This window comes from Pseudomonas sp. SJZ078 (genome assembly GCF_007828255.1).
Taxonomy (GTDB): domain Bacteria; phylum Pseudomonadota; class Gammaproteobacteria; order Pseudomonadales; family Pseudomonadaceae; genus Aquipseudomonas.
The window spans coordinates 1-113,206 of the sequence record NZ_VIUG01000014.1 but is presented as its reverse complement, the minus strand read 5'-3'; the positions used below and the strand labels follow the sequence as shown (position 1 = coordinate 113,206).

Below are 113,206 nucleotides of genomic sequence, written 5' to 3'. Positions count from 1 at the left end.
ATGCCGATGTCATCTTTTGGACGGGCATCGAACGGCCCCTTGTACACGAACATCAGCGACTGGTAGTTGTCGACGACGTTGGTGTCCTTGTCGTGGAAAGTCGCGTTGGCTGCGATGTTCAGGCCGCGGGACGCATCACCGTTGTGGGTGGTGAGTTGCTGCTGCGCAACGAACCAGTAGCCGTGCTTGCTGTTGTGGCTGCGATAGGCGTTGCCGGTAGTCGCGGCATCGTCACCGTTGTCATCTTCACGAACGTCATTGGCATCGGCCGTGCTCTTGTAGTAACCGACACGGTATTCACCCGGCAGGCTGTTGACCTTCGGCGACCAGACCAGCTCGACCGGGATCACGGTGCCCTTGGTACCACTGCCGCTGAGTTTGAAGCCGTTGCCATGTTCCAGCTGCGAAGGGTTCTGGTTGTAGGCACCGATCTGTGCATAGAACTCAGGCGTGATGTTGTACTTCACGCGGATCGCGGCCTGGCTCACTGGCCAGTTGTACCAGATACCGGTGGCCCAGTTACCCACCTGGGAGCCGCAGAACGCCAGATTCTGGAATTCGCAAGGGAAGGTGTTGAAGTCTTCGCCTTCACCGAAGTAACCAGCCTTGACGTCCAGCTTGCCGTCGAGGAACTGGTGCTTGATCCACAATTGGGTCAGACGGACCATGTGACCACGGCCGTAGACTTCCTGGGAAGAACTCAAGGTGCCGGCACGCGGGTCGCCGACGCGGTCGTTGGAAATGTTTTCGCCGTTACGGTTGGTCAGCTGGATCTTGGCCTGGGTGTTATCCCAGCCCCACAGCTTTTGCAGGTCCAGTGCCACGCCCAGACCGAACTGGTCTGCGTAACGCGCAGTCTTGTCGTTGTTGTAGCCGCCGTGCAGGTTGCCACCCACTTCACCGACGTAGTCGGCCTTGATGTCGATACCCTGTTCGATCAGCTCGGTACGTTTACCGCCCCAGTCACCCGTCATCCACTTCGAATCGGCGCTGAACGCTTCATCAGCCTGTGCGCTACCGACCAGCATCATCGCCGCAACGGCTGATAACTGGCAGATGAGCTGGGCATTGTTTTTCTTCTTCATCCCTACATTCCTCGTCTTATTGTTATTTGACTGTTTTTATTTTTTCTAACGCGGTTTACAACGATTGCGCTGGGCGGTCCCCCACCCACCGCATACTTCTTTCTGTGAGAGCGAGCCTGCTCGCGATAGCGGTGTGTCATTCACCCATACGACGGCAGGCACACCGTCATCGCGAGCAGGCTCGCTCCCACATTTGTTCTTCACCGGCCTTTGAACTGCGCCACGTTCGGTGCTCGCTCCTGGGCCTGCGCCTGACCAGCCACTCTTAGACGCTCACCGGTCTGCGCATCAAATAGTAATACTTTTTTAGGATCAAACTGAAGCGTCATTGTTTCACCGGCCCGTGGTGCCACGTCCGGAGCCAGGCGGCAGCAAACCTTGGTGTCATTTAGACTGACAAATACCAGCGTATCCGGGCCGGTGGGCTCGGTGACCTGGACCTCGGCACGAATGGTCGGCAAACCGTTCGGCTCGCTGCCGGCCAGTACGATCTGTTCCGGACGCATGCCAAGAATCACTTCGCGATCTTCCAGACCGGCGTCCTGGATGCCCAACGGCAACTCGCAACGGGCCTGACCGCTGTCGAGCAGCGCCATCAGGCGACCTTCCTTGCGTTGCAGGCGCAGGGGAATGAAGTTCATCGGTGGCGAACCGATGAAGCTCGCCACGAACAGGTTGGCCGGGTTGGTGTAGATGTCTTTCGGCGTGCCGAACTGCTGGATGATCCCGTCCTTCATCACCGCCACTTTGTCGCCCAGGGTCATGGCCTCGATCTGGTCGTGGGTCACATAGACCGTGGTGGTCTTCAGGCGCTGGTGCATCAGTTTCATTTCGGTGCGCATCTCGACCCGCAGCTTGGCGTCGAGGTTGGACAGCGGTTCGTCGAACAGGTAGATCTTCGGCCGCCGCGCCAGGGCACGGCCCATGGCCACGCGTTGCTGCTGACCACCGGAAAGCTGGCCGGGTTTGCGATTGAGCAGGTGTTCGATCTGCAACAGCTTGGCAACCCGGGCCACTTCCTCGTCGATGGCCGATTGCGGCATCTTGCGGATCTTCAAGCCGAACTCGATGTTCTCGCGCACGCTCATGGTCGGATACAGCGCATAGGACTGGAACACCATGGCGATGTCGCGATCCTTGGGGCTCATGCCGCTGACGTCCTGATCGCCGATCATGATCGCGCCACCGGTGATGGTTTCCAGGCCAGCGATGCAGTTCATGAGGGTCGACTTGCCGCAGCCCGAAGGCCCGACCAGGATCAGGAATTCACCGTCCTTGATCGACAATTCGATGTTCTTCAGGGTGTCGGGCAAGCCGGCGCCGTAGGTCTTGTTTACATTGCGAAGTTCGAGCGTAGCCATGATTACCCCTTGACCGCGCCGGCCGTCAGCCCGCGCACGAAATACTTGCCTGCGACCACGTAGACCAGCAGGGTCGGCAGCCCGGCGATCATCGCCGCCGCCATATCAACGTTATATTCCTTGGCCCCGGTGCTGGTGTTGACCAGGTTGTTCAACGCCACCGTGATGGGTTGCGAATCGCCGCTGGAGAACACCACGCCAAACAGGAAGTCGTTCCAGATCTGCGTGAACTGCCAGATCAGGCAGACCATGATGATTGGCGTCGACATCGGCAGGATGATCATGCGGAAGATGGTGAAGAAACCCGCACCGTCCAGGCGCGCCGCCTTCACCAACGCATCGGGAATGCTGACGTAGTAGTTGCGGAAGAACAGCGTGGTGAACGCCAGGCCATACACCACGTGCACGAACACCAGTCCAGTGGTGGTGCTGGCCAGGCCCATCTTGCCGAGGGTGAACGAGGCCGGCAGCAGGACGGTCTGGAATGGCAGGAAGCAACCGAACAGCAACAGCCCGAAGAACAGCTGCGAACCGCGGAAGCGCCACATCGACAGGACGTAGCCGTTCAGTGCACCGATGGCGGTGGAAATCAGTACCGCCGGAACGGTGATCTTGATCGAGTTCCAGAAGTAACCGTTGACCGTCGCCCAGGCCTTGACCCAGCCGATGCCGCTGACCACGGTCGGCCAGCTCAACAGGTTACCGGTGCTGATGTCTTCCGGGGTCTTGAAGCTGGTCAACAGCATGACCACCAGCGGAACCAGATAAAGCAGTACGGCGAGGATCAGCACCGCGTAGATCGCGATGCGACTCAGGCTGATACCGGGTTTGGTGGCGAGACTAGTCATGACGCTTGGCCCTCAGCTCGGAATACAGGTAAGGCACGATGATCGCGAGGATCGCACCGAGCATCAGGATCGCACTGGCCGAGCCCATGCCCATCTGGCCGCGGCTGAAGGTGAAGGAGTACATGAACATGGCGGGCAGGTCGGACGAATAGCCCGGGCCACCGGCCGTCATGGCCGCCACCAGGTCGAAACTCTTGATCGCGATGTGCGCCAGGATCATCACGGCGCTGAAGAACACCGGACGCAGGCTCGGCAGGACCACCTTCCAGTAAATCCTGGGCATGCTCGCGCCATCGATCTGCGCAGCACGGATGATCGATTGATCGACACCCCGCAGGCCGGCCAGGAACATCGCCATGATGAAGCCCGAGGCTTGCCACACGGCGGCGATCACCAGGCAATACACCACGCGATCCGGGTCGATCAGCCAGTCCAGGCGAAAACCTTCCCAGCCCCAGTCACGCAGCAGCTTGTCCAGGCCCATGCCCGGGTTGAGCAGCCACTTCCAGGCGGTACCGGTGACGATCATGGAGAGCGCCATCGGGTACAGGTAAATGGTGCGGATGAAACCTTCGCGACGGATACGCTGGTCGAGGAATACCGCCAGCAGCACGCCGATCACCAGGGTGATGCCAATGAACATGCCACCGAACACCGCGAGGTTCTTGCTCGCGACCCACCAGCGGTCGTTGTCGAACAGCCGGGCGTATTGCGCCAGACCGACCCATTTGTAGGTGGGGAGGAAAGTCGAGTTGGTGAACGAGAGCAGAAACGTCCACAGGATGTAGCCATAAAAGCCCACCAGGACGATGAACATGCTGGGCGCCAGCACCAGTTTGGGAAGCCAGCGCTGCAGCGCATCGAACGGCGAGGCCTTGCTGAACACAGCAACAGAGCTCATGGGGAAATCCAGTACTTGAAAACTACAGTGACATCCCTTGTGGGAGCGGGCTTGCTCGCGAAGGCGTCGTGTCATTCCACACGGTTGCCTGACACTCCGCTTTCGCGAGCAAGCCCGCTCCCACAGGGACAGCGTTGCTACCGTTTACTTCGCGGACTTGACCGCAGCGCCGAGCTTCTTGGCAGTGTCGGCAGGGTTGGCACTCGGGTCGTTGATGTAGTTGGTCACTACGTCAAAGAACGCGCCTTGTACCGCCAACGTGGTCGCCATGTTGTGCGCCATGCTCGGCTGCAAGCCACCGGTCGTGGCGTCGGCGAGGAAGTCCTTGGCAGCGGTCTGGGCACAGGAGTCGAAACCGTACTTGCCCATGTCCTTCAACATGTCGTTACGAACCGGGATCGAGCCCTTGTTGATGCTGAAGACCTTCTGGAAGTTTTCACCCAGCACGACCTTGGCAATGTCCTGCTGACCGGCAGAAGTGCCCTTGTCTTTCTGCTTGAACACCGCCAGGGAGTCGATGTTGTAGGTGAAAGCCTTGTCGGTGCCCGGGAAGGCTACGCACTCGTAGTCCTTGCCGGCGACTTTCTTGGCCGCGGTCCACTCGCTCTTGGCCCAGTCGCCCATGATCTGCATGCCGGCCGTGCCGTTGATGACCTTGGCCGCTTCGAGGTTCCAGTCCTGGCCCTTGCCGTCGGCGTCCATGTAGGTTGCGACTTTCTTCAGCTCGGTCAGCGCCTTGACCATTTCCGGACCGGTCAGTGCCTTGTCGTCCAGGTCAACCAGGGCTTTCTTGTAGCCATCAGCGCCCATGACCGAGAGCACCACCGCTTCGAACACGGTGCTGTCCTGCCAAGGCTGGCCGCCGTGGGCGAGCGGGATAAAGCCCGCAGCCTTCAGCTTGTCGCCAGCGGCGTAGAATTCTTCGAGGGTGGTCGGGTTTTTCGTGATGCCGGCTTTCTTGAAGACTTCCGGGTTGATCCACAGCCAGTTGACCCGGTGGATGTTCACCGGCACGGCCACATAGTCGCCCTCGTACTTCACGGTATCGGAGACTTTCTTGTCGAGAAGGGAGTCCCACTTCTCGTCTTTGGCAACGTTCTTGAGGACGTCGCTGTCGAGCAGCCCGGTCGACGCCCATTCCTGGATGTCGGGGCCCTTGATCTGGGCAACGCCTGGCGGGTTGCCGGCGACTGCGCGGCTTTTCAGCACGGTCATGGCCGTGGAACCACCACCGCCTGCGACGGCGCCGTCTTTCCAGGTGAAACCGTCCTTCTCGACTTGGGCCTTCAGGACATCAACAGCCGCCTTCTCACCGCCCGAGGTCCACCAATGCACCACTTCGACCGTCCCTTTCGAGTCGGCGGCAAAAGCACTGAGGGGAAACAACGAGGCAATGGAAACAGCAACGGCGAGGCGATTAATCGCGTTCATCTGAGTACCTTTTTTGTTGTTATGCATGCAAGTCTGTGGCTTGCGCTGCATGGATTCTAAACAGGGTAATTCCCTTCACAGGTAACGAAGGGATGCGTAAATGTCACGACATGGTTACACGGTTGCCGGTGCAGACAATTGCGCCAGCGCCGAGGCCATGCTCGGCGCCAGGGGCAGGCGTGGAATCAGCACCGCCTGCCAGGCGTGGTACAGGTCCGGCTTGCCTGGCCAGATGTCGGCACTGGGGCGGTTCTGCGGATCGAGTTCGTGGTGCCAACTACCGTTGCACCGGTCGATGAAGTGCTTCTCGCAAAACTCCCAGAAGCACCGGTACCAGGTTTCGTACTGCGCCTCGTCGGTGCGCTTGAGCAAGGCGCTGGCAGCGGCCGCCGCTTCGGCATGGACCCAGTGCAGGCGATGGCGGACCACCGCGCGATTATCCCAACCCAGCGTGTAGACAATGCCAGGGGCGCCATCGACATCCCAGCCGTAACGGCAGTTCTGCTCGAACAGTTTCTGCGCATCCTGGACCAGCCAGCCCGGGGTCAGCATGCCGATCCGCACACGCGCCGCTTCGAGGTGCAAGAGCAGGCGGGCCCACTCGAAACCGTGGCCCGGCGTGGTGCCATACGGACGGAAGCCATCGGCGGGATTGTCGTGGTTGTACTCGCGCAGTGGCTGCCAGTGGCGGTCGAAATGCTCCACCACCCGATAATCGTTGGCCGCCGCATGGCCGTGGATCACCCGTTCGACGATGCGCAGCGCGCGGGCGAGCCAGCGCGGATCGTCGGTGACATCGGCCAGGGCCAGGAATGCTTCGGTGGCGTGCATGTTGCTGTTGGCGCCGCGATAGGCTTCCTCGACGCTCCAGTCACGGCTGAAGGATTCGCGCAGCGCGCCCTCTTCCTCACTCCAGAAATGCGTGTCGATGACCCCCACCGCCTCGTCCAACAGCGCCTGGGCGCCGGGACGCTGGGCCACCACGGCGGAACTGGCGGCCAGAGCCACGAAAGCATGCAGATAGGCAGCCTTGCCGGTGTCGTTTTCATCGGGTTGCGTCGTGGCAAACCAGCCGCCGTATTCGGCGTCCCGCAAGGGGCCAGCGAGGGCCTGGATGCCGTGGTCCACCAGTTCGGCGAAGCCCGGCAGGCCCTGGGCATGGGCCATGGCGAAGCTGTGGGTCATGCGGGCGGTGTTCATGGTTTCAGCCCGGGCGCCGGTCGGCAGGCAACCGCGCTCGTCCAGGTTGCCGAAACCGTCCGGCAGCCTCGACGCCTTGGCGAACGCCAGCAACCGCAAGCCTTCGGCGGCGAGCCATTGCTGGTGGGCAGGTGCATTCAGCCAACTGCTGAAGGCCGGTTGGAAGGTGTCCATCGGGGAAGACCTTTTTGTTGTTTTGACGCAGCGAGTCTAAACAAGGGAGGGCGGAGGGCAGGTAACGAAAGGGGCGAGTTATGTCACCGACTTGTGACATTTCTCCAAGAGATGAGGTGAGGCTGCTGGCGTCTTCGCGGGCAAGCCCGCTCCCACAGGGTTCTGTGTCGAACACGATATTTGTGCTTAACCAGGTCCAATGTGGGAGCGGGCTTGCCCGCGAAGAACGATAACGCGGTGTACCTAGTCAACACTCCGAGGCAACTGCAAGGTCACCCGCAACCCACCCTCACGCAGGTTCTGCAGGCTCACTTCCCCCCCATGGCTGTGGGCGATGTTGCGGGCGATACCCAGCCCCAGGCCATATCCCTGCTGTTGCCCGGCCAGCCTGAAGTGCGGCTCGAAAACCTGCTCCAGACGCTGCTCCGGCACACCCGGACCTTCATCGTCGACATGCAGGATGAACGCGGTTTCATCGTCGTCGATGTGCAGGTGGGCGTTCTGTCCGTATTTCAAGGCGTTGTCGATCAGGTTACCGATACAGCGCTTAAGGGCCAGCGGCTTGCCGGGATACGGCGCCAGCGCCCGGCCATCCTGGGTCACACGGCCATTGCCGTTGGGGGCAAGGTAAGGTTCCACCAGGCAATCGAGCACATGGTTGAGGTCCACCAGCTCGATGTTTTCATGGATGTCGGTGTCCTTGACGCACTGCAGCGCCCCTTTGACCAACAGCTCCAACTCATCCAGGTCACGGCCGAACTTGGCCTGCAGGTTCTCGTCCTCCAGCAGTTCGACCCGCAGCCGCAGGCGGGTGATCGGTGTGCGCAGGTCATGGGAAATCGCGCTGAACAACTGGCTACGCTCGGTCAGGTAGCGGCTGATGCGCTCACGCATGGCATTGAAGGCGCGGCCAACCTCGACCACTTCGCTGCCGCCGCCCTCGGCCACCGGCTCCACTTCGGCGCCCAGCGACATATCCCGGGCCGCCCGGGCCAGGCGCTTGAGCGGGCGGCTCTGCCAGTGCACGAGCAAGCCGATGAACAGCAACAACAGGCTGCTGGTGAGCACGATGAAGCCGACCTGCTGCTTTGGCAGGTCCTGTTCTTCGAGGCTGGTATAGGGCTCGGGCAGTAGCGAGGCGATGTACAACCATTCGCCCGGCGCCATCTGGATCTGCGTGACCAGTACCGGCGGATTCACGGGCTCAAGGGTCAAGGCGTAGTGAGCCCACGAGCGTGGCAACTCGTCGAGTTTCAATCCACCGTTGAAAATCCGCAGGTCATCGGGGCTGACGAAGGTCACGGAAATATCGGTGTTATTGCCCAGGGACTTGCGCAGCACTTCATCCACTGCCTTGAGCACTGCCAGCTTGCGCGGCGTGACCGGCAGCACATCCATGCCCAGGGGTTTGTCGTTGAGCGTGACGACAAACCGCGTGCCGCCCATGCTGCGCAATTGGTCCAGCACCAGCGGCCGGTAGGCCACCGGCAGCGAACGCAGGTAGCTGACGCTGGCCGTCATCGAATGGGCCAGGCTGCGGGCGCTGGTGACCAGGCCTTCGAGCTGGGTAGCGCGCAGTTGCGACACCCAGATGACGCTGGACAAGGTCTGGGCGAACAACACCACCAGCAAGGTCAGCAACAGCATCCTTCCGAGCAGCGAGCGCGGCACCGGCACCCGTCGGGCGAGTGTCCTGGCCCAGTCAATGCCCATTGCTGGCAACCACATTGGCCGCCAATTGATAACCACTGCCGCGCACCGTACGGATCAACCGTGGCGGCTTGTCGGTATCACGCAGGCGCTGGCGCAAGCGACTGACCGCCATGTCGACGATCCGGTCCAGGGGCATCAACTCCCGGCCCCGGGTGGCGTTGCCAATGGTGTCGCGGTCGAGGATTTCCTGGGGATGATCGAGGAACAGTTTGAGCAGGGCGAAATCGGCGCCGGAGAGAATCACCTCCTCACCGTCAGTGTGAAACAGCCGATGACTGACCATGTCCAGGCGCCATTCATCAAAGGCCAGCACCTCACCGCCGGAGCGCTCCTGGCCGAACTGTGCCCGGCGTAACAGGGCCTTGATGCGCGCCTGCAATTCACGTGGGCTGAACGGCTTGCCGAGATAATCATCGGCCCCCAGTTCCAGGCCAATGATCCGGTCGGCCTCGTCGGAACTGGCCGTGAGCATGATGATCGGCACATGGGCCTGGCGCGGGTGCTGGCGAACCCAGCGGCACAGGCTGAAGCCGTCTTCATCGGGCAGCATCACGTCGAGGATCACCAGGTCGCTCGGCGCATCGTTCAACGCCTGGCGAAACCCGGCTCCGTCGGGCGTGGTCCGCACCTGAAACCCCGCACGACTGAGGTAAGTGTCCAGCAGCTCGCGAATCTCCTGGTCGTCGTCGACCAACAAAATCGATTTGTTTACTGAACTCACGGGCCTCGTCCTTGTTGTTTGGATTGGCGGATTATGCCTGATGGACGGGATCTATAAACAACCACAATCCCCTGTGGGAGCGGGCTTGCTCGCGAATGCGGTGTGTCAGTCAACGAAAATGTTGAATGAAACACCGCATTCGCGAGCCCGCTCCCACAGGGGATTGCATTTCAAACCTTAAGCGGCGGCAGATTGCTCCAACGCCACCCCGGCACCCATCAGGCCGGAATACGGCGCCGTTACCAGCCAGACCGGAATGCCCTTGAAGTAATCGCTCATGCAACCCTTGTCGGCGAAGCAGCGGGCGAAGCCGCTTTCGAGGAAGAAATCGGCAAACCGCGGGATCACCCCGCCGACAATGTATACACCGCCTCGCCCCCCCACCGTCAGCACATTGTTGCCGGCCACGCGTCCCAGCCAGCGGCAGAATTGCTCCAGCACTTCCAGGGCGATGGGGTCGCCGGCCAGGCCGGCGGCGGTGATGGATTCCGGGGTATCGAGCACCGGTTCATGACCGTCCACCGCGCAGATTGCCCGATATACCCGGGGCAAGCCGCTGCCGCTCAGGGCGGTTTCGGCGCTGACGTGGCCGATCTCGTTGTAGATGTGCTGCCAGAGCTGGGTTTCCCGCGGGCTGCTCATCGGCAGGTCGACATGGCCACCCTCCCCCGGCAACGCCGCAAAGCGGCCATCACCCAGGTCCAGCAATGTACCGACGCCCAACCCCGTGCCCGGCCCGATCACCACCGCCGGACGCATCGGCTCCGGGGTGCCTTCGCACACGACCCGGTACTCATCGGGGCGCAAACGGGTCATGCCCAGGGCCATGGCCGAGAAGTCGTTGACCAGCAACAGCTTCTCGACCTGCAAGGTCTTGCAGAACGCCAGGTTGCTCAGGCGCCAGTGGTTGTTGGTGAAGCGAAACAGATCGCCCGCCACCGGGCCGGCCACCGACAGGCACACCGAACCGATGGCGCCGGGTTCCAGACCCATGCCGCTCAGGTATACCTTGATGGCATCTTCAGGGCAGGCGTAATCCGCCGTCGCCAGCACCTGGACGTTCTCCAGGTTGTGGTTCTTCCACAACGCGAAGCGCGCGTTGGTCCCACCGATGTCACCGACCAGGGCCAGTTTCAATTAATCGTCTCCAGGGCAGCCGTGAAGGCGCTTGCACCCTGCTCTGCCGAGCTGAAGGCCATGCGCATGAAACCGAACAGTTCACGACCGGTGCCGATGTTGTTGCCCAACAGGCCCTTGGCCGGTTCGCGTGCGGCGAATTCCTCGGCGTCCACCTTCAATTCCAAGGTGCCTTTGACGCCATCGACGCGGATGATATCGCCCTCCTGCACCCGGGCCAACGCGCCGCCGACATAAGCTTCGGGGCTGACGTGGATCGCCGCCGGGATTTTCCCCGAGGCGCCGGACATGCGCCCGTCGGTCACCAACGCCACTTTGAAACCGCGATCCTGCAGCGAACCGAGGAATGGGGTCATCTTGTGCAGCTCCGGCATGCCGTTGGAGCGTGGCCCCTGAAAGCGCATCACCGCGACAAAATCCTTCTCCAGCAGCCCGGCCTTGAACGCATCCGCCAGGTCCTGCTGGTCCTGGAAGACCATGGCCGGTGCTTCGACGATCTGGTTTTCCAGCGCTACGGCCGAGACTTTCATCACGCCGCGACCCAGGTTGCCTTCCATCACCCGCAAACCACCTTCTGGCGAGAACGCACGGGCCACCGGGCGCAGGATGTTTTCATCGAGGCTTTCGATCGGGCCGTCGCGCCACACCAGCTCGCCATCCTCGAGAAACGGTTCCTGGGTGTAGCGGCTCAGGCCGCGACCGAGCACGGTATTGACGTTTTCGTGGAGCAGGCCGGCCTCCAGCAGTTCGCGGATCAGGAAGGACATGCCGCCCGCCGCCTGGAAATGGTTGATGTCGGCCTTGCCGTTCGGGTAGACGTGACTCAGGGTCGGCACCACCTCGGAGAGGTCGGCCATGTCTTGCCAGGTCAACTGGATGCCCGCCGCCATGGCAATGGCCGGCATGTGCAAGGTGTGGTTGGTCGAGCCGCCGGTGGCGTGCAGCGCAACGATGGAGTTGACCAGCGAACGCTCGTCGACGATTTCGCCGATGGGCATGAAATTGCCGCTCTGCTTGGTCATGCGCGTCACCTGGAACGCCGCTTCGCGGGTCAGGGCATCACGCAGCGGGGTGTTCGGGTTGACGAACGAAGCGCCCGGCAAGTGCAGGCCCATCACTTCCATCAGCAGCTGGTTGGTGTTCGCGGTGCCGTAGAAGGTGCACGTGCCGGGGCTGTGGTAGGACTTCATCTCCGATTCCAGCAGCTCTTCGCGGGTCGCCTTGCCTTCGGCGTAGCGCTGACGCACGTCGGCTTTTTCCTTGTTGGAAATGCCCGAGACCATCGGCCCGCCGGGCACGAAGATCGTCGGCAAGTGACCGAAGCGCAGCGCGCCCATCATCAGGCCCGGGACGATCTTGTCGCAGATGCCGAGCATCAGCGCGCCGTCGAACATGTTGTGGGACAACGCCACCGCCGTGGACATCGCGATCACTTCGCGACTCGGCAGGCTCAGCTCCATCCCCGCCTCGCCCTGGGTGACGCCATCGCACATGGCCGGCGTACCGCCCGCGAACTGGCCGACCGAGCCGATCTCGCGCAAGGCTTTCTTGATCTGTTCCGGGAAGGTTTCGTAGGGCTGGTGGGCCGAGAGCATGTCGTTATAGGACGACACGATGGCGATGTTGGCGGCGTTCATCATCCGCAGGTGATGCTTGTCTTCGCTGCCGCAACCGGCCACGCCATGGGCGAAGTTGGCGCATTGCAGCTTGCCGCGCATCGGACCGTCGCTGGCAGCACCGCGGATCAATGCAAGGTAAGCCTGACGCGTGGCGCGGCTGCGGGCGATAAGCCGTTCGGTGACCTCAAGAACGCGGGGATGCATGTGTAGAACTCCAGGCTAACGGGTGTGGCGACCTGATTGTCTATGCTGGTCAAGACCGGCTGCGCGCCCTGTGAAAGGAAAGGCGACAAACGGTTTCTGACCACTCGGACCAGTTGATTCAGGTCACTCGTTGTAGATAAAACAAAATATTGCCATCAAAAAGGCTTGTTTTCTATTTCTATGCGAATAATCTTGTAATTCCAACAACAAATCGATGGCGGCGCAGTTAATGACTCTTCGAATCGCAATCAATGGTTTTGGCCGCATCGGCCGCAACGTCCTCCGTGCACTGTATACCCAAGGCTATCGTCGCGACTTGCAGATCGTCGCCATCAACGACCTGGGCGACAGTGCGATCAATGCTCACCTGCTCAAGTACGACACCGTCCACGGCACTTTCGATGCAGACGTGCAGCACGATAACGAAAGCCTGACGGTCAATGGCGACCGCATCGCGGTCAGCGCCATCCGCAATCCGGCCGAACTGCCCTGGGCCGCCGAGAAGATCGACGTGGTGTTCGAGTGCACCGGGCTGTTCACCGACCGCGCCAAGGCCGCCGCCCATATCAGTGCCGGCGCCCGCAAGGTGATCATCTCGGCCCCGGCCAAGGGCGCCGACGCCACCGTGGTGTATGGCGTGAACCATGACATCCTGCGCCAGTCCCACCAGATCATTTCCAACGCTTCCTGCACCACCAACTGCCTGGCCCCGGTGGCCCAGGTGCTGCATCGCGAGCTGGGCATCGAAAGCGGCCTGATGACTACCATCCATGCCTACACCAACGACCAGAACCTGACCGACGTCTACCACACCGACCCGTACCGCGCCCGTTCAGCCACCCAGAACATGATCCCGAGCAAGACCGGTGCCGCCGAAGCGGTGGGCCTGGTGCTGCCGGAACTGGCGGGCAAGCTGACCGGCATGGCCGTGCGTGTACCGGTGATCAACGTGTCCCTGGTGGACCTGACCGTGCAGCTCAAGCGCGAAGCGTCGGCTGAAGAAGTCAACGAACTGCTGCGCCAGGCCAGCCAACATTCGAAGATCCTCGGCTACAACACCCTGCCGCTGGTCTCCAGCGACTTCAACCACAACCCGCTGTCGTCGATCTTCGACGCCAACCACACCAAAGTCAGCGGCAAGCTGCTCAAGGTACTGGCCTGGTATGACAACGAGTGGGGCTTCTCCAACCGCATGCTCGATAACTGCCTGGCGTTGTGCAACGCGGAGTGATCGGCTGAACTTAGAGCATTTCTGTGGGAGCGGGCTTGCTCGCGAAAGCGGTGTATTCAGTGAATATTTCTACTGACTGACACGCCGCCTTCGCGAGCAAGCCCGCTCCCACAATGATTTGGGGCGGTGATGAGATTCGGGCTTGACCTGCAAACCAAATGATAATTACTATCATTTGACATAACCGAATCGGCCTCACCGTGAGTCAATCGCGCTTTCACCACGTCTTCCTCGCCCAGCGCACACCCCTGCTGCGCACCCTCGAGCGCATGGTCAACAACCCCAGCACTGCCGAAGACCTGCTCCAGGAAACCTATCTGCGCGTCTCCCGCGCCTTGGGTGAACGTACAGTCGAGCATCTCGAACCCTTTGTCTTCCAGACCGCCCGCAACCTGGCACGGGATCATTTGCGGGCGCGGCGCATGCAGTCACGGACCGTGCTGGACGACGTCCCCCTGGAAGTTGTCCACAATGTGGTCGCGTCCCAGAGCAGCGCCGAAGACGCCGCCCATGCCGAACAGATGCTCGAGCGCCTCAACGTCAGCCTGCAAGCGCTGAGTCCGCGCCAACAGCGGATTTTCATTCTCAGTCGCCTGCACGGTCATGGTTATCAGAACATCGCCGCAGAGCTGGGTGTGTCCCTGAGTACCGTGCAAAAGGAACTGAAACTGATCATGGCGATCTGTGTGAGGAGTTGTCAGGTGTAAGCTTCAAGCGGCAAGCTACAAGCAGCGCAGGCTTGCCATCTGTTGCTTGCCGCTCGTAGCTTGTCGCTTGCCACTAATGCCGAGTAACCATCGTGACGGATAATCACCAAGCCCAAGAGTCTACGACAGCGCAGGACACCGCCCATGCCATGGAGCAGGCGCTGGACTGGCTGATCCTGCTGGACAACCCCAGCCAGGAGCAGGCCCGGCAATTCCAGGTCTGGCTGGCAGCCGATCCGCGCCATGGCGAAGCATTTCTCAGGGCCCAGACCCTCTGGAACGGCCCGCACGTGAAGGAGAGTGCCCGGCAACTCCAGGCCGCCTCCAGGGTGAGCGCGTTGTCACGCTTGCGCGCCCATTGGAAACCCCTGGCCACCGCTGCCGTGCTCCTCCTCGGCCTGTTCAATTTCAGCGACCTGCCCCTGCGTTTCCAGGCCGATCACCTGACGGTGGTCGGTGAGCGCCAGCGCCTGCAACTGGAAGACGGCTCCAAGGTCCTGCTCAACACCGACTCGGCCTTTTCCAGCACTTTCAACGAACAGCGTCATGTGGCCCGGTTGTACAAGGGCGAAGCGTTTTTCGAGGTGCCCGACAATCGCAACCTGCCACTGGAGATCGATGCCGGGCCGGTCACCGCCAGTGTCAGTAACACCACGTTCGCGGTGCGCTACCTCGACGGCGTGGCCCAGGTCCAGGTCCAGCGCGGCGATGTGGACCTGCGGGCCAACCGCAACGACACCCATGTCCGGCTCTCGGCCGGGGAAAGCATCCGCATCGGGCCCAACGGCTTCGACCGCCCGGCCCCGCTCGACACCAGTACCGACCTGGCCTGGGTCCAGGGCCGGCTAGTGTTCGAAAACCGGCCATTAAGCCAGGTCCTGGCCGAACTGCGGCGCTACTATCCGGGCTGGATCATCAACCGCAACGAGCAATTGGCGCAGGTCGCAGTCACCGGTAACTACCGCCTCGACCAGCCGCTGGACGTGGTTCGCTCCCTGGCTCATATCACTTCTGCACAGCTTCAGGAATTCCCCGCGCTGGTGATCCTGAACTAAATGAGAATTATTTTTACTCGATAGGTTTCGCTGATTCGTCTCGTTATAGCCAATGCAATTGATTCGCATCTATCGATGCCAATCTGCACCTATAACAGATGCGACACGGAGCGCTATCGATGTCCTCTCGCCTTACCTGCAGGTTCCTTGCCCCTTCCCGCACATTGTCGTTGCTGACCGCCGCCATCCTGATGGCCGGCGTCGCGCCCGCCGCCCTGGCTGCCGCGACACAGCCGCCGGCGCGCAATATCGGCGACTACACCTTCGCCATCCCCCAGCAACCATTGGTCTCGGCCCTGAACGCGTTCACCGCCGTCACGGGCTGGCAAGTGGGGCTGACGGCCGAGCTGGCCGAAGGTATCGCGTCGCCAGGCGTCAACGGTTCGCTGCCACCGGAAAAAGCCCTGGAACGCCTGCTGGCGGGAACCAACCTGAGCTACCGCAAACTCGGCAACAACAGCATCGTCCTGGAGAAGCGCAGCGCCGGCAATGTGGTGAACCTGCAACAGATGACCATCAGTGCCACCCGCCAGGAGCAGGACATCAGCGGTGTGCCCAGCACCGTCAGCGTCCATGACCGCCAGGCACTGGACCGCAACAACGTCAACACCCTCAAGGACCTGGTGCGTTACGAGCCCGGCGTGTCGGTGGGCGGCGCAGGCCAGCGCGGCGGTATCAGCGGCTATAACATCCGAGGCATCGACGGCAACCGGATCCTGACCCAGGTCGACGGCGTGGCGATTCCCGACGGCTTCTTCAACGGCCCCTACGCCAAGACCCAGCGCAACTACGTCGACCCGGAAATCATCAAGCGCGTGGAAATCCTCCGCGGTCCGGCGTCGGTGCTCTATGGCAGCAACGCCATCGGCGGCGCCGTCAGCTATTTCACTCTGGATGCGGATGACATCATCAAGCCCGGCCAGGACGTCGGTGCCCGCCTGAAGACCGGCTACAGCTCCGCCGACGAAAGCTGGCTCAAATCCGCCACCGTCGCCGGCCGCAACGGGACATTCGATGGCCTGCTGCACTACAGCCAGCGCGACGGCCATGAAACCGAATCCTACGGCAACCATAACGGCACCGGCCTGGACCGCACCGCAGCCAACCCGGAGGACGTGCGCGCCAGCAACGTACTGGCCAAACTCGGCTGGAACTACAGCGACGATGCGCGCCTGGGCCTGGTCTACGAGAAGTACAAGGACGATCGCGACACCGATCTGAAAAGCGCCTACGGCGGCCCCTTCTCCAATGGTCAGCCGGCCATCCCCCCGAGCATGCTGCCGGGCGGCATGTACCAGTGGCGCACCGGTAACGACACCGTCACCCGCGAGCGTTTCGGCCTGGAGCACAGCTTCGCCCTCGACAGCCTGCTGGCCGACAACATCAAGTGGAGCCTGAATCACCAGATCGCCAAGACCGACGAGAGCACCGCCGAGTTCTACTTTCCGATCACCCGCCGGGTCCTGCGCACCCGGGAAACCCTCTACGAAGACAAGCAATGGGTGTTCGACGCACAGCTGGACAAGGTCTTCAGCCTCGCCGACACCGATCACGCACTGACCTATGGCACCACGATCAAGCAACAGAAAGTCACCGGCTCACGCAGCGGCAATGGCGTGTGCCTGGCGGTCGGCGTCGGTTGTTCCGCCGTCGGCGCCATCAGCACCCGGGACGTACTGGCAAAAGCCAGCGACTTCCCGGATCCGACCATCAACACCTACAGCCTGTTCGCTCAGGACCAGATCAGTTGGGACAAGTGGACCTTCACCCCAGGCCTGCGCTACGACTACACCCAGCTCAAGCCGCACCTCACCCAGGCGTTCCTCGATACCGTCGACCCGACCCGCGGTGGCCAGGTGAGCGACAGCAACAAGACCTGGCATCGCGTCTCACCCAAGTTCGGCCTGACCTATGCCTTTACCGACCAGTACACCGGTTACGGCCAGTACGCTGAAGGTTTCCGCACCCCGACCGCCAAGGCCCTGTACGGCCGTTTCGATAACCCCAGCATCGGCTACAGCGTAGAACCCAACCCCGACCTGGAACCGGAAAAAAGCCAAAGCTACGAGACCGGCTTGCGTGGCCGTTTTGACTCCGGTTCGTTCGACGTGGCGGTGTTCTACAACAAGTACCGCGATTTCATCAACGAAGACGCCATCACCCCCGGCGCCGATCAGTTGACCTTCCAGAGCAACAACATCAAGCACGCCACCATCAAGGGCGCCGAGGTCAAGGGCCGCCTGGACCTGGACGTATTGGGTGCGCCCCAGGGTCTCTATACCCAGGGTTCGGTGGCCTACGCCTACGGTCGCAACGACGACACCGGCCAGCCGATCAACAGCGTCAACCCGCTGACCGGCGTGTTCGGCCTGGGTTACGAGCAGGACGACTACGGCAGCTTGCTCACCTGGACCCTGGTCAGGAAGAAAAACCGCGTCGACGACAGCAACTTCAATTCGCCGGATGGCGTCAGCAGCCAGTTCAAGACGCCAGGGTTCGGGATATTCGACCTGACCGGCTTCTACAAGGTGACCCGGGACGTCACCGTCAGCGGTGGTCTCTACAACCTCACCGACAAGAAGTACTGGCTGTGGGACGACGTGCGCGGCTACGACAGCGTCGGCGAAGCGGCCGTGCTGAGCCCCGCCAACCTCGATCGCCTGACAGCGCCGGGGCGCAACTTCGCGGTCAACCTGATCTGGGATATCTGACTGACCCAAAGTCCCCCTCTGCAGGCAACACAAAGCCCTGTGGCGAGGGGATTCATCCCCGCTGGGGCGCGTAGCGGCCCCAAAAATGGAAGGGTCGCTGCGCAACCCAACGAGGATAAATCCCCTCGCCACATTTCAATTCAAGGAGCTCCCATGAGTACCCCACAACAAACTTTTCGCTCCCAACGCCTCAACCAGATCACCCACGAGCCCCACGGCAAACTCGACGCCCTGGTCAAGGCCCACGCCCCGTTCGAAACCCCGGCCAGCTTTGCCCGTTTCGTCGTTGCCCAGTACCTGTTCCAGTCGGAACTGGTAGCGCTGTACAACGACGCGCAGCTGTCCGCCCTGATCCCCGACCTGCCGGCCCGCTGCCGGGCCGACGCGGCCAAGGCCGACCTGGCGGACCTGGACACCGATGTCCCGGCGCCGGTGGCCGGCGCGTTGGACAACCCAACCATGGCCGAAGCCCTGGGTTGGTTGTTCGTTTCGGAAGGTTCGAAGTTGGGCGCGGCATTCCTGATCAAACGCGCAGTAAACCTGGGGCTGAGCGCAACCTTCGGTGCCCGCCACTTGGCCGAACCAGCGGGCGGCCGTGCCGAGGGTTGGAAGACCTTCACCCGCATCCTTGACGAACTGAGCCTCACCGAACAACAGGAAGCCGAGGCGGACAAAGGCGCGCTGGATGCCTTCAACCGGTTTACGGTGTTGCTGGAATACGCTTACACCACTGAATGTGCCTGACTCACGCTATCCATCTGTGGGAGCGGGCTTGCTCGCGAAGGCGGCCCATCAGCCAACGATGATGCCGGCTGAAAAACCGCCTTCGCGAGCAAGCCCGCTCCCACAAGGAAAAGTGTATGCCTGAAAGAAACTTATGAATCCGCCCTCAAAACTCACCCGCCTGCTCTTCGGCCTGCTCGCCTACACCAGCCTGACCATCGGCCTGGTCGCCATCGTCGTGCCCGGCCTGCCGACGACCGAGTTCATCCTGCTGGCCGCCTGGGCCGCGACTCGCAGCTCTCCGCGCCTGAGTGCCTGGCTGGAGAGCCATCGGCTTTTCGGGCCGATGCTGTACAACTGGCGCAACGGCAAGGTCATTCCGCGTCGGGCCAAGGTGGGCGCCACCCTCGGCATGCTGTTCTGCGCGGCACTGATGCTGGCAATGCTCGAGCATGGCTGGCCGGTCTACCTGGCGCTGACGGGCATGGGCGCGGGCAATCTGTGGATCTGGTCCCGTCCGTCCGCAACAGCGCAGGCGTCCGAATGAACCGTTTTGATCTATGCTCGGCCTCTCTCACACCCGGAGGGCTTCCGATGACAGAGCTACTCGCGTCCATGCAAACCGCACTCGGCCTGCCCACGGCCCCGATCCGCTTCGCGAGTGACGGCGCCCTGCCTTCGGCGTTCGCCGTTACGGAGCTGGCCAGCGCCAGTATCGCCGTGGCCGGCCAGGCGATAGCCGAGCTCATTGGCCAACAGACCGGCCGCTTGCCGTCCCTCGAGGTCGATCGGCGCCTGGCCTCGTTCTGGTTCGCCACGTCGCTGCGCCCCATTGGCTGGAGCGTGCCGCCGATGTGGGACCCGGTGGCCGGTGACTACGCCACCGCCGACGGCTGGATTCGCCTGCACACCAATGCGCCGCATCATCGACGGGCGGCGGAAAAGGTCCTCGGTGCCTGCGTCGATCGCGCCGACATGGCGAGCAAAGTGATCCGTTGGAACAAGACCGAACTGGAACAAGCCGTCGTCGACGCCGCTGGCTGCGCCGCCGAGATGCGCTCGTGGCAGGCCTGGCAAGTACATCCCCAAGGCAAGGCAGTGAATGCCGAGCCGCTGGTGCACTTCGCTGAAGCCGTCGAGGCACACCACAAACCCTGGCTCGGCTCCGTGGCCCAACCACTGGTCGGCCTCAAGGTCCTGGACCTGACCCGCGTACTGGCGGGTCCCGTCGCCAGCCGCTTCCTCGCAGGCCTGGGGGCCGACGTCTTGCGGATCGATCCACCGACCTGGAACGAACCCGGCGTGATTCCGGAAGTCACCCTCGGCAAACGCTGCGCCCGCCTCGACTTGCATCAGCCCGACGACCGCGTCGCGTTCGAAGCACTGCTCAAGGACGCCGACATCCTGCTGCACGGCTACCGTGCCGACGCCTTGGAGCGCCTGGGCTATGGCGCCGAGCAACGCCACAGGATCGCCCCTGGCCTGATCGATGTCAGCCTCAACGCCTACGGTTGGAGCGGCCCGTGGCAGCACCGGCGCGGCTTCGACAGCCTGGTGCAGATGAGCTGCGGCATCGCTGATACCGGCATGGCCTGGAAACAGGCCGATAAACCGACACCGCTGCCCGTTCAGGCGCTGGACCACGGCACCGGCTACCTGATGGCGGCCAGTGCCGTGGTGTTGCTGGCCCGACGCCTGGCAAACGGGCAAGGCGGCTCGGCACGCCTGTCCCTGGCGCGTACCGCCCGACTGCTGATCGAGGGTGGCGCGGGTATCCAGGCCGCGCTACGCCCCGAGGACGAGCAGGATCTGGGTGTGCTGATCGAGCAGACACCGTGGGGGCCGGCTCGCCGGTTGCAAGTACCGCTGAAAATCACCGGCACGCCCTGGCAATGGACACGCGCAGCAACCACACTCGGCGCCCATCGGGCGCAATGGTGATCGACTCCGTCTTCTGACCTGGATCAGCTACTGAAGCGATAAGTCGACATACGCTGTGACTCTCCTCGGCTGCCTCGGAGTCATGCAATGTCTGATACCCCCGGAAAACTTCGCTTGGGTGCGCTGGTCGCGCTGGTAGTGGGTTCAATGATCGGCGGGGGAATCTTTTCCTTGCCGCAGAACATGGCCGCCAGTGCCGACGTCGGTGCCGTCCTGATTGGCTGGGCGATTACCGCGGTGGGCATGCTGAGCCTCGCATTCGTGTTCCAGACCCTGGCCAACCGCAAACCCGATCTGGACGGCGGCGTGTACGCCTACGCCAAGGCCGGCTTCGGCGGCTACATGGGTTTCTCCTCGGCCTGGGGTTATTGGATCAGCGCCTGGCTGGGCAACGTCGGCTACTTCGTCTTGCTGTTCAGCACCCTGGGTTACTTTTTCCCGGTTTTCGGTGAAGGCAACACGGTCGCAGCGGTGATCGGCGCGTCGCTGCTGCTGTGGGCCGTGCATTTCCTGGTGCTGCGCGGCATCAAGGAAGCCGCCTTCATCAACCTCGTCACCACCATTGCCAAGATCGTGCCGCTGGCGTTGTTCGTGTTGATCACGGTGTTCGCCTTCCGGCTCGACATTTTCACCACCGATATCTGGGGCGTGAAAAACCCGCAGTTGGGCAACGTGATGAACCAGGTGCGCAACATGATGCTGGTGACCGTCTGGGTGTTCATCGGCATCGAGGGTGCGAGCATTTTTTCCGCCCGCGCCGAGCGACGCTCGGACGTGGGCAAGGCCACCGTGATCGGTTTCATTACCGTGCTGCTGTTCCTGGTGCTGGTGAACGTGCTGTCCCTGGGCATCATGACCCAGCCGGAGCTGGCGAAGCTGCAGAACCCGTCCATGGCGGCGGTGCTGGAGCACGTAGCGGGCCATTGGGGCGCGGTGCTGATCAGCGTCGGCCTGATCGTTTCGCTGCTCGGCGCCCTGTTGTCGTGGGTGCTGCTGTGCGCCGAGATCCTGTTCGCCGCCGCCAGGGACCACACCATGCCGGCGTTCCTGCGTCGCGAAAATTCCAACCATGTACCGGCCAACGCCCTGTGGCTGACCAACGCCATGGTCCAGCTGTTCCTGATCGTCACCCTGTTCTCGGCCAGTACCTACCTGTCGCTGATCTACCTCGCCACCTCGATGATTCTTGTGCCCTACCTGTGGTCGGCGGCCTATGCGCTGCTGCTGGCGGTGCGCGGCGAAACCTACCGGAACGCCCTGGCCGAACGCCGCAAGGACCTGGCCATCAGCGCCATCGCCCTGCTCTACGCGGTGTGGTTGTTGTATGCCGGCGGGATCAAGTACCTGCTGCTCTCCGCGCTGCTCTATGCCCCCGGCGCGGTGCTGTTCGCCAAGGCCAGGCGCGAAGTGAGCCAACCGGTTTTCACCGCTGTCGAGAAGCTGATTTTCACCGCCGTGGTCGCAGGCGCCGTGGTGGCCGCATACGGGCTCTACAGCGGCTTCCTGACCTTGTGATCGCTGAATGTTTTAACGGGAGGAAGTGTAATGACCACGGAAAAAATGCAGTACGGCGTTCATTCCGAAGCCGGTAGATTGCGTAAAGTCATGGTGTGTTCCCCAGGCCTGGCCCATCAGCGACTGACCCCGAACAACTGCGATGAACTGTTGTTCGATGACGTGCTGTGGGTCAACCAGGCCAAGCGCGACCATTTCGACTTCGTCACCAAGATGCGCGAGCGGGGCATCGACGTGCTGGAAATGCACAACCTGCTGACCGACATCGTCGCCATCCCCGAAGCCCTGGACTGGATCCTGCAACGCAAGGTCACCCCCAACTCGGTGGGCCTGGGCCTGGTGAATGAGGTCGATTCGTGGCTGCGCAGCCTGGAACCGCGCCGGATCGCCGAATACCTGATCGGTGGCGTCTCTGCCGATGACCTGCCCGACAGCTTCGGCGGCAAGACCATCCAGATGTTTCGCGACTTCCTCGGGCACTCCAGTTTCATCCTGCCGCCGCTGCCCAACACCCAGTTCACCCGCGACACCACCTGCTGGATCTACGGCGGCGTCACCCTGAACCCGATGTACTGGCCGGCGCGCCGCCAGGAAACCCTGCTGACCACCGCCATCTACAAATTCCACCCCGGGTTCACCCACGCCGACTTCCAGATCTGGTACGGCAACCCGGACCTGGACCATGGCAGCGCCACCCTCGAAGGCGGTGACGTGATGCCCATCGGCAACGGTGTCGTGCTGATCGGCATGGGCGAGCGCTCATCCCGCCAGGCCATCGGCCAACTGGCGCTGAACCTGTTCAAGCACCAGGCCGTGGAGCGGGTCATCGTCGCCGGCCTGCCGAAGTCCCGGGCGGCCATGCACCTGGACACCGTGTTCAGTTTCTGCGACCGCGACCTGGTGACCGTATTCCCGGAAGTAGTGAGCCAGATCGTTGCCTTCTCCCTGCGCCCCGACGAGAGCAAACCCGGCGGTATCGACGTGCGTCGCGAAGAAGGCAGCTTCATCGACACCGTTGCCGCCGCCCTCAGGCTCCCCGCGCTGCGCGTGGTGGAAACCGGCGGCAACAGCTTCGCCGCCGAGCGCGAACAATGGGACGACGGTAACAACGTGGTGGCGCTGGAACCGGGCGTGGTGATCGGCTACGACCGCAACACCTACACCAACACGCTGCTGCGCAAGGCCGGGGTGGAAGTCATCACCATCAGCGCCAGCGAACTGGGCCGGGGCCGTGGCGGCGGCCATTGCATGACCTGCCCGATCATTCGCGACCCGATCGACTACTGAAGGAGATGCACCATGGCGTTCAACATCCACAACCGGAACCTGCTCAGCCTCGAACACCACACACCCCGGGAACTGCGCTACTTGCTGGACCTGTCCCGCGACCTCAAGCGGGCCAAGTACACCGGCACCGAACAGCAGCACCTCAAGGGCAACAACATCGCGCTGATCTTCGAGAAAACCTCGACACGCACCCGTTGCGCGTTCGAAGTGGCGGCCTATGACCAGGGTGCCAATGTCACCTACATCGACCCCAACTCGTCACAGATCGGCCACAAGGAAAGCATGAAGGACACCGCCCGCGTACTCGGGCGCATGTACGACGCCATCGAATACCGGGGTTTCAAGCAGGAAATCGTCGAAGAGTTGGCGAAGTTCGCTGGCGTACCGGTGTTCAACGGCCTGACCGATGAATACCATCCGACGCAAATGATTGCCGACGTGCTGACCATGCGCGAGCACGCCGACAAACCGATCCATGAGATCAGCTACGCGTACCTGGGCGATGCGCGGAACAATATGGGCAACTCGTTGCTGCTGATCGGCGCAAAACTGGGGATGGACGTGCGCATTTGTGCGCCCAAGGCCCTGTGGCCCCACGACGATCTGGTGCAGCGCTGCCATCAATACGCCGAAGAAAGCGGCGCGCGTATCACCCTTACCGAAGATCCGGAAGCGGCGGTCAAGGGCGTGGACTTCATTCACACCGACGTCTGGGTTTCCATGGGCGAGCCGGTCGAAGCGTGGGCCGAGCGGATCGAGCAACTGTTGCCTTACCAGGTCAATGCCGACCTGATGAAGGCCACCGGCAACCCGCGCACGAAATTCATGCACTGCCTGCCGGCGTTTCATAACAGCGACACCAAGATCGGCAAACAGATTGCCGAACAGTATCCGTACCTGGCCAACGGCATCGAAGTCACGGACGACGTATTCGAGTCACCGGCGTGCATCGCCTTCGAGCAGGCGGAAAACCGCATGCACACCATCAAGGCGATCCTGGTGTCGACATTGGCGGATCTCTAAACCCACCGCATGCCCCTGTGGGAGCGGGCTTGCTCGCGAAAGCGGTCTGTCAGCCAGTACATCAATCACTGACACACCGCTTTCGCGAGCAAGCCCGCTCCCACAAGGGGCATGCGTTGTCAGTTACATTTTTTAAAGGACAACACCATGCGCATCGTCGTTGCCCTGGGCGGTAACGCCCTCCTGCGTCGGGGTGAACCCATGACCGCCGACAACCAACGCAGCAACATCCGCACCGCGACCGAACAGATCGCCAGGATCCATGCCGGCCACCAACTGGTGATCGCCCACGGCAACGGCCCGCAAGTCGGCCTGCTGTCGTTGCAAGCGGCGGCCTATACGTCGGTAACCCCGTATCCGCTGGACGTGCTGGGCGCCGAGACCGAAGGCATGATCGGCTACATCATCGAGCAGGAACTGGGCAACCTGCTGGACGCCGACGTGCCCTTCGCCACGCTGCTGACCCAAGTGGAAGTGGATGCCAACGACCCGGCCTTTCAACACCCCACCAAACCCATCGGCCCGGTCTACAACCAGCAGGAGGCGCAGAAACTGGCCGCCGAAAAAGGCTGGACCATCGCCCCGGACGGCGACATGTTTCGGCGGGTGGTCGCCAGTCCGAAGCCCAAGCGCATCTTTGAAATCCGGCCGATCAAGTGGCTGCTGGAAAAGGGCAGCATCGTGATCTGCGCCGGCGGTGGCGGTATCCCGACGATGTACGGTACCGACGGCAAGCTGCAAGGCGTTGAAGCGGTCATCGACAAGGACCTGTGCTCGGCGCTGTTGGCCGAACAATTGGGGAGCGATCTGCTGGTGATCGCCACCGATGTCGACGCGGTTTACATTGACTTCGGCAAGCCAACCAGCAAGGCCATCGCCCGGGCCCACCCCGACGAACTGGAAAAACTCGACTTCGCTGCCGGTTCCATGGGGCCCAAGGTGCAAGCCGCCTGCGAATTTGCGCGCAATACCGGCAAGGTCGCGGTGATCGGATCCCTCTCGGACATCGATGCTATCGTCCACGGCACCGCCGGCACCCGCATCAGCACGGCGACGACAGGCATCGCTTATCGATAACCGGAAACTCCCAGGACAGATCCGGGGTCTGTTCTACTTCCATGCCTTTCCAGGAGAGCCGCTCATGGCCATGTTCCAACCCGGTCACCTGCACATAGAGCGCCATGCGCTGAACAAGGATGATTTCAGCTACAACCTCTGCATCGATTACGAAGTGGTCCAGGATCCCACGGAAGGCACCGGCATGTCGTTCCGGTTGCATGGCACGGTCGAGAACAAAAACGTCGACGAGAGCTTTTTCCTGCCCAAGGACCTGGCCTTCGACTTTGCCCGGCACGCCACAAACATCGCGCAAAAATACGGCATGCCGAAGAGCGCCAGCATCGGCTCGATGCACACGTATTACGACGACATGTTCGAGGATGTGCGCAAGCAACTGGATGTAAAACCGGGCGATCCGGTGAAGCCCGAGCATTTGGCGTAAACCGCCCCTGTTTCTCCTGTGGGAGCGAGCCTGCTCGCTCCCACAGGGGTATCCGTGTCCTGAATGCCAGGGTAATTGCACCTTCCACTCCACTGGCAACTCCCCCCGGCTGACCTATGCTCAAAGCAGTACCCCAGGGTATTCGTTCAGAGGTCATCGCCATGAACATCAGAACAAAAAGACGCCTCGCCATTTTCGTGACCTGCACCGCCACGCTTGCGCTATACGGTACGGCGGCCTACCGGGTCGAGCAGGCCAGGCAACTGCCCCGTGAATACGCCAGTTGCAACTTCGAACGCTGCATCCCGCACAACGCGACCCTGAACGCCTTGCGCTGAGGCGTGTTCAGTCGTCCGGCTGATCGGTCTTGAGCCGGTCCCGGAAGGCCTTGGGCGAGATACCGACGCGACGGCGGAACAGGCGGGTGAAGTTGGTCGGATCGGAGAACCCGAGCACCTCGGAAATTTCGTAGATGGTCATGCCGGTGTAGGTCAGCATTCGCTTGGCCTCGAGCAACTGACGCTCATGCATGATCTGCAGTGCCGGCTGCCCCGCCAGCTCGCGGCAGGTGCCGTTGAGGTGCGACACGGAAATGCCCAGGCGATGGGCCAGGTCTTCGACCTTGACGTGCTCGCGGTAGGTTTCTTCCACCAATTGAATGAACCCGTTGAGGTATTCCCGGGCCCGCTGCGGGCGCTGGCTCTGGGTGCGCCGCTGCATGACCTGGCGGCTGACCCAGACCATGATCACGTTGACCAGTGCGTGCATGAGCATTTCCCGGGCCGGTTGATGCCCCATGTACTCGCTCTGCAAGGCGCTGAACAGACTGTTGAGGTAGTCGGCGTTTTCACCCGCCGGGTAACTCTCGGCCTGGGCCAGGATGTTCACCGAATGGCCCAACTGCCCCTGCAGGTGCGTTACCAGCGGCGCCGCCAGGGTCACCACGTAACCTTCCACATCTTCGGAAAAGCGAAAGCCATGGACCGACAGCGGCGGCAGAATCTGCACCGCCGGCTCGTCAAGCTGGGTGCGCTGGCCTTCGATCTCCAGCTCCGCCCGCCCCTTGAAGACGAACAGTAACTGGCAGAGATCGGCATGCCGATGGGGTTTGATTTCCCATTGATGCTCGCGGCTGCGCTTGGAGATGGTTTCACAGTGCAGCAAATCCGGCGTCGGCCAGTCCTGGCTTTCGCCGTAGAGCTTGAACACCGGGATCGAAGGCAGCTCAGTTTTTTTCATAACGAGGATCGGCCTCGGGTAGCGGGCGATAATCGCACCGATTGGCAGAAAGTACAGGTATCGGCTCAGTTTTCCCCTTCAATTGACAGGCCCGCAAGGAAAAAATGCAAGGACTCGGTTCATAACCCTCCACACCGGCCCTGGTCGCGTGCTTCGTGCGAGTCATAACAACAATGAAAACTCTCAAAACCCAAGTCGCCATTATCGGCGCCGGCCCCTCTGGACTGCTGCTTGGCCAGTTATTGCACAATGCCGGAATTGACACCCTGATCCTCGAACGCCAAACCCCGGATTATGTCCTTAGCCGCATCCGCGCCGGTGTGTTGGAGCAGGGCATGGCCGAACTGCTGCGCCGGGCTGGCGTCGGCCAACGCATGGACGCCGAAGGGCTGGAGCATGACGGTTTCGAACTGGTCCTCAATGGCCGTCGGGTGCACATTGATCTCAAAGGGTTGACCGGCGGTAAGAACGTGATGGTCTACGGTCAGACCGAAGTGACCCGCGACCTGATGGCGGCCCGCGAAAAGGCCGGTGCCCGCACGCTTTACCAGGTCGACAAGGCCCAACCCCACGACATGCAGACCGACCGGCCTTTCGTGACGTTCGAGCACCAGGGTGAAACCTGGCGCCTGGATTGCGACTACATTGCCGGGTGCGACGGTTTCCATGGCGTGGCACGGCAATCCATTCCGGCGGAAAAACTGAAGGTCTTCGAACGGGTCTACCCCTTCGGCTGGCTTGGCATCCTGGCCGACACCCCACCGGTCAACGAGGAACTGGTCTACGCCCGCCACGAGCGCGGATTTGCCTTGTGCAGCATGCGCTCCAAGACCCGTACCCGTTACTACCTGCAAGTACCCGCCGAAGAACAGATCGCCGACTGGCCGGACGAGCGCTTCTGGACCGAACTCAAGACCCGCCTGCCCGCCGACCTGGCCGACGCCCTGGTGACCGGTCCGTCCATCGAGAAGAGCATCGCGCCGCTGCGCAGCTTCGTGGTCGAACCGATGCAGTACGGGCGCATGTTCCTGGTGGGCGATGCCGCCCACATCGTCCCGCCCACCGGCGCCAAGGGCCTGAACCTGGCGGCCAGCGACGTCAGCACGCTGTTCGACATCCTGCTCAAGGTCTACCGCGAAGGCCGGGTGGATCTGCTGGAAAAGTATTCGGCCATCTGCCTGCGACGTGTCTGGAAGGCCGAGCGCTTCTCCTGGTGGATGACATCGATGCTGCACCGCTTCGACGACGACGCCTTCAACCAGCGCATCAGCGAAGCCGAGCTGGAATATTTCGTCGACTCCGAAGCCGGGCGGAAAACCATTGCGGAAAATTACGTCGGACTTCCTTACGAGGCTATCGAATAGCCGACTACCGATTTACACTGCGGGCTCCGTCTCCACTCGCCTCTTTGGCGTGATCCCGCAGGTTCTACCGTGACTCAGCTCAATTCGCTCAATGTCCAGCCGCCCGCCATCCGCAGCGTACTGGTGGCCCTGATGCTGGCGATTTTTCTCGGTGCGCTGGACCAGACCATTGTCGCCGTCTCGATGCCGGCCATCTCCGCCCAGTTCAAGGACGTCAGCCTGTTGGCCTGGGTGATTTCCGGCTACATGGTCGCCACGACCGTGGCGGTACCGATCTACGGCAAGCTGGGCGATCTCTATGGTCGCCGGCCGCTGATGCTGTTCGGCATGGGGCTGTTCACCCTGGCTTCGCTGTTCTGCGGCCTGGCGCAAAGCATGGAACAGCTGGTGCTGGCGCGGATCCTTCAGGGCATCGGTGCCGGCGGGATGATCTCCGTGAGCCAGGCGATCATCGGCGACATCGTGCCGCCCCGCGAGCGTGGCCGCTATCAGGGTTACTTCAGCAGCATGTACGCGGTGGCCAGCGTGGCCGGGCCGGTGCTGGGCGGCTACATGACCGAATACCTGTCGTGGCGCTGGGTGTTCTGGATCAACCTGCCGCTGGGCCTGGGCGCCTGGCTGGTGGCCCGCCGCACCCTGGTCGGGCTGTCGGTGCCGCAACGCACGCCGATCATCGACTACCTGGGCACCGTGTTGCTGATCATCGGCCTGAGCGCCTTGCTGCTGGGCATTACCCAGGTCGGCCAGGGGCAGGCCTGGCACAGCCCTGGCGTACTGGGGCTGCTGGGGTGCGCGGTGGTGACGCTGGGCGTGTTCGTCTGGCACGAACGCCGCGCCCGGGAGCCTTTGTTGCCGATGCACCTGTTTGTCAACCGCAGCGCAGTGTTGTGTTGGTGCACGGTATTTTTCACCAGCTTCCAGGCGATTTCCCTGACGGTACTGGTGCCATTGCGCTTTCAAAGCGTGACCGGTGCCGGCGCCGACAGCGCGGCATTGCACCTGCTGCCGCTGGCGATGGGTTTGCCCATCGGCGCGTATTTCGCCGGACGCCGCACCTCGATCACGGGTCGCTACAAACCGATGATCCTCAGCGGCGCCCTGCTCTTCCCCTTCGCCATCCTCGGCATGGCCTGCACGGCGCCCGACGCGTTCTGGCTCAGCAGCCTGTTCATGCTGCTGGGCGGCATCGCCTCGGGCATGCAGTTTCCCACTTCGCTGGTGGGTTCGCAGAACTCGGTGCAACAACGGGATATCGGCGTCGCCACCAGCACCACCAACCTGTTCCGCTCCCTCGGCGGCGCGGTGGGCGTGGCGCTGATGTCGGCGTTGCTGCTGGCCTTGCTGCAGGATTCAGGTTTCGCCCAGCTCGCCGGTTCGTCGCTGATCAGCGAAGGCCACTCCGGCAATGCCTTGCTGGACGGCTTGAACGCCGCCCCGGGCGAAGCACGGGACGCCCTGCGCCTGGAATTGCAGACGACGTTCCGGCATCTGCTGCTGATCAGCGCGGCTGTGTCATTGCTGGGGTTGGCGGCGGCGGTGGCGATGCCGAATAGACTGTTGCGTGGACGGGAGGAACAGGTTCGGTAGTTGCCTTGAAACACAGAACCCTGAGTGAAATACAAATCCCCTCGCCACAAAAAGCTTCTTTGCAAGGCTGAAGGACTCAAGCCGTCGCCACCACAACCCCCGGCTCCACCTGCGCGCTCATCCCTTCTTTCATCCGCCTGGCATCGCGGGCAAAACAGCGCGATGCGAGGAACAGGAACACCATGGTCAAAAACAGCGCCACCGGGATCAGGTACATCGCATCATGCAAACCGATGGCCTTGAATGCTTCGGTCATCTGCGGAGCGCCGGCCGCCGCCATGGCCACGTGGGCGAAGTAGTCCGACAGGCCGCCGACCACCACCGGCCCCAGGCCTCCGCCAAGCAGGTACAGTCCGGCGAAGAACAACGCCATTGCCGTCGCCCGCAGACGCGGCTCCACGACATCCTGAATCGCCGTATACACACAGGTATAGAACGTATAGGCGAACAGCCAACCGACGCTGAACACCGCAACGAACACGCCGATTTCAATCCGTCCGGCATACAAGGCCCAGGTCGTGGTCAGCGTGGAAATGACCAGGCTGAACGCAGCGAACAGCAAACGGCCATTGGCCACGCGCTGATGGATCTTATCGGCGATCCAGCCCCCCAGGGTCAGCCCGAACAACCCGGTCACGCCCACCATGATCCCGGTGGCCACGGCGGCTTCATGCAGGGGCATCTGGAAGTAACGCTGCAGCATCGGTACCAGGAACGAGTTGCAGGCATAAGTGGCGAAGTTGAAACACAGCCCCGCCAGTACCAGCCACAAGAAAGTGGGAATCGCCAGCACCCGGCGGATCGGCCGGTCAATTTTTTCCTGGGACACCGGTACGGTTTCCGCCGCACCGCGCTTGGGTTCCCTGATAAAGAACATAAAGACCGCCAGCACCAGCCCCGGCACCGCGGCAATGAAGAACGGCGCGCGCCAGCTGTCGAAGGCCTTGACCATCGCCCCGATGGTAAAGAACGCCAGCAGCAATCCGATCGGCAGGCCGAGCATGAAAATGCCCATGGCCCGCGCCCGACGATGGGCCGGGAACAGATCGCCGATCAGCGAGTTGGCAGCCGGCGCATAACTGGCCTCGCCAATGCCGATGCCCATGCGCACCAGCAGGAACGCCCAGAAGCTGCCCACCAGGCCATTGACGGCCGTCAGCCCGCTCCAGGCCGCCAACCCCCAGCCCATCAACTTGCTGCGCGATCCGGTATCGGCCATGCGCCCCAGCGGCAGGCCGGCAATGGCATACACGATGGTGAACGCAGTGCCGATGATGCCAATCTGAAAGTCGCTGAGGCTCCACTCCATGCGGATCGGCTCGATGATGATCGCCGGGATGGTGCGGTCGAAGAAATTGAACAGGTTGGCCAGAAACAACAGGAACAGAATGCGCCAGGCATTCGCCGCTTGGGTCGAGTTCTGCATGATTCCGTCTCTTTTATTGTTATGGGCGAGCATCCGAGCCCGGAATCTGCAATCTAGACAGCGGCGCGGGGGCTGTCTCCAATCATTCGCAGCGCTGATACCCGACCATGGGGCACGGCGGTTCATTGGTGCCGGCCAACAAACTGTAACAAATGCCATCATCTTGCCGGTTGCCGATTAAAGATCATGCCCCGGTGGCCGATCCATCATGAAGCTTCTTTCATCCGCGATGGTTCGATGACAGCGATCGTCCAACCCACCAGTTCAGGCCACGGCGCACAATGACCTCAAAAAAAACTGCCACTGCGGTATCCGATCTGACCCTGGGCCCGGCCGCCAACGGTCCTGAGACCCCAAAGTCATCGAACAGCTCGCGTCCGCTGGCGACGCAGCAGTATCTGTATTTCACCGAGACCAACACCGACCGCATCCTCGATAACCTCGATGGCCTGCGCGACACCGTCTTCCCGCGTCCACCCCATCTGGTGGACGACGAGAGCGAACGCGACCAGCAGGAATTCCCGTCGGTGTGCCTGATCGGCCTGGGGCGCTGCGGCTCCAACATCGCCCTGGACGTGGCGGAACTGGTCTACAACGCCCGCAAGTTCTACCTCAACGAATTCAACAGCGAAGACAAGACCTACAGCGACAAGGGCTACCGTCCTGCGCAATGGATCCGCAACAACCTGCGCCTGGGCACCGGCAAGTCGACCAAACCGGTGTTTCTGGTGGAGCCGCTGGTGATGCTCGGCGACCTCGACAAGGACATTGCCGGACGTATCCGCTTCTCGCGCAAGGGCGAAAAGACCGGCTTCCTGCGCGACTACAGCAAGATGAAGATCATGGACCTGTCGGAAGTCCATGCTGGCGGTGCCGGTAACGCACCCATCCTGGGCCAGTACCTGGCCAAGATCATCCTGAACAAGGACACCCAGCGTTTCTCCAGCCCCGACTGGAAGATGATCCACTCGTACCTGATCGACAGTTGCGGCATCAAGGCCAACCAGTCGCGCCTGTACTTCTCGATCTTCAGCGCCGGCGGCGGTACCGGTTCGGGGATGGCCTCGGAGTTCGGCCTGGCCCAGCAACACTCGTACATGAACAAGACGTTCGACACCAAGCCGATGGACGAGCACGACGGCAAGAGCGGCCACTCTTTCGTCTTCGAGCCGATCTTCACCAGCGGCATCTGCGTGCTGCCGAACATTTCCGATCACCGCAGCGAAATGTCCGAAGCCCTGCACATCAACGCCGGCCGGCTGCTGTGCAAGTACCTGTCGGAAGAATGGGATTTCTCGTACAACTTCGCCAATGAAGACAGCAGCGAAGCCAGCGTCATGGGCCGTATCCGCCCCTGGAACGCAATGATGCTGATCTCCAACGACATCATGCGCTACGCCGAAGAGAACGATGACGGCAACATCCAGAACATCGATGTCAATGCCATGGAGAAGCACGCCAACCAGTACATCTCCCAGCAGATCTTCAACATCCTGACGGCCCAGGCGGTCACCACCGACTACGACCAGAACTATTTCCGCCGCGCCGGCATCGACATCGGCGAAACCATCCGCCTGGACGCCAACGACCTGTTCATGAGCCTGGCCGGTCCCGTGGCGATTGCCTACGCCGAGTCCGTCGTCCCGGAAACCCCGGCGCCGAGCAACGACAAGTTCAAGGTGTTCGACAAAGAACCGCCACGCCTGAACATCGACGACCTGTTCTTCCGCTCCATCGACCTGCCGCACTTCAACAAAGTGACCCAGGCCATCGAAGGCATCAGCCTGTTGCCGATCGAATCCAAGCGCTACCGGGCTTCGCTGGAACAGTACAAAAACTCCGGCTACGATGCCGCCGCCCTGCACGACCTGCACTTCTTCAAGAACTGCTCGTCGGTGGTGTCCATCGTGTCGCTGCCCAAGGACTACAAGCTGTCCTACATGGACCTGAACCGGCTCAAGACCCACCTCAACAGCCTGTTCCCCAACACCACTCTCAAGCGTTATGCGCTGGTGATCGGCGCCTCGGCCAACCTGTCGCTGACCACCCTGATCGCCAAGAGCCCATGCCTGTCGGATGACTTCCTGACCCTGATCGTGGCCTTCATCAAACGCTGTTTCGCCCGCAACCCGTATCGCTTCGATGACACCCTGGATAACTCGATCCTGGACTTCATCATCAACGAAGATTTCGACGAGGAACGGATCGACGACCTGCTCAACGAATTCGAGAACCCGGCGAAGATCCTCGACACCAACTGGTACGCGATCAAGCCGATGTACGAGAAGAAATACCGCGAGCTGATCAACGACAAGGACAAGTTCGTCTCGATCAACGACATCCGCCTGTCCCGTGATTGCGTGAAGAAAGCCATCAAATACCTGCGCGAGATCTACCGTCATCGCATAGGCAAGACCAAGGTTATTTCGCTTAATAACCATACGGGGCGGACTTACTGAGTCAGGCACGACACCGCGTCGCCCCTTTCGCGAGCAAGCCCGCTCCCACATTGAACTGTGTTCTTCCAGGAAGAACGCGGTCCCTTGTGGGAGCGGGCTTGCTCGCGAATGGCCCTTGAACACCCCACCAATACAACATCCAGAAACAATTAAGCAGCCCAACGGCTGCTCAATAAACTGTTCCCGTTACGTATACGTCACCCTGCTTTGTGGCGTTTCACCACGGCAGGGTGCCATCACGCTACTGCGCTACACACTTTTACTCGACCAGGATGCGCACCAATTTAGCGCACCGATCAATTCGACGCCCTTTCCTGGATCATTATCCAAGGCGAAACCACCACGGCCCACAACACTGGATCACGCTCGAGAAAATCCAGCGCCCGCGTTTCAGACAGCTTGGCGAGCTGCCCGCCGGCCAGCCAGGCGGCGACTTTGTGGCCTTCGTCCTGGGCGACAGCCTCGGCGGCGGCGATCAAATCCAGTGCCGGCTCGACCCATAACAGGGCACCCTTGGCAAAGAACGGCTCCAACTCCTTCCAGGTAATGGCTGCAGTTTCTCCAAGCAGTTTGGCATAGAGGGTGCTAGGTTCTTGATTCATGGGCCTGTCCGGAAAAGAAATCGGCGCGAATGATAACGTCGGTGGTCTGGCAGAAAAACCCGGTAGCAATTGGAGTACGATTGAAAAGCACAGCAAAGCCAGGGACTGCCGATTTGACCGGACATTACCCGCCGCTATTCTGTCTTTTTCTTTCAATAAAGCGACACCCCCTGATTTTGCCCCCAAGCGCCAGCTTCCCTTGCCAACAACCGGCGCTCTACACTGTACCGGTACAGTTGCCGGGGGCATTTTCCGAGGGGATATCGAAGATATCTGACCCGGTTCTGCTGCTACGGCGCCAGGACTATAAAAACTACAACAGCATGAGTGGAGCACTATGACTAAGGCTACTAAGCAGATTTCCAAACTGTTTGCCGCTATGGTTCTGGCCGGGGTTGCCAGCCATTCGTTCGCCGCCGACACCATCAAGATCGGCATCGCTGGTCCCAAGACCGGTCCGGTGACCCAGTACGGCGACATGCAATTCGTTGGTGCCAACCAAGCCATCAAGGACATCAACGCCAAGGGCGGCGTCGACGGCAAAATGCTCGAAGCCAAGGAATACGATGATGCCTGCGACCCTAAACAGGCCGTAGCCGTGGCGAACAAAGTGGTCAACGATGGCGTCAAGTTCGTCGTCGGTCACCTGTGCTCCAGCTCCACCCAACCGGCTTCGGACATCTACGAAGACGAAGGCGTGATCATGATCACCCCAGCGGCCACCAGCCCGGAAATCACCGCCCGTGGCTACAAGCTGATCTTCCGCACCATCGGCCTGGACAGCGCCCAGGGCCCTGCCGCCGGCAACTACATCGCCGACCACGTCAAGCCGAAGGTCGTTGCGGTCCTGCACGACAAACAGCAATACGGTGAAGGCATCGCCACCGCCGTCAAGCAGACCCTCGAGAGCAAAGGCGTGAAAGTCGCCGTATTCGAAGGCCTGAACGCCGGTGACAAGGACTTCTCCTCGATCATCCAGAAGCTCAAGCAGAACAACGTCGATTTCGTCTACTACGGCGGCTATCACCCAGAGCTGGGCCTGATCCTGCGTCAATCCAAGGAAAAAGGCCTGAACGCCAAGTTCATGGGGCCTGAAGGCGTCGGCAACGACTCCATCTCGCAAATTGCCCAGGACGCTTCCGAAGGCCTGCTGGTGACCCTGCCGAAATCCTTCGACGCCGATCCTGCGAACCAGGCAATCGTTGCGGCCATCAAGGCCGACGGCAAGGATCCAAGCGGTCCGTTCGTGTTCCCGGCCTACTCCGCCGTCGAGCTGATCGCCGAAGGTATCAAGGCCGCCAAGAGCGACGACACCACCAAGGTCGCTGAAGCCCTCCACGCAGGCAGCTTCAAGACCCCGACCGGCGAGCTGTCGTTCGACAAGAAAGGCGACTTGAAGGACTTCAAATTCGTGGTCTACCAGTGGCATTTCGGCAAACCGAAAACCGAAGTTTCCCCTCAGTAAGCCCGGCCTAGTGTCCTGTTTCACAAATACGTTCTTTCTTTGTGATACAGGGCACTCACGGTCAACGAGCCCACTGTGCAAGCAGTGGGCTTTGTTTTACGAGGTTTATGGGCCAGGCACCCGCGATCCGGGCGCTGGTTCACCTGAAAATCTTAAAACCGTCACCAGCGGTTCGCTGGCAAACGCTCCGTGCAAATGTGACAACAGAACACAGCACAGGGCCGGAACATGACTCCACCAGTGAAATGCGTATCGGGTTTTTAGGAGTGCTGTAATGCCTGAGATCTATCACTTTTTCCAACAGCTGGTTAATGGCCTGACCATTGGCAGCACCTATGCCTTGATAGCCATTGGCTACACAATGGTTTACGGCATCATTGGAATGATTAACTTCGCCCATGGCGAGGTGTACATGATCGGTTCCTACGTGGCTTTCATTGCCCTTGCCGGGCTGGCCATGCTGGGTATCCACTCACTGCCGTTGTTGATGACCGCCGCGTTCATCGCGTCGATCGTCGTGACCAGTGCCTATGGCTACAGTATCGAACGCGTTGCCTACCAGCCCTTGCGTGGCAGCAACCGTCTGATCCCGCTGATTTCCGCCATCGGCATGTCGCTGTTCCTGCAAAACACCGTATTGCTGTCCCAGGACTCCAAGGACAAGTCCATTCCCAACCTGATCCCGGGGAGTTTCTCCTTTGGTCCGGGCGGTGCTGAAGAAGTCCTGATTTCCTACATGCAGATCCTGGTCTTCGTCGTGACCCTGATCGCCATGCTCGGCCTGACCCTGTTCATCTCCCGTTCCCGCCTGGGCCGCGCCTGTCGCGCCTGTGCCGAGGACATCAAGATGGCCAACCTGCTGGGCATCAACACCAACAACATCATCGCCCTGACCTTCGTCATCGGTGCCGCCCTGGCGGCCGTCGCTGCCGTGCTGTTGAGCATGCAGTACGGCGTGATCAACCCGAACGCCGGTTTCCTGGTGGGCCTGAAGGCCTTTACCGCGGCGGTACTGGGTGGCATCGGCAGTATTCCGGGCGCGATGCTCGGCGGTCTGGTGCTGGGGGTGGCCGAAGCATTCGGCGCCGATATTTTCGGTGACCAGTACAAGGACGTGGTGGCGTTCGGTCTCCTGGTCCTGGTTCTGTTGTTCCGGCCGACCGGCATCCTGGGCCGTCCGGAGGTTGAGAAAGTATGAACAAATATCTTAAACAGGCGCTGTTCAGCGCCCTGCTGGTCTGGGCCGTCGCCTTCCCGGTGCTCGGTCTCAAGCTGAGCATCGTCGGCGTCAACCTTGAAGTGCACGGTACCGGTCCGCTGACCCTGAGCGTCATTGCCTTGTGCTCGGTGCTGATGTTCCTGCGGGTGCTGTTCAGCCAACAGGTCAGTGCCGTGCTGCGTTCCAACCGCGGCCCGCTGGTGTCGCCCAAGGTCAGCCAGTTCCTGACCCTGCCACGCACCCAGCGCCGGATCATCATTGGTCTGATCGTGGTTGCGCTGGTCTGGCCGTTCTTCGGCTCCCGCGGGGCGGTGGATATCGCCACCCTGATCCTGATCTACGTGTTGCTGGGCCTGGGCCTGAACATCGTGGTCGGCCTCGCCGGCCTGCTCGACCTGGGCTACGTGGGGTTCTATGCCGTGGGCGCCTACAGCTACGCGCTGCTGTCCCATTACTTCGGCCTGAGCTTCTGGGTCTGCCTGCCGATCGCCGGGATGATGGCGGCCACGTTCGGCTTCCTGCTGGGTTTCCCGGTGTTGCGCCTGCGGGGCGACTACCTGGCCATCGTGACCCTGGGCTTCGGTGAGATCATCCGCTTGTTCCTGCGTAACCTCACCGACCTCACCGGCGGCCCCAACGGCATCAGCAACATTCCCAAGCCGACCTTCTTCGGCTTGAGCTTCGACCGCAATGCGGCTGAGGGCATGCAGACTTTCCACGAGTTCTTCGGGCTGACCTACAACCCGGTGAGCAAAGTGGTGTTCCTGTATCTGGTGGCGCTGTTGCTGGCCCTGGCCGCGTTGTTCGTCATCAACCGCCTGTTGCGCATGCCCATCGGCCGTGCTTGGGAAGCGCTGCGCGAAGACGAAATCGCCTGCCGTGCCCTGGGTCTCAACCCGACCGTGATCAAGCTGTCGGCCTTCACCCTGGGCGCTGCCTTCGCCGGTTTCGCCGGCAGTTTCTTCGCCGCTCGCCAAGGCCTGGTGACGCCGGAATCCTTCACCTTCATCGAGTCGGCGATCATCCTCGCCATCGTGGTACTGGGTGGGATGGGCTCGCAGTTGGGTGTGATCCTGGCGGCCATCGTGATGATCCTGCTGCCCGAAATGATGCGTGAATTCAGCGAATACCGCATGTTGATGTTCGGCGCCTTGATGGTGCTGATGATGATCTGGCGTCCTCAAGGTCTGCTGCCTATGCAACGCCCTCACATGGAGCTGCGCAAATGAGCCGCGAGATCCTCAAGGTTGAAAACCTAAGCATGCGCTTCGGCGGCCTGCTGGCGGTCAATGGCGTGGCCCTGACCGTGAAAGAGAAACAGGTGGTTGCCTTGATCGGGCCGAACGGCGCCGGCAAGACCACGGTGTTCAACTGCCTGACCGGCTTCTACCAGCCAACCGGCGGCAGCATCCTGCTGGACGGCGAGCCGATCCAGGGCCTGCCAGGGCACAAGATCGCCCTCAAGGGCGTGGTGCGCACCTTCCAGAACGTGCGGTTGTTCAAGGAAATGACGGCCATCGAGAACCTCTTGATCGCCCAGCATCGTCACTTGAACACCAACTTCTTCGCCGGCCTGTTCAAGACCCCGTCGTTCCGCAAGAGCGAACGCGAAGCGATGGAGTACGCCGAGTTCTGGCTGGAAAAGGTCAACCTCACAGAGTTCGCCAACCGTACCGCCGGCACCCTGGCCTATGGTCAGCAGCGGCGCCTGGAAATCGCCCGTTGCATGATGACCCGTCCGCGGATCCTCATGCTCGACGAGCCGGCCGCCGGCCTGAACCCGAAGGAAACCGAAGACCTGAAAGCCCTGATCGGCGTGCTGCGTGAAGAGCACAACGTCACGGTGCTGCTGATCGAACACGACATGAAACTGGTCATGAGCATTTCCGACCACATCGTGGTGATCAACCAGGGCACCCCCCTGGCCAACGGCACGCCGGAACAGATCCGGGACAATCCTGAAGTGATCAAAGCCTACCTGGGGGAAGCGTAAATGCTGCAGTTCGAAAACGTTTCCACCTTCTATGGCAAGATCCAGGCCCTGCACAGCGTCAACGTGGACGTGCGCCAGGGCGAAATCGTGACGCTGATCGGCGCCAACGGGGCCGGCAAGTCCACCCTGCTGATGACCCTCTGCGGTTCGCCCCAGGCCCACAGCGGCAGCATCCGCTACATGGGCGAGGAACTGGTGGGCCAGGACTCGTCGCGGATCATGCGCAAGAGCATTGCAGTGGTGCCGGAAGGTCGTCGGGTATTTGCCCGGCTGACCGTGGAAGAGAACCTCGCCATGGGCGGATTCTTCACCGACAAGGGCGACTATCAGGAACAGATGGACAAGGTGCTGCACCTTTTCCCACGCCTGAAAGAACGCTTTACCCAGCGCGGCGGCACCATGTCCGGTGGTGAACAGCAGATGCTCGCCATTGGCCGTGCGCTGATGAGCAAACCCAAGCTGCTGCTGCTCGACGAGCCTTCCCTGGGCCTGGCACCGATCATCATCCAGCAGATCTTCGACATCATCGAACAACTGCGCAAGGATGGCGTGACGGTGTTCCTGGTGGAGCAGAACGCCAACCAGGCGCTGAAAATCGCCGACCGGGCGTATGTGTTGGAAAACGGTCGCGTGGTGATGCAGGGCACCGGTGAAGCGCTGCTGACCGATCCGAAGGTGCGCGAGGCGTACCTGGGCGGTTAAGGAGTCGAGGTAAACAAAAACGGCCTTCGGGCCGTTTTTTTTGCACCAATTTCAAGCAAACACCTTTGTGGCTTCTTTTAATGCCTTTCAACACAAATTTCGCGGCGATCAAAATAATTCGAGAACTCGCTGTAACACTTCCCCACCTCCCCTCTCTAGTTCAGCAGACCGGCGCTGAAGCCGGTTCATTTCCCAAGAAGAACTGGAGAAACATCATGTCCGCTACCACCCGTACCCTGTCCGCCTCCGCCCTGGTTTTGGCCCTGGGTTCAGCCCTGAGCCTGGCTGCCGTCTCGACCGCTCACGCAACCGACGACGCCATGGAAAAGTGCTTCGGCGTTGCCCTCAAAGGCAAGAACGACTGCGCCGCCGGCGCCGGCACCACCTGTGCCGGTACCGCCAAGATGGACTATCAGGGCAACGCCTGGAAATCGGTCCCGAAAGGCACTTGCACCACCATGGAAAGCAAAACCTCCCCCACCGGTTTCGGCCAGCTCGAAGCATTCAAAGCCAAGTCCTGATCGCATCCGCCTGAGGCCAGCCACCATGTTGAACACCCCGTCCCTCGCCACCGATAGCCGACTGCCGCCAAGGGCAGGGTTGGGGCTCAAGAGTGCGCATTTTCGTGAGGTCCTGCAGACCCGTCCGGATCTGGGTTTTTTTGAGGTGCACGCGGAAAACTACATGGTGGCCGGCGGGCCGCTTCATCACTTCCTGGGGCTGATACGCGAACAGTACCCGCTGTCGCTGCACGGCGTCGGCCTGTCGATCGGTGGGGAGGAGCCGCTGAATGTCGCGCATGTGCAGCGCCTGGCCGCCTTGATCGAACGCTATCAGCCCCAATCCTTTTCCGAACACCTGGCCTGGTCCAGCCACGGCCCGGTGTTCCTCAATGACTTGCTCCCCCTGGCCTATGACGAAGCAACCCTCGAGCGGGTCTGCGAACACGTCGACCAGGTGCAATCCAGCCTCAAGCGCACGCTGTTACTGGAAAACCCGGCCACCTACCTGGCCTTTGAAACCTCGACCCTCGACGAACCACAGTTCATGAGCGAAGTAATCCGTCGCACCGGCTGCGGCCTGCTGCTGGATGTGAACAACGTCTACGTTTCGTGCGTCAACCATTGCCGCGATCCATTGGCCTACCTCGACACCCTGCCTCTGCATGCCACCGGCGAAATTCACCTGGCCGGCTTCGCCGAAGATTCCGACAGCCTCGGCGCGCGCCTGTTGATAGACGATCACGGCGCACCCGTCGACCACGCGGTCTGGCAACTGTATCGCCAGGCACTGGAGCGGACCGGGCCGGTCGCGACCTTGATCGAGCGCGACAACCACGTCCCGGCATGGGAGGTACTGCTGGCCGAAGCACGCCAGGCCGATCAACTGTTGAGCGCCACGGGTGCCCGGCCATGAGCAACCAGCACGCCTTTGCCGCCGCCCTGCTAGACCCGCGCAAGGCGTGCCCGCCCGGCCTAGTCAGCGCCAATGGGGCGGCCCCGGAAAGCCGTTTCGCGGTGTACCGCAACAACGTGCTCAGCTCATTGATCAACGCCTTGGCCGACACCTACCCGGTGGTGGCACAACTGGTGGGCGAGGAATTCTTCCGGGCCATGGCCAGGGTCTTTGCCCAATCGACGCCGCCGCGCAGCCCGGTGATGAACGACTACGGCGGCGACTTTGCCGAGTTCATCGAACACTTCGAACCCGCCGCCAGCGTGCCTTACCTGGCGGACGTCGCTCGGTTGGAGCGACTGCACGTGCAAGCCTGGCATGCCGTCGACGCCGAGCCCATGGCGCAAGAGCGAATCGTGGCGGCGCTGTCGTCACCCACGCTGGCGGGACACCTGAAGGTCGGGCTTCACCCGTCATTGCGTCTGCTGCAATCCCCCTACGCCGTGGTGACGATCTGGGCCGCCCATCAGCACCAGGCGCCCGTACCGTTCGAAACGTTTCCCGCGCAAAACGCCTTGGTGTTGCGCAACGGCCTGGACGTGGAAGTGTTTGCGATCAGTCGGGCTGCCCATGGGTTCATCGCCGCCCTGCAACAGGGGTTTTCCCTGACGGCTGCCATTGAGGCCTCAATCGATCTTGACCTGGAACACACCCTGGCGGGGCTCATCCGCCACCAGGCCATCACCCATCTCCTAGCCGAACAGGTATCCCCATGAACGCCCTGATTGCCGGTTTCATTCAATGGCTGGAGAAAATCCCCCACAGCCTGATCGCCTTCGTCGCACGCTTCTCGATTGCCGCCGTGTTCTGGAAATCCGGCCAGACGAAAATCGAAGGCCTGGCCATCGACCTGATCGATGGCACCTTCCAGCTCGGCTGGCCGCACCTGGCCGACTCAACCATTCCGTTATTCAAAAGCGAATACGCCCTGCCGCTGCTGTCACCGGAAATCGCCGCACACCTCGCCGCGTTCGCCGAGCATTTCTTCCCGGTCCTGATTCTGCTGGGATTGGCCACGCGGTTTTCGGCACTGGCATTGCTGGGCATGACCCTGACCATTGAGCTGTTCGTCTACCCCGATGCCTACCCGACCCACGGCACCTGGGCAGCGGTGTTGCTTTACCTGATGGCCCGCGGCCCCGGCGTGCTGTCCATCGACCACCTGATTGCCGTGTGGGAGCGAGCCCGCTCGCTCCCACACGGGCCGGTGTGATGCCTCATTATTGCTGGAGCCGGTCCAGCGCCTCGCCACTGCGCTTGAACCAGTCAATCAGATAATCGGCCAGCACCTGGGTGCGCTTGGGCAAGCCGCCCTGATAGGGGTGCACCAGGTACATCGGCATACGACGGGTCTGAAAATCCCGTAGGAGCCAGCACAGGCGTCCATCGGCCAACTCCTCATTCAACAGGTAAGACGGCAGCCGGGCGATTCCGGCACCCGCCAGGGCGGCTTTTTTCAACAAGCTGTAGTGATTGCTGGCGAACGGCCCCGAGACGCGCACCCGCAGCAATTCGTGTTGCTGGTGATACAGCCACTCTTCCCGGCCACTGTAGTGGCTGTTGAGCAGGCAGCGATGCTCAGCCAGGGCCTGGGGCGTTTGTGGTTCGCCGTATTGATCGAGATAAGCCGGGCTAGCGCAGGTCATCTCGTGCCACGCCAACAAGGGTCGGGCGACCAGTCGCTCATCGATGGCGGCGTCGGAGCGGATCGCCAGGTCGAAACCGTCGCGGGTCAGGTCACGATAACCGTTGCTGAGTTCCAGTTCGATCTGCACGTTGGGGTACGTGCGGGCGAACTCCAGCAGCAGCCCCTCGAAGAAGGTTTCACCCAACGACACCGGCACCGTCATTCGCACCGGCCCGGATATATCGTCTTTCAACCGGGCGAGAGCCTGACGCGCCCTTTGCACCTGAACCAACAGCGCTTGGGCCTGTGGCAGCAAGGCCGCCCCGGCCGCGGTAAGGCTCAAGCGTCGAGTAGTGCGCTGCAACAACATCACCGAAAAGCGACTTTCCAGCAGGCTGATGCGCTTGGACAACTGGCCCTTGCTGCACCCCAATTGCTGGGCCGCCAGGGTAAAACTGCCGGCTTCGATCAACACGGCGAACGCCGCCAGGTCATCCATCTCGCTCATTGGATTGTTTCCAATAGAAAACCAAAGGTTGCCTATTAGCACGCTTATCAATGGAAAAAACCACTCTAAACTGCAACCTCGTTCAACCCACTGAGGAACAGCCCATGAAGATCCTGTTGATCGGCGCCAACGGCACCATCGGTTCGGCCATTGCCAACGAACTGGCGCCACGCCACGAAATCATTCGAATCGGCCGCAGCAGCGGTGAATTGCACGTCGACATCAGCGACAGCGCCTCGATCCGCGCCCTGTTCGAAAAAACCGGGCGCTTCGATGCGCTGATCTGCGCCGCCGGCAGCGTCACGTTCGCACCGCTGGGTGATATGACCGAGGAAAGTTTCGCCCTCGGCTTGAAGGACAAGTTGATGGGCCAGGTCAACCTGCTGCTGATCGGTCGAGAATTCGCCAACGACGGCGCATCCTTCACGTTCACCACCGGTGTGCTGAGCCACGATCCGATCAAGAGCGGCGCTTCGGCAGCGCTGGTCAACGGTGCCCTGGACAGTTTCGTGCGAGCGGCGGCCATCGAGTTGCCGAGGGGCCTGCGAGTCAACTCGGTGAGCCCGAACGTGCTGCTGGAGTCCATGGACAAATACGCCCCTTATTTCCGCGGCTACAAACCAGTGGCGGCGGCCGACGTGGCATTGGCCTACGCCAAGAGCGTCGAGGGCCTACAAACCGGCCAGACTTTTCATGTTGGTTGAATAGCACTTTGCCTACGCTCCTGCTTGTGATGCGGGAGCAGTCTGAGTAACGTGACGGCACCTGTCTGGAGACCCGATGATGCGTGCCGCCCGTTCCCTGTTGTGTGTTGCCCTCCTTCCCCTGTTCGCCGGCTGCCAATTGCTCGATCCCCCGCGCGAGAGCGCTTCCCACGCCGGACAGACGCGCATGCAAGGCGAACTCACGGCGGCCGACGGCAAGCTGGTGTTCCAGCCCTGCCAGGAACAACGCCGCTACATCGTCAATGACAGCGGCGGCACCAGCGTGCTGCAACAAGCCGCCAGCCTGGCCGATGAGCGCGGCAAGTTGTTCGCCGACGTGCGTGGTCATATCGTCTCCGGCGCCACGGCGGGGGCCGACAGCCAATTGGACCTGGAGCAGTTGTACCGCCTGGAACGCTCGGGCACGGCCTGTGACGATGGCGACTTCAAACGGCTGGTGCTACACGCCACCGGCCACGGTCCAGAATGGAGTCTCAAGGCCAGCGGCAAGGGCCTCGTGCTGGAACGTGACGGCCAGCCTGCGCTCGCGGTGCCTTACGTTGAAGAGCAACTGGGGGACGGCCGTTTCGACCTGAGTACCGAAGCCAACGGCCAGAAAGTCGAGCTGTGGGTCGCGCCACAGCGTTGCGTCGACAGCACCAGCGGCAGTGTCCAGCACATGACTGCCGAGTTGCGGGTCAATGGCGTGGTCCAGCGTGGCTGCGCCTACTTTGGCGGTGCGCGTAACGACTGAGGCCCTCAATACCGACGGAGACAAGCTTCCGGTTAAGGGCAATACGGTTCACTTAAGCTTCATGAATCATTGTGGCGAGGGATTTATCCCCTCGCCACAGGTTCATCTGGTTCCTTGAGGTGAACACCACGGTAGGGGATCCGGGGATTGCAGCATATAATCGCCGGTTTGAAGCACGCCCTGGCGCAGTTGTGCGCCCCGCGAACCGGATCCCGTCATGTTACGAATCACCGAACTCAAGCTGCCGATCGACCACCCCGAAGAAGACCTGCGCGCGGCCATCCTGCAACGCCTGGGCATCGCCAGTGATGACCTGCTCGACTTCACCTTGTTCAAGCGCAGCTACGACGCACGGAAAAAGTCTTCCGAACTGTGCTTCATCTACACCCTCGACCTGACGGTACGCGATGAAGCCGGCCTGCTGCGCAAGTTCGCCGACGACCGTAACGTCAACGAAGCGCCGGATGTCAGCTACAAGATGGTCGGCCAGGCACCGGCAGGCCTGGGCGAGCGGCCGATCGTGGTCGGTTTCGGCCCGTGCGGCATCTTCGCCGCCCTACTGTTGGCACAGATGGGCTTCAAGCCGATCATCCTCGAACGCGGCCCGGAAGTGCGCCAGCGCACCAAGGACACCTGGGGCCTGTGGCGCAAAAGTGTGCTCAACCCCGAATCCAACGTGCAATTCGGCGAAGGCGGCGCGGGAACGTTTTCCGACGGCAAGCTCTACAGTCAGATCAAGGATCCGAGGTTCCTCGGTCGCAAAGTACTGCACGAATTCGTCAAGGCCGGTGCCCCGGAAGAAATCCTCTATGTCAGCAAGCCGCACATCGGCACCTTCCGCCTGACGGGCGTGGTGGAGACCATGCGCGAGCAGATTCGCACCCTCGGCGGCGAAGTACGCTTCCAGCAGCGGGTCACGGACGTGTTGATCGAAGACGGCCAGTTGGTCGGTGTCGAACTGGCCAGCGGTGAACGCATTCACTCCAGGCACGTGATCCTGGCCCTGGGCCACAGCGCCCGGGACACCTTCCGCATGCTTCACAGCCGTGGTGTATACATGGAGGCCAAGCCGTTCTCGGTGGGCTTCCGTATCGAACACCCGCAATCGCTGATCGACAGCGCGCGCCTGGGCAAATACGCCGGTCACCCGAAACTCGGCGCCGCCGACTATAAACTGGTGCATCACGCCAAGAATGGCCGTTCGGTATACAGCTTTTGCATGTGCCCGGGCGGCACCGTGGTAGCGGCGACTTCCGAGCCGAACCGCGTCGTGACCAACGGCATGAGCCAGTACTCGCGCAACGAACGCAACGCCAATTCCGGCATCGTGGTGGGCATCACCCCGGAAGTGGACTACCCGGGTGGCCCGCTGGCCGGAATCGAGCTGCAGGAACGCCTGGAATCCCACGCTTTCGTGCTCGGCGGCAGCAACTATGAAGCCCCGGCGCAATTGGTGGGCGACTTCATCGCCGGCAAACCGTCCACGGCACTGGGCAGCGTCGAGCCGTCCTACAAGCCGGGGGTTTCCCTGGGCGACCTGGCCCTGGCCCTGCCGGACTTCGCCATCGAAGCCATCCGCGAAGCCCTGCCGGCATTCGAGAAACAGATTCGCGGCTACTCGTTGCACGACGCCGTGCTGACCGGGATCGAAACCCGCACCTCATCGCCGCTGCGCATCACCCGCAACGAATCGCTGCAGAGCCTGAACGTGAAAGGCCTGTTCCCGGCAGGTGAAGGCGCTGGCTACGCAGGCGGGATTCTGTCGGCGGGAGTGGACGGGATCCGCATAGCCGAAGCGGTGGCGCGGGATATCCTCGGCCTGGAAGCCTGACAACACCGTCCCTGTGGGAGCGGGCTTGCTCGCGAATGCGGTGGATCAGTCAACCGATTATTTGACTGATCCACCGCATTCGCGAGCAAGCCCGCTCCCACAAAGGGTCTCGGCGCTTCAGTTTCAGATATTCGCCCGCAACACACTCTCCGGCAACGCCTCACCGCGCTCCACACTCGCCGCCACGGTGTCCATCAATCCATCCAACTCATACCCCTGGGCCCTGAGCCACGCCGGGTCGTAATACGTCGTGGCATAACGCTCGCCGCCGTCGCACAGGATTGCCACGATCGAGCCCGATTCGCCGGCGTCCACCATCCGCTTCGCCGCGATCAGCGCACCGATCAGGTTGGTGCCGCTGGAACCGCCGACCCGGCGTCCCAAGCGCTGGGCCAGGTAATGCATCGCCGCCAGCGACAAGGCATCGGGTACCTTGACCATCGCATCAATGACTTTGGGCAGGAACGACGCCTCGACCCGTGGCCGGCCAATCCCTTCGATCCGCGAGCCGCACTCCAGGCGCAGGCTGGCATCGCCGCTGCGGTAGTAGTCGAAAAACACCGAACGCTCGGCATCGGCACACAGCACGCGGGTACCGTGCTGCCGATAGCGTACATAGCGGCCCAGGGTCGCGGTGGTCCCCCCGGTTCCCGGGCTGGAAATCAGCCAGCTCGGCTCCGGGTGCTGTTCGAAACGCATCTGCTGGAAAATCGACTCGGCAATGTTGTTGTTGGCCCGCCAGTCCGTGGCCCGTTCGGCGTAGGTGAACTGATCGATGAAATGCCCGTCATGCTCACGGGCAAGACGCTCGGACTCGGCGTAGATCTGGGTAGGATCGTCCACCAGATGGCTCTGGCCGCCATAGAACGCGATTTGTGCGATTTTTTCCCGGGACGTCGTCGCCGGCATGACCGCAATGAACGGCAAGCCCAGCAACCTGGCGAAATAGGCCTCGGAAATGGCCGTCGATCCACTGGAAGCCTCGATCACCGGGGCGCCGGGCTTGAGCCAGCCATTACACAGCGCATAGAGAAACAGCGACCGAGCCAGTCGGTGCTTGAGACTGCCGGTGGGATGGCTGGACTCATCCTTGAAGTACAACTCAATGCCCGGAAAACCTGGCAGTGGCAGCGGGATCAGATGTGTATCGGCGCTGCGCTGGAAATCGGCCTCAATGATGCGAATCGCTTCGCGTGCCCACTGACGGTGGTCGTTCATGTGTTTTCTCGCAGGATAGGTTCGACGCGGGGAAAGCCTGGCGGTCAGGACTGGATATGGGAAAAACCAGTCACAAGCTTAGGAAAAAACCGACATCAGGCACAGATACAGCTAAGGTCCAATATGCCCTGCAACTGCCCGACCGCCTCGCCGGCCTTGTAACGACATATAACAAAAAAGAATATAACTTTTGTTTTAACAACTAACAGTACGGGTTAGGGTGTGACCACTTTTGTTTGACGAATGGAGAGCGAAATTGCCTCTACGTAATTCCCTGACACGTTTTTTCCAGCTGGAGGCAGCCAGTGGTCTGCTGTTGATCGCCGCCGCGGTGCTGGCCCTGGTCATCAACAATTCGCCCCTTTCCTGGCTGTACGGCGGTCTGCTGGATACCCCGGTGGTGGTCCAGGTCGGCGCGTTGAAAATCGCCAAGCCGCTGCTGTTATGGATCAACGATGGCCTGATGGCGATGTTCTTCCTGCTCATTGGCCTGGAAGTCAAACGCGAAGTGCTTGATGGGCAATTGTCGAAGCCTTCGCAAATCGTCCTGCCGGGAGCAGCGGCGATTGGCGGCATGGTCGTGCCCGCGCTGATCTACTGGTTCCTCAACCGTGACAATCCGGCGGCTCTTTCGGGCTGGGCCATTCCCACGGCCACCGACATCGCCTTCGCCCTCGGGGTGCTGGCCTTGCTGGGCAAACGAGTACCGGTTTCACTCAAGCTGTTCCTCATGACCCTGGCGATCATCGACGACCTGGGCGCCATTATCATCATCGCCATTTTCTATTCCGGCGCCCTGTCCACCTTGTCGCTGATGCTGGCGGCCGCATGCATTGCCGTATTGGTGGCGATGAACCGGATGGGTGTGGTCAGGCTCGGTCCCTACATGATCGTTGGCCTGATTCTCTGGGTTTGCGTGCTCAAGAGCGGGGTCCATGCCACCCTGGCCGGGGTTACGTTGGCGTTCTGCATTCCGTTGCGCACCAAAAACGCCGAAACCTCGCCGCTGTTGACCCTGGAGCATGCCCTGCATCCATGGGTGGCCTATGGCATCCTACCGCTGTTCGCCTTCGCCAATGCCGGCTTGTCCCTGAGCGGTGTCACCATCGAGAGCTTCACCCATCACGTGCCGATGGGCATCGCGGTCGGCCTGTTGCTGGGTAAGACCGTCGGCGTGTTCGGCCTGACCTGGCTTGCCGTGAAAATCGGCATCGCCAACCTGCCCCTTGGCGCCAATTGGGGTCAGGTACTGGGGGTGGCAATCCTGTGCGGGATCGGTTTCACCATGAGCCTGTTCGTCGGCTCATTGGCCTTCGAGCCCGGCGTCAGCGAGTATGCCGGCATGGATCGGATGGGGATTCTCACGGGGTCGATCCTCGCGGCGCTGCTGGGCTACATGGTGGCAGCGGCGGCCAGTCGCAAGCCTTCTGCGTTGTCCTCCTGATACGCCCGCGCAAGAAGGGATCGCTGTATAGCGATCCCTTCTTCTTGAAGTAAACGCAATCCCGCTGTGGGAGCGAGCCTGCTCGCGAAAGCGTCGGCACATCCAGCATCTATTCAAGCTGACTCACCGCTATCGCGAGCAGGCTCGCTCCCACAGGGGAACGCGTACACTCAAAAAAACGGCGCTTCCTCCATTGGAGAAAGCGCCGTTTTTTGAGCAGACATTAAAACCAGAGAAGCGCTTACCCAATCCAGCTTAGTGCGATACGCGACTCGTCCCGCCCACAGTGGAAATACGAACCCGCTCACCCACGCGGAACACTTCGTTTTCCTGAACCTGCTGCACGTAGGCACGCATGCTGCCGTCGTCTTCGCGAACGGTGATTTCCACGCCCTGGGTACGGGTCAGGCCTTCTTCAGTCGCGGAACCGATCAGGCCGCCGGCCACGGCACCGATAACGGCAGCAACGATACTGCCACGGCCGCCACCGATGGCGCTGCCGCCTACACCACCCACCACCGCACCGGCAGCGCCGCCAATCGGGGTCTTGGTGCCTTCGATCTTGACCGGACGCAAGGATTCGATGGTCCCCATGCGAATGGTCTGCACGCGACGCGCTTCGTCACGGGAGTAAGAGTCACCGGTCAGGCTCGACTGACAGCCAGTGAGCAACATCGCCATCGTGGAAAAGGAAGCAACCAGTAAAACAGACTTACGCATAGCATCAAACTCCAAAAGACAGGGAACTATTAAACTCCGCAGCTTGACGCCTGTCACGGCCTGGCCGGGATAAAATTGTTTTCATTCAGGTGGGATACAGGCGCATCCGAAAAATTCACCCAACAGTAGCGTCAATTTCCGAAACCTGCGTCATCAGCCCAAGGATTTTGCATGGATTATTTCATCATCGTCGCGACCACCATCGCCGGACTGTACTTTCACTGGTGGTTGTACGTGCGGATCAAACGCTGGATGGACCGCGATCTGGCGCTGTCATTGGCGGGGCAGGACGAGCAAAAGAAAACCTACATGCTGCAACAGTTGGCCCGCGCCCGAGAACAAGGGATCAAGCGCCGGGACCTGCCGCAATGGCTTCAAGCCGCTGCGACAGGTTATGCCGATGCTAAGGCGCCAGGCGCTCGCGAGTCCAGTCCGTCCCTTGCAGACGGTAATTGAGGCGATCATGCAGGCGGCTCGGGCGACCCTGCCAGAATTCGATGCGCTCGGGCAGTAAACGATACCCTCCCCAATGCTCCGGACAGTGGGGCTGGCTATCGCTGAAACGTTGTTCGGTGGCCTTGAGCAGGTTTTCCAGCTCATCGCGACCGGCAATCACCCGGCTCTGGGGCGAGGCCCAGGCACCGAGACGACTGCCCAATGGACGAACCTGATAATAGGCGTCCGACTCCTGCGCCGTGACCTTCACCACCTTACCCTCGATGCGAACCTGACGCTCCAGGGTCGGCCAGAAGAACGTCATGGCCGCGAAGGGATTCGCGGCCAGTTGCTGGCCCTTGGCGCTGTCGTAGTTGGTGAAGAAGGTAAAGCCCTGGGCATCCAACCCCTTGAGCAACAGGATCCGGCAGTGCGGACGGCCATCGGCGTCCACCGTGGCCAGGGTCATGGCGTTGGCCTCCACCGGGGGCTGCTCGGTTTTCACTGCCTCGGCGAACCACTGGTGGAACAACGCAAATGGCTCGGCCGGGGCTTGCGCCTCGGCCAGGCCATCGCGGGTGTAGTCGCGGCGCATATCAGCCAGCGTTTGGGTCATGGCGCACTCCTTGTGGTTCGCCTATCACTGCTTGGGGGTATCGGTGGCCGCGACTTTCTTGGCATCGGTGGCGGCCTTGGCCGGCTGAGGTTTCTTCGTCGGGGTGGCCTTCTTGGCCGGGGCTTTCTTTGCTGGAGCCTTGGCGGCGGCTTTTTTGGCCGGCGCCTTTTTAGTGGCCGGGGCCGTGGCTTTCTGGGTGGCAGGCGCCGGGACAGCTGGCTTCACATCCTGGGCGGCCACCAGCGTAACCGGTGCCGGGACCGACATGTTGTATTTACCGACCAGTGCCAGCAAGGTGTCTTGCGGCGTCACCAGCAACTCCACGCGACGGTTCAAGGCGCGACCTTCAACGCTGTCGTTGGCCGCACGTGGTTCCACCGACCCCAAGCCCCGCATCATCAGGCGATCACGCTGCAAACCACTGAGACGGAAAATAGCCGCCACGGACTGGGCACGCTCCTGGCTGAGCTTCAGGTTCGCTGGCGCAGCGCCCGAGGTGTCGGCGTGGCCAAGAATCAGCACGGCGGATTTCGGGTCGGCTTCCAGGACCTTCGCCACGCGCGTGAACGGGCCAAGGGTCACCGGCAGCAGCATGGCCGGACGATCCGGGTTGAAGGAACTGTCCACGGGTGCCGTGACCACCAGGACGTTGTCGCGACGCTCCAGCTGGAACTTGCTGCCCTCGATGGCGGTGCGCAGCTTTGGCTCGTAGTCGTCGAGCCAGGCCTGGGTGACCTTCGGATCGGGCAACGGTGCCGCCTTGGCGGCCTCCTGGTCCTTGCCGCCGAATGGCCACCACCATTTTCCACCGTCTTGCGTTTCGGCCTTGGCAACAGGCGCCGGAGCCTTCGCTACAGGCTTGGCTTGCGCCTTGACCTGGTCTTTTGCGGCAGCGTCGTTGGCTGCATCATCAGAGGAGAACGGCCACCACCAGTGGCTGGCGCTCTCGGCCTTGGCCTGCGGCGCGACGGCCGCCGGCTTCAGGGGCGCCGCAGGCGCCATCTCTTTGACCGCAGCCTGGTCGGAAGAGCCGAACGGCCACCAGCCACTGCCGCCCTTGGCATCATTTTGTGGAGTTTGCGCGCAACCGGTGATCGCGAAGCACAGCGCCAGGGCGAGGGATTTATTCGATAACATTGGATATCCACAAAATGATGTAAATGAAAAATACAGGACCCAGTCCGGGGCACATAAACAGACGCTTTGAAACCGAAAAGGACACCAGGTTCCGATGCGTCCCCCTTCAGGAACGTTTTACAGACAAGTGGCAAGCACCCGCGCCAGATTCTGCGCGCGCGGATCCATCAATACGTAAGGCCCCAGCGTGTTCGTCACGAAGCCGAACGCCACGTCATGCTCCGGGTCGGCAAACCCGATGGAGCCACCGGCCCCCGGATGACCGAATGCCCGCGGGCCCAGGCCGTAGGTGGCGTTCGGTACATCCGGCTGGTCGAGCATGCAGCCCAGGCCGAAACGGGTCTGGGTCAGCAACGTCTTGTCCTCGCCGAAGCTATGCTGGCGGGTCAGCTCATCGAGCATTTCACCTTCCAGCAGGCTGCCATCCAGCAGACCGGCATAGAACCCGGCGATGCTGCGGGCGTTGCCATGGCCGTTGGCGGCCGGTTGCTGCATGCGTCGCCACTCAGGCTTGTTGGTGCTGGTCAGGACGGATGGCGGATTGGTGAAGGCCCGGGTGGTCATGGCGGTGGGCTCGCGCATCGTCACCTGGAGCAGGCGTTGCGCCGCCGCATCACCGACGTTGCCTTTGCCGCGGGCGATATGGGCCACGCGATGGAACTCCTGGTCCGCAAGACCGACATGGAAATCCAGGCCCAACGGCTTGGCAACACGTGCCACGATGGACTCCCCAGGGCCTCGACCGTCTGCCCTGCGCAATAATTCACCGACCAGCCAGCCGTAGGTGATCGCGGCATAACCATGGCCATCCCCCGGTGTCCACCAAGGCGTTTCGGCAGCCAGGGCGTCGACCATCGTGTTCCAGTCATACAAGGCGTCGGGCGCCAGCAATTCACGCAACGCCGGCAATCCGGCCTGATGGCAGAGCAGTTGGCGCAGGGTAATGGATTGCTTGCCGGCCGCGGCAAATTCGGGCCAGTAACGGGCGACCGGGGCATCCAGTTGCAACTTGCCTTCGGCGACCAATTGCAGGGCAGTGACGGCAGTGAAGGTCTTGGTGCAGGAAAACAGATTGGCGATGGTATCGCTGTGCCAGGCCTCATGGCCGTCCTTGTCAGCCGTACCGGCCCACAGGTCGATCACCGTCCGGCCGCCGACCTGGATGCACAGCGCCGCGCCGCGCTCCTGGGGATCATCGAACAGCGCTGCAAAGGCTTCGCGTACCGCCTCGAACTGAAGTTCATAATGGCCTTGAATCTGCACCCGCAACTCCTTTGAAACAAAGACTTTCTCAAGTGGCCGCATTGTTTCAGCCATTGGCGGTTTTGGAAACCGTCATGGGACGGCTGGCCAACCACAAAATCACGGTTTCCTAGGAAATCTCCCGCCGAAACGGCGGCAACGCATTGAGAATCGCCTTGCCGTAGCGTTGGGTCACCAGCCTGCGATCAAGCAAGGTGATGGTGCCGCGGTCCTCTTCGGTACGCAGCAAACGACCGCAAGCCTGGACCAGCTTCAGCGAAGCATCCGGCACGGAAATTTCCATGAACGGGTTACCGCCACGGGCTTCGATCCATTCGGCCAATGCCGCTTCCACCGGGTCATCCGGGACCGAGAACGGGATCTTGGCGATCACCACGTGCTCGCAATAGGCACCGGGCAGGTCCACCCCTTCGGCAAAGCTCGCCAGACCGAACAGCACGCTGGAATCCCCGCCATCGACCCGCGCCTTGTGCTTGTTCAGGGTCTCCTGCTTCGACAGGTTGCCCTGGATGAACACCTGCTTGCGCCAGTCACGGTCAAGGCCGTCGAACACGTCCTGCATCTGTTTGCGCGAGGAAAACAGCACCAGGGTGCCTCGCGACCCTTCCACCAACTGCGGCAGGTCACGGACGATCGCGGCGGTGTGCGCGGCGGCGTCCCGTGGATCAGCCTTCAGATCCGGCACCCGCAATACACCGGCGTCGGCGTGGTGGAACGGACTCGGAACCACGGCGGTCACGGCGGTTTTCGGCAGGCCGGCACGCATGCGGAAGCGATCGAACGTACCCAACGCAGTCAGCGTGGCGGACGTCACCAAAGCCCCATAGGCCACGTTCCACAGATTGCGACGCAACATATCCGCCGCCAGGATCGGGCTGGCATTGACCTCGATATCGAACAGCGAACCACTTTCGGCCAGGGTCAGCCAGCGCGCCATGGGCGGGTTGTCCTCCGGATCTTCAGTGGTGAAGGCCGTCCACAGCTCCCAGTTGCCCTGGGAGCGAGACAACAGGCTGCCGAACAGTGGGTACCATTCCTCGGCCTGGTTGCTGGCGATGCCGATATTAACCTCGCCATCCATCCCTTCCTTGAGGAGGTCGGTCAGGCGCGTGAACAGGTCGGTCAGGCGGGCGAAGCCCTTCTTCAGCTCGATGCCCATTTCACGCATGTGCTCAGGGATGATGCCGCCGACGAAACGATGACGTGGCCGCTCGCGGCCCTCGACGTCCTCTCCCGGCTTGAAGTCGGCCACCTGTTCGCAGGCGGTGAACATGAACTGCTGGTTCGTCTTGATCTCCCGCGCCAGCTCCGGCACTTGCTCGATGAACTTGCCCAGGTCGCCCGGCAGCGGATGCTGGGCCAACAGCTTGGTGAGGTTCTTGGCGGTGGTTTCCAGCCAGTCGGCGGTGGAACGCAAGCGGGTGTAGTGGGCGAAGTGACCGATGGCCTTGTCCGGCAGGTGGTGGCCTTCGTCGAATACGTAGATTGTATCGTGCGGGTCCGGCAGCACCGCGCCACCGCCCAGGGCCAGGTCGGCCAATACCATGTCGTGGTTGGTGACGATGACGTCGACCTTGCCCATGCCTTCGCGGGCCTTGTAGAAGGCGCACTGGCCGAAGTTCGGGCAATGACGGTTGGTGCACTGGCTGTGGTCGGTGGTCAGGCGCGCCCAGTCGGCATCTTCCAGGGTGGTCGGCCAACTGTCGCGGTCGCCGTCCCACTTATTGCCAGCCAGTTTCTCGATCATGCTGGTAAACAGCTTCTGGCTGGCCTCATCGACTTCGATCTTGAAGCCTTCTTCCTCGAACAACTGAGCCGTGGCCGTCTGCGCCTGGCCTTCCTGCAGCAGCATGTCGAGCTTGGACAGGCACATGTAGCGCCCGCGCCCCTTGGCCAACGCAAAGCTGAAGTTCAACCCGCTGTTGCGCATCAGGTCGGGCAGGTCCTTGAAGACGATCTGCTCCTGCAGGGCGATGGTGGCCGTGGCGATGACCAGGCGCTTGCCGGCGGCCTTGGCCGTGGGAATAGCCGCCAGGCTGTAGGCGACGGTCTTGCCGGTACCGGTACCGGCCTCCACCGCCACGACAGCGGGATCGCCACCGCGTCGGCCTTCGTCGTCGGTGGCGATGTCACCCAGGACTTTCGCCACCTCGGCGATCATCAGGCGCTGGCCATAACGCGGCTTGAGGCTCTTGGCTTCGAGAAAACGCGAATAGGCGCCCTGGATCGTGGTTTTGAGTTCGGTGCTGATCATGAATGTCGGGCGCTAAAAACGCTGGATAAATTTTCAGTGGTTCGGATCGGCGGCTATCATACCCCGCTAATGAATCCTGCGCAGAACGGAGTAACTCAATGACACCCTTTGCCTTCATCTACACCCTGCATTTGCTGGCGGCCCTGATCTGGGTCGGCGGCATGTTCTTCGCCTGGATGATCCTGCGCCCCGCCGCAATGACGGCGCTTGAGGGCCCTGCCCGGCTGAAACTGTGGGTAGAAGTGTTTCAACGTTTTTTCATCTGGGTCTGGGTGGCGGTGGTGCTTTTGCCGATCAGCGGTGTAGGTCTGATCCATGTACGCTTCGCCGGTTTCGAAGCGACACCGCGCTATGTACAGATCATGATGGGGCTGTATGTGGTGATGACGGCGCTGTTCATCCGTATCCAGGGCTTGCAGTTGCCGGCACTGCGCAGTGCCGTGGCAGCGCAGGACTGGCCGACGGCTGCGTCGGTGCTGGGGAAAATCCGCAGACTGGTGGGCATCAACCTGCTGATCGGATTGCTGGTGGTGGCGATTGCCGCGGCCCGGCCGATGTTCTGAAGACTTACATCCCCCTGTGGGAGCGGGCTTGCTCGCGAAGAGGGTGTATCAGGTTAATAAATGCAAACTGATCCACCGCATTCGCGAGCAAGCCCGCTCCCACAGGTTTTCCTTCTGACTTAGAACCGTTGTACGGTCACCGTCCCCGCTGCGCCGGCAGGTCCTGGTTGGCCGGCAGCGCCCGGTTTGCCACTTCTGCCGCCGTCAGCGGTATAGACGAAACATCCCTTGGCCTTGCCGCCGGCGCCAGGCTTGCCACCGGGACCCGCCACACCGCCGGCACCGCCATCGACCGCCACCTTGATCAGCTCAGCCGGGTAATCCCGGGGCAGCTCGAGGCGCACCAGCGCACCGGCCGCCCCCGGCTGGCCATCACTGCCATTGCTGCCATCGGCACCGCGTCCGGCCGAACCCCAGGTGCAACCCGGAGCCTTCCCGTTGGCGCCGTCAAGGCCCACGTAGCCTGGCGCACCTGTACCGCCACGGGCATCCACAGACAGCACTGGCGCATTCAATGCATTGAAACGCAGGTTGAGATCGCGGCCTGGCCGCGCAGCCTTGGTATAAGTGCCCGGAGCGCCACGGGAAGTGATCTGGCTGCCATCAGCCAGATCAGCCTGGATAACGCTCATCGCCAGCGGCTGTTGCGCAGGCACGATGGCGATCCGCGCTTCGCGCCCCAGATGCAATTGGCCGATGGACAATTGAGTGACGTTCGACGGCACCAGCAACGTGCCGTAATCGGCCACGTCCAGCCGCTCAAGGGTCAAGGTGCTGGCGGTATTGGGCAGGCGCATCAACGAGTGGGTTTCTACCTGGAGTACCTGGGCGCATGCCCATGGGCACACGAATGCAGCGAGCAGACACAATTTACGCATGGGAGGCCTCTGCGGCAGTCGGGAGGGTTTGCAGATGAAAGATGCCGAACAGCAGCACTCGGAGGCGTTCACGACCGGGAGAGGGCAAGCCACGGAAACTGGCCCGGAACAACAGCAGCTCAAGCAAATGGACTGCCAGCAACACTGCCCCGGCAAGGTTGACCAACACATGCAGCGGATGGACGAACGGCACGACCAGATTGACCAGCACCACCAGCCAGAACAGCAGGGTCAACAAGCGCCCCAGCCCCCAAAACACCTTCATACGCCCCCCGGGTGAACATTATTCTTTGCACGCACAGTAACGGCTTGCGCGCAGGTTAAGCCAGAGGGCCAAGCAAATTTAATCCATGGGACAAGCGCGCAGGTATTGGCTGGAAAACCTGTCGTGGCGAGGGAGTCCTCACCACGACAGGCCCCACATCGCAGGGGTCAGCGGTTTATCTTGATTTCAGTCCGACGGTTCATGGCGCGTCCATCTGCGGTTTTGTTGTCGGCCACCGGCTGACTCTCACCGGCACCGGCGACCGAGACGAAACTGGCGCGAGGCACGCCGCTTTCGACCAGGTACTGCACCACCGAATTGGCCCGTTTCTCCGACAGTCGTTGGTTGTAGGCATTGCTGCCAACACTGTCGGTATGACCGGTCACCCGAAGCTGGGCAGTGGACGACTCTTGTTTCAGGCGGGTCGCAACGCCACTCAGCACTTCTTTGTCGGCCGCGGTCAGCGTGGACTTGTTGAATTCGAAATGCACATCGCGAACCACGATGGTTTCCTCTTTGACGACAACCGGCTCCTCGGCCATCGGCGCTGGAGCGGGCGGTGGGCAGCCATCTGCGTCGACTTGCACACCTTTCGGAGTGCCCGGGCACTTGTCGCGGCTGTCGGGCACGCCATCGCCGTCTTCGTCACCGTCTCCATGCACCCAGCAATAGGCTGCTGCCATGCTGCCGGCGAACAGTGCACCGTAGCCGGCCCAGGAGGTGCTTTCAGTGGCGCCCAATCCCGCACCAACCACGCCGCCGACGGCCGCACAGGTCGGCCAGTCGGTTTTTTGCAAACCTGCGCAACCAGTCAATACACCGGTTAGCAGAACCAGGGGTAACGCTGTCCGAACTATGCTCATGGGGTTTCTCCTTGAGGGATCGGCTTTGCGCCGATTCTGGGGAGTAAAGACCCGAGTTCGGATCTGCGCCAGCACCGCGCTATCGGGGATTTTGCCCAATGTTTGCGGCCGTTCGGCACGTTTTAATGCAAACCGCTCTAGGCCACGTTGTCCAGGCAGGCTATCGTGGTGGTTCTGACCGAGGAATCTCAATGACCGTTGCCATTTCATCGCGCACACCCCAGCAGGCACTGGCCGCCGTGCTTGACCGTTATGCCCCGCGAAAACTGCTGTTGGTCGGCGCCAGCAGCTTCCCCGCCCTCGAGGCGTTCCAGCAGGCGCATCCCGACACCGAAGTGGTCCAGGTCGCTCCCGGCCCGCTGCCGGTGGAGGTGGCTGGACAGCGCTTCGACCTGGCCCTGGCACTCGATTGCCTGGAACATCTGCCCAAGCGCGACGGTCTGAACCTGCTGGGCGGGATCCGTAATCTCAACGCCAGCCGTATCACCGTGCTGGCTGACCTCGATGCCTGCGGCTGGCAGGAAACGGACTTCTTTTCCCTGGCCCTGCAAGCCAGTGAACGGTTCCAGCGCGAGAAACAGGTGCTGACCCTGTTTACCTACGATCTGCTTGAATACAAACAAGTCCCCGATTGGCTCAATTCACGTTTTTGGGCCAACCCCGAGAACTTCGGAAAATATTGGTGGTAGCCGTGAACACAAGCCTGAACGCAACCATTTGTCCCTGCGGCAGTGGCAACCCGTTGAACGCCTGCTGCGGTCATTACCACGACGGTCACCCGGCGCCCTGCGCCGAAGCCCTGATGCGCTCACGCTACAGCGCCTATGTGCTGGGACTGGTGGATTACCTGGTGAGCACCACCCTGCCCGCCCAGCAGGAGGGGCTCGATCGCCTGTCCATCAGTGAGTGGAGCAGCAAAAGCACGTGGCTGGGACTGGAGGTGGAAAGCAGCGAGGTGTTCGGTGGGCAGCCGGAGCATGCCTTTGTCACCTTCACCGCGCGCTGGCACGACGGCCAGGGGGAACACGCCCATCGCGAACAGTCGTCATTCGTGCAGAACGAGGGGCGCTGGTATTTCATCGATCCGACCGTGCCGGTCAAGACCGGGCGCAACGACAGTTGCCCGTGCGGCAGCGGGCACAAATTCAAGAAATGCTGCGCAGGCTACTTCGCTCGCTGATTTCGGAAATGTCCGACGCTTGCCCCTGTATCAGCGGGCTAGACTGGAAGCAGAGGCGCGGACAATGACCCATCCATTACACACGCTACGCATCACCTGCCTGCTGCTGTTCATCGGGCTTGGTGGCTGTGCATCCTGGCAAACCGACGAGACTGCTGAACCGCAGGTGCACCTGGTCAAGGTCGAGGTGGTGCGGGCCCGGCTGCTGGAACAGCGGTTCATGCTGCATTTGCGAGTCGACAACCCTGGCGACAGCGACCTGACCGTGCGCGGCCTGACCTACCAGATCCATCTGGGCGACCTGCTGTTGACCGAAGGCGAGCATGAGCACTGGTTCACCGTCCCTCCCGGGCAAAGTGGCTACTTCAAGATACCGATCCGCACCAATTTGTGGCCGCAGGTGCGGGAAGTGGTGAAACTGCTCGAAAAACCCCACCAGCAGATCCCCTATCGTCTGGAAGGTGAGCTGGAAACCGGATTATTCATCGCTCACTACGTGCACCTGAAACGCAATGGCGTGATAATCGCCGCCGATTTTATTGCGGAGTAACCCCGATGACCCAACAACCCCACGTTCACGGTCCTGATTGCAACCACGATCACGATCATCACCACGATCATGACCACGGCCACGTCCACGGTCCGAACTGCGGCCATGCCCATCAGGAGCCGGTGCGCAACGCCTTGAAGGATGTCGGCCGCAACGACCCTTGCCCCTGCGGCAATGGCAAGAAATTCAAAAAGTGCCACGGCGCTTGATAGCCGCGGCGGAGCGTGTCTTCGCCAGTTGAATCGTCATCGCGAGCAGGCTCGCTCCCACCGAGTGACCTGCGGTACCAAGTGGGTGTGGGAGCGGGCTTGCTCGCGAAAGCGGTTGGCCGGCCAACCTATGCGCCGAATGTGATGGCCTCTTCGCGAGCAAGCCCGCTCCCACACGATCAACCCGCCTCCAGAATCCGCTTAACGCTGACCACCGTCGCATACTCGCCATGCAAGTTGCCCAGGGACATCGCATGGACCTCGTCGGCCGACCGGGGCCGGCCGAAATAATCGGCCTTGTCGAAGGTAAAACAGGCGTCTTCGGCCACCCAGCTATCGAAACCCAGGTTGCCTGCCGTACGCGCCGTGGACTCCACCGAGTTGTTCGTCGCCACGCCGACGATCACCAGTTGTCCGATCCCCGCCTGGCGCAGGTCAGCCTCCAGGTGAGTGGCGCAGAACGCGTCCGGCACGTCCTTGTGGATCAGCCACTCCCCTTCCTGCGGTTCGAAGCGCTCCTGGACTTCCACGCCCTGCTGCCCAGGCCAGAATACCGAATCCGGCGAACGGGACAGATGATGGACATGGATCACTGGTCGCGCCGAAGCTCGCCAGAAAGCCAGCAATTCGAGCATGCGCAGCTCTGCCTCGGGGTTGTTGCGAGAACCGAGCCTGGGATCCAGGATGCCTTTCTGTTGATCGATGAGAATCAACGCTGCGTTGTTCTCCAGCTCCATGTCTATCACTCCATTCCGATTTTTCACTTTCCTGGTCATTGAATTTTCCACACTGGAGCATCACCTCTGCCTACAGGCAAGCCTTCGGGCAAAAAGAGGACGACCTCCTGCCGTCGTTTGTTGTCCATCCATCACGCTGTCTCATCTGGAGCCTTCCATGATCGACTTGTACTACTGGACCACCCCCAACGGCCATAAAATCTCGCTGTTCCTCGAAGAAGCCGGCCTGCCCTACAAGGTACATCCGGTCGACATCGGCCAGGGCGAGCAATTCAAACCGGATTTCCTGAAGATCGCCCCCAACAACCGCATCCCGGCCATCGTCGACCATGAGCCCGCCGACGGTGGCGAACCGATCTCGCTGTTCGAGTCGGGCGCGATCCTGCTGTACCTGGCGGAAAAGACCGGCCGTTTCATTCCACAGGACCTGCGCGGACGACAGCAAGTGCTGCAATGGTTGTTCTGGCAGATGGGTGGCCTGGGGCCGATGGCCGGGCAGAACCATCACTTCAGCCGGTTCGCTCCGGAAAAGATTCCCTACGCGATCAAGCGCTACGTCGACGAAACCGCTCGCCTGTATGGCGTGCTGGATCGGCGCCTGGCGGACCGTGATTACGTGGCGGGCAGCGAATACAGCATCGCCGACATGGCGATCTACCCCTGGACAGTGTCCCATCAATGGCAAAGCCAGCGCCTGGAAGATTTCCCGAACCTGCAGCGCTGGTTCAATCGCATCAAGGAGCGCCCGGCCACGGTAAGGGCCTATGCGCTGGTGGATAAGATCAATCCGCCGAAATCCTGAGCAACCTGTGGCGAGGGGATTTATCCCCGCTGGCGCGCGCAGCGGGCCCCAACCCCAGCAACTCGGTGTGCCAATCTGAGTTTGGAGGGGGCCGCTTCGCAGCCCAGCGGGGATAAATCCCCTCGCCACAGAAAACCAGGCGTAAACTCGAGAACGGAGTTTCATCCAAATCCACAAATAACCCGCGCCCCCGCTTGCGCGACCCCCGCCTGCTCACTAACGTAGCGCCTTTATTTGCCGCCCCCTCCCGCAGGAGCTTTGTCATGGCCTCGCCAGCCTCTAATTTCTTCTTCTCCCGGCTCGGCGTTGCCGCCGCCGTGGCCAGTGTGCTCGGTTTGAGCGGTTGCCAGGCCTGGAATACCCAGGACAGTGTCCCACCGACTTCCGGCGTGCAACCACTCAAGGGGCTGGCGCAGAACGTCTCGGTTCGACGCAATGCCATGGGCATGCCGCTGATCGAGAGCAACAGCTTCCATGATGCGCTGTTCGCCCTCGGCTATGTCCACGCCAGCGACCGCATCACCCAGATGGTGACCATGCGCCTGTTGGCCCAGGGTCGGCTGGCGGAAATGTCCGGAGCCGAACGGCTGGACGTCGACCGCTACATGCGTGCGGTCAATCTGAAGAAAAGTGCCGACGAGCTGTACAAGGCTTCGTCGCCGCGGCTCAAACGCTTCTTCGAAGTCTACGCCCGTGGCGTCAACGCCTACTTGTTCCGCTACCGCGACAAACTGCCGTCGGACCTAGCCGCCACCGGTTACAAGCCCGAATACTGGAAGCCGGAGGATTCGGCGCTGATGTTCTGCCTGCTGAACTTCAGCCAGTCGGCCAACCTGCCGGAAGAAATCGCCGCCCTGGTCATGGCCCAGACGGTCAACCAGGACAAACTGGCCTGGCTGACCCCATCTTACCCGGACGAACCCCTGCCCCAAGGCGAGGCCGACAAACTTCAGGGTCTGCGACTCAACGGCCAGATCCCGGGCCTGAACGAAATCAGCAACGCCACTCGCCAATTGGCCGAACTGAACCTGTTGGGTGCCAGGTCTTCGAACAGCTGGGCCATGGCCCCGCAACGCAGCCGCAACGGCAAGAGCCTGCTGGCGAGCGACAGCCATGGACCGCTGGGCGTGCCGTCGTTGTGGAGTGTGGTGCAGATTCGCGCGCCCAAATATCAGGCGGCCGGTGTTTCCCTGGCCGGCATCCCGCTGATCCTGGCCGGCTACAACGGTGATGTGGCCTGGAGCATGACCAGCGTCCAAGGGGACAACCAGGACCTGTTCCTGGAAAAAATCCGACGCCAGGGCAATGGCTTGTCCTACGAGGTCAACGGCAAATGGCAGCCGGCGATGTTGCGCAACGAAACCTACTTCGTCAAAGGTCAGCGGTCGATTCGCGAAGCCGTGTACGAAACCCGCCATGGCCCACTGCTCAACAGCGTCCAGGGTCTGGCCACGGCCAATGGCTTTGGCCTGGCCTTGCAGACGCCGAGCCTCACCGACGACAAGACCCTGGACGCATTCTTCGACCTGTCCCGGGCCCAGAGCGCCGAGAAAGCCTCCGACGCAAGCCGTGAAATCCGGGCCATGGCGGTGAACCTGGTGTTTGCCGATGCCAGCCACATCGGCTGGCAGGTCACCGGGCGCTATCCGAACCGCCGTGAAGGCGAAGGCCTGTTGCCGTCGCCGGGCTGGGACGGTCGCTACGACTGGGAAGGCTACGCCGACCCAATGGCGCACCCTTACGATCAGGACCCGAGCCAGGGTTGGCTAGGCAACGCCAACCAGCGGGTCATTCCCCATGGCTACGGCATGCAGCTGTCCAACTCCTGGGCCGCACCGGAACGTGGCGAGCGCCTGGCCGAACTGGCCGGCGCCGGCAAGCACGACGTCCGCAGCCTGACCGCCATGCAATACGACCAGACCACGACGTTCGCGGCCAAACTCAAGAAAGTCTTTGAGGCCCCGGGCATGGCTCAGCCCCTCAAGCAGGCCATCGAAGCCCTGCCAGTGGCTGACCGGGCCAAGGCCCGCGAAGCCTATACCCGCCTGATGGCGTTCGATGGCCGACTCAGCCCGACCTCCGCCGATGCAGCGCTCTATGAACTGTTCCTGCAAGAAAGCATGAAGCAGATTTTCCTCGACGAACTGGGCCCGGAGAGCAGCCCGGCGTGGAAAGCACTGGTTGCCAACGGCGAACTGTCCTATTCGGCCCAGGCCGATCACTTGCTGGGACGCGAGGACAGCCCGTTCTGGGATGACGTGCGTACGCCGCAAAAAGAAGACAAGGCCGTTATCCTCGCCCGCAGCCTGGCCGCGACCATCAGTGCCGGTGACAGCCAATTGGGTAGCGACCATAAGGCCTGGCAGTGGGGCAAATTGCACAACTATGCATGGAAGAATGGCAACGGCCAGGTCGTACGCGGTCCGCTATCTGCCGGCGGCGACGCCACCACGCTCAATGTTGCGGCATTCGCCTGGGGCCAGGACTTCAACGCCACCCAGGCGCCGGACATGCGCTTCATCGTCGATCTCGGCCAGCCCGAACCGTTGATGGTCCAGGGCGGTGTCGGCCAGTCGGGCAACCCGGCCAGCCCCAACTACCTCATCGGCGCCGATCCGTGGATCAAGGGGCAATACCAGAACCTGCCGCTGCAACCGCAGAACTTTGACCGGGCGTATGGCAAGACTCGTCTGACCCTCGTTCCCGGTAAGTAACAGCAATACTCCTCCCTGTGGCGAGGGGATTTATCCCCTCGCCACATTTGTCTATCTTGTCTGCTGATCTTGTCGTACCCAAACCCGATAGAACTTCTCCCCCCGCCCTCGCCTCTACCTGACAAGCCCATCGCCACGGTTGTTTGCATGGACCTTGTCATTGCCCGCCCCGAAGGCCTGTACTGCCCACCCGGGGACTTCTACATTGATCCCTGGCGCCCGGTCGAGCGCTCGGTCATCACCCACGCCCACGGTGATCATGCCCGCGGCGGCAATCAACACTACCTGGCAGCGGCCCCCGGCGAAGGCATCCTGCGTTCGCGGCTGGGCCAGGACATCAATCTGCAGACCCTGCCCTACGGCGAGCGCCTGCAACATCACGGCGTGACCTTGAGTTTTCATCCCGCCGGCCATGTGCTGGGATCGGCCCAGGTGCGGTTGGAATATGAAGGCGAGGTCTGGGTGGCATCCGGGGACTACAAAGTCGAACCCGACGGCACCTGCACGCCGTTCGAGCCTGTGCAATGTCATACGTTCATCACCGAATCCACGTTCGGCCTGCCCATCTATCGCTGGCAACCTCAAGCGCAGATATTCGACGAGATCAATCAGTGGTGGCGCGCCAACATCGCTGCCAACCGGGCCAGCGTGCTGTTCTGCTATTCCTTCGGCAAGGCCCAGCGGATTCTCCACGGCATCGACGCCAGCCTCGGCCCCATCCTCGCCCACGGCGCGGTGGAGCCGTTGAACCGGGTCTACCGCGAGGCCGGGGTTCATTTACCGCCGACGATTTATGCCGGTGACATCAAGAAGAACGACCCGATGATGGGCCAGGCCCTGGTCATTGCCCCACCGTCGGCCGGCGGCAGCACCTGGATGCGCCGTTTCGGCGACTACAGCGATGCCTTCGCCAGCGGCTGGATGCGCCTGCGGGGCACTCGACGGCGGCGTGGCGTGGACCGTGGCTTCGTGCTCTCCGATCACGCCGACTGGCCCGGCCTGCTCTGGGCCATCGAGCAGACCGGCGCCGAGCGGGTCATGGTCACGCACGGGTCGGTGGGTGTGCTGGTGCGACATTTGTGCGAGCTCGGCCTCGACGCCCAGGGTTTCAGCACCGAATACGGCGACGATGAAGAAGACGTCATCGCCGCCACTGGCGAGGACGCATCGTGAAAGCCTTCGCCGACCTCTACGCCGACCTGGACGCCACCACCTCCAGCAATGCCAAGCTGGCCGCCATGCAGCGCTACTTCACCCAGGCGCCGCCCCAGGATGCAGCGTGGGCTGTGTATTTCCTGTCCGGTGGCCGTCCCCGGCAATTGGTGCCGGTGAAAATCCTCCGGGACCTGGCCGTACAGGTCTCCGGTTTGTCGCCCTGGCTGTTCGAAGAAAGCTATCAGGCCGTGGGCGACCTGGCCGAAACCATTTCTCTGGTGTTGCCGGAGTCCCCCCACACCAGCGCCGAAGGATTGGCACTGTGGATAGAAGAGAAACTGCTGCCGCTGCGTGGCGAAACGCCGGAGGTATTGGCGCTACGATTGCCCACCTTATGGGCACAACTCGACCGTTCGAGCCTGATGCTCTGTATCAAGCTCATCACCGGCAGTTTCCGGGTCGGGGTGTCCAAGCTGCTGGTGACCCGGGCGCTTGCGGGGATGGCCGGGCTGGACAGCAAACGGGTCGCCCAGCGCCTGGTGGGTTACACCGACCTGTCCCATCGCCCGACGGCCGAGGGATATCTCAAACTGATCGCCGCCGAATCCGAGGATGAACATGCCCAACGTGGCGGTCAGCCGTATCCGTTTTTCCTGGCCCACGCCTTGTCCGCTCCGGTAGAGCAATTCGACGCGCTGCTGGGGCCGGCCAGCGATTGGCAGGTGGAATGGAAGTGGGACGGCATCCGCTCCCAGGTGATCAAGCGCGACGGCCATCTGTGGGTCTGGTCCCGGGGCGAAGAGTTGGTGACCGAGCGCTTCCCTGAATTGCATTCCCTGGTATCGATGCTGCCCGACGGCACGGTGATCGACGGCGAAATCGTGGTATGGAAAACCTCGCAACCGGTGACTGAGGAGGTCTTCGCTGCGGATGCGCCGCTGCAACCGGCCGTACAGCCGTTCGCCCTGTTGCAACAGCGCATCGGTCGCAAGATCCTGAGCAAGAAGGTCCTCGAAGACGCGCCGGTGGTGGTGATGGCCTACGACTTGCTGGAATGGCAAGGAGAAGATTGGCGCAACCGTCCCCAGGCCGAACGCCGTGATCAGTTGGAGGCACTGATCGCAGGTATCCAGAGCCCGGTTCTGCTGCCGTCGCCGATCGTCTCCGGCCAGGACTGGCTCGACCTCGCCCGCCAGCGCGAAGCGTCCCGTAGCCTCGGCGTCGAGGGCATGATGCTCAAGGCGCGCAACGCGCTGTATGGCGTCGGCCGGACCAAGGACATGGGTGTGTGGTGGAAATGGAAAATCGACCCGTTCAGCGTCGACGCCGTGTTGATCTACGCCCAACGCGGTCATGGTCGGCGCGCCAGCCTGTACAGCGATTACACCTTCGCCGTCTGGGACAATCCGCCGGGCAGCCGCGAGCGCAGCCTGGTGCCGTTCGCCAAGGCCTACTCGGGGCTGACCGATGAGGAAATGCGCCAGGTCGACAGCATCGTGCGCAAGACCACCGTGGAGAAGTTCGGTCCGGTCAGCAGCGTCACGCCCACCCTGGTCTTCGAGTTGGGCTTCGAGGGCATTGCCTTGTCCAACCGCCACAAGAGCGGGATCGCAGTGCGGTTTCCGAGGATGTTGCGCTGGCGCCAGGACAAGACCGTGGAAGAGGCCGATACCCTGGCAACGCTTCAGGATCTGCTGAAGTAAGCTCTGCGTGGTTGCACTATCAATTGTGGCGAGGGGATAAATCCCCTCGCCACAGAACATACTTCTTGCCAGTCCCATGAAGCACCATCCCGGTGCACCTTTTGTTGTACGATCTCATCCGCGCACCAACGCGTTCCACCACTGCTCGCCGAAGCTTTTAAAACACTTGTTCGGCACTCTGGTTCGGAAATTGCTACCTTTATGCCGTCTTACCGTTCTTGCCTTCACCGGTAACAAAACTTATGCGCCACAAGCGCCCATCATGGTTTTAGGGACTCGATAATGAAAAAAGCACTGCTGACCCTTTCTGCACTGGCATTGTGCATGGCCGCCGGCGCCGCTACGGCCAAGGAATACAAGGAACTGCGTTTTGGTGTCGACCCGTCCTATGCTCCATTTGAATCCAAGGCCGCCGATGGCAGCCTGGTAGGTTTCGATATCGACCTGGGCAATGCGATCTGCGCCGAATTGAAGGTCAAATGCAAATGGGTCGAAAGCGACTTCGACGGCATGATCCCAGGCCTCAAGGCCAAGAAATTCGACGGCGTGATCTCGTCCATGACCGTGACTCCAGCGCGGGAAAAAGTCATCGACTTCTCCAGCGAACTGTTCTCGGGCCCAACGGCTTATGTATTCAAGAAAGGCTCGGGCCTGAGCGCAGACGTCGCCTCGCTCAAAGGCAAGACCGTCGGCTATGAACAAGGCACCATCCAGGAAGCCTATGCCAAGGCCGTGCTCGACAAGGCCGGTGTCAAGACCCAGGCCTACGCCAACCAGGACCAGGTCTATGCCGACCTGACCTCCGGCCGCCTCGATGCGGCAATCCAGGACATGCTGCAAGCCGAACTGGGCTTCATGAAAACGCCGAAAGGTGCCGACTATGAGGTCAGCAAACCGGTGGACAGCGAACTGCTGCCGGCCAAGACCGCCATCGGTATCAACAAAGGTAACAAAGAGCTGAAGGCTCTTTTGGATAAAGGTATCAAAGCGTTACACGACGACGGCACGTACGCCGAAATCCAGAAAAAACACTTTGGCGATCTGAATCTGTACAGCGGCAAATAATGCGCGGCGCCCATCCGCTCACGGATGGGCGCTTTTTGACTGCCAAAGGCCTCTTTCATGTTCGAACAACTCCTACAAAATCTGGGGCTCTCCGCCTTCAGCCTGCAGGGCTTTGGCCCGCTGCTGATGCAAGGCACCTGGATGACCATAAAACTGGCGGCCTTGTCGCTATTATTGAGCGTCTTGCTCGGCCTGCTGGGCGCCAGCGCCAAGCTGTCCCCGGTCAAACTGCTGCGGATCCCGGCCCAGCTCTACACCACGCTGATTCGCGGCGTACCAGACCTGGTGCTGATGCTGTTGATTTTCTACAGCCTGCAAACCTGGCTGACCTCTTTTACCGACTTCATGGAATGGGAATACATCGAGATCGACCCATTCGGCGCCGGGGTGATCACCCTGGGCTTCATCTATGGCGCATACTTCACCGAGACCTTTCGCGGCGCGATCCTCGCGGTACCCAGGGGCCAGGTCGAAGCCGCCACCGCATATGGCCTCAAGCGTGGCCAGCGTTTCCGCTTCGTGGTGTTTCCGCAGATGATGCGCTTTGCCCTGCCGGGGATCGGCAACAACTGGATGGTGATGCTCAAGGCCACCGCGCTGGTATCGATCATCGGCCTGGCCGACCTGGTCAAGGCGGCCCAGGATGCGGGCAAGAGCACCTATCAGCTGTTCTACTTCCTGGTGCTGGCGGCGCTGATCTACTTGCTGATTACCAGCGCGTCCAATTTCATTCTGCGCAGGCTTGAACGCCGCTACGCCGCCGGAGCACGGGAGGCGGTGCGATGATCGAACTTCTACAAGAGTACTGGCGGCCGTTCCTCTACAGCGACGGCGTCAACGTCACGGGCCTGGCGATGACCCTGTGGTTGCTCAGCGCTTCGTTGCTGATCGGCTTCCTCGTCTCGATCCCGCTGTCCATCGCCCGGGTTTCGCCCAAGCGCGCCGTGCGCTGGCCGGTGCAGTTCTATACGTACCTGTTCCGTGGCACACCGCTCTATATCCAGTTGCTGATCTGCTATACCGGTATCTACAGCATCGCGGCGGTGCGCGCACAGCCCTTGCTCGACAGCTTCTTTCGCGATGCGATGAACTGCACGATCCTGGCCTTCGCCCTGAACACCTGCGCCTACACCACGGAGATCTTTGCCGGGGCGATCCGCAGCATGAACCACGGCGAAGTCGAAGCGGCCAAGGCCTATGGCCTGACCGGCTGGAAACTCTATGCCTATGTGATCATGCCCTCGGCGCTGCGGCGCTCGCTGCCTTACTACAGCAACGAAGTGATCCTGATGCTGCACTCGACGACCGTGGCATTCACCGCTACCGTTCCAGACGTGCTGAAAGTGGCCCGGGATGCCAACTCGGCCACCTTCCTGACCTTCCAGTCGTTCGGGATCGCCGCGTTGATCTACCTGACCGTCACGTTCGCACTGGTAGGCCTCTTCCGCCTCGCCGAGCGCCGCTGGCTGGCCTTTCTCGGGCCGACTCATTAGTCCAGGACACACAAGCAAATGCGCCACCAGATCCATGACCTGCTGGCCCCATTGCCGGGGACCGCACGCAAGATCCACAGCTTTCACTTCGGCCCGGAAAAAGCCGTCGGCAAGATCTACATCCAGTCGTCCCTGCATGCCGATGAACTGCCCGGTATGCTGGTGGCCTGGCATCTCAAGCAACGCCTGGCGGAACTCGAGGCGTCCGGCCATCTGCGACACGAAATCGTCCTGGTGCCTGTGGCCAACCCCATCGGCCTCGAACAAGTGCTAATGGACGTGCCGCTGGGTCGCTACGAACTGGAGAGTGGGCAGAACTTCAACCGTCGCTTCATCGACCTGAGCGAGGAAGTCGGCAACGAGATCGAAGAGCTGCTCACCCAGGATCCACAACACAACCTGATGCTCATCCGCACCAGCCTGCGCGATGCCCTTGCCCGGCAGACCGCGACCACGCAACTGCAATCCCAGCGCCTGGTCCTGCAGCGACTGGCCTGTGACGCCGACATGGTGCTGGACCTGCATTGCGATTTCGAAGCCGTGGCGCACCTCTACACCACGCCGGAAGCCTGGCCCCAGGTCGAGCCGCTGGCCCGCTACATCGGCGCCGAGGCCAGCCTGCTGGCCACCGACTCGGGCGGCCAGTCGTTCGATGAATGCTTCACCCTGCTCTGGTGGCAACTCAAGGAACGTTTCGGCGAACGCTTCGAGATTCCCCTGGGCAGCTTTTCGGTCACCGTCGAATTGCGTGGCCAGGGCGACGTCAACCATGGGTTGGCGAGCCTCGATTGCCAGGCCCTGATCGAATACCTGATCCATTACGGCGCCATCGATGGCGAACCGGTGCCCCTGCCCGAGCTGCCTTATCCAGCCACGCCGCTGGCCGGCGTCGAGCCCGTGGCGACGCCCGTGGGCGGGCTGCTGGTCTACAGCGCCCTGCCTGGCGAGTATCTGGAAGCCGGTCAGTTGGTGGCGGAAATCATCGACCCGGTCAACGACACCGTCACCCCAATTCATTGCTGCAATGCCGGGCTGATGTATGCCCGCTCGCTGCGTCGCATGGCCTCCGCCGGCATGGTCATCGCCCATGTCGCCGGTGCCGAAGCCTACCGCAGCGGCTACCTACTTTCGCCTTGAGGATGCCTGTTCCATGTACAAACTGACCATCGAAGGCCTGCATAAAAGCTACGGCGAACATGAGGTGCTCAAGGGCGTTTCGCTCAAGGCCAAGACCGGCGACGTCATCAGCCTGATCGGCGCCAGCGGCTCGGGCAAGAGTACCTTCCTGCGCTGTATCAACTTCCTGGAACAACCCAACGACGGCGCCATGAGCCTGGACGGCCAGACGGTCCAGATGATCAAGGACCGCCACGGCATGCACGTGGCCGATGCCGATGAACTGCAACGCATCCGCACACGCCTGGCCATGGTGTTCCAGCACTTCAACCTGTGGAGCCACATGACCGTGCTGGAGAACATCACCATGGCACCTCGCCGGGTGTTGGGCATCAGCAAGCAGGAAGCCGACGAGCGGGCCCGTCGCTACCTCGACAAGGTCGGCCTGCCCGCGCGCGTGGCCGAGCAGTACCCGGCGTTCCTGTCCGGCGGCCAGCAGCAACGCGTGGCTATCGCCCGAGCCCTGGCGATGGAACCGGAAGTGATGCTGTTCGACGAACCGACCTCGGCCCTGGACCCGGAACTGGTGGGGGAAGTGTTGAAGGTCATCCAGGGGCTGGCCGAAGAAGGCCGGACCATGATCATGGTGACCCACGAAATGAGCTTCGCCCGTAAAGTGTCGAACCAGGTGCTGTTCCTGCACCAAGGCCTGGTGGAGGAAGAAGGCGCACCGGAAGGCGTGCTGGGCAATCCCAAGAGCGAGCGGCTGAAGCAGTTTCTCAGTGGCAACTTGAAATAAAACTGTTTTATCAGGACAGGGTGAAGAAGTTGTGGCGAGGGGATTTATCCCCGCTGGGCCGCAAAGCGGCCCCTCAATCTGGCACCTCGGTGGGTCAGGCAGTTTGTCTTCAAGCTATCAGGGGCTGCCTCGCAGCCCAGCGGGGATAAATCCCCTCGCCACAGATGCCTCTCCCGCCGCAATAATCTGCACAAGCCTTCAAACCTTTCCCCTGCCGCCGTGGTCACTGAGAGAACACTCCCAGGGCGCACGCGGCAGGCATGGCGACATCCAACAACTTCGCAAACCAGTGGTTCCGCGCCCGCGGCTGGAAACCGTTCGCCTTTCAGAAACAAGTGTGGGCCGCGGTCAAGCGCGGGGAGTCGGGGTTATTGCACGCCAACACCGGAGCCGGTAAAACCTACGCGGTATGGTTTGCCGCCCTCAACCGTTTCGCCCGTGCCACCCCGCCCCCGGATAAGCCACGCAAACGCAAACCTGTCGCCGAACCGCTGACCATCCTGTGGATCACGCCGATGCGTGCACTGGCCGCCGATACGGGCAAAGCCCTCGAAGCGCCACTGGCGGAACTGCAGATACCCTGGAGCGTCGGCCTGCGCACCGGCGATACCAGCGCCAGCGAACGGGCCCGGCAGGGCCGGCGCCTGCCCACGGCGCTGATCACGACCCCCGAAAGCCTGACCCTGATGCTCGCCCGTGCTGACGCGCAAACGGCGACGGCAACGCTGCGCATGGTGGTAGTGGACGAATGGCATGAACTGCTGGGCAACAAGCGAGGCGTGCAGTTGCAACTGGCGTTGGCGCGCCTGCGGCATTGGCACCCCGAGCTCGTCGTCTGGGGCGTGTCCGCCACCTTGGGTAACCAGGCCCATGCCGAGCAGGTGTTGATCCCCCAGGGCAACGGGGTCAGCATCCAAGGCGCCAACGACAAGACGTTGCGGGTCGATACGCTGCTGCCCCCCGCCCTCGAACGTTTTCCGTGGGCCGGGCACATCGGCTTGAAAATGCTGCCTCAGGTCATCGCGCAAATCGACGACAGCAGCAGTTGCCTGGTGTTTACCAACACCCGGGCGCAATCCGAAATCTGGTACCAGGCGCTTCTTGAGGCACGCCCGGACTGGGCCGGACTGATCGCACTGCATCACAGCTCGCTGTCCCGCGATACCCGGGACTGGGTCGAACGTGCGCTCAAGGACGGTCAACTCAAAGCGGTGGTGTGCACATCCAGCCTGGACCTGGGCGTGGATTTCCTGCCCGTCGAGCGGGTGTTGCAGATCGGCTCGGCCAAGGGCGTGGCGCGACTGATGCAACGCGCCGGGCGTTCCGGTCACGCGCCGGGACGAACCTCGCGGATCACCCTGGTGCCGACCCACAGCCTGGAGTTGATCGAGGCCGCCGCCGCCCAGGATGCCGTGGCCCAGCGGCGCATCGAACCTCGCGAGTCGCCTCACAAGCCCTTGGATGTGCTGGTGCAACATCTGGTCAGCATGGCGCTGGGCGGCGGTTTCGTACCCGATGAACTGTACCGGGAGGTGCGTGGCGCTTGGGCCTACCGTGACCTGAACGAAGCGCAATGGGCTTGGGCCCTGGCCTTCGTGCGCCATGGTGGCCTGTCATTGACCGCCTACCCCGATTACCGTCGGGTCGAGCCGGACGAGCACGGCATCTGGCGAGTCCCTGATGCACGCCTGGCCCGGCGTCACCGCATGAGCATCGGCACCATCGTCAGCGATGCCAGCCTGCAGTTGAAATTCTGGAGCAAGGGCGGTGGCGGCAAGACCCTGGGCAGCGTGGAGGAAGGCTTCATTGCGCGCCTGCGACCGGGGGACGGCTTCCTGTTTGCCGGACGCTTGCTGGAACTGGTCCGGGTCGAAAACATGACTGCCTACGTGCGCCGCAGCCAAGCGAAAAAAGCCGCCGTTCCGCGCTGGAACGGTGGACGGATGCCGCTTTCCAACGAGCTGGCTGCCGCCGTCGTGGCGCGCCTGAGCAAGGCCGCCACGGGACGTTTCGAAGGGCCGGAGATGCAAGCCGTACAGCCCTTGTTGCTGACCCAGCAGCGCTGGTCCGGCCTGCCCACGCAAACGTCATTGCTGGCTGAAGCCCTGAAGTCCCGGGAAGGCTGGCACTTGTTCCTCTACCCGTTTGCTGGACGCCAGGTGCATCTGGGACTGGCGAGCCTGCTGGCTTGGCGCGTCAGCCAGCAAGAGTCGGTGACCTTTTCCATTGCGGTCAACGACTACGGCCTGGAGCTGCTCAGCGCCACGGCACTGGATTGGTCGCACTACCTGACCCCCAAGCTCTTGAGCACCGACAATCTGCTAGTCGACGTGCTCGCCAGCCTGAACGCCGGCGAGTTGGCCCTTCGCCGCTTTCGCGAAATCGCCCGGATCGCCGGCCTGGTATTCGCCGGCTACCCCGGCGCACCGAAAAGCACTCGACAGGTCCAGGCCTCCAGCGGGTTGTTCTTTCAAGTATTCAAGCAATACGACGCCGACAACCTGTTGCTGGCCCAGGCCGGGGAAGAAGTCTTGCGTGAAGAATTGGATATCCGTCGCCTGGAGCAGACCTTGGAACGCCTCAACACCTTGCAACTGGATTTGCACATCATCAAGCGCCCCACCCCGCTAGGCTTCCCGTTGCTGGTGGAGCGGTTCAGGGAAAGCCTGAGTTCGGAGAAACTGGCCGATCGCATCCGGCGAATGGTCAGCGAGCTGGAAAAAACCGCCGATCGGGGTGATGCCTGATGCCCGCGCCTTATCCAGTCAATCTGGCCGGTGAGGAACTCTGGCTGCTACCGGAAAAAGCCTTGTATTGGCCGGCCCAGGAAACCCTGATGGTGGCCGATGCGCATTTCGGCAAGGCTGCCGCCTATCGCAGCCTCGGCCAACCGGTGCCCCACGGCACCACCGCCAGCAACATCGAGGTATTGGATGGATTACTCGCGAGCCTGCCGTGTCGACAGCTGATCTTTCTAGGGGATTTTCTCCACGGCCCTGGCTCCCATGCGCCAGGCACCTTGAAGGCCCTTTCCGAATGGCGTGACAGGCATCCGCACCTGGCCATGACGCTGATTCGCGGCAACCATGACAAACGCGCCGGTGACCCGCCGCCCTCGCTGAACATTCGCGTCGTACCAGAGCCCTTGCTGCTCGGCCCTTTCGCCGTACAACACGAACCCGACCCACACCCGAGTCGCCACGTGCTGGCCGGCCACGTACACCCGGTGTATCACCTCAGCGGCAAGGGCCGGCAACGCCTGCGCCTGGCGTGCTTCCGGCTGGGCAGCGAGATCAGCCTGCTACCCGCCTTCGGCGCCTTCACGGGCGGCTATCGGGTCGAGCAGGACAATAATTGCCGGATTTTTGTCATTGGCGATGACGAAATATGGCCCATCAATTGAAAGAGACGGATGGGCCAGCATTCGATCAGGCAGTAGGCACAGGAGGCGGCTCGTCCGGCCGCGTGGGTATGCCGGTCTCGTCAGGGTCAGCCGGCTCTTCGTTGGGGGTATCGGGATCGGGCTGGCCGGGAATGCCCCCCGCCGCTTCGACAGGGTGGGCCAGCAAGGACCAAGCCAGGACGCCGATCTGATTGGGCTCAAGCCTTGCCAGTTCGGCACTGATTCGCGGATCGATCTTCATAGAGCAACTCCTGAGCGAAGCCCGTTGCGCTGGCGCAAAAAAACGGGCAGTACACACAATAGAGTGTCTGCCCGCTCAGGAATTCCCACTGTTCGTCAGAATCAGGTGCGTGGAAGTGTCACACCACGCTGGCCCTGATACTTGCCGCCCCGATCCTTGTAGGACACTTCGCACTCTTCATCGGATTCGAGGAACAGCATCTGTGCCACACCTTCGTTGGCGTAGATTTTCGCCGGCAGGGTCGTGGTGTTCGAGAACTCCAGGGTCACGTGGCCTTCCCACTCCGGTTCCAGCGGCGTGACGTTGACGATGATGCCGCAGCGGGCATAAGTGCTCTTGCCCAGGCAGATGGTCAGCACGTTGCGCGGGATGCGGAAGTACTCGACGGTGCGGGCCAGGGCGAAGGAATTCGGCGGGATGATGCACACGTCGCTCTTGATGTCGACGAAGCTCTTCTCATCGAAATTCTTCGGGTCGACGGTGGCCGAATTGATGTTGGTGAACACCTTGAATTCGTCGGCGCAGCGCACGTCGTAGCCGTAGCTGGAGACGCCGAAGGAAATCAGTCGGTCGGCGCCTTCACCGCGCATCTGGCGCTCTACGAAGGGCTCGATCATGCCGTGCTCTTGCGCCATGCGGCGAATCCACTTGTCCGATTTGATGCTCATGGCGGTGTCCTGAATAGCGAGGGTGGAGAAAACTGTCCGGCATCTTACCGGGGCCAGGGGCAGGGTTCAAAGCGTGGGAAGCAATTCTCGCCGATCCGCCGTGTTTTCCCGGGCCTGGACGCCGTCAGTCACCAAAATCGAGAAACCTTCGCAAAGACCATTGGCACGTTTCGGAAAAAGGGTTAAGGTGGCGTCACTGTGCTGCTTGTGTCACTGAGAATCTCTACACGATATGTTGAATTTCGATCCAACCATCTACAAGAATTTTTCCTGCTCTTTGCACTCAGTCTCGGCCAGGGTTCTTCCTGAGTCGCAGTTATCTTTGTCCAAGGAGTTACACCATGTCTAATCGCCAAACCGGTACCGTCAAGTGGTTCAACGATGAAAAAGGCTTCGGCTTCATCACCCCACAATCCGGTGACGATCTGTTCGTACACTTCAAAGCTATCCAATCCGACGGCTTCAAAAGCCTGAAAGAAGGCCAACAGGTTTCTTTCGTCGCTACCCGCGGTCAGAAAGGCATGCAAGCTGAAGAAGTAACAGTTATCTAACTGTTCCTGCTTTAGCAAAAGCCCCGCCCTCAAAAGCGGGGCTTTTTTGTGCCCGCCAGTTTCTGCCAGCACACAAAAAACCTGTGGGAGCGGGCTTGCTCGCGAAGGCGTCAGGTCAGCTACATCACATCGACTGACATTCCGCCTTCGCGAGCAAGCCCGCTCCCACAAAGAATCTTCTCGCCCGGGGCTTACCAGGTCACGCCGAACCCGGCCGTGTAGCGCGTCTTGCTCAGGTCACTGTCCTCGGAACCTTCAATCACGTCTTTCTCGGCTTTGAGGTTGAGCGACGCCCAATCGGTGACCTTGTAGCGCAAGCCCATCTCCGCGTCGTAGGCATACTCCGCAACGCCGGACAGCGGCTTGCCCACTTCGCCATTGGTGAAGAACTCGACACGCTTGCCGACGAGGTAGCGGTTGTAGTCCCACTTCATGGCGACGGAATAGAAGTTGTCCTTGCCCCCGTCCTGATACTCGTAATCGGTGCGGTTCAACAGCGAACCCAGCGAGAACGCGCCCAATTCGTCATCCCAGAACTGGTAGCCCGGACCGGTACCCACCACCCGCTGACGGGCCAGGTCTTCGACCTTGTCCCGCTTGTAGTTCAGGCGCCCCTGCCAGAACCATTTGTCCGTCAGGAAGCGGTCAAGGGAATATTCCAGTTTCCAGTTGTCGGCCGAGACCACGTCATCCTGGAATTCGCGGTTGTATTCGCCCTCGGCGGTGTGCCGCCATCGGCCGTGGCGCGCGGATGTCTTGAAGTCGATGTCGTAATCGTCGACATCTTTTTCCGCTCGTTGGTAATCCAATGCGGCGTCGACATTGCCTTTCCACACCAGATCCTCGACCACCGGCTTGGGCTTGAGGATCTGCTGGATACTGGCCAGCTCGACGGTCTTGGGCGCGTCACCGTTGGCCAGGGTCACCTTGCCCTCCTCGGCGGCGTGCAGGGCCTTGGCTTTCTCGCCGGTGTAGGCGTCCTGCTTGACCAGCAACTGCTGGTCACTTTCAAGGGTCTTGACCTGTTTCCAGTCAATGGGAACAGCGCCGGCATAGTCGGTCTGGATCAACAACTTGCCGCCATCGAAAACGGTAATCTTGCCGCTTAGTTTGTCTCCGTTCTTCAGCCAGACAGTATCGGCGAGCAAGGGCGTGGAGGCGCTGGCAACAGCCAGGCAGAGCAGGGTTCTGGACAACATAAGCGTATAAAGAGCTCGGGTTTGCGGTGAAAAGGCGGCATTATCCCCCAGGACGACACCTCAGCAAGGACTGACCCAAGGATGGCGGATGAGTTCATTTCTCAATCAGCTCTGCCAGAATAAACCTACGAACGGCATATACTTTTCCTAGGAACCCTACCCGTGACCGATAGCCCAGTGGGCCCCGAAGACCCCGCGCAGGTACGCCGCACCACGCTCTACCTGACCCTTGCGCAAGTGCCGCCCGGCAAGGTCGTCACCTATGGCCAGCTCGCCGAGATGGCCGGCCTGGGTCGGGCGGCGCGCTGGGTGGGCCGTACCCTCAGCCAACTGCCCGACGATACCAGCCTGCCCTGGCATCGGGTATTGGGCGCCGGTGGTCGGATCAGCCTGCCGGCGGGCAGCGCCTCTGGGGATGAACAGCGCGCACGACTGCGCATGGAAGGGATCAGTATCCTGAACAATCGTGTTGATATTCGGTGCCATGGCTGGCGCCCGGTAGAGGACAGCGGTTAGAGTGCGCGCTTTGTTTTCGCAATTTTTGAGGCAGACTCCAGCCCATGCCCCGTAAAACCTGGCGCGCCGCCCTCGCCGCCTATGCCAGTCCTTCGACGCTCGTGCTGTTGCTGCTTGGCTTCGCTGCAGGCTTGCCCTACATGCTGGTGTTTTCCACGCTTTCGGTCTGGTTGCGCGAAGCCGGCGTGGCCCGTGAAACCATCGGCTACGCGAGCCTGATCGGCCTGGCCTATGCCTTTAAATGGGTCTGGTCGCCGCTGCTCGACCAATGGCGCCTGCCGGTACTGGGCAAACTCGGGCGTCGCCGGTCATGGCTGGTGCTTTCCCAGGGCCTGGTGATCCTTGGCCTGGTAGGCATGGGCTTCTGTGACCCGCAGAAACACCTCTCATGGTTGATCGCCATTGCCGTGCTCGTGGCGTTCGCTTCGGCCACCCAGGACATCGCGGTCGATGCCTATCGCCTGGAAATCGTCGATGACACCCGCCAGGCCGCCCTCGCTGCCAGCTATATGTCCGGCTACCGAGTCGCTGCGCTGTTGGCGACCGCTGGCGCGCTGTTCTTCGCCGAAGGTTTCGGCTCCACCGGTTTCAGCTACAAGCACTCGGCCTGGGCCGGTACGTATCTGTTGTTCGGCGTGCTGATGGTCCCGGCATTGCTCACCTCGCTGTTCATGCGCGAACCACCGGTACCATTGCGCACACAGCTACAGGCCGGGCGCTACACGTTCGTTCATCAATTGGCGTCGGTGTTCGTGCTGATCGTGCTGCTGGTGTCGGTCCCGGCGATGTTCACCCAGCTCTACAACACCGACTTCGCCAGCGTGCTGTTCGAGGGGGTCAGCCTGCTCGACCTGCTGCTCGAAGACCGTGCCTTCCTGCGAGCCATTCTCTATATCCTCCTGACGGCCATGTGCCTGTCGGCCATGGGCCGTCGCGGCCTGGCGCCGGTGCTCACGCCGATCAACGACTTCATCCTGCGCTACCGCTGGCAGGCCTTGTTGCTGCTGGGGCTGATCGCCACGTATCGGATGTCCGACACAGTCATGGGCGTCATGGCCAACGTGTTCTACATCGACCAGGGCTTCACCAAGGACCAGATCGCCAGTGTCAGCAAGATTTTCGGGCTGATCATGACCCTCGTCGGCGCCGGCATGGGCGGCCTGTTGATCGTGCGTTTCGGCATCCTGCCGATCCTGTTCATCGGTGGCGTGGCCTCGGCCGCCACCAACATCCTGTTCCTGATGCTCGCCGACATGGGCCCCAACCTGAAAATGCTGGTGCTCACCATCTCCCTGGACAACTTCAGCTCCGGCCTTGCCACCTCGGCGTTCGTGGCGTACCTGTCGAGCCTGACCAACCTGAAGTTCTCCGCCACCCAATACGCCCTGCTCAGCTCGATCATGCTGTTGCTGCCACGCTTGATCGGTGGCTACTCCGGGGTGATGGTGGAGAAGTTCGGCTACCACAATTTTTTCCTGATCACCGCCCTGCTAGGCGTCCCGACCCTGTTGCTGATCGCCCTGCACTGGTTCCAGGAAAACCGTCGCCAGGGCTTACCCTCCGCCCCGGAACCGACCTCCACCCGACCGGCGGAAGAGTCGTAGGAAAGGTCAGCAAGCGCCGGCGAAACCGGCATTCGCACCTGGCGACCGGCCACGCGCCTGTACGCCAGGGCATCTCGCCCGTACAATGCTCCGTCACTTCTCGTCATCAGCAACCGACAACGGCCAACCATGCGCACCAGCCAATTTTTGCTCGCCACACAGAAAGAAACGCCTTCCGACGCCGTCGTGATCAGCCATCAGTTGATGCTGCGTGCCGGCATGATCCGCAAGCTCGCCTCGGGCCTGTACACCTGGCTGCCGATGGGCCTGCGGGTGATGCGCAAGGTGGAAGCCATCGTGCGTGAAGAAATGGACGCCGCCGGTGCCCTGGAAGTGCTGATGCCGGGAACCCAACCGGCCGAGTTGTGGCAGGAGTCGGGACGCTGGGAAGAATACGGCCCTGAACTGCTGCGCCTCAAGGACCGTCACGGCCGCGACTTCTGCGCCGGCCCGACCCACGAGGAAGTGATCACCGACCTGATGCGCAACGAGCTGAGCAGCTACAAGCAGTTGCCTATCAACCTGTACCAGATCCAGACCAAATTCCGTGATGAGATCCGTCCACGCTTCGGCCTGATGCGCGGTCGCGAGTTCATCATGAAAGACGCCTACTCCTTCCACGCCGACCTGGCCTCGCTGCAAGTCACCTACGACCGCATGCACCAGGCGTATTGCAACGTGTTCACCCGCCTGGGCCTGAAATTCCGTCCGGTCGAAGCCGACAACGGCTCCATCGGTGGTGCCGGCTCCCACGAGTTCCACGTACTGGCCGAGTCCGGTGAAGACGACATCGTCTTCAGCAGCGGCTCCGACTACGCCGCCAATATCGAGAAAGCCGAAGCCGTGCCACGGGAAACCTCCCGTCCTGCGCCGTCGGAAGAACTGCGCCTGGTGGACACACCGAACGCCAAAACCATTGCCCAGCTCGTGGAAGGCTACAACCTGCCGATCGAACGCACGATCAAGACCCTGATCGTCCGCGCCGAAGAAGAAGGCAAGCTGATTGCGCTGATCGTCCGTGGCGATCATGAGCTGAACGAGATCAAGGCCGCCAACCAGCCAGGCGTCGCCAGCCCGCTGGTCATGGCCACCGACGCCGAACTGCGCGATGCCATCGGCGCCGGCGCGGGCTCCCTCGGTCCGCTGAACCTGCCCCTGCCGATCATCATCGACCGTTCGGTGGCACTGATGAGCGACTTCGCCATCGGCGCCAACATCGATGACAAGCACTACTTTGGCGTGAACTGGGAGCGCGACCTGCCGGTTCCGGCCATTGCCGACCTGCGCAACGTCGTGGCCGGCGACCCGAGCCCGGACGGCAAGGGCGTGCTTGAAATCAAGCGCGGCATCGAAGTCGGGCACATCTTCCAGCTGGGCAACAAGTACAGCAAGGCGATGAAATGCGAAGTGCTGGGCGAGAACGGCAAGCCGGTGACCCTGGAAATGGGCTGCTACGGCATTGGCGTGTCCCGCGTGGTGGCCGCCGCCATCGAGCAGAACAACGATGAAAAAGGCATCATCTGGAGCGACGCCCTGGCACCCTTCCAGATCGCCCTGGTGCCGTTGCGCTACGAAACCGACCTGGTTCGCGAAGCCACCGACAAGCTCTACGCCGAACTGAAGGCCGCCGGCTTCGAGGTATTGCTGGATGATCGCGACAAGAAAACCAGCCCCGGCATCAAGTTCGCGGACATGGAACTGATCGGCATCCCGCACCGGATCGTCGTCAGTGACCGTGGCCTGGCCGAAGGCAACCTGGAATACAAGAGCCGCACCGAGGCCGAGCCGCAAGCGCTGCCGGTCGCCGACGTGCTCTCCTTCCTCCAGGCCCGTATCCGCCGCTGACACCAGATAGAGACGTCATGTTCAAGCGAAACACCTTAGGCCTCGGTGGCGCCGCGCTCTGCGGCGCCCTGCTGGTCAGCGGCTGCGCCAACCAGATGTCGCAACGCAGCGAGCACGAAGAGCGGGTCGAGCGTAAATTGCTCGACCATAGCCTGCAGATCGATGTGGGCGAACCCAAGGTGCTCGACCTGCCGCAGCGCCGGGTACGGATCCATGAGCAGAAGACCTTCGAAGTCACCGAATTCGAAGTCACGCGTCGTTACGATCGCTACACGCCGTACCAACCCTGGCGGGAAATCTACGAGATCCCTTTGGGTGCGGTAGCGGTAGTGGCCGGCATCGGCGCCAACGTGGTCAATGTGTTTGCCCTCGGCAACCTGCCGGAAACAGCTACCCATGACTGGCTCAGCTACGGTATCGCCGGGCTGAACCCGTTCATGAACGCCCCCTCCCACGGCCGCGCTCAACAGAACCTGGCGGGCATCGATGAAGTCCAGCGCGACAAACGCACGGAGCACTCGAGCCTGCCTTGGAACGAGCGCCCGGTTGAGGTCAAGGCCGGCCGGCAGACGTTCGAACTGAGCACCGACCGCAATGGCGTGCTACGCCTCAACCTGTTGGAAAGCCCGTTCGCCGAGCAGGACCTGAGCCAATTCGGCAAGTTGCAGATCAGCGTGACAGACGCTCAGGACGAGGTGCACACCGACTCATCCCTGAGCATCAGCAGCAGCCTGCGCAGCAAGCTGATGGAAGCCCATGCATTGATCTACGACGATCTGGAAGACGACGAGGTGAGCCAGTGGGTTCATCGGGTCAAGCGCCTGTCGGAACTGGGCCTGGAAGAAGAAGCCAGCGAGCTGGAACAGAGCCTGATCGAACTGACCCGCAACGATCCGGAATTGCAGGCCGAGTTCATGAAGGCACTGACCAAGGATGGCGGCCGGCTGGTGGCGGATCCGGGCGCCCACTGAAATACACATCCTTGTGGCGAGGGGATTTATCCCCTCGCCACAAGGATCACTCACCTGCTCGGCGGCTTCACCGCTCAAACAACTCCAACTGCTCGAACCCGCCGCGCAAATCCTCCAGCCGTACCCCGATCCCCAGTAACCGAACCGGCTTCGCACCACGCTTGAACGCCTGGGTCAACAACGACTGGTAACTGCCCAGATCCCGTCCTGCCCCTGCTTGCTCCAGGGTGGTCTGGGTAAAGTCGTGGAATTTGACTTTGACGAATGGCTTGCCGGGGCGATAGCTACTGTCGATTCGCGCCATGCGCCCGCTCAGGGTTGCCATCAGCTCCGGCAGTTTATCGAGGCAGCTCGCCAGATCGGGCAGGTCGACATCGTAGGTGTTTTCCACACTGAGGGACTGACGTCGACTGTCATTGTGCACCAGGCGCTCATCGATCCCACGGGCCAGACTCCAGAGTCGCTCACCAAAACTGCCGAATTCGCGCACCAGCGCCAGTTTGTCCCACTGGCGCAGCTGCAGACAATCGGCAATCCCGAGCCTGTTCAGCTTGTCAGCCGTGACCTTGCCGACGCCGTGGAGTTTGCTGACCGGCAGGGCCGAGACGAAGTCCTCGACCTGGTCCGGGGTGATAACGAACAGGCCGTTGGGCTTTTTCCAATCGCTGGCAATCTTGGCCAGGAACTTGTTCGGGGCGACACCGGCGGACACCGTGATATGCAACTGATTGGACACGCGTCGACGAATGTCCTGGGCGATGCGGGTGGCGCTGCCGCCAAAATGGGCGCTGTCGGAAACGTCCAGATAGGCCTCGTCCAGGGACAGCGGCTCAATCAGGTCCGTGTAGTCGCGGAAGATGCCCTGGATTTCCTTCGATGCCTCGCGATAGGCGTCCATCCTGGGCTTGACGATGATCAGGTCCGGGCAGAGCTTCAAGGCATGCCCGGAGGACATGGCCGAGCGCACACCGTAGGCCCGTGCTTCGTAGTTGCAGGTCGCAATGACGCCCCGTCGGTCCGCCGAACCGCCGACCGCCATGGGTTTGCCGGCCAGCCGCGGGTCATCGCGCATCTCGATGGCGGCATAGAAACAATCGCAGTCGACATGGATGATTTTGCGTTGCGTCATAAAGAAAGCGGGATGCGGGACGAATCGGACCGTCAGTATCGCATCGGCAACTGTATATAGCACCAGTAGTTTGAAAGATCCGACGCTTAGCTTGGAAAAGGGCTACGTTGAATGTATTTCCTCAATCGAACTGAACCACCCAATAGAGCCGCAGCCCTTGCCCCGCCTGCGTCACAGCACAGTCACAATGTTTTTTCAGCGGCTAAGCGCTTGAAGCGGAACAGTTTTTTCTAAGGGAAGGGTTGACAGCCCGGCGATCCTCTGTAGAATGCCGCCTCACAGACGCGGGATGGAGCAGCCTGGTAGCTCGTCGGGCTCATAACCCGAAGGTCGTCGGTTCAAATCCGGCTCCCGCAACCAAACATCAGGAAAGGCTACTCGAAAGAGTGGCCTTTTTTGTGCCTGTCAGGTTTTCAGTCACGAATTCCTGTGGGAGCGGGCTTGCTCGCGAAGACGATGTACCAGTCACCGATGATATCGGCCGACGGTCCGCTTTCGCGAGCAAGCCCGCTCCCACAAGGAAAGACCGGTGAGTTGGAAATCCAGGTTGTAGGACAATTTCCTTTTTGATTTCGCGCATTTAGCTACGCCGGAAGCCCATCGGCCGCTAATTTGAACTTGCGGTCTTTTAAAGGTTGACACTCAAGCGTTCGCCTGTAGAATGCCGCCTCACAGACGCGGGATGGAGCAGCCTGGTAGCTCGTCGGGCTCATAACCCGAAGGTCGTCGGTTCAAATCCGGCTCCCGCAACCAAACATCAGGAAAGGCTACTCGAAAGAGTGGCCTTTTTTGTGTCTGCTATTTTTTGGCTTGTCTAAAATCGGCCTCATTACAAAAGTTTTGTAATTATTTTCTGCCGAAGGGATTGGTAACTTGGCTGGATACCCCCATCCTGTCGCGCATAGCTCAAGAGGTGATTGATGCGCGCAAATTCTGACCCGCAAGACACTGTTACCGCGACACAACCGATCAAGGCCGAACGACTGCGTTGGCTGGACCGGATCAGCCAGTACCGGCAACCCATCGGCCTCGCCGTCACGCTGTTACTGTTTGCGATCGCGCTCGTTGCCTGTCGCCATCTTTTGAGTGAACTCGATCTTTACGCGCTGCACGACTCGATTCTCGATGTGCCCCGGCCGGCCCTGCTCGGCGCCATAGCCGCCACGGTTGCAGGCTTCATCATTCTGCTGGGCTACGAATGGTCGGCGAGCCGCTATGCCGGCGTGACGTTGCCACCACAGACCCTGGTCCTGGGCGGGTTCACCGCGTTTGCCATCGGCAACGCCATAGGACTGTCGCTATTGTCGGGCGGTTCGGTTCGCTATCGTCTGTATGCCCGTCATGGCCTCGGGGCTTCGGACGTCGCCCACATGACCTTGTTCGCCAGCCTGTCCCTGGGTTGCGCACTGCCGCCACTGGCCGCCCTGGCCACCCTCAGCAACCTGCCTGCCGCTTCCGCCGCGCTGCATCTACCCGCCAGCTTGCTGGCAGGTGTCTCGCTGGCGGTGCTGCTGCTCATGGGCGTGTTGGCCCTCGGCATCTATCGTCGCCGCCTGCCGGAACAACCTCATCGGGATGCGCTCCTGGTCAAGGCCGGACGTCGCACCCTGCGCCTGCCGAGCCGACGCCTGACCTTGCTGCAACTGATCATCACGGCGCTGGATGTCGCGGCCGCCGCCACGGTGCTGTATCTGTTGCTGCCCGAGGCGCCGCCGTTCGGCGCCTTCCTGCTGGTGTACCTGCTGGCGTTGGCTGCGGGTGTGCTCAGCCATGTTCCCGGTGGCGTCGGCGTATTCGAAGCGATCCTGCTGGCGGCATTTGCCGACAAACTCGGTGCCGCGCCGCTGGCCGCCGCCCTGCTGCTGTATCGCTTGATCTATGTGCTGTTGCCGATGCTGGTGGCCTGCGTGCTGTTGTTGATCAACGAGGCCCAGCGACTGTTCCAGACGCGCCAGACCCTGCGGGCGGCATCAGGCTTTGCGGCGCCGATCCTTGCGGTGCTGGTGTTCCTTTCGGGCGTGGTGCTGCTGTTTTCCGGCGTGACCCCGGAGATCGATACACGCCTGGAGCACATCGGTTTCCTGATTCCTCATCGTTTGGTGGACGCTTCGCACTTCGGCGCCAGCCTGGTGGGTGTGTTGTGCCTGTTGCTGGCCCAGGGCCTGCGCCGTCGCCTGTCGGCCGCCTGGATGCTGACCACCGTTTTGCTGCTGGTGGGCGCCCTGCTCTCCCTGCTCAAGGGTTTCGACTGGGAGGAAGCCACGCTGCTGACCTTGACGGCCGCCCTGCTGGCGGTATTCCGGCGCTCCTTCTATCGTCCGAGTCGCCTGACCGAACTGCCTTTTTCCCCGCTGTTCCTGATCGCCAGTCTCTGCGTGCTCGGCGCCTCGATCTGGCTGCTGCTGTTTGCGTACCAGGACGTGCCCTACAGCCATCAACTGTGGTGGCAGTTCACCCTCGATGCCGACGCTCCCCGTGGCCTGCGCTCGCTGCTGGGGGCCGCCGTGCTGCTGGTGGTGGTGTCCCTGACCTGGCTGCTGCGCACCGCGCGCCCGGTGATTCATCTGCCTACGGCAGAAGAGCTGGAGCGGGCCAGGATGATCCTCATGGCATCCTCGCAGCCTGACGGCGGCCTGGCGCTGACCGGTGACAAGGCATTGCTGTTCCACCCCAACGACGAAGCGTTCCTGATGTACGCCCGCCGTGGTCGCAGCCTGGTGGCGTTGTATGACCCGATCGGTCCGACCCAGCAACGGGCCGAGATGATCTGGCAGTTCCGCGACCTGTGCGACATCCACCACGCCCGCCCGGTGTTCTATCAGGTACGCGCCGAGAACCTGCCGTACTACATGGACATCGGCCTGACGGCGATCAAGCTGGGTGAGGAAGCCCGGGTCGACCTCAAGCGTTTCGACCTCGAGGCCAAGGGCAAGGAGATGAAGGACCTGCGCTACACCTGGAACCGCGGCACCCGGGACGGCCTGTCGCTGGAGATCCATGAACCGGGGCATGCACCGATGGATGAGCTCAAGGTCATCTCCGATGCCTGGCTGACCGGCAAGAACGTACGCGAGAAAGGCTTTTCCCTGGGCCGCTTCAGCGATGACTACCTCAAGCATTTCCGCATCGCCGTGATTCGCTTCGAGGGCCGTCCGGTGGCGTTCGCCAACCTGCTGGAAACCCACAACCATGAGCTGGCCAGCCTCGATCTGATGCGTGCCCACCCCGAAGCACCGAAGCTGACCATGGAATTCATGATGGTCGGCTTGATCCAGCATTATAAGAACCATGACTACGCCCGCTTCAGCCTCGGCATGGTCCCATTGTCGGGCCTGCAACCGCGTCGCGGTGCGCCATTGACCCAGCGCCTGGGTTCAATGGTGTTCCGCCGTGGCGAGCAGCTCTACAACTTCCAGGGGCTGCGCCGCTTCAAAGACAAATTCCAGCCTGACTGGGAACCTCGTTACATGGCCGTGCCCGCCGGACTCGATCCGTTGGTGGCACTGGCCGATACTGCCGCCTTGATTGCAGGCGGCCTGACTGGACTGGTGAAACGCTGATGATGCAACGCTCCTGGCGATACGTAGTGGCCGCCCTGCTGATGCTGGCGGTGATTCTCGGTGGCGGTTATTGGTATTGGAACCGCCCGGCCCCGCAACCCACCCTTGAACAACTGACACCCGCCGACGGCGTGCCGATGACCCGTGTCATCCCCGGCACCAAGCCTCGCGCCCAGGTGCTGGTGGCGGTTAATGAAGACCAGAAGCTCAGCGACACCCAGTTGACGACCCTCAGCCGCAGCGGCTCGGCGCAGATCGTCCAGGTGATCCTGCCCAAGGACTGCATGCTGCAGGGTCGCGCCTTACAGGCAGGCCTGAGAGAACTTCAGGGGCCGGCGACACTGGTCAGCGGCATCGGCCCGGGCGCCGTGCTCGCCTGGCGCTGGCTGGCCGAGCAGAAGGACGACAAGGCCCAGGCCATTTCGGTGGACCTGGCCCTGGAAAAACCCGGCTGCACACACCTGCTGCCCAAAACGGCGGCCCACGGTCATTGGCTGGTCGCCTGGAACGACAACCCTGACGACACCAGCGCCGCTTTCGTGCGGGATCAGAAGAATGCCGAAACCAGCATCAGCGACTACGACATCAACCTGGCGCAAGTGCTGAACAACGAATTGCGCAAGATCCTTGTCGGCACCGACAAGGCCAAGGGTGGCCTGGCCATTCCGGTGGTCGAGGTGCCTGCGAGCCAGGCCCGGGATACCGTGACCCTGTTCCTCTCCGGCGATGGCGGCTGGCGTGACCTGGACCGCGACGTCGCCGACGAAATGGCCAAGATCGGCTATCCGGTGGTCGGCATCGACACCCTGCGCTACTACTGGCAGCACAAGAGCCCGGAGCAGAGCGCGCTGGACCTCGCCGAGCTGATGCAGCACTACCGCCAGGTCTGGGGCACCAAGCGCTTCATCCTGACCGGCTACTCCTTCGGCGCCGACGTGCTGCCGGCGATCTACAACCGCCTGCCGGCCACCGAACAGCAACGGGTCGACGCAATCATCCTGCTGGCCTTCGCCCGCACCGGCAGCTTCGAGATCGAAGTCGAAGGCTGGCTCGGCAACGCCGGTACCGAAGCCGCCACTGGCCCGGAAATGGCCAAGCTGCCGCCTGAGAAAGTGGTGTGCATCTACGGCGGCGAAGAAGCCGACGAAAGCGGCTGCACCGACAAGACTGCCGTGGGTGAAGCTATCAAGTTGCCGGGCGGCCACCACTTCGACGAAAACTACCCGGCCCTGGCCAAGCGCCTGATCGATGAGATCAACAAGCGCCAGCCCAAGCCTGCCGACCAGTAATCCGATGCTGGCTTAACAAGAAGCCCCTGCTGCCTTCCGGCATGCAGGGGCTTTTTGTTGTGACAGTGCCGCCGTCTCTCGAGCAGGCTCCCACAGACGAGGCTGGCCTTAGTAGACCTGCACCCGCCACAGCTCCCGCGAAGCAGACCCCGCCGACATCGGCAACCGACCGTGCAGCGTTCGATAGTTGTCGATCAACACCAGATCGCCTTCGCTCCACGGATGGGCAATCAGGCATTCCGGGTCGTAGACCAGGCTGTTGACCTGATCCAGCAAGGCCTGTTGAGCCGTCTCGTCATGATCCTGCACAGCCTGGCTGAGGGTCTGCAGCGTCGAATCGGTACCTTCCTGGTAACGCAGGATGAGTTCGCCGCTGCGGGGGTGACGATCCACCAGACTGTACATGCGTGGCGAACCGCCGAAGTACGTCATCTTGGTGTAATAGGTGATGTTCACCGCTTGCCATTGCCGAGCGACGCGCTGCCCGACCTTGCGCAGCACGTTCCGGCTGTCGACGACGGTGGTCTGACCTTCGCCCGGCAGCGGCGCCGTCTTGCAATACAACATGAACTTGCTGGCGCAGAATTTCGGGTTGCGCTGCACCTGGGCATCGCTGTCGGGCAGCATGTTCAAGTCCCAGTGCAACGGCGTTTTTTCCAACGAGTGCACCACGCCTTGGGGTTTGTCCGCCGGCTTGACCACGTGCACCGCGCCGAAGGCCCATTCGTACAATGTGCCGAAACGTTCGCAACTGCGGGCGAAACTGTCCTGGTCCTCAAAATGACAGCCCTTGAGACAAACGAAGCCGAAGGTTTCCACCAATGACTCCAACAACCCCGTGGACAGTCGCTCGAAACCCAACCCCAACGGATCCCGTACCACCAGGCCGAAGAGCGGGAGCTTTTGCAGCTCGTACTCGAAGCCTTGTGCCTGAGGACCTTCTGTCTGATGGTAAAGCCACGGCCGCCCCTGCCAGGTGATCAGCACATGTTGTTCCAGGTCGACCTGGGCCCGCGCGCGCAGGCTCTGGCTCCCATCGAGGTTGCACACAGGCACGGCATGCCAGGGACTGTCAACGCGGCTCAGCCCTTCGGCCAGCCCGACGGTAAACTTGGGCCCGGCATTGCTGTACTGATGGACAGACAGTCGAATGTCATCGGGGAAGAAGCGATCCACCGCCGCATTCAAGGCCTGCCCGCGCAGCATCATCTGGTAGGCCTTGTAGTTGATCTGCTGCAGGTACTCGTCCTCGCTCTGCCCATCCTCGCGACACAGACGCAGGTCGTTGTAGAGATGACTGCAGAGATTGTCATGGGTCCGTCCGAGACCTTCGTCATGCCGGCTCTGCTCGATCAGGTCCCCCAGGTTTTTCCAGGGCAACCGGGCCTGCTTGACCAGGCTGGCACGCACCGCCTCGGCACTTTGCGCCTGCGGGAACAGGTCTTCCATGCTGACCCACTCGATCGTGTGGGTCGTACACAGTTTGCGCAGCGCCTGGTTATAGGCCGCACGAACATCGTCGCTCACCCCGACGATGTCGTTGAAAGTCGTACCATCGCTGAGGATCGATACCACGCACCCCGGCTCATGCAACGCGGCAATCGCCTGGCCCATCTGGTCGAGGCGCTCGATGGCCATGAACTCACCGTAGTCCGGCAGCACGCCGAAGGTCTGGTCGATGGCATTGGGTGATTTGCAGGGAAAACCCGGCAGGATCAGTCGCACCGGACGGCGCTGATCGAAGCATTGCCCCAGCCGGTGCGCCAGGTGGTCCCGGCCCTGTGTTTCGAAACGATCATCCGTACCCTTGAACAGGTAACCAGCCAGCAAATCGCTGACGGCCGTGATCCAGGCTTCTCTATGTTCCATGGAACAGCTTCCTTGAGAGTGGGTGTATCAACAGGATTTGACGGTATCGCCACGCTCGGTGAATGCCTGCGCGGCGCCACCGTGTTGCTTGAGGATGTGTAACAGCCCGGCCGGCTGTTCACAGTAGAAATCCGGCGCCTGCCCAGTACGCGTAGCGCCATAGCCCCAGGCGACCAGTGCCGAGGGCATACCCGCGGCATGGGCTGTCTGCAGGTCGATCTCCGTATCGCCGACGAACAGGCAATGGCGAGGATCGACCGACAACCGTCGGGCCGCTTCCCACGCCACGTCCGGCTGGGGTTTGAGGGACCGGCCTGCGCGGTGCCCCAGGATCGCCTTGAAGACCGTGGGCGCAAACAGCGCATCAGCGACCTGGCAGGCCATGGCCTCGGCTTTGTTGGTGACGATCGCCAGGGGCACCTGCAATTCCCGGCAGCCCTCGATCATTGCCAATACACCGCTGAAGGGCTTGGAAAACTGCACCAGATGATCCTGGTACACCCTTGCATAACGCTGCTGCAACGTGGCCGCATCGCCGATGCCAAACCGCATCGCCACCGCCTCGATCATCGCCGTGGCGCCGCCGCCGATATAGTCCCCCACCGCTTCCGCGGTCAGCGCCGGACAGCCGTGCTCCAGCAATACCTGATTCAGGCTCCAGGCGATGTCCGGCAAGGTGTCCACCAGGGTCCCGTCCAGATCGAAGAGCACGGCATCGATCCGCAACCGAGGCGTCCTCATTGGGCACTGGCGTAGTGACAAGGACGCCCCTTGCGAAAGACCAGTCGATGGAAGCGCTCGTCGACATTGCTGCGTTTTTCGAGGGTGACCACACCCCGTCGCTTGATTGCCACCGAATGCCAGGGCGTGCGCCACAGGTCACTGGTTGGCACGAGGCGGATACCGATTTTCGTCGACACCGCCAGTTGCGGATGGATCGACAGGCGCAGGCAATCCGGATAGCGCGCCTGTAGTAACGCGCTCCAGGCTTCACTGCGCTGGATCACCCGCTGCGAGGCCGGCTTGGCGATCTTCTTCACCGCGTTGAGGCTCATGCCGGCGAATGCCTCAAGCCCTGAATAATCCTCGGACAGGAAACGATGGATACCGCAGTACATCAACATCATGTGCGGGTCATCCTTGAAGCGCTGTTGCAACAGGATCAACGACTGCCCGTGCTCGATCATCATTTCTTCGCGCATGGCGTCCAGACAGTCGAGCTGAGGATAGGCATCTCTGAGGTCGAAATGGGCGAACATACCGCCGTAGTGCTGCTCGGCGTAATCCTGGATCGCGTCGGTGTAGGCCTTGACGTCCGCATCGGGAACACGCACCAGATCGGCAAACACATAACCATCGGAACAGATGTGGATCAACGCGCCGGGCGCGTAGATCGCCTGGATCTCCGCACATAGCTGATGGAGCTCGTCGATGGCATGGTATTCAGCCAGGTCAGGCAAGTGACTCAGGGTCTTCTTGCGGCTGGGGGACTTTCCGGGAAAGGCCGGCAGGACCATTTCAACTTTGCGACCGCTCTCGACCGCCCGCATGACTTTCGCCAGATGGGGCTCCAGTACCTGCAAAGAAAGTTCATCGCTTTCCCCGGGGGCGAGGCTGCGACGGCGAAACAGGCATTCGAGAATCTGTTGGGCAATGTTCCGGGGCGAGACGGGCTGATGCTCGTGCACGCGCTGACCGCCCACCTGTTGAGCAACGGTAGTTGAACCCTGCATAGACAATCCCTTGTTTGATGGTGACGGCAGCCAAAATCCTTGGCCACCGGCAGATACTCCTTGATCTGCGATCCGGTAAAAAATCCTACAGAAAGCGAACACCTGTCAAATTTTCCGTAGCACCACAGGACAGTGCTGTCATGGAATACCGGGACAAATGCCGCAAAAAAGCCCCCGCCTGCCGCAAGGCAACGGGGGCTTTGATTGACGGCTCCCACGTTCGGTCAGGAACGTTCTACGCGCCAAGGCACTGAACCGGATGCCGGTGGACGCTACATCTCGACCTGCGTCCCCAACTCGATCACCCGGTTCACCGGCAGGTTGAAGAAGCGCAGGTTGCCGTTGGCATTTTTCAACAAGAATGCGAACAGCAACTCGCGCCAGCGGGCCATGCCCTCGAGCTTGGAAGCGATGACCGTCTCGCGGCTGAGGAAGTACGTCGTGCGCATCGGGCTGAAGTCCAGGTCATCCAGATGACAGAGCTTGAGTGCCTGGGGCACATCCGGCTCGTCGGTAAAGCCGAAATGCAGGATGACCCGGAAGAAACCTTCCCCATAGGAATCAACCTCGAAGCGCCGCTGCAGCGGAACCCGCGGGATGTCTTCGTACACCACCGTCAACAGGACGACTTGCTCGTGCAGCACCTGATTGTGCAACAGGTTATGCAACAGCGCGTGAGGCACGGCATCGGAGCGCGCGGTCAGGAACACGGCGGTGCCCTGCACGCGATGGGGTGGCTGCACACGGATGCTGCTGATGAAGATCGGCAGCGGCAACGCGCCCTCGTCCAGACGCTCCACCAACAGCTGCTTGCCGCGCTTCCAGGTGGTCATCAACACGAACAAGGCGATACCGGCGATGACCGGGAACGCGCCGCCCTGGATAATCTTCGGCACGTTGGCGGCGAAGTACAGGCCGTCCACCAGGAGGAAACCGAGCAGCACCGGCACCGCCAGCAGTGGCGGCCATTTCCACAACAGCAGCATCACGGCAGATACCAGGATGGTGGTCATCAGCATGGTGCCGGTCACCGCCACACCGTAGGCCGAAGCCAGCGCACCGGAGGATTCGAAGCCCAGCACCAGCAGCACTACACCCACCATCAGCGACCAGTTCACCGCGCCGATGTAGATCTGGCCCTGTTCGGCGCTGGACGTATGTTGGATGTACATGCGCGGGATATACCCTAGCTGGATCGCCTGGCGCGTCAGGGAGAACGCGCCGGAAATCACCGCCTGTGAAGCGATCACCGTGGCCAGGGTCGACAGGCCCACCAGCGGGATCAGCGCCCAGCTTGGCGCCAGCAGGTAAAACGGGTTGCGCGCCGCCTCCGGGTCGCCCAGCAGTAACGCCCCCTGGCCGAAATAGTTGAGCACCAGCGCCGGCAGCACCAGGATGAACCAGGCACGGGCGATGGGTTTGCGACCAAAGTGGCCCATGTCGGCGTACAGCGCTTCGGCGCCGGTCAGCGCCAACACCACGGCGCCGAGAATCGCCACTCCCATGCCAGGATGGACCACGAAGAAACGCACGGCCCAGGCAGGGTTCACGGCCAGCATCACCTCCGGTTGCTGGCTGATGCCATAGACACCAAGGGCGCCGAGTACCAGGAACCAGGTGACCATGATCGGGCCGAACAGGATACCGATTCGCGCCGTGCCGTGGCGCTGGATAATGAAGAGCGCCACCAGCACCACCAGCGACAGCGGCACGACCCAATGGTCGATACCTTCGAACGCCAGGCCGAGGCCTTCGATCGCCGAGAGCACGGAAATCGCCGGGGTGATCATGCTGTCGCCGTAAAACAGCGCGGCGCCGATCAACCCGCAGATCACCAGGCATGTGCGCAATCGCGCCCGTCCCGCCGCTGCCCGGCGCGCCAGGGCGGTGAGTGCCATAATCCCGCCCTCGCCCTGGTTGTCGGCGCGCAGGACGAACATCATGTACTTGATCGACACGACCCAGATCAACGACCAGAAGATCAGCGACAGGATCCCCAGCACGCCATCGTGGTTGACCGGTACGCCATAGCCGCCGGAAAACACTTCTTTGAGGGTGTACAACGGGCTCGTGCCGATGTCGCCATAAACCACCCCGACCGCCGCGACCAGCATGCTCAGCGACTTCGTGGCCGAATGCTCGGCACCTGCCGCCTGACTACTTGCATGACCCATCCAGCACTCCTGATTCCCAGATCTGTCTTCTTGTTCAACGAAGCCTTATGCCCCGTTACGCAGCATGCGCTGTTTTACATGCCGTAACAGGTCTTTAGTTGACTGTAACGGCCGTTAAAGCACAAAGGCGCGCAGCATAGCGCAGCACTCGTCGCTTTTCCCCGTATAAAGCTGGTCAAGTGCCTCGCCCATCGCTAGAATTGCGCACTTTTTGATCAGAGGCGCGTCAGGCGCTCTGTCTCGGCAAGAGACGATCCCCCTACACCGAGGTTAGACATGTCCACCACTACTACGCCAGCCAATCCCAAGGTCGGCTTCGTATCCCTGGGTTGCCCGAAGGCTCTAGTCGACTCCGAACGCATCCTGACCCAGTTGCGCATGGAAGGCTATGACGTCGTGTCCACCTACCAGGACGCCGACGTGGTGGTGGTCAATACCTGTGGCTTCATCGACTCGGCCAAGGCCGAATCCCTGGAAGTCATCGGCGAAGCCATCAAGGAAAACGGCAAGGTCATCGTCACTGGTTGCATGGGCGTGGAAGAAGGCAACATCCGCGACGTGCACCCGAGCGTGCTGGCCGTGACCGGTCCGCAGCAGTACGAGCAGGTGGTCAACGCGGTGCACGATGTGGTGCCACCGAAACAGGACCACAACCCGCTGATCGACCTGGTACCGCCGCAAGGTATCAAGCTGACTCCGCGGCACTACGCCTACCTGAAGATTTCCGAAGGCTGCAACCACAGCTGCAGCTTCTGCATCATCCCGTCGATGCGCGGCAAGCTGGTGAGCCGCCCGGTGGGCGATGTGCTCGACGAAGCCCAGCGCCTGGTCAAGGCCGGCGTCAAGGAACTGCTGGTAATTTCCCAGGACACCAGCGCCTACGGCGTCGACGTGAAATACCGCACCGGCTTCTGGAACGGCGCGCCGGTGAAGACCCGCATGACCGAACTGTGCGAAGCCCTCAGCACCCTTGGCGTCTGGGTCCGCCTGCATTACGTTTACCCGTACCCACACGTCGATGAGCTGATCCCGCTGATGGCCGCCGGCAAGATCCTGCCGTACCTGGACATCCCCTTCCAGCACGCCAGCCCGAAAGTCCTCAAGGCCATGAAACGCCCGGCTTTCGAAGACAAGACCCTGGCCCGCATCAAGAACTGGCGCGAAATCTGCCCGGACCTGATCATCCGCTCGACCTTCATCGTCGGCTTCCCCGGCGAAACCGAAGAAGATTTCCAGTACCTGCTGGACTGGCTGACCGAAGCCCAGCTCGACCGCGTCGGCTGCTTCCAGTATTCGCCGGTCGACGGCGCACCGGCCAACGACCTGGACCTGGACGTGGTACCAGACGACGTCAAGCAGGACCGTTGGGAGCGCTTCATGGCGCACCAGCAGGCCATCAGCTCGGCGCGCCTGCAAATGCGCATCGGCCGTGAAATCGAAGTACTGGTGGATGAAGTGGACGAGCAAGGCGCCGTCGGCCGCTGCTTCTTCGACGCCCCGGAAATCGACGGCAACGTGTTCATCGACAACGGCAGCAACCTCAAGCCCGGCGACAAGGTCTGGTGCAAGGTGACCGATGCCGATGAGTATGATTTGTGGGCTGAACAGATCAACTGATCGAGCCACTGCAATACCTTGTGGGAGCGGGCTTGCTCGCGAAGGCGGAGTATCAGTTGACAGTAATTTCGACTGACACACCGCCTTCGCGAGCAAGCCCGCTCCCACAGGTTTTTCGAAACCCGGTAAAAATTGACAAGCCCCGCCCTTGCGACAAGATGCAGGGCTTTTTTACGGCTATCGTATGGATAAACCCAGGACATCCAGCACAAGGAACAGGCGGGCATGCGCCAGCATTCGGTCATCCATACACCCAAACCCAGCGACTACCAGGAACTGACCCAGGTCTGGGAAGCGTCGGTACGGGCCACCCATGATTTTCTGCCGGACAGCTACATCGAGCTGCTGAAGAACCTGGTGCTCACTCGCTACCTGGACGCCGTGATGCTCATCTGCACGCGGGACAGTCGCCAGCGCATCACCGGTTTCGCCGGCGTCGCGGCCGGCAAGGTCGAGATGCTGTTCATCGACCCGCACCACCGCGGACAAGGCCTGGGCAAGCAATTACTGCGCTATGCCATGGATCACTTGAATGCCCATCAGCTGGACGTCAACGAACAGAACCCGCAAGCCCTGGGCTTCTATCTCAAGCAAGGCTTCGAAGTGGTCGGCCGCTCGGCACGGGACGGCATGAACCAGCCCTACCCGTTGCTGCACATGCGCTACAGGCAGCCCGACCTGAAGGCCCGCCGCGGGTAGCCGAGACAAATGGACACGCGATTAACCGGCGCCAGGCAGGTACAATGTCCACCCTCTTTTTGTTACGGCCTTGTCATGACTGACCCGATTCGCCTCTCCAAACGCCTCATCGAGCTTGTCGGCTGTTCCCGTCGGGAGGCCGAGCTGTTCATCGAAGGTGGCTGGGTCACCGTGGACGGTGAAGTCGTCGACGAGCCGCAATTCAAGGTCGGCGCCCAGCACGTCGAGCTCGACCCCGAAGCCAAGGCCACCGCGCCGGAACCGGTGACGATCCTGCTGAACGTCCCGGCCGGCATGGATCCAGAGGCGGCGATGGCTACCCTCAAGCCGGAGACACTGAGCGAAGAACACCGCTTCGGCAAGCGCCCGCTCAAGGGGCATTTCCTGCGCCTGAGCGCCAGCGCCGACCTGCAGGCCAACGCCAGCGGGCTGCTGGTGTTCACTCAGGACTGGAAGATCCTGCGCAAGCTCACCGCCGACGCCGCCAAGATCGAGCAGGAATATGTGGTGGAAGTCGAAGGCGAAATGGTCGCCCATGGTCTGAATCGCCTGAACCATGGCCTGACCTACAAAGGCAAGGAATTGCCGGCGGTCAAGGCCAGTTGGCAGAACGAGAACCGCCTGCGCTTCGCCATGAAAAACCCGCAACCGGGCATCCTCGCCCTGCTCTGCCAGGCCGTTGGCCTCAAGGTGGTCGCCATTCGCCGTATCCGCATCGGCGGCGTGTCCATCGGCAAGGTACCGCTGGGCCAGTGGCGCTACCTGTCCGCCAAAGAGAAATTCTAATTTTTTCGGTGCCGCAGCCGGCTGGGGCGCCCATTGCCGATCGATCAGGATTGCACACATGATTCACAACGACGTACTGCGCAGCGTGCGCTACATGCTCGACATCAGCGACAAGAAAGTCATCGAGATCATCAAGCTGGGCGGCCTGGAAGTGTCCCTCGCGGACCTGGCGGGTTATCTCAAGAAGGATGAAGAAGAAGGTTTTGTGTTCTGCCCTGACGAGGTCATGGCGCACTTTCTCGATGGCCTGGTGATCTTCAAGCGTGGCAAGGACGAAAGTCGCCCGCCACAACCCATCGAAGTACCGGTAACCAACAACATCATCCTCAAGAAGCTGAGGGTGGCCTTCGAGCTGAAGGAGGACGATCTGCATGCGATCCTCAAGGCCGCCGAGTTCCCGGTGTCCAAACCGGAACTGAGCGCCCTGTTTCGCAAGTTCGGCCACACCAACTACCGTCCGTGTGGCGACCAGTTGCTGCGCAACTTTCTCAAGGGGCTGACGCTGCGCGTCAGAGCTTAAACCACAGTTATCAGCCTCAAGCGACAAGCTTTTCACTTGCAGCTTGAAGCTTGAGGCTTGAGGCTGCAATGACCTACAACGTGTCCCCCATCGGCTTCGTCCGCTCCTGCTTCAAGGAGAAGTTCGCCATCCCTCGCCAACCGCAGCTGGCCCCAGCCGCACGGGGTGTGCTGGAGCTGGTGGCGCCGTTCGATCAGGGCGATGCGGTGCAGGGCCTGGAGCACGTCAGTCACGTCTGGCTGTTGTTCCTGTTTCACCAGACCCTGGAAGACAAGCCCCGATTGAAGGTGCGCCCGCCGCGCCTGGGCGGCAACAGGTCCATGGGGGTGTTTGCCACCCGCGCCACCCATCGCCCCAACGGCATCGGCCAATCCGTGGTGAAGCTGGAACGGCTCGAAGCCGGTCGGCTGTGGCTCTCCGGCATCGACCTGCTGGACGGCACGCCGGTGCTGGACGTCAAGCCCTATGTGCCCTACGCCGACATCATCGGCTCGGCGACCAATCACATCGCCAGCGCGGCACCTGAGTTGATTCCGGTGCAATGGACGGACTCAGCGCTGCTTCAGGCGCGAGACCACGCCATGCGCCTGGAGGAACCCTTGGTGGAACTGATCGAACAATGTCTGGCTCAAGATCCACGCCCGGCGTACCAGGCTCCTACAGCAGAACGGGAATATGGTGCGCAGTTCTGGGACCTGGATGTCCGTTGGCATTACCCGCAACCGGGGTTGATCCGGGTGCTGGAGGTCATTCCCGTCCGGCAATAACCGGCAGAAATGAAAAAGCCCGCGTTGCCTTTATCAGGCAACGCGGGCTTTTTTGGTGCTTTCAGTTGGACCTAGTCGCTTTCATCGCGAGCAGGCTCGCTCCCACAGAGGGTCCAGGGTTGTTCTTGAGATATGAATCAACACAGAACCCTGTGGGAGCGAGCCTGCTCGCGATGGCGGCCTGCCGGCCAGCACAAATACTTCAATTACTTCTCTACGAACGCCCGCTCGATCAGGTAGTCACCCGGCTCGCGCATACGCGGAGAAACGGTCAGGCCGAAGCTGTTGAGCACTTCGCTGGTTTCATCCAGCATGCTCGGGCTGCCACACAGCATGGCGCGATCGTCCTGCGGGTTGATCGGCGGCAGACCGATGTCGCGGAACAGCTTGCCGCTGCGCATCAGGTCGGTCAGGCGGCCTTCATTCTCGAACGGCTCACGCGTCACGGTCGGGTAGTAGATCAGCTTGTCGCGCAGCGCCTCGCCGAAGAACTCGTTCTGTGGCAGATGCTCGGTGATGAATTCGCGGTAGGCGACTTCATTGACGTAACGCACGCCGTGGCACAGGATCACTTTTTCGAAACGCTCGTAGGTTTCCGGATCCTGGATGACGCTCATGAACGGCGCCAGGCCGGTACCGGTGCTGAGCAGGTACAGATGTTTGCCCGGCTTGAGATCGTCCAGCACCAGGGTGCCGGTAGGTTTCTTGCTGATGATGATCTCGTCGCCTTCCTTCAGATGTTGCAACTGGGAAGTCAACGGACCATCAGGCACCTTGATGCTGAAGAATTCGAGATGCTCTTCCCAGTTCGGGCTGGCGATCGAGTAGGCACGCATGAGCGGGCGACCATTGGGCTGTTGCAGGCCGATCATCACGAACTGACCGTTCTCGAAGCGCAGGCCCGGATCGCGGGTGCACTTGAAGCTGAACAGAGTGTCGTTCCAGTGATGAACACTGAGGACACGCTCGTGGTTCATGTTGCTCATGTACGTGGGACTCCTGGGAATAGTGCCTGCGTCGTTATATGCGCATTTGCATCGCATTCTAATGGCGACGACAATATCTGTTAACTGAATTATTAAGATAAGGGTTATCGGTTATATCGATATGCGATTTACTCTACGTCAACTCCAGGTCTTCGTCGCCGTCGCCCAGCAAGAGAGCGTCTCTCGTGCTGCAGGCCAGCTCAATCTGTCGCAATCGGCCGCCAGCACTTCCATTACCGAACTGGAACGGCAATCCAGCTGCCAGTTGTTCGACCGCGCCGGCAAGCGCCTGAGCCTCAATGCCCTGGGCAAACAGCTGCTACCCCAGGCCGTGGCGCTGCTGGACCAGGCCAAGGAGATCGAAGACCTGCTCAACGGCAAGTCCGGCTTCGGCTCACTGGCGGTCGGCGCGACCCTGACCATCGGCAATTACCTGGCGACTCTGCTGATCGGCGGCTTCATGCAGCGCCATCCGGAAAGCCAGGTGAAGCTGCATGTGCAGAATACTGCCAATATCGTGCACCAGGTCGCCCATTATGAAATTGATCTGGGTCTGATCGAGGGCGATTGCAGCCACCCGGACATCGAGGTACAGAGCTGGGTCGAGGATGAGCTGGTGGTGTTCTGCGCCCCCCAGCACCCGCTGGCCAAGCGTGGTCAGACGACCATGGAGGAATTGACGCACGAGGCATGGATCCTGCGGGAACAGGGCTCCGGCACCCGTCTGACGTTCGATCAAGCCATGCGCCACCACCGCAGCGCGCTGAACATCCGCCTGGAGCTGGAACACACCGAAGCCATCAAGCGAGCCGTGGAATCCGGCCTGGGGATTGGCTGCATCTCACGCCTGGCATTGCGCGATGCATTCCGGCGCGGCAGCCTGGTGCCGGTGGAAACGCCAGACATGGACCTGGCGCGGCAATTCTATTTCATCTGGCACAAGCAGAAATACCAGACCTCGGCGATGCGCGAATTCCTCGAGCTGTGTCGGGCATTCACCGCCGGGGCACAGCGCAGCGATGAAATCGTGCTGCCGACTATTGCCTGATTAAAGAAGTACGAGCCCCCACACCAGGGCAATCATGGTCAAGGCGACAAGCTGGGCGGCACTGCCCATGTCCTTGGCGTTTTTCGACAAGGGATGCAGCTCCAGGGAAATGCGGTCGATGGCCGCCTCCACTGCCGAGTTCAGCAGCTCCACGATCAACGCCAGCAGGCAGACCGCAATCAGCAGCGCCTGCTCGACACGGCTGACATTCAGGAAGAACGACAGCGGAATGAGGATGACATTGAGCAGCACCAGTTGACGGAATGCCGCTTCGCCGTTGAAGGCGGCACGCAGGCCATCCAGGGAGTAGCCGGAAGCATTCAGGATGCGTTTCAGACCGGTTTGGCCTTTAAAAGGAGACATAGAATGGGCAACTGATTGAAAGAAGTGGGAAAGCTAATCCAACTCTAGTCAAAAAAGCGTGAATAAATGCGCTATGACTGCGGTGAAATTGACTCAAGTTGTTGCAGCAACAAGGCCGCCTGGGTCCGGGTACGCACATTCAATTTACGAAAAATCGCCGTCACGTGGGCCTTGATAGTGGCTTCCGACACGTTCAATTCATAGGCGATCTGCTTGTTCAACAAGCCTTCGCAGACCATGGTCAATACCCGGAACTGCTGCGGCGTGAGACTGGCCAGGCCTTCGCTGGCCGCCTTGGCCTCCTCGGACACGCTCACCGCTTCGAACGCCTGGGGCGGCCAGGCGGCGTCGCCATCCAGGACTTTTTTCACGGCCTGCTGAATCATCTCCAGGGAACTCGACTTGGGTATGAACCCACTGGCGCCGAACTCCCGGGCCTTGACCATCACCGAGGCCTCTTCCTGAGCGGACACCATCACCACCGGAATCTGCGGATACTGCCCCCGCAACAGCACAAGCCCGGAAAAACCATACGCGCCAGGCATGTTCAGGTCCAGCAGGACGAGGTCCCAGTCGGCCTTTTCGGTCAACCGGGTCTCCAGCTCCGCAATACTGGCCACCTCCGTCAGCCGGACAGCCGGGCCAAGGCCCAGGGTCACTGCCTGATGCAACGCGCTGCGAAAGAGCGGATGGTCATCGGCGATCAGGATTTCGTATGTGGCCATTTTTCAAATGATCCTGTTTTTATGGGGGGACCCGATGCAATCGCGCCTCGCCAAAACAACTCAAGACACCGCGCAGCGTTTCGAACTTCGGCCGCTCCCTGGTCGGCGCCAAGCATGCCCAGCGAAGCCGGGGCGGTCAAGCTGCAAGGCCATCACTGTCTTGAGTATGCGCCACTATTGGGCCGATGCTGCTTGGGGCACGCGGATGAAGGGTTGCAGCTCGGCGTGAGCCGGTGTCGACACATCCATTTCCTGCTGCCGCTTGGCACCCAGGTAATGCTGGCTGAATACATCGAAATAAGCGTCCAGAGCCGACGCGGCGTCAGTGTCCCCAGCCAACTCAAGACACAACGCCGCCACTTCGGCGGTGCACAAATGTTCGCTGCGGGTCGAACGGCGCAAACGGTAGCGCGACAGCTTGTCGGGCTGCAGGCTGAGGATCGGCAAGCGATCGAAATACGGACTCTTGCGAAAGATCTTGCGCGCCTCCGTCCAGGTTGCATCCAGCAAAATGAACAGTGGTCGCCTGGAACGATCCAGGTCCACCGTCTGGGTGACTCGCGACGGCTCGACATATTCCCCGGGGAATACCAGGTAGGGTTGCCATTGCGGGTCGTCGAGCAGCGCCAGCAATCGCGGATCGACTTCGGTGCGCGACCAGATGAAGGCATGGTTGTCACGCACCACATCGGCGATCAGCCAGCCGGTGTTGCTCGGCTTGAACACTTCCTTGTTGGTCATGATCAGGCAAACCCCGGAGCGGGTTTCGACGCTCGGACGCCAGGCGCACAGGCAGTGGCTTTCGATCACCCGACAGGCGTTGCATCGGGGCGCACGCCAGCCACGGGCCTGTAGCGGCTTGATGCCCTCATCGATGCGCTGATCGCGCAAGCGGGCTACAGCGTTAGGGGCATGATTCATCGTGGGCAACGCCGACGAACAAAAGAACTCGACACGAACGACACTCGGCAGGGCAATAAAGGCCGGCAGTCTACCAGAGCGCGCAAACCTGTACCGTCCACCCGGCCTCCCCTATAATTTGCCGCCACTGAACGCACAGTCACGTGACCGGTCGAAATAGCCGTCACTGAACCAGGAGAGTTTCATGCTGCGCCTTATCGTCCCTACCGTTGCCGTTCTGCTGGCTACGTCCTTCAGCGCCCAGGCTGCCTCGCTGAAAGAACTCGAACTGAACAAGATGCTGCAGAACGTCGCCGCGCAAAGCAGCATAGGCACCCCGCGGGCAATCAACGAAGACATTCTCGACCAGGGCTATACCGTCGAAGGCACCGAGTTGATCAATCACCTCAGTGTGCAAAGCAGTCATGCCCAGCAAATGCGCGCTGACCCCAAGGCTGTGTATTTCCAGTTGGGTGCCAGGGTCTGTACCAACCCGGGTTTCCGCAAACTGATGGCCAAGGGCGCAACCATGCGCTACGAGTTCACCGAGGTGAAGACCAATCGCCCGGTGGCCACCGAACGTTTCCAGGAATCGGATTGCCCGAAACCGGCCAAGACCAAGAAATAATCATTAGCCACACAGGCCGCTGTCGCGCCGCTGCTCATCGTCGGCGCGCAGTTCTGCCACCAGTGCCTGTAGATAGCGCGAGCGCCAGGCCCGGCCTTCCAGACGGCGGCAACATTCTTCCTCGAGACTGACCCGATTCGCCTGAGCCGCTTCCAACAGCGCCAGATACAACTGCCTGTCGAGTTCCAGAGTCACCCTGGTCATCTTTCCCGCCTCCTTGCCCGATCTACCTCAATCCATCGCGTGGCCCAGCCGTGGGCATCGAATTGCATGGCACGCCTGTTATCAGTAAACCAGAGCGGCACGTACCCGGCCGGTATTCAGACGAGCGGTGGGTCGTTCACTGCTTGTTGCCAACTGTCACTTTCGAGGGCCATGATCAGGGCAGCGAAGATCAACGCGAGGGTCTAGGATTCAGAAGGAAGAAGGAGTAGCTGAATGCCTTATAAACCGAATGACCAGCTCAGTCGTCATTTTGAGAACCATGGCCACGACCTCACCCGCAAGGTCGAAGAGCAACTCAACCTGGTATCGCCTGACAGCCCGAACCTTCCCATCTACCGCGACATGATCCTGACCGTGCTGCGCATGGCCCAGGAAGATCACAACCGCTGGAATGCCAAGATCACCCTGCAGGCACTGCGAGAGCTGGAACATGCATTTCGCACGCTGGAACAGTTCAAGGGCCGACGCAAGGTCACCGTCTTCGGCTCGGCCCGAACGCCTATCGAACACCCTCTGTATGGCTTGGCCCGTGAACTGGGGGCGGCGCTGGCCCGCTCGGACATGATGGTCATCACCGGTGCCGGCGGCGGCATTATGGCCGCCGCCCATGAAGGTGCGGGCCGGGAGCACAGCCTGGGATTCAACATCACCCTGCCTTTCGAGCAGCATGCAAACCCGACGGTCGAGGGTACGCCGAACCTGTTGCCGTTCCACTTTTTCTTCACGCGCAAACTGTTCTTCGTCAAGGAAGCCGACGCCCTGGTGCTCTGTCCGGGCGGCTTCGGCACCCTTGATGAAGCCCTGGAAGTCCTGACACTGGTGCAGACGGGAAAAAGCCCCCTTGTGCCGGTGGTGTTGCTGGATGCGCCTGGGGGCAAGTTCTGGCAAAGCGCCCTGGACTTCATCCACGAACAACTGGAAGAAAACCGCTACATCCTGCCCACCGACATGAAACTGATGCGGCTGGTGCACAGCGCTGAAGACGCCGTGGAGGAAATCAACCAGTTCTACCGCAACTTCCACTCCAGCCGCTGGCTCAAGCATCAGTTCGTGATCCGTATGAACCATAAGCTCAACGAACAGGCCATGGCCCGGATACAGATCGAATTCGCCGACCTGTGCCTGAATGACTGCTTTTATCAACAAGGCTACAGCAGCGAAGAGCAGGACGAGGCCCGATTCAGTCATTTGACGCGGCTGGCGTTCAATTTCAACGCCCGCAACCAGGGGCGATTAAGAGAACTGGTGGACTACATCAACCTGCCGGAAAACTGGGCCGCGCCCTCCACCGAGGTGCACCCTCTGACATGGGACCCCATCAAGGTAACCTGAACCCATAAAAAAACGGCCCGCTATCGAAATAGCGGGCCGTTTCATTCAATCATCCAGGCCTCGACCGCTGAACAAGCGGTTGATCATTTCCATGGAATAGCCTCTATACGCCAGGAAACGTCCCTGCTTGGCTCGTTCTCGCGCATCACTGGGCAAATGCCCGGAGAACTTTCGACGCCAGGTATCCGTCAACTGGTCCTGCCAATCGATACCACTTTCACGCAAAGCCTGTTCGATATCCGGACGTTGCAAACCACGCTGGCCCAGCTCCTCACGAATTCGCAGCGGACCGTAGCCGGAGCGGGCACGATAAGAAACAAAACTTTCGAGGTAGCGGCTTTCCGATAACAGGCCCTCTTCCGTCAAACGGTCGAGGGCCGTTTCGATCAAGTCATCGGGAGCGCCGCGCTGACGCAACTTTCGCGTCAGCTCGACCCGACCGTGCTCGCGTCTGGCGAGCAGGTCCATCGCGGTTCGCCGCACCGCGACGAGGGTATCAAGTACGGCGGTCATCGAATCGATCAGATATCAACGTCGGCCATGTCGTCAGCGGTTTCGCGGCTGGCCAATGCCTTGACGTCGGCAACCGGGCTCAGCAACTTATCACGCAGTTGCTTCTCGAGCGCTGCGGCAACGTCCGGGTTGTCCGCCAGGAACTTGGCCGAGTTGGCCTTGCCCTGACCGATCTTGGTACCGTTGTAGGCATACCAGGCGCCGGACTTCTCGACGAAACCGTGCAACACACCCAGGTCGATCATCTCGCCATTGAGGTAGATGCCCTTGCCGTAAAGAATCTGGAATTCGGCCTGACGGAACGGCGAAGCCACCTTGTTCTTCACGACCTTGACGCGGGTTTCGCTGCCGACCACCTCGTCGCCTTCCTTCACCGCGCCGGTACGGCGGATGTCCAGGCGAACCGAGGCGTAGAACTTCAGTGCGTTACCACCGGTGGTGGTTTCCGGGCTGCCGAACATCACGCCGATCTTCATGCGGATCTGGTTGATGAAGATTACCAGGCAGTTGGCGTTCTTGATGTTACCGGTGATCTTGCGCAGGGCCTGGGACATCAGGCGAGCCTGGAGGCCCACGTGCATGTCGCCCATTTCACCTTCGATTTCCGCTTTTGGCACCAGCGCTGCCACGGAGTCGACGATGATCACGTCAACCGCGTTGGAACGCACCAGCATGTCGGTGATTTCCAGGGCCTGCTCGCCGGTGTCCGGCTGGGAAACCAACAGGTCGTCGACGTTGACCCCCAGCTTACCGGCGTACTCAGGGTCCAGGGCGTGTTCGGCGTCGACGAAGGCGCAGGTCGCACCGGCTTTCTGGGCCTGGGCGATCACCGACAGCGTCAGTGTGGTTTTACCGGAGGATTCAGGACCGTAGATCTCGACGATACGACCTTTTGGCAAGCCGCCGATGCCGAGCGCAATGTCCAGGCCCAGGGAGCCGGTGGAGATGGAAGGAATAGCCTGACGGTCCTGATCGCCCATACGCATTACGGCACCCTTGCCGAATTGACGTTCGATCTGACCCAAGGCCGCAGCCAAGGCTTTCTTCTTGTTGTCGTCCATTAAAGTCCTCACGTAATCAATAAGGCCTGGCGGCCAACACCTGTATAAGTAGCCAGTATTATTCCACAGGGATTCGGGATCGCCTACCCCTGATTTGAGATTTCTACGGCGGCATGTTGCAGCAGCCCCTCTAGCGCGGCCTTCACCGTCTGTCGGCGGACCTCGTCGCGGTTGCCGGGAAAGAATCGCTGCTCGCTGACGACCCTGTCGCCAATGCCCCAGGCGAGCCACACGGTGCCCACCGGCTTGTTCGGCGAGCCACCGTCCGGCCCGGCCACGCCGCTGACCGCCACGGCAAACCGCGCCAGGCTTTTCTGCTGGGCACCCCGCGCCATGGCCTCGACCACCTCGCGGCTGACTGCCCCGACCCTTTCGAACAGCTCGTGCGGCACATTCAGTTGCTGGGTTTTCTGGCGATTGGAATAAGTCACGTAGCCCGCCTCGAACCAGGCCGAACTCCCCGGAATCCGCGTAATTGCCTCGGCTATCCCGCCACCGGTGCAGGATTCGGCCGTGGTCACGTGGGCATTGAGCAGTTGCAGGCGCCTGCCCAGTTCAGCTGCCAGCTCGGTGATGTCGTCCATGATGCTCTCCTGATTCGACGCAATGGAGCCTACCGTACACGAGCATTCGCCGCTTGCAAGGCTCGACGGACTACTGACCCAACGCCTTGACGTAGGCCTGGCAGGCCTGCAAGGCGATCAATCCACGGTCGCCTTCGTCGGTGATGGCGATAATTCGTTGAGCATGCGCCGGGTCAAGTCGGGCGCGTAGGGCGCCATGATCCACGCTGCTGGTGCCGGTGGCGGCAGGCAGCGCACAACCGGCGGGAGCATCGTTGGCGTCGAGGAGGACTGACAGCCGGACATCGGCAGTAGCAAGGCGATCGCGCAGGCGAGCTTGATCCTTCTGCACATTGGTCATTACCTCATAGTGTGTTTGCTCACTGACCGACAGCCTATCTTCCAGGGCCACACGCTTACCCTGCTCTGTCAAGGCTTGGTCGGCAGCCGCTCTGCTCATTTCGGCCAGGTCAGACTGGTGCAAACGATCCTGTTCCGCCAACTGCTTCCCATAGCGCCAGTCCTGGATTTTCCACATTGAGCTGGCGACCAGCAGCACCAGCACTCCGACAACCGCCAGCCTCAAAGAGAAGGGATTCACGGAACGTCCTTGAAGAACAGATGATTGCCCAAGCTCAACGTGTGCGTGGCCTCCTTGGCCCAGACCGGCGGCTTCGGCATTGTGATCGCGTAGTAATGGGTGGCGCCCTGGGTAATGTCAGGGTCGGCGCCGGAGATCACCAGCTCCGCCACCCGCAGGGCCTGGGCAAACTGTTTAGGTGGAATAGGCTTCGCGCCGCTCAGGAACGAATAGTTCGGGTCATTCTTATTCCAACAACTGAACTGGTACGGCTTCAGGCAGACATCGACATAGCCGTCTCCCCACCACGACTTGCTTTTGCCATCTTTCACACGATTGCGGATCGTCCAAGCCACCGCGATCTGACCAACGAAGCCCTCGCCGCGTGCCTCGCCCCAAACCGTGCGTGCGACAATATCGCGGTCCGTCTCAGAAACCGTCATTACTTTTCTCCGGACATAAAAAAACCGACTTAGTCGGCGTTTTTGAGTTTTGCTTGGGACTGCCTGCTCTTACATCAGGAAATAATCGAGCACCGTCTGGAAACCGTCTCATACGGGCCAGCCCTCTTCTAACATCGCTTCAGTAAATGAACCATTGTTCAATGCAATCAGAAGTGCGGCCTCCCGGGCATAACAAGCTTGCACATAGTCACAGACACCATCCGCCAGCGCGAGGATAGCGGCAGACGTCAACGTCACGAATGAACCATCGGACAATTTCCAATCAATTACGTAGTCAGCATTGCGACCAGCGCGCAGCGCCGCACCAAACAACTTGTTCTGCGTTGTTCGGTCGGTAGAGATGCTCATACCATTGATAAGAGTGCCTGCAACCTCATAATCGAAACGAGCGGCCGCGATCAATGCTACCCAATCGACCGGTATATCCTCCAATTCAACCCATTCTTCGGCATTGCCAGGCTGAACATTAGCAAAGCGACCTATGATCTCACCGATGTCATTTCTTTGAACGTAAGGCATTCTTTTCTCCTAGAGCTCTGTATATCCCAAAGTCGATACTGCGTAATAAGCAGTGCCATCACTTGATGCCATGGCCCATTGCAGAATCACCGTTGCGGCTGTATCCGTCAGGCACTCAAAGGGGAACGCAAGGTAGTCGACGTTCGCTGTATTTCCACCAATGCCTGCCTGCCAAGCAGAGATCGTCCCACTAACAAGCGCCATTGCTACAGCACTGGAATCTGTCGGTCTCATGTAAGCGAATCCAGCAGTACCGCTCATGGCGACATGGGCCATTACCTTGGTTCTTACACCTGGCGGCACAGACAGGGTCAACGTGACCGATCCCGGGGTACCGGTGGTAGAGACTGGAGCAGATCCGACAAAGTCCTTGATCGGTGTTGAGAAATAAAACTGACGCCCAACGTTTATGAAGGGAATGATATTCCCCGTGCTGTCTGTCTTGACGGAACCAATACGCCGCGACCCGGTGTATCCGGCAGGCAGTGTCGGGGCGGTAGCACTCAGCGAAAACAACAGTTCGGCTACCCCGTCAGCGGCCTTTCGGATCAGGAACAAGTGATACCAAGTGTTCGCAGCGCGAGAGCCTACGTCGAGCTTCTGGTTGCCGGAACCCGACGTCCAAGCTCCAGACGCCAGAAGACCGGCAGCCAGGTTGCTCGGAAGAACAATATCGAAAAGGTCATCAGAAGACTTTGCTGCACCCGGGTCTACGTTGATAACGGTTGCCGGGGCGCCAGGGCTATTCCACATGCGCAAACCGGACATATATCCAATCGGCAAAAAAAAGGACAATCGCTGCGCCAGCTTTTTGGGACTGACTATTGTTGCATCATCAACGCCTCCATTGACCACCAACTGAGTACCAATTGCCGCTATGCCGGAACGGGACTCCGTGGCCGTACGAGATGCGAGTGCTGCTGGTGTGACCACACGCAAGGCGTCTGCTCCAGACTGAGTCTCTGCGTTCGTAGCCAACTCAACAAGCCCCTTCTGAGTGAGTGAGGCATCAGGTGGCGACGCGGGAATTGCATTGGTGATTTTCGTGTTGATTGCTGCAAGAAGTTGAGCGTTATTGCTTTCGCTCGGCGTCAGTCCGCCGGAAGTAATGACATTCAACACCTCTTCAGTAACGGAATTCCCCCACTGGGCGGGAATCAAAGACCCCGGCGTTCCCGTTATCGGATTTTCATCTACGAACTTCCCATTCACCAACCCTGCACTGGGAACGCTTTTTGGATAATCCATCCATTTACTCCTTAGTCATAATTGATATGCACCTGCGTATGCGCGGGTGCACTGCGATGAATCAGGCACTCCAACGCCGACCCCGGGTTAACGCCAAAACGCTCTCCCCAGTAGCTGGCGCCAAAACGACGACCGAGAGACAGACGCCCCCCGGCGTTGAGGGTCCACATGAACTGCGCCTGCCAAGTGCCAAAATGGGCCTCTCCAAAACGCGCACGACCCATGCGAGGTGCCCTGTGTTCGGTAACGCTGGCGTTGGGATAACCCTGGCTCCTGGCGATCTCCACGTAGTACGCAGCGGTCTGGCTACCCACCGCCAACAACCGCCGACGCACCGCCAACCTCCGATCGTCATACAGCGGCGTGGCCCCCAGGCAGGGGTCCGGCAGGTTCATCACCCGCTCCCAATCCGGCACCAGTTCACTCACCCCCGCCGGGTCCATTTCATTGAGCAAATCAGCCGCACGCGTATCAACACGCGCCAACTCCTGGGCGATGCCTTCCAGCACCTGTTCCAGTTCCGGCACCCGCTCCGGGTCCCATGCCGGGCCGCTGGGCAGCAGGCTCCGTAGTTGGGCCTGGTATTGCTCGGCGGTTCTTATTCCAGCCATGTGCAACCTCCGAACGTCAGTAACTGGTTACTGGCGGCGACGACATCAGCGACTGGTGCGCTGAGCTTGTGGTCGGTTTCGCCGGTGGCGCTACTGATGGCTTCGGCGATGTGGGTCAGCAGCAGGGTTTCGCCAAGACCGGCTTCGCGGTTGTGCAGGTCGCGCAACTGGGCCTCGACGGCCGCGCGCACGGTGCTGGTGTCAGGGGTGATGCGCAGCCGGTAGGTCACCGGTACCTGCACCGGCGCCAGTACATGCACCTCGGCGGTGACGGGGCGCAGGGGCTCGATATAGGCCCGGACCTCCTCCAGTTGCTCGGCATTGGGAATCGGCTGCGGATCGTCGTCACGCATGACGAACAGACCGACGGTGCCCGGCCCCAGGTAGCTGCCGCGGCACCAGGCGCGGGTGATGCCGGCGCATTCCAGGGCCCAGGTTTCATAATCCTGGGCCGAGCCACCGTGGGGAATGATGCGGTAGGAACGGATCACCCTCGCCCGCAGGGATTCGAGGCTTTCCCGGGCGACGCCGCCGGTCAAGCCTGGCGCCAGCACGGTGAAACTGTTGCCGACGCCCAGGATCGGCTGCACCGGGGTCAGGACCAGCCCGGCTTCGGCATTGCCCAGGCTGCCGGCGTCCAGCGCGGCAACGGTGGTGGTGTTCAATCCATTGCCGGTGGTGCGGGCGCTGGTCACTTTGTAGGCGCGGCCGTCGGCGGATTGCAGCAGCGTGTCGACATCCAGCACCGCGCCCGGCGTGGCAGTGAAGCTGACGCTGCCAGTGGCCAATTGAGCCGCTTTACGCGCCTGGTTCAGGCGCAGGGCGGCGATGCGTTCCAGGGTGGATTCGTCGGCCTTGTCCGGCAGGATCTGCTCGGCGATCCAGTCCAGATAGCCGTATAGGCCATAGGCGGCGCCACCGAGGGTACGGGCCAACACTTGGGCATCGGACTGGCGCAGCGAATCGCTGGCCAGGTCGCTTTGGGTGCGTTTGATCAGCACCGGCAGCGAAGGGGTTTCAAACGGCATAGGTCACCTGCCAACTGTTATCGGGATTGATGTCCAGGCGCTCGCCGTCAGCCAGGGTCAGGACCGTGCGCAGGTTCAGGCGCTGGGCATCGAGGCGTTCGCTGATGATGTCGATGGCACTGCAATGGCCGTCGTCGATCAGCCATTGCAGGGCTTCGCGGGCATAGAACTCGGCATCGAGTTGGGTCTGGCGGGTCAGCTTGACCCGGCGCAGCAACCATAGCCGCGAGCCGATGCGGTCATCGGCGACCGTAGGAAAAGTGTCGCCCCACCAGCCGAAACGTTCCTCGTCATCGACGGCATCGTCGTCAGCTGCGCGGCGCCAGGTGAACAGGCTGATCAGTACCGAGCGGGTCAACGCGGCATGCAGGTTCTGGCTGATGAACATTATTGACCTCCCGCCGGTGCGCCGGTCTGGCCGCTGCCGGTCTGTACGCCGACATGCACGTGCTTGATCTGGCTGATGCCGCCGGCGATCTGGTCGCCTTGGGAAACGATCTTGCCGGTGTGATTGATCACGGGGCTGTCGATGTTCACCGCGCTGCTGGCGCGGATGTTCAAGGTGGCGGTGTCGACGTCGATGACACGGCCGCGCTTGAAGTGAATCCTGTCACCCTCATCGGTGTAGATCGCCACTTCGCCGGGGGCCAGGGCCTTGAGGCGAAAGCGGCGGTCGGCGACCACCAGCACCACGGCATGGGAACGGTCACCACCCAGGAATGTGGCGATGCCCTCGGCGCCGGCCAACGGGTTGCTGGTGAAGCCGTAGGGTTCGAAGTGCTCCATGTCGTCGTTCACCTCGCCGGCGGTAAGGCGCATTTGCAGCGATTGAAGCTTGGAGGCCGAGTTGGCGAGCACGACAGTGCCGCGCGCCAGGAGGCGGGTCAGTAGGCTCATTGGGGTTCCTTCGGAAATCGGGTTGGGGCGGGCTGAGTGTCAGTCGAGGTTGGCGGTGGCTGGGCCGCCGTCATCGCGAGCAGGCTCGCTTGTATGGTAGGACTTGAAGGGAGGAGGAGGGACAAGGCTCGATTCTGACTGTTAGCCGCAGTACAGACCGTGGGAGATTTCA

110 protein-coding genes and 2 tRNA genes (1 of these 112 cut by a window edge) are annotated in these 113,206 nt (G+C 61.3%); 64 read left to right on the top strand and 48 right to left on the bottom strand.

All coding sequences use genetic code 11. From position 1 onward, the window contains the following. From FBY02_RS14820 to edd, 10 genes are all read right to left on the bottom strand, one after another. Positions 1–1,085: the 5' portion of a carbohydrate porin gene (locus FBY02_RS14820; protein ID WP_144928749.1), read on the bottom strand. It extends 262 nt beyond the left edge of the window; 1,085 of the gene's 1,347 nt are visible here — the first part of the coding sequence; its start codon is at positions 1,083–1,085; its stop codon lies off the left edge, out of view. 200 nt (positions 1,086–1,285) lie between these two features. After that, a complete protein-coding gene (locus FBY02_RS14815) occupies positions 1,286–2,446 on the bottom strand; it encodes an ABC transporter ATP-binding protein (protein WP_144928747.1) in 1,161 nt (386 codons plus the stop codon). A 2-nt stretch (positions 2,447–2,448) separates the two neighbouring features. Next, positions 2,449–3,294 (bottom strand): carbohydrate ABC transporter permease, encoded by an 846-nt coding sequence (locus tag FBY02_RS14810; RefSeq protein WP_047701874.1) that lies wholly within the window; start codon positions 3,292–3,294, stop codon positions 2,449–2,451. Beyond that, positions 3,287–4,195, bottom strand: a complete 909-nt coding sequence (locus tag FBY02_RS14805; RefSeq protein ID WP_047701875.1) for a carbohydrate ABC transporter permease — start codon at positions 4,193–4,195, stop codon at positions 3,287–3,289. The genes FBY02_RS14810 and FBY02_RS14805 overlap by 8 nt, the downstream gene beginning before the upstream one ends. A gap of 144 nt (positions 4,196–4,339) precedes the next feature. Continuing rightward, positions 4,340–5,626, bottom strand: a complete 1,287-nt coding sequence (locus FBY02_RS14795) for an ABC transporter substrate-binding protein (protein WP_144928743.1) — start codon at positions 5,624–5,626, stop codon at positions 4,340–4,342. 114 nt (positions 5,627–5,740) lie between these two features. Then, positions 5,741–7,000, bottom strand: coding sequence for an AGE family epimerase/isomerase (locus FBY02_RS14790; RefSeq protein ID WP_144928741.1), 1,260 nt, complete (start codon positions 6,998–7,000; stop codon positions 5,741–5,743). Positions 7,001–7,243: 243 nt separating this feature from the next. Next, complete coding sequence (locus tag FBY02_RS14785; protein ID WP_144928739.1) at positions 7,244–8,713, bottom strand: ATP-binding protein; 1,470 nt, start codon at positions 8,711–8,713, stop codon at positions 7,244–7,246. Then, a complete protein-coding gene (locus tag FBY02_RS14780; RefSeq protein WP_144928737.1) occupies positions 8,703–9,434 on the bottom strand; it encodes a response regulator in 732 nt (243 codons plus the stop codon). The genes FBY02_RS14785 and FBY02_RS14780 overlap by 11 nt, the downstream gene beginning before the upstream one ends. 177 nt (positions 9,435–9,611) lie before the next feature. After that, positions 9,612–10,571 (bottom strand): glucokinase, encoded by a 960-nt coding sequence (locus FBY02_RS14775; RefSeq protein ID WP_144928735.1) that lies wholly within the window; start codon positions 10,569–10,571, stop codon positions 9,612–9,614. After that, positions 10,568–12,394: a phosphogluconate dehydratase gene (gene edd, locus FBY02_RS14770; RefSeq protein ID WP_144928733.1), complete on the bottom strand. Its 1,827-nt coding sequence runs from the start codon at positions 12,392–12,394 to the stop codon at positions 10,568–10,570. Before edd ends, FBY02_RS14775 begins: the two co-directional genes overlap by 4 nt. Before the next feature lie 229 nt (positions 12,395–12,623). On the opposite strand from edd, the gene gap reads away from it, so the two are divergent. The 13 genes from gap (at position 12,624) to FBY02_RS28120 (ending at position 26,426) form a co-directional block, all read left to right on the top strand. Then, positions 12,624–13,625, top strand: coding sequence for a type I glyceraldehyde-3-phosphate dehydrogenase (gene gap / locus FBY02_RS14765; protein WP_047701880.1), 1,002 nt, complete (start codon positions 12,624–12,626; stop codon positions 13,623–13,625). 200 nt (positions 13,626–13,825) lie between these two features. Continuing rightward, a complete protein-coding gene (locus tag FBY02_RS14760; protein ID WP_144928730.1) occupies positions 13,826–14,332 on the top strand; it encodes an RNA polymerase sigma factor in 507 nt (168 codons plus the stop codon). 149 nt (positions 14,333–14,481) lie between these two features. Continuing rightward, positions 14,482–15,387, top strand: a complete 906-nt coding sequence (locus FBY02_RS14755) for a FecR domain-containing protein (RefSeq protein WP_371921422.1) — start codon at positions 14,482–14,484, stop codon at positions 15,385–15,387. 119 nt (positions 15,388–15,506) lie between these two features. Further along, positions 15,507–18,098, top strand: coding sequence for a TonB-dependent receptor (locus tag FBY02_RS14750; protein ID WP_144928726.1), 2,592 nt, complete (start codon positions 15,507–15,509; stop codon positions 18,096–18,098). Between the two features lie 153 nt (positions 18,099–18,251). Continuing rightward, complete coding sequence (locus FBY02_RS14745; protein WP_144928724.1) at positions 18,252–18,842, top strand: biliverdin-producing heme oxygenase; 591 nt, start codon at positions 18,252–18,254, stop codon at positions 18,840–18,842. A 133-nt stretch (positions 18,843–18,975) separates the two neighbouring features. Beyond that, positions 18,976–19,368: a YbaN family protein gene (locus FBY02_RS14735; protein WP_144928720.1), complete on the top strand. Its 393-nt coding sequence runs from the start codon at positions 18,976–18,978 to the stop codon at positions 19,366–19,368. 47 nt (positions 19,369–19,415) lie between these two features. After that, positions 19,416–20,762, top strand: a complete 1,347-nt coding sequence (locus tag FBY02_RS14730; protein WP_144928718.1) for a CoA transferase — start codon at positions 19,416–19,418, stop codon at positions 20,760–20,762. Between the two features lie 87 nt (positions 20,763–20,849). Next, positions 20,850–22,277, top strand: coding sequence for an arginine-ornithine antiporter (gene arcD / locus FBY02_RS14725; protein WP_144928716.1), 1,428 nt, complete (start codon positions 20,850–20,852; stop codon positions 22,275–22,277). 30 nt (positions 22,278–22,307) lie between these two features. Further along, complete coding sequence (arcA, locus tag FBY02_RS14720; RefSeq protein ID WP_144928714.1) at positions 22,308–23,564, top strand: arginine deiminase; 1,257 nt, start codon at positions 22,308–22,310, stop codon at positions 23,562–23,564. Positions 23,565–23,576: 12 nt separating this feature from the next. Then, positions 23,577–24,587 (top strand): ornithine carbamoyltransferase, encoded by a 1,011-nt coding sequence (locus FBY02_RS14715; protein WP_144928712.1) that lies wholly within the window; start codon positions 23,577–23,579, stop codon positions 24,585–24,587. Positions 24,588–24,734: 147 nt separating this feature from the next. Further along, the gene (gene arcC, locus FBY02_RS14710) at positions 24,735–25,664 is read left to right on the top strand and encodes a carbamate kinase (protein WP_144928710.1); all 930 of its coding nucleotides are present in this window, start codon (positions 24,735–24,737) and stop codon (positions 25,662–25,664) included. A 64-nt stretch (positions 25,665–25,728) separates the two neighbouring features. After that, the gene (locus tag FBY02_RS14705; RefSeq protein ID WP_144928708.1) at positions 25,729–26,088 is read left to right on the top strand and encodes a DUF5064 family protein; all 360 of its coding nucleotides are present in this window, start codon (positions 25,729–25,731) and stop codon (positions 26,086–26,088) included. Positions 26,089–26,249: 161 nt separating this feature from the next. Continuing rightward, complete coding sequence (locus tag FBY02_RS28120; RefSeq protein ID WP_178111942.1) at positions 26,250–26,426, top strand: hypothetical protein; 177 nt, start codon at positions 26,250–26,252, stop codon at positions 26,424–26,426. 7 nt (positions 26,427–26,433) lie between these two features. Here FBY02_RS28120 and FBY02_RS14700 read toward each other — a convergent pair whose 3' ends face one another. Further along, positions 26,434–27,327, bottom strand: a complete 894-nt coding sequence (locus FBY02_RS14700) for a helix-turn-helix domain-containing protein (protein ID WP_144928706.1) — start codon at positions 27,325–27,327, stop codon at positions 26,434–26,436. A 173-nt stretch (positions 27,328–27,500) separates the two neighbouring features. Between FBY02_RS14700 and pobA the strand changes: the two genes are divergently transcribed. Further along, positions 27,501–28,691, top strand: a complete 1,191-nt coding sequence (gene pobA, locus FBY02_RS14695; protein ID WP_144928704.1) for a 4-hydroxybenzoate 3-monooxygenase — start codon at positions 27,501–27,503, stop codon at positions 28,689–28,691. Between the two features lie 132 nt (positions 28,692–28,823). After that, on the top strand, positions 28,824–30,278 hold the full coding sequence (locus FBY02_RS14690) for an MDR family MFS transporter (RefSeq protein ID WP_144928779.1): 1,455 nt from the start codon (positions 28,824–28,826) through the stop codon (positions 30,276–30,278). 76 nt (positions 30,279–30,354) lie between these two features. On the opposite strand, the gene FBY02_RS14685 is transcribed toward FBY02_RS14690, so the two are convergent. After that, the gene (locus FBY02_RS14685; RefSeq protein WP_144928702.1) at positions 30,355–31,704 is read right to left on the bottom strand and encodes an MFS transporter; all 1,350 of its coding nucleotides are present in this window, start codon (positions 31,702–31,704) and stop codon (positions 30,355–30,357) included. Positions 31,705–31,985: 281 nt separating this feature from the next. Here FBY02_RS14685 and FBY02_RS14680 point away from each other — a divergent pair, with 281 nt between their 5' ends. Further along, the gene (locus FBY02_RS14680; protein WP_144928700.1) at positions 31,986–34,163 is read left to right on the top strand and encodes a hypothetical protein; all 2,178 of its coding nucleotides are present in this window, start codon (positions 31,986–31,988) and stop codon (positions 34,161–34,163) included. Positions 34,164–34,459: 296 nt separating this feature from the next. Here the strand turns inward: FBY02_RS14680 and FBY02_RS14675 are convergent, their stop codons facing one another. Beyond that, entirely contained in the window at positions 34,460–34,765 is a 306-nt protein-coding gene (locus FBY02_RS14675) for a DUF2288 domain-containing protein (RefSeq protein ID WP_144928698.1), read from the bottom strand. Between FBY02_RS14675 and FBY02_RS28115 the strand changes: the two genes are divergently transcribed. The 10 genes from FBY02_RS28115 to FBY02_RS14630 all read left to right on the top strand — a co-directional run bounded on the left by FBY02_RS28115 (position 34,764) and on the right by FBY02_RS14630 (position 42,812). Continuing rightward, on the top strand, positions 34,764–35,042 hold the full coding sequence (locus FBY02_RS28115) for a hypothetical protein (RefSeq protein WP_154673553.1): 279 nt from the start codon (positions 34,764–34,766) through the stop codon (positions 35,040–35,042). The genes FBY02_RS14675 and FBY02_RS28115 overlap by 2 nt on opposite strands. Before the next feature lie 60 nt (positions 35,043–35,102). Further along, the gene (locus FBY02_RS14670) at positions 35,103–36,230 is read left to right on the top strand and encodes a branched-chain amino acid ABC transporter substrate-binding protein (RefSeq protein ID WP_144928696.1); all 1,128 of its coding nucleotides are present in this window, start codon (positions 35,103–35,105) and stop codon (positions 36,228–36,230) included. A 274-nt stretch (positions 36,231–36,504) separates the two neighbouring features. Then, a complete protein-coding gene (gene livH / locus FBY02_RS14665) occupies positions 36,505–37,428 on the top strand; it encodes a high-affinity branched-chain amino acid ABC transporter permease LivH (RefSeq protein ID WP_144928694.1) in 924 nt (307 codons plus the stop codon). Next, positions 37,425–38,678 (top strand): high-affinity branched-chain amino acid ABC transporter permease LivM, encoded by a 1,254-nt coding sequence (locus tag FBY02_RS14660; protein WP_144928692.1) that lies wholly within the window; start codon positions 37,425–37,427, stop codon positions 38,676–38,678. Before livH ends, FBY02_RS14660 begins: the two co-directional genes overlap by 4 nt. After that, positions 38,675–39,442 carry a high-affinity branched-chain amino acid ABC transporter ATP-binding protein LivG gene (livG, locus tag FBY02_RS14655; RefSeq protein WP_144928690.1) on the top strand — a complete coding sequence of 256 codons (768 nt, stop codon included), beginning with the start codon at positions 38,675–38,677 and terminating at the stop codon, positions 39,440–39,442. Before FBY02_RS14660 ends, livG begins: the two co-directional genes overlap by 4 nt. Further along, on the top strand, positions 39,443–40,144 hold the full coding sequence (locus FBY02_RS14650) for an ABC transporter ATP-binding protein (protein WP_144928688.1): 702 nt from the start codon (positions 39,443–39,445) through the stop codon (positions 40,142–40,144). Positions 40,145–40,359: 215 nt separating this feature from the next. Next, positions 40,360–40,665 (top strand): DUF2282 domain-containing protein, encoded by a 306-nt coding sequence (locus FBY02_RS14645; protein ID WP_144928686.1) that lies wholly within the window; start codon positions 40,360–40,362, stop codon positions 40,663–40,665. Between the two features lie 25 nt (positions 40,666–40,690). After that, a complete protein-coding gene (locus FBY02_RS14640; RefSeq protein WP_144928684.1) occupies positions 40,691–41,560 on the top strand; it encodes a DUF692 domain-containing protein in 870 nt (289 codons plus the stop codon). Further along, entirely contained in the window at positions 41,557–42,315 is a 759-nt protein-coding gene (locus tag FBY02_RS14635) for a DUF2063 domain-containing protein (RefSeq protein ID WP_144928682.1), read from the top strand. The genes FBY02_RS14640 and FBY02_RS14635 overlap by 4 nt, the downstream gene beginning before the upstream one ends. Continuing rightward, positions 42,312–42,812: a DoxX family protein gene (locus FBY02_RS14630; protein WP_144928680.1), complete on the top strand. Its 501-nt coding sequence runs from the start codon at positions 42,312–42,314 to the stop codon at positions 42,810–42,812. The genes FBY02_RS14635 and FBY02_RS14630 overlap by 4 nt, the downstream gene beginning before the upstream one ends. Positions 42,813–42,819: 7 nt before the next feature. Here the strand turns inward: FBY02_RS14630 and FBY02_RS14625 are convergent, their stop codons facing one another. Then, on the bottom strand, positions 42,820–43,734 hold the full coding sequence (locus FBY02_RS14625; RefSeq protein WP_144928678.1) for a LysR family transcriptional regulator: 915 nt from the start codon (positions 43,732–43,734) through the stop codon (positions 42,820–42,822). A gap of 104 nt (positions 43,735–43,838) precedes the next feature. Between FBY02_RS14625 and FBY02_RS14620 the strand changes: the two genes are divergently transcribed. The 3 genes from FBY02_RS14620 to FBY02_RS14610 all read left to right on the top strand — a co-directional run bounded on the left by FBY02_RS14620 (position 43,839) and on the right by FBY02_RS14610 (position 47,023). Then, complete coding sequence (locus FBY02_RS14620; protein WP_144928676.1) at positions 43,839–44,438, top strand: short chain dehydrogenase; 600 nt, start codon at positions 43,839–43,841, stop codon at positions 44,436–44,438. 79 nt (positions 44,439–44,517) lie between these two features. Then, on the top strand, positions 44,518–45,192 hold the full coding sequence (locus tag FBY02_RS14615) for a COG3650 family protein (RefSeq protein WP_144928777.1): 675 nt from the start codon (positions 44,518–44,520) through the stop codon (positions 45,190–45,192). Between the two features lie 217 nt (positions 45,193–45,409). Further along, entirely contained in the window at positions 45,410–47,023 is a 1,614-nt protein-coding gene (locus FBY02_RS14610) for an NAD(P)/FAD-dependent oxidoreductase (protein WP_144928674.1), read from the top strand. 123 nt (positions 47,024–47,146) lie between these two features. On the opposite strand, the gene FBY02_RS14600 is transcribed toward FBY02_RS14610, so the two are convergent. Next, complete coding sequence (locus FBY02_RS14600; protein ID WP_144928672.1) at positions 47,147–48,241, bottom strand: PLP-dependent cysteine synthase family protein; 1,095 nt, start codon at positions 48,239–48,241, stop codon at positions 47,147–47,149. Positions 48,242–48,497: 256 nt separating this feature from the next. Between FBY02_RS14600 and nhaA the strand changes: the two genes are divergently transcribed. Then, on the top strand, positions 48,498–49,685 hold the full coding sequence (gene nhaA, locus FBY02_RS14595; RefSeq protein ID WP_144928670.1) for a Na+/H+ antiporter NhaA: 1,188 nt from the start codon (positions 48,498–48,500) through the stop codon (positions 49,683–49,685). A 255-nt stretch (positions 49,686–49,940) separates the two neighbouring features. Here nhaA and FBY02_RS14590 read toward each other — a convergent pair whose 3' ends face one another. Continuing rightward, on the bottom strand, positions 49,941–50,405 hold the full coding sequence (locus FBY02_RS14590; protein WP_024776354.1) for a glycine zipper 2TM domain-containing protein: 465 nt from the start codon (positions 50,403–50,405) through the stop codon (positions 49,941–49,943). 171 nt (positions 50,406–50,576) lie between these two features. On the opposite strand from FBY02_RS14590, the gene FBY02_RS14585 reads away from it, so the two are divergent. Next, a complete protein-coding gene (locus FBY02_RS14585; RefSeq protein WP_052126395.1) occupies positions 50,577–50,861 on the top strand; it encodes a hypothetical protein in 285 nt (94 codons plus the stop codon). Here the strand turns inward: FBY02_RS14585 and pdxH are convergent. From pdxH to dinG, 4 genes are all read right to left on the bottom strand, one after another. Continuing rightward, the gene (pdxH, locus tag FBY02_RS14580; RefSeq protein ID WP_144928668.1) at positions 50,809–51,456 is read right to left on the bottom strand and encodes a pyridoxamine 5'-phosphate oxidase; all 648 of its coding nucleotides are present in this window, start codon (positions 51,454–51,456) and stop codon (positions 50,809–50,811) included. The genes FBY02_RS14585 and pdxH overlap by 53 nt on opposite strands. A 24-nt stretch (positions 51,457–51,480) precedes the next feature. Continuing rightward, positions 51,481–52,593, bottom strand: coding sequence for an OmpA family protein (locus FBY02_RS14575; RefSeq protein ID WP_144928666.1), 1,113 nt, complete (start codon positions 52,591–52,593; stop codon positions 51,481–51,483). Positions 52,594–52,710: 117 nt separating this feature from the next. Next, on the bottom strand, positions 52,711–53,856 hold the full coding sequence (locus FBY02_RS14570; protein ID WP_144928664.1) for a serine hydrolase domain-containing protein: 1,146 nt from the start codon (positions 53,854–53,856) through the stop codon (positions 52,711–52,713). 109 nt (positions 53,857–53,965) lie between these two features. Further along, positions 53,966–56,110, bottom strand: a complete 2,145-nt coding sequence (dinG, locus tag FBY02_RS14565; protein ID WP_144928661.1) for an ATP-dependent DNA helicase DinG — start codon at positions 56,108–56,110, stop codon at positions 53,966–53,968. A 98-nt stretch (positions 56,111–56,208) separates the two neighbouring features. On the opposite strand from dinG, the gene FBY02_RS14560 reads away from it, so the two are divergent. Next, positions 56,209–56,673: a CopD family protein gene (locus FBY02_RS14560; protein WP_144928659.1), complete on the top strand. Its 465-nt coding sequence runs from the start codon at positions 56,209–56,211 to the stop codon at positions 56,671–56,673. Between the two features lie 119 nt (positions 56,674–56,792). Here FBY02_RS14560 and FBY02_RS14555 read toward each other — a convergent pair whose 3' ends face one another. The 3 genes from FBY02_RS14555 to FBY02_RS14545 all read right to left on the bottom strand — a co-directional run bounded on the left by FBY02_RS14555 (position 56,793) and on the right by FBY02_RS14545 (position 58,679). After that, on the bottom strand, positions 56,793–57,551 hold the full coding sequence (locus FBY02_RS14555; RefSeq protein WP_144928657.1) for a collagen-like protein: 759 nt from the start codon (positions 57,549–57,551) through the stop codon (positions 56,793–56,795). Then, positions 57,544–57,816 (bottom strand): DUF1145 domain-containing protein, encoded by a 273-nt coding sequence (locus FBY02_RS14550; protein WP_144928655.1) that lies wholly within the window; start codon positions 57,814–57,816, stop codon positions 57,544–57,546. The genes FBY02_RS14555 and FBY02_RS14550 overlap by 8 nt, the downstream gene beginning before the upstream one ends. A 167-nt stretch (positions 57,817–57,983) precedes the next feature. Continuing rightward, positions 57,984–58,679 (bottom strand): OmpA family protein, encoded by a 696-nt coding sequence (locus FBY02_RS14545; protein WP_047701917.1) that lies wholly within the window; start codon positions 58,677–58,679, stop codon positions 57,984–57,986. Between the two features lie 191 nt (positions 58,680–58,870). Between FBY02_RS14545 and FBY02_RS14540 the strand changes: the two genes are divergently transcribed. The 4 genes from FBY02_RS14540 (at position 58,871) to FBY02_RS14525 (ending at position 60,618) form a co-directional block, all read left to right on the top strand. Next, positions 58,871–59,368, top strand: coding sequence for a DUF6231 family protein (locus tag FBY02_RS14540; protein ID WP_144928653.1), 498 nt, complete (start codon positions 58,871–58,873; stop codon positions 59,366–59,368). 14 nt (positions 59,369–59,382) lie between these two features. Next, positions 59,383–59,859 (top strand): YchJ family protein, encoded by a 477-nt coding sequence (locus tag FBY02_RS14535; protein ID WP_144928775.1) that lies wholly within the window; start codon positions 59,383–59,385, stop codon positions 59,857–59,859. A 64-nt stretch (positions 59,860–59,923) separates the two neighbouring features. Beyond that, entirely contained in the window at positions 59,924–60,409 is a 486-nt protein-coding gene (locus tag FBY02_RS14530) for an LEA type 2 family protein (RefSeq protein ID WP_144928651.1), read from the top strand. Positions 60,410–60,414: 5 nt separating this feature from the next. Further along, positions 60,415–60,618, top strand: coding sequence for an SEC-C metal-binding domain-containing protein (locus tag FBY02_RS14525; RefSeq protein WP_003198420.1), 204 nt, complete (start codon positions 60,415–60,417; stop codon positions 60,616–60,618). 179 nt (positions 60,619–60,797) lie between these two features. Here the strand turns inward: FBY02_RS14525 and FBY02_RS14520 are convergent, their stop codons facing one another. Further along, positions 60,798–61,355, bottom strand: coding sequence for a cysteine hydrolase family protein (locus tag FBY02_RS14520; protein WP_144928649.1), 558 nt, complete (start codon positions 61,353–61,355; stop codon positions 60,798–60,800). 157 nt (positions 61,356–61,512) lie between these two features. On the opposite strand from FBY02_RS14520, the gene FBY02_RS14515 reads away from it, so the two are divergent. The 11 genes from FBY02_RS14515 (at position 61,513) to pdeM (ending at position 75,605) form a co-directional block, all read left to right on the top strand. Continuing rightward, on the top strand, positions 61,513–62,157 hold the full coding sequence (locus FBY02_RS14515; RefSeq protein ID WP_144928647.1) for a glutathione binding-like protein: 645 nt from the start codon (positions 61,513–61,515) through the stop codon (positions 62,155–62,157). A gap of 263 nt (positions 62,158–62,420) precedes the next feature. Further along, positions 62,421–64,871 (top strand): penicillin acylase family protein, encoded by a 2,451-nt coding sequence (locus FBY02_RS14510; protein ID WP_144928645.1) that lies wholly within the window; start codon positions 62,421–62,423, stop codon positions 64,869–64,871. Between the two features lie 147 nt (positions 64,872–65,018). Then, entirely contained in the window at positions 65,019–66,044 is a 1,026-nt protein-coding gene (locus FBY02_RS14505) for a ligase-associated DNA damage response exonuclease (RefSeq protein ID WP_144928643.1), read from the top strand. Continuing rightward, on the top strand, positions 66,041–67,729 hold the full coding sequence (locus tag FBY02_RS14500; protein WP_144928641.1) for an ATP-dependent DNA ligase: 1,689 nt from the start codon (positions 66,041–66,043) through the stop codon (positions 67,727–67,729). The genes FBY02_RS14505 and FBY02_RS14500 overlap by 4 nt, the downstream gene beginning before the upstream one ends. 282 nt (positions 67,730–68,011) lie before the next feature. After that, positions 68,012–68,794, top strand: a complete 783-nt coding sequence (locus FBY02_RS14495) for a transporter substrate-binding domain-containing protein (RefSeq protein WP_047701925.1) — start codon at positions 68,012–68,014, stop codon at positions 68,792–68,794. Between the two features lie 57 nt (positions 68,795–68,851). Beyond that, positions 68,852–69,580, top strand: coding sequence for an ABC transporter permease (locus tag FBY02_RS14490; RefSeq protein WP_047701926.1), 729 nt, complete (start codon positions 68,852–68,854; stop codon positions 69,578–69,580). Next, positions 69,577–70,287 (top strand): ABC transporter permease, encoded by a 711-nt coding sequence (locus FBY02_RS14485; RefSeq protein ID WP_047701927.1) that lies wholly within the window; start codon positions 69,577–69,579, stop codon positions 70,285–70,287. Before FBY02_RS14490 ends, FBY02_RS14485 begins: the two co-directional genes overlap by 4 nt. A gap of 18 nt (positions 70,288–70,305) precedes the next feature. Beyond that, positions 70,306–71,424 carry a succinylglutamate desuccinylase/aspartoacylase family protein gene (locus FBY02_RS14480; protein WP_144928639.1) on the top strand — a complete coding sequence of 373 codons (1,119 nt, stop codon included), beginning with the start codon at positions 70,306–70,308 and terminating at the stop codon, positions 71,422–71,424. A 13-nt stretch (positions 71,425–71,437) separates the two neighbouring features. Continuing rightward, the gene (locus FBY02_RS14475; protein WP_144928637.1) at positions 71,438–72,202 is read left to right on the top strand and encodes an ABC transporter ATP-binding protein; all 765 of its coding nucleotides are present in this window, start codon (positions 71,438–71,440) and stop codon (positions 72,200–72,202) included. 260 nt (positions 72,203–72,462) lie between these two features. After that, entirely contained in the window at positions 72,463–74,949 is a 2,487-nt protein-coding gene (locus FBY02_RS14470) for a ligase-associated DNA damage response DEXH box helicase (protein WP_144928635.1), read from the top strand. Continuing rightward, a complete protein-coding gene (pdeM, locus tag FBY02_RS14465) occupies positions 74,949–75,605 on the top strand; it encodes a ligase-associated DNA damage response endonuclease PdeM (RefSeq protein WP_144928633.1) in 657 nt (218 codons plus the stop codon). The genes FBY02_RS14470 and pdeM overlap by 1 nt, the downstream gene beginning before the upstream one ends. Before the next feature lie 25 nt (positions 75,606–75,630). Here pdeM and FBY02_RS14460 read toward each other — a convergent pair whose 3' ends face one another. Continuing rightward, entirely contained in the window at positions 75,631–75,846 is a 216-nt protein-coding gene (locus tag FBY02_RS14460) for a hypothetical protein (RefSeq protein ID WP_144928630.1), read from the bottom strand. A 101-nt stretch (positions 75,847–75,947) separates the two neighbouring features. Continuing rightward, on the bottom strand, positions 75,948–76,514 hold the full coding sequence (gene dcd, locus FBY02_RS14455; protein WP_017126297.1) for a dCTP deaminase: 567 nt from the start codon (positions 76,512–76,514) through the stop codon (positions 75,948–75,950). Positions 76,515–76,855: 341 nt separating this feature from the next. Between dcd and FBY02_RS14450 the strand changes: the two genes are divergently transcribed. Beyond that, positions 76,856–77,065 (top strand): cold-shock protein, encoded by a 210-nt coding sequence (locus FBY02_RS14450; RefSeq protein ID WP_024780123.1) that lies wholly within the window; start codon positions 76,856–76,858, stop codon positions 77,063–77,065. 191 nt (positions 77,066–77,256) lie between these two features. On the opposite strand, the gene FBY02_RS14445 is transcribed toward FBY02_RS14450, so the two are convergent. Beyond that, positions 77,257–78,264: a DUF481 domain-containing protein gene (locus FBY02_RS14445; protein ID WP_144928628.1), complete on the bottom strand. Its 1,008-nt coding sequence runs from the start codon at positions 78,262–78,264 to the stop codon at positions 77,257–77,259. A 138-nt stretch (positions 78,265–78,402) separates the two neighbouring features. On the opposite strand from FBY02_RS14445, the gene FBY02_RS14440 reads away from it, so the two are divergent. The 4 genes from FBY02_RS14440 to FBY02_RS14425 all read left to right on the top strand — a co-directional run bounded on the left by FBY02_RS14440 (position 78,403) and on the right by FBY02_RS14425 (position 83,200). Beyond that, a complete protein-coding gene (locus FBY02_RS14440) occupies positions 78,403–78,780 on the top strand; it encodes an MGMT family protein (protein ID WP_178111944.1) in 378 nt (125 codons plus the stop codon). A 44-nt stretch (positions 78,781–78,824) separates the two neighbouring features. Next, on the top strand, positions 78,825–80,384 hold the full coding sequence (locus FBY02_RS14435; RefSeq protein ID WP_144928624.1) for an AmpG family muropeptide MFS transporter: 1,560 nt from the start codon (positions 78,825–78,827) through the stop codon (positions 80,382–80,384). A 129-nt stretch (positions 80,385–80,513) separates the two neighbouring features. Beyond that, the gene (locus tag FBY02_RS14430; RefSeq protein ID WP_047701936.1) at positions 80,514–82,229 is read left to right on the top strand and encodes a proline--tRNA ligase; all 1,716 of its coding nucleotides are present in this window, start codon (positions 80,514–80,516) and stop codon (positions 82,227–82,229) included. A 17-nt stretch (positions 82,230–82,246) separates the two neighbouring features. Beyond that, positions 82,247–83,200, top strand: coding sequence for a hypothetical protein (locus tag FBY02_RS14425; RefSeq protein WP_144928622.1), 954 nt, complete (start codon positions 82,247–82,249; stop codon positions 83,198–83,200). Positions 83,201–83,267: 67 nt separating this feature from the next. Here FBY02_RS14425 and dinB read toward each other — a convergent pair whose 3' ends face one another. Continuing rightward, the gene (dinB, locus tag FBY02_RS14420; protein ID WP_144928620.1) at positions 83,268–84,329 is read right to left on the bottom strand and encodes a DNA polymerase IV; all 1,062 of its coding nucleotides are present in this window, start codon (positions 84,327–84,329) and stop codon (positions 83,268–83,270) included. A gap of 283 nt (positions 84,330–84,612) precedes the next feature. On the opposite strand from dinB, the gene FBY02_RS14415 reads away from it, so the two are divergent. The 4 genes from FBY02_RS14415 to FBY02_RS14400 all read left to right on the top strand — a co-directional run bounded on the left by FBY02_RS14415 (position 84,613) and on the right by FBY02_RS14400 (position 89,178). Then, positions 84,613–84,689, top strand: a tRNA-Met gene (locus FBY02_RS14415). Positions 84,690–85,005: 316 nt separating this feature from the next. Beyond that, positions 85,006–85,082 (top strand) — tRNA-Met (locus tag FBY02_RS14410). Between the two features lie 167 nt (positions 85,083–85,249). Next, on the top strand, positions 85,250–87,889 hold the full coding sequence (gene mprF / locus FBY02_RS14405; protein WP_144928618.1) for a bifunctional lysylphosphatidylglycerol flippase/synthetase MprF: 2,640 nt from the start codon (positions 85,250–85,252) through the stop codon (positions 87,887–87,889). Next, the gene (locus FBY02_RS14400; protein WP_144928616.1) at positions 87,889–89,178 is read left to right on the top strand and encodes a virulence factor family protein; all 1,290 of its coding nucleotides are present in this window, start codon (positions 87,889–87,891) and stop codon (positions 89,176–89,178) included. Before mprF ends, FBY02_RS14400 begins: the two co-directional genes overlap by 1 nt. A gap of 108 nt (positions 89,179–89,286) precedes the next feature. Here FBY02_RS14400 and FBY02_RS14395 read toward each other — a convergent pair whose 3' ends face one another. From FBY02_RS14395 to FBY02_RS14380, 4 genes are all read right to left on the bottom strand, one after another. Continuing rightward, on the bottom strand, positions 89,287–91,047 hold the full coding sequence (locus FBY02_RS14395; protein WP_144928614.1) for an L-tyrosine/L-tryptophan isonitrile synthase family protein: 1,761 nt from the start codon (positions 91,045–91,047) through the stop codon (positions 89,287–89,289). Between the two features lie 27 nt (positions 91,048–91,074). Next, on the bottom strand, positions 91,075–91,773 hold the full coding sequence (locus FBY02_RS14390) for an HAD family hydrolase (RefSeq protein WP_256662521.1): 699 nt from the start codon (positions 91,771–91,773) through the stop codon (positions 91,075–91,077). 11 nt (positions 91,774–91,784) lie between these two features. After that, positions 91,785–92,780: an isocyanide synthase family protein gene (locus FBY02_RS14385; protein WP_144928610.1), complete on the bottom strand. Its 996-nt coding sequence runs from the start codon at positions 92,778–92,780 to the stop codon at positions 91,785–91,787. Between the two features lie 272 nt (positions 92,781–93,052). After that, positions 93,053–94,894 carry a potassium transporter Kup gene (locus FBY02_RS14380; RefSeq protein WP_371921421.1) on the bottom strand — a complete coding sequence of 614 codons (1,842 nt, stop codon included), beginning with the start codon at positions 94,892–94,894 and terminating at the stop codon, positions 93,053–93,055. A 336-nt stretch (positions 94,895–95,230) separates the two neighbouring features. Here FBY02_RS14380 and rimO point away from each other — a divergent pair, with 336 nt between their 5' ends. The 5 genes from rimO to tsaA all read left to right on the top strand — a co-directional run bounded on the left by rimO (position 95,231) and on the right by tsaA (position 99,343). Further along, positions 95,231–96,571: a 30S ribosomal protein S12 methylthiotransferase RimO gene (rimO, locus tag FBY02_RS14375; RefSeq protein WP_047701945.1), complete on the top strand. Its 1,341-nt coding sequence runs from the start codon at positions 95,231–95,233 to the stop codon at positions 96,569–96,571. A 225-nt stretch (positions 96,572–96,796) separates the two neighbouring features. Then, entirely contained in the window at positions 96,797–97,270 is a 474-nt protein-coding gene (locus tag FBY02_RS14365; RefSeq protein ID WP_144928606.1) for a GNAT family N-acetyltransferase, read from the top strand. Positions 97,271–97,345: 75 nt separating this feature from the next. Then, entirely contained in the window at positions 97,346–98,056 is a 711-nt protein-coding gene (locus FBY02_RS14360) for an rRNA pseudouridine synthase (protein WP_144928604.1), read from the top strand. A 58-nt stretch (positions 98,057–98,114) separates the two neighbouring features. Beyond that, positions 98,115–98,576: a DUF1456 family protein gene (locus FBY02_RS14355; protein WP_144928602.1), complete on the top strand. Its 462-nt coding sequence runs from the start codon at positions 98,115–98,117 to the stop codon at positions 98,574–98,576. 68 nt (positions 98,577–98,644) lie between these two features. Next, positions 98,645–99,343, top strand: a complete 699-nt coding sequence (gene tsaA, locus FBY02_RS14350; RefSeq protein WP_144928600.1) for a tRNA (N6-threonylcarbamoyladenosine(37)-N6)-methyltransferase TrmO — start codon at positions 98,645–98,647, stop codon at positions 99,341–99,343. 206 nt (positions 99,344–99,549) lie between these two features. Here tsaA and fpr read toward each other — a convergent pair whose 3' ends face one another. Then, entirely contained in the window at positions 99,550–100,329 is a 780-nt protein-coding gene (fpr, locus tag FBY02_RS14345; protein WP_003184787.1) for a ferredoxin-NADP reductase, read from the bottom strand. A 121-nt stretch (positions 100,330–100,450) separates the two neighbouring features. Between fpr and FBY02_RS14340 the strand changes: the two genes are divergently transcribed. Then, positions 100,451–101,377: a LysR family transcriptional regulator gene (locus FBY02_RS14340; protein ID WP_144928598.1), complete on the top strand. Its 927-nt coding sequence runs from the start codon at positions 100,451–100,453 to the stop codon at positions 101,375–101,377. On the opposite strand, the gene FBY02_RS14335 is transcribed toward FBY02_RS14340, so the two are convergent. The 3 genes from FBY02_RS14335 to FBY02_RS14325 all read right to left on the bottom strand — a co-directional run bounded on the left by FBY02_RS14335 (position 101,378) and on the right by FBY02_RS14325 (position 103,386). Further along, positions 101,378–101,740: a diacylglycerol kinase gene (locus tag FBY02_RS14335; RefSeq protein ID WP_144928596.1), complete on the bottom strand. Its 363-nt coding sequence runs from the start codon at positions 101,738–101,740 to the stop codon at positions 101,378–101,380. Between the two features lie 71 nt (positions 101,741–101,811). Continuing rightward, the gene (erdR, locus tag FBY02_RS14330) at positions 101,812–102,465 is read right to left on the bottom strand and encodes a response regulator transcription factor ErdR (protein WP_144928594.1); all 654 of its coding nucleotides are present in this window, start codon (positions 102,463–102,465) and stop codon (positions 101,812–101,814) included. Positions 102,466–102,639: 174 nt separating this feature from the next. Beyond that, complete coding sequence (locus tag FBY02_RS14325; RefSeq protein ID WP_144928592.1) at positions 102,640–103,386, bottom strand: tRNA-uridine aminocarboxypropyltransferase; 747 nt, start codon at positions 103,384–103,386, stop codon at positions 102,640–102,642. A 184-nt stretch (positions 103,387–103,570) separates the two neighbouring features. Between FBY02_RS14325 and FBY02_RS14320 the strand changes: the two genes are divergently transcribed. Continuing rightward, positions 103,571–103,993, top strand: coding sequence for a quorum-sensing-regulated virulence factor family protein (locus tag FBY02_RS14320; RefSeq protein ID WP_144928590.1), 423 nt, complete (start codon positions 103,571–103,573; stop codon positions 103,991–103,993). A 3-nt stretch (positions 103,994–103,996) separates the two neighbouring features. Here FBY02_RS14320 and FBY02_RS14315 read toward each other — a convergent pair whose 3' ends face one another. After that, positions 103,997–104,197: a hypothetical protein gene (locus FBY02_RS14315; protein WP_024780146.1), complete on the bottom strand. Its 201-nt coding sequence runs from the start codon at positions 104,195–104,197 to the stop codon at positions 103,997–103,999. A 234-nt stretch (positions 104,198–104,431) separates the two neighbouring features. On the opposite strand from FBY02_RS14315, the gene FBY02_RS14310 reads away from it, so the two are divergent. Next, positions 104,432–105,550 (top strand): TIGR00730 family Rossman fold protein, encoded by a 1,119-nt coding sequence (locus FBY02_RS14310; protein WP_144928588.1) that lies wholly within the window; start codon positions 104,432–104,434, stop codon positions 105,548–105,550. Positions 105,551–105,595: 45 nt separating this feature from the next. Here the strand turns inward: FBY02_RS14310 and recX are convergent, their stop codons facing one another. From recX to FBY02_RS14255, 11 genes are all read right to left on the bottom strand, one after another. Further along, positions 105,596–106,063, bottom strand: coding sequence for a recombination regulator RecX (gene recX, locus FBY02_RS14305; protein ID WP_144928586.1), 468 nt, complete (start codon positions 106,061–106,063; stop codon positions 105,596–105,598). 8 nt (positions 106,064–106,071) lie between these two features. Next, positions 106,072–107,124 carry a recombinase RecA gene (gene recA / locus FBY02_RS14300; protein WP_047701956.1) on the bottom strand — a complete coding sequence of 351 codons (1,053 nt, stop codon included), beginning with the start codon at positions 107,122–107,124 and terminating at the stop codon, positions 106,072–106,074. Between the two features lie 83 nt (positions 107,125–107,207). Next, the gene (locus FBY02_RS14295; protein WP_144928584.1) at positions 107,208–107,708 is read right to left on the bottom strand and encodes a CinA family protein; all 501 of its coding nucleotides are present in this window, start codon (positions 107,706–107,708) and stop codon (positions 107,208–107,210) included. 70 nt (positions 107,709–107,778) lie between these two features. Continuing rightward, positions 107,779–108,225 (bottom strand): lysis system i-spanin subunit Rz, encoded by a 447-nt coding sequence (locus tag FBY02_RS14290; RefSeq protein WP_144928774.1) that lies wholly within the window; start codon positions 108,223–108,225, stop codon positions 107,779–107,781. 59 nt (positions 108,226–108,284) lie between these two features. After that, positions 108,285–108,710, bottom strand: a complete 426-nt coding sequence (locus tag FBY02_RS14285; RefSeq protein WP_144928582.1) for a cell wall hydrolase — start codon at positions 108,708–108,710, stop codon at positions 108,285–108,287. Positions 108,711–108,818: 108 nt separating this feature from the next. Beyond that, positions 108,819–109,250 carry a DUF4376 domain-containing protein gene (locus tag FBY02_RS14280; RefSeq protein ID WP_144928580.1) on the bottom strand — a complete coding sequence of 144 codons (432 nt, stop codon included), beginning with the start codon at positions 109,248–109,250 and terminating at the stop codon, positions 108,819–108,821. A 9-nt stretch (positions 109,251–109,259) separates the two neighbouring features. Continuing rightward, positions 109,260–110,498, bottom strand: coding sequence for a hypothetical protein (locus tag FBY02_RS28400; RefSeq protein ID WP_256662520.1), 1,239 nt, complete (start codon positions 110,496–110,498; stop codon positions 109,260–109,262). An 11-nt stretch (positions 110,499–110,509) separates the two neighbouring features. Beyond that, positions 110,510–111,109 carry a YmfQ family protein gene (locus tag FBY02_RS14270; RefSeq protein ID WP_144928578.1) on the bottom strand — a complete coding sequence of 200 codons (600 nt, stop codon included), beginning with the start codon at positions 111,107–111,109 and terminating at the stop codon, positions 110,510–110,512. After that, positions 111,097–112,137 carry a baseplate J/gp47 family protein gene (locus FBY02_RS14265; RefSeq protein ID WP_144928576.1) on the bottom strand — a complete coding sequence of 347 codons (1,041 nt, stop codon included), beginning with the start codon at positions 112,135–112,137 and terminating at the stop codon, positions 111,097–111,099. Before FBY02_RS14265 ends, FBY02_RS14270 begins: the two co-directional genes overlap by 13 nt. Then, positions 112,127–112,525 (bottom strand): phage GP46 family protein, encoded by a 399-nt coding sequence (locus FBY02_RS14260; protein ID WP_028237197.1) that lies wholly within the window; start codon positions 112,523–112,525, stop codon positions 112,127–112,129. The genes FBY02_RS14265 and FBY02_RS14260 overlap by 11 nt, the downstream gene beginning before the upstream one ends. Continuing rightward, positions 112,525–113,034, bottom strand: coding sequence for a phage baseplate assembly protein V (locus tag FBY02_RS14255; RefSeq protein WP_144928574.1), 510 nt, complete (start codon positions 113,032–113,034; stop codon positions 112,525–112,527). Before FBY02_RS14255 ends, FBY02_RS14260 begins: the two co-directional genes overlap by 1 nt. Positions 113,035–113,206 lie beyond the last annotated feature (172 nt).

Bases quoted from the DNA above. Each gene is read 5' to 3' on its own strand.
- FBY02_RS14790 (WP_144928741.1), bottom strand. From the start codon at position 7,000: ATGGACACCTTCCAACCGGCCTTCAGCAGTTGGCTGAATGCACCTGCC.
- dinB (WP_144928620.1), bottom strand. From the start codon at position 84,329: ATGACGCAACGCAAAATCATCCATGTCGACTGCGATTGTTTCTATGCC.
- FBY02_RS14325 (WP_144928592.1), bottom strand. From the start codon at position 103,386: ATGAATCATGCCCCTAACGCTGTAGCCCGCTTGCGCGATCAGCGCATC.
- FBY02_RS14285 (WP_144928582.1), bottom strand. From the start codon at position 108,710: ATGACGGTTTCTGAGACGGACCGCGATATTGTCGCACGCACGGTTTGG.
- FBY02_RS14260 (WP_028237197.1), bottom strand. From the start codon at position 112,525: ATGTTCATCAGCCAGAACCTGCATGCCGCGTTGACCCGCTCGGTACTG.
- pobA (WP_144928704.1), top strand. From the start codon at position 27,501: ATGAAAACTCTCAAAACCCAAGTCGCCATTATCGGCGCCGGCCCCTCT.
- FBY02_RS14510 (WP_144928645.1), top strand. From the start codon at position 62,421: ATGGCCTCGCCAGCCTCTAATTTCTTCTTCTCCCGGCTCGGCGTTGCC.
- FBY02_RS14470 (WP_144928635.1), top strand. From the start codon at position 72,463: ATGGCGACATCCAACAACTTCGCAAACCAGTGGTTCCGCGCCCGCGGC.
- FBY02_RS14785 (WP_144928739.1), bottom strand. From the start codon at position 8,713: ATGGGCATTGACTGGGCCAGGACACTCGCCCGACGGGTGCCGGTGCCG.
- FBY02_RS28115 (WP_154673553.1), top strand. From the start codon at position 34,764: ATGGGCCTGTCCGGAAAAGAAATCGGCGCGAATGATAACGTCGGTGGT.
- FBY02_RS14675 (WP_144928698.1), bottom strand. From the start codon at position 34,765: ATGAATCAAGAACCTAGCACCCTCTATGCCAAACTGCTTGGAGAAACT.
- FBY02_RS14610 (WP_144928674.1), top strand. From the start codon at position 45,410: ATGTTACGAATCACCGAACTCAAGCTGCCGATCGACCACCCCGAAGAA.
- recX (WP_144928586.1), bottom strand. From the start codon at position 106,063: ATGACCGCCGTACTTGATACCCTCGTCGCGGTGCGGCGAACCGCGATG.
- FBY02_RS14520 (WP_144928649.1), bottom strand. From the start codon at position 61,355: ATGGAGCTGGAGAACAACGCAGCGTTGATTCTCATCGATCAACAGAAA.
- FBY02_RS14745 (WP_144928724.1), top strand. From the start codon at position 18,252: ATGAGTACCCCACAACAAACTTTTCGCTCCCAACGCCTCAACCAGATC.
- FBY02_RS14615 (WP_144928777.1), top strand. From the start codon at position 44,518: ATGCGTGCCGCCCGTTCCCTGTTGTGTGTTGCCCTCCTTCCCCTGTTC.
- FBY02_RS14335 (WP_144928596.1), bottom strand. From the start codon at position 101,740: ATGTCTCCTTTTAAAGGCCAAACCGGTCTGAAACGCATCCTGAATGCT.
- mprF (WP_144928618.1), top strand. From the start codon at position 85,250: ATGCGCGCAAATTCTGACCCGCAAGACACTGTTACCGCGACACAACCG.
- FBY02_RS28120 (WP_178111942.1), top strand. From the start codon at position 26,250: ATGAACATCAGAACAAAAAGACGCCTCGCCATTTTCGTGACCTGCACC.
- livG (WP_144928690.1), top strand. From the start codon at position 38,675: ATGAGCCGCGAGATCCTCAAGGTTGAAAACCTAAGCATGCGCTTCGGC.
- FBY02_RS14575 (WP_144928666.1), bottom strand. From the start codon at position 52,593: ATGTTATCGAATAAATCCCTCGCCCTGGCGCTGTGCTTCGCGATCACC.
- FBY02_RS14625 (WP_144928678.1), bottom strand. From the start codon at position 43,734: ATGAGCGAGATGGATGACCTGGCGGCGTTCGCCGTGTTGATCGAAGCC.
- recA (WP_047701956.1), bottom strand. From the start codon at position 107,124: ATGGACGACAACAAGAAGAAAGCCTTGGCTGCGGCCTTGGGTCAGATC.
- FBY02_RS14515 (WP_144928647.1), top strand. From the start codon at position 61,513: ATGATCGACTTGTACTACTGGACCACCCCCAACGGCCATAAAATCTCG.
- FBY02_RS14755 (WP_371921422.1), top strand. From the start codon at position 14,482: ATGGAGCAGGCGCTGGACTGGCTGATCCTGCTGGACAACCCCAGCCAG.
- FBY02_RS14435 (WP_144928624.1), top strand. From the start codon at position 78,825: ATGCCCCGTAAAACCTGGCGCGCCGCCCTCGCCGCCTATGCCAGTCCT.
- FBY02_RS14730 (WP_144928718.1), top strand. From the start codon at position 19,416: ATGACAGAGCTACTCGCGTCCATGCAAACCGCACTCGGCCTGCCCACG.
- FBY02_RS14690 (WP_144928779.1), top strand. From the start codon at position 28,824: ATGCTGGCGATTTTTCTCGGTGCGCTGGACCAGACCATTGTCGCCGTC.
- FBY02_RS14660 (WP_144928692.1), top strand. From the start codon at position 37,425: ATGAACAAATATCTTAAACAGGCGCTGTTCAGCGCCCTGCTGGTCTGG.
- FBY02_RS14290 (WP_144928774.1), bottom strand. From the start codon at position 108,225: ATGTGGAAAATCCAGGACTGGCGCTATGGGAAGCAGTTGGCGGAACAG.
- FBY02_RS14540 (WP_144928653.1), top strand. From the start codon at position 58,871: ATGACCGTTGCCATTTCATCGCGCACACCCCAGCAGGCACTGGCCGCC.
- FBY02_RS14670 (WP_144928696.1), top strand. From the start codon at position 35,103: ATGACTAAGGCTACTAAGCAGATTTCCAAACTGTTTGCCGCTATGGTT.
- FBY02_RS14700 (WP_144928706.1), bottom strand. From the start codon at position 27,327: ATGAAAAAAACTGAGCTGCCTTCGATCCCGGTGTTCAAGCTCTACGGC.
- FBY02_RS14750 (WP_144928726.1), top strand. From the start codon at position 15,507: ATGTCCTCTCGCCTTACCTGCAGGTTCCTTGCCCCTTCCCGCACATTG.
- FBY02_RS14365 (WP_144928606.1), top strand. From the start codon at position 96,797: ATGCGCCAGCATTCGGTCATCCATACACCCAAACCCAGCGACTACCAG.
- FBY02_RS14815 (WP_144928747.1), bottom strand. From the start codon at position 2,446: ATGGCTACGCTCGAACTTCGCAATGTAAACAAGACCTACGGCGCCGGC.
- FBY02_RS14810 (WP_047701874.1), bottom strand. From the start codon at position 3,294: ATGACTAGTCTCGCCACCAAACCCGGTATCAGCCTGAGTCGCATCGCG.
- FBY02_RS14340 (WP_144928598.1), top strand. From the start codon at position 100,451: ATGCGATTTACTCTACGTCAACTCCAGGTCTTCGTCGCCGTCGCCCAG.
- FBY02_RS14560 (WP_144928659.1), top strand. From the start codon at position 56,209: ATGACACCCTTTGCCTTCATCTACACCCTGCATTTGCTGGCGGCCCTG.
- dinG (WP_144928661.1), bottom strand. From the start codon at position 56,110: ATGATCAGCACCGAACTCAAAACCACGATCCAGGGCGCCTATTCGCGT.
- FBY02_RS14705 (WP_144928708.1), top strand. From the start codon at position 25,729: ATGGCCATGTTCCAACCCGGTCACCTGCACATAGAGCGCCATGCGCTG.
- FBY02_RS14360 (WP_144928604.1), top strand. From the start codon at position 97,346: ATGACTGACCCGATTCGCCTCTCCAAACGCCTCATCGAGCTTGTCGGC.
- FBY02_RS14430 (WP_047701936.1), top strand. From the start codon at position 80,514: ATGCGCACCAGCCAATTTTTGCTCGCCACACAGAAAGAAACGCCTTCC.
- FBY02_RS14635 (WP_144928682.1), top strand. From the start codon at position 41,557: ATGAGCAACCAGCACGCCTTTGCCGCCGCCCTGCTAGACCCGCGCAAG.
- FBY02_RS14590 (WP_024776354.1), bottom strand. From the start codon at position 50,405: ATGCGTAAGTCTGTTTTACTGGTTGCTTCCTTTTCCACGATGGCGATG.
- FBY02_RS14490 (WP_047701926.1), top strand. From the start codon at position 68,852: ATGTTCGAACAACTCCTACAAAATCTGGGGCTCTCCGCCTTCAGCCTG.
- FBY02_RS14385 (WP_144928610.1), bottom strand. From the start codon at position 92,780: ATGCAGGGTTCAACTACCGTTGCTCAACAGGTGGGCGGTCAGCGCGTG.
- FBY02_RS14400 (WP_144928616.1), top strand. From the start codon at position 87,889: ATGATGCAACGCTCCTGGCGATACGTAGTGGCCGCCCTGCTGATGCTG.
- FBY02_RS14265 (WP_144928576.1), bottom strand. From the start codon at position 112,137: ATGCCGTTTGAAACCCCTTCGCTGCCGGTGCTGATCAAACGCACCCAA.
- FBY02_RS14620 (WP_144928676.1), top strand. From the start codon at position 43,839: ATGAAGATCCTGTTGATCGGCGCCAACGGCACCATCGGTTCGGCCATT.
- FBY02_RS14495 (WP_047701925.1), top strand. From the start codon at position 68,012: ATGAAAAAAGCACTGCTGACCCTTTCTGCACTGGCATTGTGCATGGCC.
- FBY02_RS14460 (WP_144928630.1), bottom strand. From the start codon at position 75,846: ATGAAGATCGATCCGCGAATCAGTGCCGAACTGGCAAGGCTTGAGCCC.
- FBY02_RS14445 (WP_144928628.1), bottom strand. From the start codon at position 78,264: ATGTTGTCCAGAACCCTGCTCTGCCTGGCTGTTGCCAGCGCCTCCACG.
- FBY02_RS14585 (WP_052126395.1), top strand. From the start codon at position 50,577: ATGGATTATTTCATCATCGTCGCGACCACCATCGCCGGACTGTACTTT.
- FBY02_RS14315 (WP_024780146.1), bottom strand. From the start codon at position 104,197: ATGACCAGGGTGACTCTGGAACTCGACAGGCAGTTGTATCTGGCGCTG.
- fpr (WP_003184787.1), bottom strand. From the start codon at position 100,329: ATGAGCAACATGAACCACGAGCGTGTCCTCAGTGTTCATCACTGGAAC.
- FBY02_RS14650 (WP_144928688.1), top strand. From the start codon at position 39,443: ATGCTGCAGTTCGAAAACGTTTCCACCTTCTATGGCAAGATCCAGGCC.
- FBY02_RS14280 (WP_144928580.1), bottom strand. From the start codon at position 109,250: ATGCCTTACGTTCAAAGAAATGACATCGGTGAGATCATAGGTCGCTTT.
- FBY02_RS14805 (WP_047701875.1), bottom strand. From the start codon at position 4,195: ATGAGCTCTGTTGCTGTGTTCAGCAAGGCCTCGCCGTTCGATGCGCTG.
- FBY02_RS14735 (WP_144928720.1), top strand. From the start codon at position 18,976: ATGAATCCGCCCTCAAAACTCACCCGCCTGCTCTTCGGCCTGCTCGCC.
- FBY02_RS14395 (WP_144928614.1), bottom strand. From the start codon at position 91,047: ATGGAACATAGAGAAGCCTGGATCACGGCCGTCAGCGATTTGCTGGCT.
- FBY02_RS14480 (WP_144928639.1), top strand. From the start codon at position 70,306: ATGCGCCACCAGATCCATGACCTGCTGGCCCCATTGCCGGGGACCGCA.
- pdxH (WP_144928668.1), bottom strand. From the start codon at position 51,456: ATGACCCAAACGCTGGCTGATATGCGCCGCGACTACACCCGCGATGGC.
- FBY02_RS14310 (WP_144928588.1), top strand. From the start codon at position 104,432: ATGCCTTATAAACCGAATGACCAGCTCAGTCGTCATTTTGAGAACCAT.
- livH (WP_144928694.1), top strand. From the start codon at position 36,505: ATGCCTGAGATCTATCACTTTTTCCAACAGCTGGTTAATGGCCTGACC.
- FBY02_RS14530 (WP_144928651.1), top strand. From the start codon at position 59,924: ATGACCCATCCATTACACACGCTACGCATCACCTGCCTGCTGCTGTTC.
- FBY02_RS14715 (WP_144928712.1), top strand. From the start codon at position 23,577: ATGGCGTTCAACATCCACAACCGGAACCTGCTCAGCCTCGAACACCAC.
- FBY02_RS14685 (WP_144928702.1), bottom strand. From the start codon at position 31,704: ATGCAGAACTCGACCCAAGCGGCGAATGCCTGGCGCATTCTGTTCCTG.
- FBY02_RS14630 (WP_144928680.1), top strand. From the start codon at position 42,312: ATGAACGCCCTGATTGCCGGTTTCATTCAATGGCTGGAGAAAATCCCC.
- FBY02_RS14555 (WP_144928657.1), bottom strand. From the start codon at position 57,551: ATGCGTAAATTGTGTCTGCTCGCTGCATTCGTGTGCCCATGGGCATGC.
- FBY02_RS14645 (WP_144928686.1), top strand. From the start codon at position 40,360: ATGTCCGCTACCACCCGTACCCTGTCCGCCTCCGCCCTGGTTTTGGCC.
- gap (WP_047701880.1), top strand. From the start codon at position 12,624: ATGACTCTTCGAATCGCAATCAATGGTTTTGGCCGCATCGGCCGCAAC.
- arcD (WP_144928716.1), top strand. From the start codon at position 20,850: ATGTCTGATACCCCCGGAAAACTTCGCTTGGGTGCGCTGGTCGCGCTG.
- FBY02_RS14380 (WP_371921421.1), bottom strand. From the start codon at position 94,894: ATGCTGGTCGCGGCGGTCGGGGTGGTTTATGGCGACATCGGCACGAGC.
- FBY02_RS14600 (WP_144928672.1), bottom strand. From the start codon at position 48,241: ATGAACGACCACCGTCAGTGGGCACGCGAAGCGATTCGCATCATTGAG.
- FBY02_RS28400 (WP_256662520.1), bottom strand. From the start codon at position 110,498: ATGGATTATCCAAAAAGCGTTCCCAGTGCAGGGTTGGTGAATGGGAAG.
- FBY02_RS14475 (WP_144928637.1), top strand. From the start codon at position 71,438: ATGTACAAACTGACCATCGAAGGCCTGCATAAAAGCTACGGCGAACAT.
- tsaA (WP_144928600.1), top strand. From the start codon at position 98,645: ATGACCTACAACGTGTCCCCCATCGGCTTCGTCCGCTCCTGCTTCAAG.
- rimO (WP_047701945.1), top strand. From the start codon at position 95,231: ATGTCCACCACTACTACGCCAGCCAATCCCAAGGTCGGCTTCGTATCC.
- dcd (WP_017126297.1), bottom strand. From the start codon at position 76,514: ATGAGCATCAAATCGGACAAGTGGATTCGCCGCATGGCGCAAGAGCAC.
- FBY02_RS14295 (WP_144928584.1), bottom strand. From the start codon at position 107,708: ATGGACGACATCACCGAGCTGGCAGCTGAACTGGGCAGGCGCCTGCAA.
- FBY02_RS14485 (WP_047701927.1), top strand. From the start codon at position 69,577: ATGATCGAACTTCTACAAGAGTACTGGCGGCCGTTCCTCTACAGCGAC.
- FBY02_RS14525 (WP_003198420.1), top strand. From the start codon at position 60,415: ATGACCCAACAACCCCACGTTCACGGTCCTGATTGCAACCACGATCAC.
- erdR (WP_144928594.1), bottom strand. From the start codon at position 102,465: ATGGCCACATACGAAATCCTGATCGCCGATGACCATCCGCTCTTTCGC.
- FBY02_RS14545 (WP_047701917.1), bottom strand. From the start codon at position 58,679: ATGAGCATAGTTCGGACAGCGTTACCCCTGGTTCTGCTAACCGGTGTA.
- FBY02_RS14355 (WP_144928602.1), top strand. From the start codon at position 98,115: ATGATTCACAACGACGTACTGCGCAGCGTGCGCTACATGCTCGACATC.
- FBY02_RS14270 (WP_144928578.1), bottom strand. From the start codon at position 111,109: ATGGCTGGAATAAGAACCGCCGAGCAATACCAGGCCCAACTACGGAGC.
- FBY02_RS14550 (WP_144928655.1), bottom strand. From the start codon at position 57,816: ATGAAGGTGTTTTGGGGGCTGGGGCGCTTGTTGACCCTGCTGTTCTGG.
- arcA (WP_144928714.1), top strand. From the start codon at position 22,308: ATGACCACGGAAAAAATGCAGTACGGCGTTCATTCCGAAGCCGGTAGA.
- FBY02_RS14450 (WP_024780123.1), top strand. From the start codon at position 76,856: ATGTCTAATCGCCAAACCGGTACCGTCAAGTGGTTCAACGATGAAAAA.
- FBY02_RS14680 (WP_144928700.1), top strand. From the start codon at position 31,986: ATGACCTCAAAAAAAACTGCCACTGCGGTATCCGATCTGACCCTGGGC.
- FBY02_RS14640 (WP_144928684.1), top strand. From the start codon at position 40,691: ATGTTGAACACCCCGTCCCTCGCCACCGATAGCCGACTGCCGCCAAGG.
- FBY02_RS14795 (WP_144928743.1), bottom strand. From the start codon at position 5,626: ATGAACGCGATTAATCGCCTCGCCGTTGCTGTTTCCATTGCCTCGTTG.
- arcC (WP_144928710.1), top strand. From the start codon at position 24,735: ATGCGCATCGTCGTTGCCCTGGGCGGTAACGCCCTCCTGCGTCGGGGT.
- FBY02_RS14320 (WP_144928590.1), top strand. From the start codon at position 103,571: ATGCTGCGCCTTATCGTCCCTACCGTTGCCGTTCTGCTGGCTACGTCC.
- pdeM (WP_144928633.1), top strand. From the start codon at position 74,949: ATGCCCGCGCCTTATCCAGTCAATCTGGCCGGTGAGGAACTCTGGCTG.
- edd (WP_144928733.1), bottom strand. From the start codon at position 12,394: ATGCATCCCCGCGTTCTTGAGGTCACCGAACGGCTTATCGCCCGCAGC.
- FBY02_RS14505 (WP_144928643.1), top strand. From the start codon at position 65,019: ATGGACCTTGTCATTGCCCGCCCCGAAGGCCTGTACTGCCCACCCGGG.
- FBY02_RS14255 (WP_144928574.1), bottom strand. From the start codon at position 113,034: ATGAGCCTACTGACCCGCCTCCTGGCGCGCGGCACTGTCGTGCTCGCC.
- FBY02_RS14425 (WP_144928622.1), top strand. From the start codon at position 82,247: ATGTTCAAGCGAAACACCTTAGGCCTCGGTGGCGCCGCGCTCTGCGGC.